This window comes from Methanobrevibacter sp. AbM4, from assembly GCF_000404165.1.
GTDB classification, from domain to species: domain Archaea; phylum Methanobacteriota; class Methanobacteria; order Methanobacteriales; family Methanobacteriaceae; genus Methanarmilla; species Methanarmilla boviskoreani.
Genome location: NC_021355.1, coordinates 1,349,215 through 1,464,557 on the forward strand (window position 1 = coordinate 1,349,215; position 115,343 = coordinate 1,464,557).

At 28.8% G+C, this 115,343-nt stretch carries 90 protein-coding genes and 1 tRNA gene (2 of these 91 only partly in view); 36 read left to right on the plus strand and 55 right to left on the minus strand.

All coding sequences use genetic code 11. The features are described 5' to 3' along the window. A protein-coding gene (locus ABM4_RS05605) for a B12-binding domain-containing radical SAM protein (RefSeq protein WP_016358712.1) crosses the window boundary here: on the minus strand, positions 1-101 show its 5' portion. It extends 1,378 nt beyond the left edge of the window; only the first 101 of its 1,479 coding nucleotides appear in the window; the start codon lies at positions 99-101; its stop codon lies beyond the left edge, outside the window. Positions 102-376: 275 nt separating this feature from the next. Between ABM4_RS05605 and ABM4_RS05610 the strand changes: the two genes are divergently transcribed. The 9 genes from ABM4_RS05610 to ABM4_RS05650 all read left to right on the plus strand — a co-directional run bounded on the left by ABM4_RS05610 (position 377) and on the right by ABM4_RS05650 (position 12,448). Further along, entirely contained in the window at positions 377-1,600 is a 1,224-nt protein-coding gene (locus ABM4_RS05610; RefSeq protein ID WP_016358713.1) for an aldo/keto reductase, read from the plus strand. Positions 1,601-1,893: 293 nt separating this feature from the next. Continuing rightward, complete coding sequence (locus tag ABM4_RS05615) at positions 1,894-2,448, plus strand: LemA family protein (protein WP_016358714.1); 555 nt, start codon at positions 1,894-1,896, stop codon at positions 2,446-2,448. A gap of 77 nt (positions 2,449-2,525) precedes the next feature. After that, a complete protein-coding gene (locus ABM4_RS05620; RefSeq protein WP_016358715.1) occupies positions 2,526-4,316 on the plus strand; it encodes a DUF2207 domain-containing protein in 1,791 nt (596 codons plus the stop codon). A gap of 1,036 nt (positions 4,317-5,352) precedes the next feature. Further along, positions 5,353-6,750, plus strand: a complete 1,398-nt coding sequence (locus ABM4_RS05625; protein ID WP_016358496.1) for a transposase — start codon at positions 5,353-5,355, stop codon at positions 6,748-6,750. 311 nt (positions 6,751-7,061) lie between these two features. Beyond that, positions 7,062-7,847: a uroporphyrinogen-III synthase gene (locus ABM4_RS05630; RefSeq protein ID WP_016358716.1), complete on the plus strand. Its 786-nt coding sequence runs from the start codon at positions 7,062-7,064 to the stop codon at positions 7,845-7,847. A 25-nt stretch (positions 7,848-7,872) separates the two neighbouring features. After that, positions 7,873-9,090 carry a glycosyltransferase family 2 protein gene (locus tag ABM4_RS05635; protein WP_016358717.1) on the plus strand — a complete coding sequence of 406 codons (1,218 nt, stop codon included), beginning with the start codon at positions 7,873-7,875 and terminating at the stop codon, positions 9,088-9,090. A gap of 394 nt (positions 9,091-9,484) precedes the next feature. Then, complete coding sequence (locus ABM4_RS05640; protein WP_016358718.1) at positions 9,485-9,772, plus strand: signal recognition particle subunit SRP19/SEC65 family protein; 288 nt, start codon at positions 9,485-9,487, stop codon at positions 9,770-9,772. Positions 9,773-9,810: 38 nt separating this feature from the next. After that, the gene (gene recJ, locus ABM4_RS05645) at positions 9,811-11,217 is read left to right on the plus strand and encodes a single-stranded-DNA-specific exonuclease RecJ (RefSeq protein ID WP_048201042.1); all 1,407 of its coding nucleotides are present in this window, start codon (positions 9,811-9,813) and stop codon (positions 11,215-11,217) included. A 418-nt stretch (positions 11,218-11,635) separates the two neighbouring features. Continuing rightward, on the plus strand, positions 11,636-12,448 hold the full coding sequence (locus ABM4_RS05650; protein WP_016358720.1) for a winged helix-turn-helix transcriptional regulator: 813 nt from the start codon (positions 11,636-11,638) through the stop codon (positions 12,446-12,448). A 131-nt stretch (positions 12,449-12,579) separates the two neighbouring features. On the opposite strand, the gene ABM4_RS05655 is transcribed toward ABM4_RS05650, so the two are convergent. Further along, positions 12,580-13,878: a DEAD/DEAH box helicase gene (locus ABM4_RS05655; protein ID WP_016358721.1), complete on the minus strand. Its 1,299-nt coding sequence runs from the start codon at positions 13,876-13,878 to the stop codon at positions 12,580-12,582. Between the two features lie 38 nt (positions 13,879-13,916). After that, a complete protein-coding gene (cas4, locus tag ABM4_RS05660) occupies positions 13,917-14,618 on the minus strand; it encodes a CRISPR-associated protein Cas4 (protein ID WP_016358722.1) in 702 nt (233 codons plus the stop codon). Positions 14,619-14,842: 224 nt separating this feature from the next. On the opposite strand from cas4, the gene ABM4_RS08785 reads away from it, so the two are divergent. Both ABM4_RS08785 and ABM4_RS05670 read left to right on the plus strand, forming a co-directional pair. Continuing rightward, a complete protein-coding gene (locus ABM4_RS08785; protein ID WP_016358723.1) occupies positions 14,843-15,655 on the plus strand; it encodes a thermonuclease family protein in 813 nt (270 codons plus the stop codon). A 123-nt stretch (positions 15,656-15,778) separates the two neighbouring features. Then, positions 15,779-16,048, plus strand: a complete 270-nt coding sequence (locus ABM4_RS05670) for a hypothetical protein (RefSeq protein WP_016358724.1) — start codon at positions 15,779-15,781, stop codon at positions 16,046-16,048. A gap of 497 nt (positions 16,049-16,545) precedes the next feature. On the opposite strand, the gene ABM4_RS05675 is transcribed toward ABM4_RS05670, so the two are convergent. The 6 genes from ABM4_RS05675 to ABM4_RS05700 form a co-directional block, all read right to left on the minus strand. Then, the gene (locus ABM4_RS05675; RefSeq protein ID WP_232216515.1) at positions 16,546-16,956 is read right to left on the minus strand and encodes an RDD family protein; all 411 of its coding nucleotides are present in this window, start codon (positions 16,954-16,956) and stop codon (positions 16,546-16,548) included. 46 nt (positions 16,957-17,002) lie between these two features. Then, positions 17,003-18,013: a hydrogenase expression/formation protein HypE gene (gene hypE, locus ABM4_RS05680; RefSeq protein ID WP_016358726.1), complete on the minus strand. Its 1,011-nt coding sequence runs from the start codon at positions 18,011-18,013 to the stop codon at positions 17,003-17,005. 588 nt (positions 18,014-18,601) lie between these two features. Continuing rightward, complete coding sequence (locus ABM4_RS05685; RefSeq protein ID WP_016358727.1) at positions 18,602-22,348, minus strand: right-handed parallel beta-helix repeat-containing protein; 3,747 nt, start codon at positions 22,346-22,348, stop codon at positions 18,602-18,604. Between the two features lie 495 nt (positions 22,349-22,843). Further along, complete coding sequence (locus tag ABM4_RS05690) at positions 22,844-27,673, minus strand: cobaltochelatase subunit CobN (RefSeq protein WP_016358728.1); 4,830 nt, start codon at positions 27,671-27,673, stop codon at positions 22,844-22,846. A gap of 720 nt (positions 27,674-28,393) precedes the next feature. After that, positions 28,394-28,771: a 30S ribosomal protein S8e gene (locus ABM4_RS05695; protein ID WP_016358729.1), complete on the minus strand. Its 378-nt coding sequence runs from the start codon at positions 28,769-28,771 to the stop codon at positions 28,394-28,396. Positions 28,772-29,064: 293 nt separating this feature from the next. Beyond that, complete coding sequence (locus tag ABM4_RS05700) at positions 29,065-29,775, minus strand: DNA polymerase domain-containing protein (RefSeq protein ID WP_016358730.1); 711 nt, start codon at positions 29,773-29,775, stop codon at positions 29,065-29,067. A 229-nt stretch (positions 29,776-30,004) separates the two neighbouring features. Here ABM4_RS05700 and ABM4_RS05705 point away from each other — a divergent pair, with 229 nt between their 5' ends. Then, complete coding sequence (locus tag ABM4_RS05705; protein ID WP_016358731.1) at positions 30,005-30,700, plus strand: TIGR02253 family HAD-type hydrolase; 696 nt, start codon at positions 30,005-30,007, stop codon at positions 30,698-30,700. A 403-nt stretch (positions 30,701-31,103) separates the two neighbouring features. On the opposite strand, the gene xth is transcribed toward ABM4_RS05705, so the two are convergent. Continuing rightward, positions 31,104-31,877 carry an exodeoxyribonuclease III gene (gene xth / locus ABM4_RS05710; protein ID WP_016358732.1) on the minus strand — a complete coding sequence of 258 codons (774 nt, stop codon included), beginning with the start codon at positions 31,875-31,877 and terminating at the stop codon, positions 31,104-31,106. A gap of 259 nt (positions 31,878-32,136) precedes the next feature. Between xth and ABM4_RS05715 the strand changes: the two genes are divergently transcribed. The 5 genes from ABM4_RS05715 (at position 32,137) to ABM4_RS05735 (ending at position 37,112) form a co-directional block, all read left to right on the plus strand. Then, on the plus strand, positions 32,137-33,699 hold the full coding sequence (locus ABM4_RS05715; protein ID WP_016358733.1) for a phenylalanine--tRNA ligase subunit alpha: 1,563 nt from the start codon (positions 32,137-32,139) through the stop codon (positions 33,697-33,699). Between the two features lie 321 nt (positions 33,700-34,020). Continuing rightward, positions 34,021-34,866 carry an amino acid ABC transporter substrate-binding protein gene (locus tag ABM4_RS05720; protein ID WP_016358734.1) on the plus strand — a complete coding sequence of 282 codons (846 nt, stop codon included), beginning with the start codon at positions 34,021-34,023 and terminating at the stop codon, positions 34,864-34,866. A gap of 5 nt (positions 34,867-34,871) precedes the next feature. Beyond that, on the plus strand, positions 34,872-35,519 hold the full coding sequence (locus ABM4_RS05725; RefSeq protein WP_040681717.1) for an amino acid ABC transporter permease: 648 nt from the start codon (positions 34,872-34,874) through the stop codon (positions 35,517-35,519). A gap of 10 nt (positions 35,520-35,529) precedes the next feature. Continuing rightward, positions 35,530-36,213, plus strand: coding sequence for an amino acid ABC transporter ATP-binding protein (locus ABM4_RS05730; protein WP_016358736.1), 684 nt, complete (start codon positions 35,530-35,532; stop codon positions 36,211-36,213). Positions 36,214-36,284: 71 nt separating this feature from the next. Beyond that, positions 36,285-37,112: an amino acid ABC transporter substrate-binding protein gene (locus ABM4_RS05735; protein WP_016358737.1), complete on the plus strand. Its 828-nt coding sequence runs from the start codon at positions 36,285-36,287 to the stop codon at positions 37,110-37,112. A gap of 320 nt (positions 37,113-37,432) precedes the next feature. On the opposite strand, the gene ABM4_RS05740 is transcribed toward ABM4_RS05735, so the two are convergent. Continuing rightward, complete coding sequence (locus tag ABM4_RS05740; protein ID WP_016358738.1) at positions 37,433-38,353, minus strand: manganese-dependent inorganic pyrophosphatase; 921 nt, start codon at positions 38,351-38,353, stop codon at positions 37,433-37,435. Between the two features lie 220 nt (positions 38,354-38,573). Continuing rightward, a complete protein-coding gene (locus ABM4_RS05745) occupies positions 38,574-39,101 on the minus strand; it encodes a nitroreductase (protein WP_016358739.1) in 528 nt (175 codons plus the stop codon). Between the two features lie 234 nt (positions 39,102-39,335). Between ABM4_RS05745 and ABM4_RS05750 the strand changes: the two genes are divergently transcribed. Both ABM4_RS05750 and ABM4_RS08790 read left to right on the plus strand, forming a co-directional pair. Continuing rightward, positions 39,336-39,815 (plus strand): pyridoxamine 5'-phosphate oxidase family protein, encoded by a 480-nt coding sequence (locus ABM4_RS05750; RefSeq protein ID WP_016358740.1) that lies wholly within the window; start codon positions 39,336-39,338, stop codon positions 39,813-39,815. Positions 39,816-40,014: 199 nt separating this feature from the next. After that, a complete protein-coding gene (locus tag ABM4_RS08790; RefSeq protein ID WP_052312817.1) occupies positions 40,015-40,611 on the plus strand; it encodes a TetR/AcrR family transcriptional regulator in 597 nt (198 codons plus the stop codon). Between the two features lie 143 nt (positions 40,612-40,754). Here the strand turns inward: ABM4_RS08790 and ABM4_RS05760 are convergent, their stop codons facing one another. Continuing rightward, on the minus strand, positions 40,755-41,690 hold the full coding sequence (locus ABM4_RS05760) for a 3-hydroxyacyl-CoA dehydrogenase (RefSeq protein ID WP_016358742.1): 936 nt from the start codon (positions 41,688-41,690) through the stop codon (positions 40,755-40,757). Positions 41,691-42,156: 466 nt separating this feature from the next. Next, a complete protein-coding gene (locus ABM4_RS05765; RefSeq protein ID WP_016358743.1) occupies positions 42,157-43,503 on the minus strand; it encodes an NCS2 family permease in 1,347 nt (448 codons plus the stop codon). Between the two features lie 461 nt (positions 43,504-43,964). On the opposite strand from ABM4_RS05765, the gene ABM4_RS05770 reads away from it, so the two are divergent. The 3 genes from ABM4_RS05770 to ABM4_RS05780 all read left to right on the plus strand — a co-directional run bounded on the left by ABM4_RS05770 (position 43,965) and on the right by ABM4_RS05780 (position 46,163). Beyond that, positions 43,965-44,909: a calcium/sodium antiporter gene (locus ABM4_RS05770; RefSeq protein WP_016358744.1), complete on the plus strand. Its 945-nt coding sequence runs from the start codon at positions 43,965-43,967 to the stop codon at positions 44,907-44,909. 232 nt (positions 44,910-45,141) lie between these two features. Continuing rightward, complete coding sequence (locus ABM4_RS05775) at positions 45,142-45,828, plus strand: AzlC family ABC transporter permease (RefSeq protein WP_255349080.1); 687 nt, start codon at positions 45,142-45,144, stop codon at positions 45,826-45,828. Next, on the plus strand, positions 45,828-46,163 hold the full coding sequence (locus ABM4_RS05780; protein ID WP_016358746.1) for an AzlD domain-containing protein: 336 nt from the start codon (positions 45,828-45,830) through the stop codon (positions 46,161-46,163). Before ABM4_RS05775 ends, ABM4_RS05780 begins: the two co-directional genes overlap by 1 nt. A gap of 243 nt (positions 46,164-46,406) precedes the next feature. Here ABM4_RS05780 and fdhD read toward each other — a convergent pair whose 3' ends face one another. Both fdhD and ABM4_RS05790 read right to left on the minus strand, forming a co-directional pair. Continuing rightward, complete coding sequence (gene fdhD / locus ABM4_RS05785; RefSeq protein ID WP_016358747.1) at positions 46,407-47,237, minus strand: formate dehydrogenase accessory sulfurtransferase FdhD; 831 nt, start codon at positions 47,235-47,237, stop codon at positions 46,407-46,409. Between the two features lie 482 nt (positions 47,238-47,719). Next, positions 47,720-48,370 carry a queuosine precursor transporter gene (locus tag ABM4_RS05790; RefSeq protein ID WP_016358748.1) on the minus strand — a complete coding sequence of 217 codons (651 nt, stop codon included), beginning with the start codon at positions 48,368-48,370 and terminating at the stop codon, positions 47,720-47,722. Positions 48,371-48,678: 308 nt separating this feature from the next. Here ABM4_RS05790 and ABM4_RS05795 point away from each other — a divergent pair, with 308 nt between their 5' ends. Together ABM4_RS05795 and ABM4_RS05800 are read left to right on the plus strand one after the other, a co-directional pair. Continuing rightward, positions 48,679-49,248 carry a DNA-3-methyladenine glycosylase I gene (locus ABM4_RS05795; RefSeq protein ID WP_016358749.1) on the plus strand — a complete coding sequence of 190 codons (570 nt, stop codon included), beginning with the start codon at positions 48,679-48,681 and terminating at the stop codon, positions 49,246-49,248. Between the two features lie 257 nt (positions 49,249-49,505). Next, a complete protein-coding gene (locus ABM4_RS05800) occupies positions 49,506-50,132 on the plus strand; it encodes a hypothetical protein (protein ID WP_016358750.1) in 627 nt (208 codons plus the stop codon). A gap of 114 nt (positions 50,133-50,246) precedes the next feature. Here the strand turns inward: ABM4_RS05800 and ABM4_RS05805 are convergent, their stop codons facing one another. From ABM4_RS05805 to ABM4_RS05840, 8 genes are all read right to left on the minus strand, one after another. Then, on the minus strand, positions 50,247-51,437 hold the full coding sequence (locus tag ABM4_RS05805; RefSeq protein WP_016358751.1) for an NAD(P)/FAD-dependent oxidoreductase: 1,191 nt from the start codon (positions 51,435-51,437) through the stop codon (positions 50,247-50,249). Positions 51,438-51,629: 192 nt separating this feature from the next. Further along, the gene (locus ABM4_RS05810) at positions 51,630-52,055 is read right to left on the minus strand and encodes a universal stress protein (protein ID WP_016358752.1); all 426 of its coding nucleotides are present in this window, start codon (positions 52,053-52,055) and stop codon (positions 51,630-51,632) included. A 359-nt stretch (positions 52,056-52,414) separates the two neighbouring features. Then, positions 52,415-52,657: a DUF5654 family protein gene (locus ABM4_RS05815; protein WP_016358753.1), complete on the minus strand. Its 243-nt coding sequence runs from the start codon at positions 52,655-52,657 to the stop codon at positions 52,415-52,417. Between the two features lie 404 nt (positions 52,658-53,061). After that, positions 53,062-53,379 (minus strand): helix-turn-helix transcriptional regulator, encoded by a 318-nt coding sequence (locus tag ABM4_RS05820; RefSeq protein WP_016358754.1) that lies wholly within the window; start codon positions 53,377-53,379, stop codon positions 53,062-53,064. Between the two features lie 275 nt (positions 53,380-53,654). Then, complete coding sequence (locus ABM4_RS05825; RefSeq protein ID WP_016358755.1) at positions 53,655-54,140, minus strand: DUF308 domain-containing protein; 486 nt, start codon at positions 54,138-54,140, stop codon at positions 53,655-53,657. A 251-nt stretch (positions 54,141-54,391) separates the two neighbouring features. Further along, positions 54,392-55,297, minus strand: a complete 906-nt coding sequence (locus ABM4_RS05830) for a triphosphoribosyl-dephospho-CoA synthase (protein WP_156815348.1) — start codon at positions 55,295-55,297, stop codon at positions 54,392-54,394. A gap of 194 nt (positions 55,298-55,491) precedes the next feature. Beyond that, on the minus strand, positions 55,492-56,505 hold the full coding sequence (gene hemB / locus ABM4_RS05835; RefSeq protein ID WP_016358757.1) for a porphobilinogen synthase: 1,014 nt from the start codon (positions 56,503-56,505) through the stop codon (positions 55,492-55,494). An 879-nt stretch (positions 56,506-57,384) separates the two neighbouring features. Beyond that, positions 57,385-58,116 carry an endonuclease III domain-containing protein gene (locus ABM4_RS05840; RefSeq protein ID WP_016358758.1) on the minus strand — a complete coding sequence of 244 codons (732 nt, stop codon included), beginning with the start codon at positions 58,114-58,116 and terminating at the stop codon, positions 57,385-57,387. A gap of 924 nt (positions 58,117-59,040) precedes the next feature. Between ABM4_RS05840 and aroC the strand changes: the two genes are divergently transcribed. Further along, positions 59,041-60,150 carry a chorismate synthase gene (gene aroC, locus ABM4_RS05845; protein WP_016358759.1) on the plus strand — a complete coding sequence of 370 codons (1,110 nt, stop codon included), beginning with the start codon at positions 59,041-59,043 and terminating at the stop codon, positions 60,148-60,150. Between the two features lie 524 nt (positions 60,151-60,674). Here the strand turns inward: aroC and ABM4_RS05850 are convergent. The 3 genes from ABM4_RS05850 to ABM4_RS05860 all read right to left on the minus strand — a co-directional run bounded on the left by ABM4_RS05850 (position 60,675) and on the right by ABM4_RS05860 (position 64,894). Then, on the minus strand, positions 60,675-61,211 hold the full coding sequence (locus ABM4_RS05850) for a flavodoxin family protein (protein WP_016358760.1): 537 nt from the start codon (positions 61,209-61,211) through the stop codon (positions 60,675-60,677). A gap of 741 nt (positions 61,212-61,952) precedes the next feature. Continuing rightward, complete coding sequence (locus tag ABM4_RS05855; protein WP_016358761.1) at positions 61,953-64,178, minus strand: DHH family phosphoesterase; 2,226 nt, start codon at positions 64,176-64,178, stop codon at positions 61,953-61,955. 332 nt (positions 64,179-64,510) lie between these two features. Beyond that, positions 64,511-64,894 carry a desulfoferrodoxin gene (locus ABM4_RS05860; protein WP_016358762.1) on the minus strand — a complete coding sequence of 128 codons (384 nt, stop codon included), beginning with the start codon at positions 64,892-64,894 and terminating at the stop codon, positions 64,511-64,513. 369 nt (positions 64,895-65,263) lie between these two features. Here ABM4_RS05860 and ABM4_RS05865 point away from each other — a divergent pair, with 369 nt between their 5' ends. Then, entirely contained in the window at positions 65,264-66,226 is a 963-nt protein-coding gene (locus ABM4_RS05865; RefSeq protein ID WP_016358763.1) for a DUF2121 domain-containing protein, read from the plus strand. Positions 66,227-66,271: 45 nt separating this feature from the next. Continuing rightward, complete coding sequence (locus ABM4_RS05870) at positions 66,272-67,123, plus strand: MBL fold metallo-hydrolase (protein ID WP_016358764.1); 852 nt, start codon at positions 66,272-66,274, stop codon at positions 67,121-67,123. 470 nt (positions 67,124-67,593) lie between these two features. Here ABM4_RS05870 and nifU read toward each other — a convergent pair whose 3' ends face one another. From nifU to ABM4_RS08795, 5 genes are all read right to left on the minus strand, one after another. Continuing rightward, entirely contained in the window at positions 67,594-67,977 is a 384-nt protein-coding gene (gene nifU / locus ABM4_RS05875) for a Fe-S cluster assembly scaffold protein NifU (protein ID WP_016358765.1), read from the minus strand. Between the two features lie 69 nt (positions 67,978-68,046). Further along, positions 68,047-69,252, minus strand: coding sequence for a cysteine desulfurase NifS (gene nifS, locus ABM4_RS05880; RefSeq protein ID WP_016358766.1), 1,206 nt, complete (start codon positions 69,250-69,252; stop codon positions 68,047-68,049). Between the two features lie 869 nt (positions 69,253-70,121). Next, positions 70,122-71,477, minus strand: a complete 1,356-nt coding sequence (locus ABM4_RS05890) for an O-acetylhomoserine aminocarboxypropyltransferase/cysteine synthase family protein (RefSeq protein ID WP_016358767.1) — start codon at positions 71,475-71,477, stop codon at positions 70,122-70,124. A 748-nt stretch (positions 71,478-72,225) separates the two neighbouring features. After that, entirely contained in the window at positions 72,226-74,322 is a 2,097-nt protein-coding gene (gene acs / locus ABM4_RS05895) for an acetate--CoA ligase alpha subunit (protein ID WP_016358768.1), read from the minus strand. A gap of 695 nt (positions 74,323-75,017) precedes the next feature. Continuing rightward, positions 75,018-75,587, minus strand: a complete 570-nt coding sequence (locus tag ABM4_RS08795) for a TetR/AcrR family transcriptional regulator (RefSeq protein ID WP_016358769.1) — start codon at positions 75,585-75,587, stop codon at positions 75,018-75,020. A gap of 456 nt (positions 75,588-76,043) precedes the next feature. Between ABM4_RS08795 and ABM4_RS05905 the strand changes: the two genes are divergently transcribed. Further along, entirely contained in the window at positions 76,044-76,277 is a 234-nt protein-coding gene (locus ABM4_RS05905) for a hypothetical protein (RefSeq protein ID WP_016358770.1), read from the plus strand. A gap of 536 nt (positions 76,278-76,813) precedes the next feature. Next, positions 76,814-78,328 carry a radical SAM/SPASM domain-containing protein gene (locus ABM4_RS05910; RefSeq protein WP_016358771.1) on the plus strand — a complete coding sequence of 505 codons (1,515 nt, stop codon included), beginning with the start codon at positions 76,814-76,816 and terminating at the stop codon, positions 78,326-78,328. Between the two features lie 575 nt (positions 78,329-78,903). Here the strand turns inward: ABM4_RS05910 and cysS are convergent. From cysS to ABM4_RS05950, 8 genes are all read right to left on the minus strand, one after another. After that, positions 78,904-80,367, minus strand: a complete 1,464-nt coding sequence (gene cysS / locus ABM4_RS05915; protein WP_016358772.1) for a cysteine--tRNA ligase — start codon at positions 80,365-80,367, stop codon at positions 78,904-78,906. A gap of 262 nt (positions 80,368-80,629) precedes the next feature. Then, positions 80,630-80,701: transfer RNA gene (locus ABM4_RS05920), tRNA-Cys, on the minus strand. A gap of 119 nt (positions 80,702-80,820) precedes the next feature. Further along, on the minus strand, positions 80,821-81,198 hold the full coding sequence (locus tag ABM4_RS05925; protein WP_016358773.1) for a transcriptional regulator: 378 nt from the start codon (positions 81,196-81,198) through the stop codon (positions 80,821-80,823). A 399-nt stretch (positions 81,199-81,597) separates the two neighbouring features. Next, complete coding sequence (gene cysE / locus ABM4_RS05930) at positions 81,598-82,281, minus strand: serine O-acetyltransferase (protein WP_016358774.1); 684 nt, start codon at positions 82,279-82,281, stop codon at positions 81,598-81,600. Between the two features lie 179 nt (positions 82,282-82,460). After that, positions 82,461-83,450: a cysteine synthase A gene (gene cysK, locus ABM4_RS05935; RefSeq protein ID WP_016358775.1), complete on the minus strand. Its 990-nt coding sequence runs from the start codon at positions 83,448-83,450 to the stop codon at positions 82,461-82,463. Positions 83,451-83,935: 485 nt separating this feature from the next. Further along, positions 83,936-84,583, minus strand: coding sequence for an endonuclease III (gene nth, locus ABM4_RS05940; protein WP_016358776.1), 648 nt, complete (start codon positions 84,581-84,583; stop codon positions 83,936-83,938). Positions 84,584-84,585: 2 nt separating this feature from the next. Then, complete coding sequence (gene aroA / locus ABM4_RS05945) at positions 84,586-85,950, minus strand: 3-phosphoshikimate 1-carboxyvinyltransferase (protein WP_016358777.1); 1,365 nt, start codon at positions 85,948-85,950, stop codon at positions 84,586-84,588. A gap of 201 nt (positions 85,951-86,151) precedes the next feature. Further along, the gene (locus ABM4_RS05950) at positions 86,152-88,881 is read right to left on the minus strand and encodes a valine--tRNA ligase (protein ID WP_016358778.1); all 2,730 of its coding nucleotides are present in this window, start codon (positions 88,879-88,881) and stop codon (positions 86,152-86,154) included. Between the two features lie 327 nt (positions 88,882-89,208). Here ABM4_RS05950 and ABM4_RS05955 point away from each other — a divergent pair, with 327 nt between their 5' ends. The 3 genes from ABM4_RS05955 to ABM4_RS05965 all read left to right on the plus strand — a co-directional run bounded on the left by ABM4_RS05955 (position 89,209) and on the right by ABM4_RS05965 (position 94,113). Beyond that, positions 89,209-89,565: a hypothetical protein gene (locus ABM4_RS05955; protein ID WP_016358779.1), complete on the plus strand. Its 357-nt coding sequence runs from the start codon at positions 89,209-89,211 to the stop codon at positions 89,563-89,565. A 70-nt stretch (positions 89,566-89,635) separates the two neighbouring features. Next, entirely contained in the window at positions 89,636-91,294 is a 1,659-nt protein-coding gene (gene pheT, locus ABM4_RS05960) for a phenylalanine--tRNA ligase subunit beta (protein ID WP_016358780.1), read from the plus strand. A gap of 908 nt (positions 91,295-92,202) precedes the next feature. Further along, entirely contained in the window at positions 92,203-94,113 is a 1,911-nt protein-coding gene (locus ABM4_RS05965; RefSeq protein ID WP_016358781.1) for a right-handed parallel beta-helix repeat-containing protein, read from the plus strand. Positions 94,114-94,716: 603 nt separating this feature from the next. Here ABM4_RS05965 and ABM4_RS05970 read toward each other — a convergent pair. The 4 genes from ABM4_RS05970 to mch all read right to left on the minus strand — a co-directional run bounded on the left by ABM4_RS05970 (position 94,717) and on the right by mch (position 99,982). After that, positions 94,717-96,519, minus strand: coding sequence for a right-handed parallel beta-helix repeat-containing protein (locus ABM4_RS05970; RefSeq protein WP_016358782.1), 1,803 nt, complete (start codon positions 96,517-96,519; stop codon positions 94,717-94,719). Positions 96,520-97,301: 782 nt separating this feature from the next. Next, positions 97,302-98,027: an epoxyqueuosine reductase gene (locus ABM4_RS05975; protein WP_016358783.1), complete on the minus strand. Its 726-nt coding sequence runs from the start codon at positions 98,025-98,027 to the stop codon at positions 97,302-97,304. Between the two features lie 125 nt (positions 98,028-98,152). Further along, positions 98,153-98,563: a secondary thiamine-phosphate synthase enzyme YjbQ gene (locus ABM4_RS05980; protein ID WP_016358784.1), complete on the minus strand. Its 411-nt coding sequence runs from the start codon at positions 98,561-98,563 to the stop codon at positions 98,153-98,155. A gap of 450 nt (positions 98,564-99,013) precedes the next feature. Then, positions 99,014-99,982: a methenyltetrahydromethanopterin cyclohydrolase gene (mch, locus tag ABM4_RS05985; RefSeq protein WP_016358785.1), complete on the minus strand. Its 969-nt coding sequence runs from the start codon at positions 99,980-99,982 to the stop codon at positions 99,014-99,016. A gap of 432 nt (positions 99,983-100,414) precedes the next feature. On the opposite strand from mch, the gene ABM4_RS05990 reads away from it, so the two are divergent. Next, positions 100,415-101,746, plus strand: a complete 1,332-nt coding sequence (locus tag ABM4_RS05990) for an FAD-dependent oxidoreductase (RefSeq protein WP_016358786.1) — start codon at positions 100,415-100,417, stop codon at positions 101,744-101,746. A gap of 406 nt (positions 101,747-102,152) precedes the next feature. On the opposite strand, the gene ABM4_RS05995 is transcribed toward ABM4_RS05990, so the two are convergent. The 4 genes from ABM4_RS05995 to ABM4_RS06010 are packed head-to-tail and all read right to left on the minus strand — an operon-like array spanning position 102,153 to position 104,567. Then, positions 102,153-102,350, minus strand: a complete 198-nt coding sequence (locus ABM4_RS05995; protein WP_016358787.1) for a hypothetical protein — start codon at positions 102,348-102,350, stop codon at positions 102,153-102,155. A 25-nt stretch (positions 102,351-102,375) separates the two neighbouring features. Continuing rightward, positions 102,376-103,047, minus strand: coding sequence for a ribose-5-phosphate isomerase RpiA (gene rpiA / locus ABM4_RS06000; protein ID WP_016358788.1), 672 nt, complete (start codon positions 103,045-103,047; stop codon positions 102,376-102,378). 28 nt (positions 103,048-103,075) lie between these two features. Next, positions 103,076-103,513 (minus strand): UPF0179 family protein, encoded by a 438-nt coding sequence (locus ABM4_RS06005; protein WP_016358789.1) that lies wholly within the window; start codon positions 103,511-103,513, stop codon positions 103,076-103,078. A gap of 10 nt (positions 103,514-103,523) precedes the next feature. Next, positions 103,524-104,567: an NAD(P)-dependent glycerol-1-phosphate dehydrogenase gene (locus tag ABM4_RS06010; RefSeq protein WP_016358790.1), complete on the minus strand. Its 1,044-nt coding sequence runs from the start codon at positions 104,565-104,567 to the stop codon at positions 103,524-103,526. A gap of 338 nt (positions 104,568-104,905) precedes the next feature. Here ABM4_RS06010 and proS point away from each other — a divergent pair, with 338 nt between their 5' ends. The 3 genes from proS (at position 104,906) to thiD (ending at position 107,953) form a co-directional block, all read left to right on the plus strand. After that, entirely contained in the window at positions 104,906-106,318 is a 1,413-nt protein-coding gene (gene proS, locus ABM4_RS06015; RefSeq protein ID WP_048200893.1) for a proline--tRNA ligase, read from the plus strand. Positions 106,319-106,335: 17 nt separating this feature from the next. Next, complete coding sequence (gene cofC / locus ABM4_RS06020) at positions 106,336-107,016, plus strand: 2-phospho-L-lactate guanylyltransferase (RefSeq protein ID WP_016358792.1); 681 nt, start codon at positions 106,336-106,338, stop codon at positions 107,014-107,016. Positions 107,017-107,209: 193 nt separating this feature from the next. Beyond that, positions 107,210-107,953 (plus strand): bifunctional hydroxymethylpyrimidine kinase/phosphomethylpyrimidine kinase, encoded by a 744-nt coding sequence (gene thiD, locus ABM4_RS06025; protein WP_016358793.1) that lies wholly within the window; start codon positions 107,210-107,212, stop codon positions 107,951-107,953. Positions 107,954-108,428: 475 nt separating this feature from the next. Here the strand turns inward: thiD and ABM4_RS06030 are convergent, their stop codons facing one another. From ABM4_RS06030 to ABM4_RS06060, 7 genes are all read right to left on the minus strand, one after another. After that, positions 108,429-109,160, minus strand: a complete 732-nt coding sequence (locus ABM4_RS06030; protein ID WP_016358794.1) for an ABC transporter ATP-binding protein — start codon at positions 109,158-109,160, stop codon at positions 108,429-108,431. A gap of 21 nt (positions 109,161-109,181) precedes the next feature. Then, positions 109,182-109,925: an ABC transporter permease gene (locus tag ABM4_RS06035; protein WP_016358795.1), complete on the minus strand. Its 744-nt coding sequence runs from the start codon at positions 109,923-109,925 to the stop codon at positions 109,182-109,184. A 371-nt stretch (positions 109,926-110,296) separates the two neighbouring features. Continuing rightward, positions 110,297-111,241, minus strand: a complete 945-nt coding sequence (locus ABM4_RS06040) for an ABC transporter substrate-binding protein (protein WP_016358796.1) — start codon at positions 111,239-111,241, stop codon at positions 110,297-110,299. 563 nt (positions 111,242-111,804) lie between these two features. Then, complete coding sequence (locus tag ABM4_RS06045) at positions 111,805-112,194, minus strand: transposase (protein WP_016358797.1); 390 nt, start codon at positions 112,192-112,194, stop codon at positions 111,805-111,807. Between the two features lie 416 nt (positions 112,195-112,610). Continuing rightward, a complete protein-coding gene (locus ABM4_RS06050) occupies positions 112,611-113,633 on the minus strand; it encodes an adenylosuccinate synthetase (protein ID WP_016358798.1) in 1,023 nt (340 codons plus the stop codon). A gap of 341 nt (positions 113,634-113,974) precedes the next feature. Further along, positions 113,975-114,595, minus strand: coding sequence for a hypothetical protein (locus tag ABM4_RS06055; protein ID WP_016358799.1), 621 nt, complete (start codon positions 114,593-114,595; stop codon positions 113,975-113,977). 185 nt (positions 114,596-114,780) lie between these two features. Continuing rightward, positions 114,781-115,343, minus strand: the 3' portion of a protein-coding gene (locus tag ABM4_RS06060; protein WP_016358800.1) for a DUF6891 domain-containing protein. The gene runs 58 nt beyond the window's last position; 563 of the gene's 621 nt are visible here — the last part of the coding sequence; the start codon falls outside the window, past its right edge; it ends in the stop codon at positions 114,781-114,783.

Below are 115,343 nucleotides of genomic sequence, written 5' to 3' on the forward strand. Positions count from 1 at the left end.
CAATAGGGATAATATAAAGTACCTGATTTTGTCTTCTCTGGCCAACGACTTGCCCTACTAATATTGAATTCATATGGTAAATTCAAAAATAATACTTTCATGATTTTCTACACCTATTAAAAATAAATATGATCTCTACCCTACTTCCTAAAAATATAACAATAAATGGTATTTATCTTATAATATTTAAGTTTTATAAAGAGGATACTTAATGTTTAAAAAGTCAATAGAAAAATCATAAAAATCAATATATTCTAAGAACATCTATTGGAAATCCTATAGGATTATATAAAAAAATATCAGATAATTAGAAAGTATTTATACAAAAAATAAAAAAGATAATAATGATTAATAATTAAAATCAAAAAATGATAATATGGAAAATAGAGTGATTGAGAAGAATGGAGATAGTATTTCACCTCTTGGGTTTGGAGCTATGAGACTTTCATTAAACGGAAGGGAATATGGGGAATCTAGACGATTATTAAGAATTGGAATCAACAATGGTATAAATTTTATTGATACCGCATATGTTTACTCCAATGGAAACAATGAAAAGCTCATTGCAGATGCCCTAAAAGACGGTTACAGGGAAAAAGTGAAAATATCCACAAAGATACCTGCATTCAATATTAAAAGAAGGGAGGAAATGGAACCTTACCTCAACAAACAATTAAAAACTTTAGGTATGGATTACATTGACTATTACTTCCTTCATAATGTTAACCTAAAAATTATGGAAAGACTCTCAGATATCGAGGTATTTGAATTCTTGGATAAAGCAAAAAAGGAAGGTAAAATAAGAAACGCAGGCTTTTCATACCATGGAGAGATCAAGGACTTTAAGAAAGTAGTTGATATGTATGATTGGGACATGTGTCTAATACAATTCAACTATTATGATGATGGCATTCAGATGGATATGGATTGCATTGAATATGCACACTCTAAAAAGATGGGAATATTTGTAATGGAACCTTTAAAAGGAGGGATCCTTGCAGGAGATATGCCGGAGAAAGTTGAAGAGGAATTCAGAAAAGTCAACCCTAAAAAAACCAATGCGGAATGGGCTTTATCCTGGGTATTAAACCATCCGGAGATTACATGCGTTCTATCCGGAATGACAGATATAGAACAGTTAAGGGAAAACATAAGGATTGCAAAGGAAGTGAAACCTAATTCGTTAAGTGATGAGGAGCTTAAAACAATTAAGCATGCAAGAAACATGATGAAGAAATCCCTTAAAATCAACTGTGCAACCTGTGGTTACTGCATGCCTTGTCCAGAAGGAGTAAACATCCCCAAATGTTTCGATCTATATAATGAAAAATTCCTATTCAATAAAAAAGATCTTAAAGCAAGAACACAATATCTCACACAGTTAGGCGGTGCGCTTGACGGCAATTCACAGAATGCTGGAAAATGTAGTCAATGTAATAAATGTGTAAGGTTATGTACACAACATCTTAACATTCCGGAGGAACTTAAAAAGGTCAAATCCGAGTTTGAATATCCTGGATTTAACATTATAAACGGTATCGGCAAATATGTTGTACTGCCAGTAGCCAATAGAATCTTTGATATGAGAAATAAACTTTAACCTAAGTTATTTTATTATTTTTTATAATATTATATTTTAAATACTGAAAACCTGTTTTAAACAATTAAGCCTTATTTATACAAACAATATTATACATTTTAAATATTGAATACTGAAAAACCTGTTTTTAACAATTAAGTTTTATTTATGCAGACAATATTATATATTTAATATATTGATTATTGGAGGATCTGCTTTTAACAATTAAGCATTGTGATTTTTAAAAAAGTTAAACAAAAATTAAATAAATTATGAAATACTTAAAAATAAATAATAGTATGGAGGACAATACTATGGATATTCTTATGATTATTATTCTTGTTATAGTTGTAATCCTGATTATTGGAATAATTCTAATCTACAATGGTCTTGTTAATGCAAGAAACAAAGTGAAAAATGGTTGGGCGCAAATCGAGGTCCAACTTAACAGACGTGCTGACTTAATTCCAAACCTTGTAGAAACTGTAAAAGGTTATGCAAGTCATGAAAAGGAAGTATTTGAAAAGGTGACCACTGCAAGATCTGGTCTTTTACATGCTCAAGGAGTGGAAGAGGTTGCAGAAGCAAACAATATGTTAACCGATACATTAAGAACTTTATTTGCCGTATCAGAAAACTATCCTGATTTAAAGGCCAATGAGAATTTCATTAATTTACAGAACCAACTTAAAGATACGGAGGACAAGATCGCATATGCAAGACAGTTCTATAATGATACTGTATTAATGTATAACAATAAATGTGAAACATTCCCAAGTAACATATTTGCGAATATATTCAACTTTAAAGAAGCGGATTTCTTTAAAGGAGCACCCGGCTCAGAACAGGTACCAAAAGTTGAATTCTAAACAAAACTCTTATTTTTATTTTTTTACTATTTTTAAAAGAGAATAATTATTGATTTTAATCCAAAAGGTGAGATATTATGGATAAGAAGATAGTTGGAATACTGATTATTTTAACTATTGCTTTAGCTTTGATTCCTACCATCACAGCAGATGATGATAGATCCTACGACATTACACGGGGAATCGTTAATCTGACTGTAGACTCTAACGGTAACCTGCAGGTTTTAGAAACATATACCTATGATTTTAAAGGAACATTTCATGGAGTTAATCGTGAAATACCCGTTAAAGATGGAGAAGGTCTAACAAATTATAGCGTCACGACAGATGGAGCCTATAACAGTGTTTCTGTATCTAATGAAGATAACTATAAAGAGTTTACCGTCAACCTATATAAGGATCCCGCAAAAACACAGGCAATCTCAGACTGTGAGGTGAATGTGACCTATAACTACACAATGAAAAACACCGTTAAAATATATAATGATGTTGGCGAAGTCCAATATAAGGTCTGGGGAGGTGAATGGGACCAGGGCATTAGTAATTTTACAGCATGCCTAAACGTTCCCTCAAGAAATGGAGTTGAATACTGGATCAATCCGAAAAACTTTGATGGAACAAGCAAATGGACCCAAAACACCTTACAATTACATACAGACTATAGGGAAAGTGATGAATACATTGAACTTAGAGCAGCAATTCCAAGAAGTGAATTTAATCCAAACCCTACAGACGGAAACATAATCAATAAGAATGGTCTTGATGAGATTAAAAAGATACAGTCCGAGTATAATACAAAATACGATATCGCAAATATGGGATGCGTTTCTACCATAATCCTAGAATTCATATACATTGTATCTGTTGTAGGAATATACCTAAAATATGGTAGGGAACCTAAAATAGAGTATAATGGAATCTATGAAAGGGAACCTCCTACAGATGACAGTCCAACATTTATCAATGCAATGATACCAGACAGATTTAAAAATGTGGGAGATTTAAATGACAATGGATTTAAAGCCTGCATAATGGAACTAATAAATGACGGTTATCTAAAAATTGTAAATAGGGACAATATAACAGAAAATAAAAGTAACAATATTAGATTAGAAGTTACGGACAAAGACCAATCCAATTTAGAATTCTACCAGAAACATGCGATAAACATCCTTAAAGGTTTTATGTATAATGGTGTAATCGACTTTAAAATGATGGAAAATGATTTGAAAAACGAGGAAAATGCAGAAAGATTCAATAACGTATACAGAGCCTGGAAAACCAGTTTTATCTCTAGAAATATACCTGAAAGCATAAAAAGGGAATACTTTGATGATACCGGATCAGTCTATATAAAGATTTTATCCCTAATCATCTTAGTAACCGGTATCATATTAGGATACTTCTTGTTTGGAACAAATGTGGAACTAGAGTCTATAGGATTTGTAGGTTCAATCGCATTGATAGTATCAAGTATTATTGGACTACTATTACCATCAACATTTGGTGGAAGATGGAGTAAGGAGGGAAAGGAATTTGAAATGAAATGGTTAAACTTTAAGAAATATCTTAATGACTACTCATTAATAAAAGAATATCCTCCAGAGTCCATTGAAATATGGAACAAATATTTAATATATGCAACTGCACTTGGAGTTGCTAAAACTGTTGAAAAAGCAATGAACAGCATTGCATACAATAACATCACAGACAGCTATTATTACAACAATGATGTATTCATGTTTAGTTACTTTGGTGGAATGAATGCATTAGAATCTGCAATAACAACCGGAATAAACACCATTAATACCTACGATATTGGGGATATTGGAGGGGGATCTGGTGGTGGAGGTGGAGGAGCTTTCTAGCTTCCAAACCTCTTTAATCTCCATATCTTTATTTTAACATGTTTTCAAATAAAACATGCCTATTTTTAAAACAATAAATGAAGACTACTTCTATAATGATTCTAAAGACCTAATCCATCCTAAGTAAATGAAAGCCATAAACCTTAAAAAACTATTTTTAACAATGAATTCTTTCATACAACCACAATCTAACCATTAAAAAATCGATAAAAAAAACTATAAACCTTAAAAATAATTTAAAATCTGTTTTTAACAATGAATTATTTTATATAAGCAGATGCTAATCATTAAAAAATAAAAAAACCATAACAATTTAAAATCTATTTAAAAACTGTTTTTAAACTAATATTACCATATTCTCAATGAAACCATTTAAATTAAAAAAAAATATAGAGTTAATTAATTTCATGATTTAAAAACATTATTTCTAAAAATAATAAAAATTAAAAAAATAAAATTATTCTTTTATAAAAGAATAAATTAAAAAAAAAAATTAAAAATTTAATATAAAATTGAAAAGAGCCAATTCAAAGATTGAAAAAAAACAATATTAAGAATGTATTAAAAAATCTAAAAACCAGTTGAAAAATTTTATAATCCTTATTATCTATTTTTAATGTTTTAAAGGTTTAAATTTAATTTTAATTTAAAAAAAGTATTATAATATATTTTTTAGTACAATAAATTGGGACTGTAAAAAATTCAACTGATGATAAACCACTTATTTTTTCTAATTCTAACTAAAAAACAATTTACAGTTGAAATACAACTTCAAAAGTTATAAAATAACATAAAACTAAAAAATAATAAGTTACATTAAAATAAAAGAACAATGAACCAAAATAACAACAGAAAATCATAACACCAAAATAAACAAAACAAAACTCTAATTTAATAAAAACAAACAAAACAAGTCCTAAAAATAAAATACTTAATTAATATAAAGTAATATACAAAATAATAAAATAATAAGCGCTATTTCAACTGAAAAATAGCATAAAAAGAGTTAAATAATAATGTGGGCATATATATTAATATGAAGCAAAATACACCCACAATTAATAATTTAAATGAAGAAATATTTATTTTTTTCGATTCAAAAACACAAAAAAATCACATAAAAATCACAAATGATCTAGACCCTGAAATAGCAATTATCTTCTTAAAACTAACTGAACCCACTAACAAAGCAATAATAGTCAAGAAAAAAGAATATTGCAGTAAATGCGGAGCACCACTAAACAAAAACGGACTAACCAAAATAAAATACGAGAAAAAACACGAAATATATCTACAAAAATACGTTTGCAGCTCGAAAAAATGCAAACACTACGAAACAACAGATATAACAAAATTTAAAGACAAATACTGCAATTATTCAAAGAAAACAAAAGAAAAAGCAATAATATTCAAAACACAAACCTATATACCATATAACAAAGTTGCAAACATCATAAACAAAACAGAAAACCTAAATATAAGCCATCAAACAATCTACAACACATTTAAACAAAAAATCGATGACTGGATACTAAAACACGAAAAACACATTAAAAAACAAATCAAAGAACATGAAATCGAATATAGTGGAATAATCCACTACGACGAACAATATTTGAACATATCAAGACAAACATACCTCAGATTAAGCATAATAGACGCAATAAGCAAAATAACAATTAACACAAAAATAATACACAAAAACAAATTCAACCAAAAAACGTTCGAAAACTTCATCAAAGAATCCACAAAAGAATTTAAACTAAAAGTACTAATAACAGACGGACACCCAATCTATAAAAAATTCTGCAAAGAAAACAACATAATACACCAACAATGTGTATTCCATTTAATACATGAAATACGAAAACCCGCATACAAACAAATAAACAAACTAAAAAGACAAAACAAAACAAACAAAAATAAAATAGAAAAAATAACAACTAAAATCGAAAAATTACAAAGTAAAATCCAAATCAAAAGAGGCAGAATCAAAAAAACAGACAAAAAAAGAATAAAAATAAATGAACAAATAAAAAGCCTAAAAATACAATTAAACATTCTAAAATTTAAAATAAGAGAAAACAAACACAAAATCAAAAAACTAGAAAAATACATGGACAAAATATCATTAATATTCAAATCCAAAAAAATAAAAACAGCAACAAAAAGAATAAACAAATTAAAAGAAGAAATAGACCAAATACCCGAAATAATAGCCAAAAAAATACCAAAAATCACCAAAAACATAGAAAACTACTTAAATCATATGAAAAACAAAAACATACCAAAAACAAACAACACAATAGAACTATTATTCAGAACAACACTACCAAGAAGCAGAAAAAACATATTCCGAACAGTAAACGGAGTAAAAAACGAATTCCAAACCAAAGAAATCATAAGAAACTACAAAACAATAAAACAAATTTAAAAAAATTCAAGCCATCAGTTGAATTTTTTACAACCTCAATAAATTATTTTAAATAATTTATTTTTAAATTCTTATATCATATTTTATACATTAAAGCTTTTTAAAAATAAAAAAAAAACCTTAAAATTCATTGACATATTAAAAAAGTCCATGATTAAGTAATTAATAAAAAATAAATTTAATGAAATACAGAAATTAGTTTAGTATAAAAGACTAGAGTTATACCTTAATATAAAAATAATATTCAAGATCAATACAAAAGAATTATGATTATATTTTAATAATTAAGATTAAATCAGATGAGGAATTTTATGAGCAATAAGAAAATAGTAGCTTTAACACGTCCTATAAGCAGATCAAAAGAGGCTAAAAAATTAGTAGAGTCATATGGTGGAGAGGCTCTAATAGTACCTACATTAGAATTGGAACTTCTAAACTCACCGTCACTTAAAAAATTTATGGAAGAGATCGATGATTTGGATTGGTTAATATTCACATCAGTCTCATCACTGGATTCAATATACAAATATTACCCCGACTTTAATGGAAAATTAAATGACAATTGTAAAACAGCAGTTATCGGCCATAAAACGGCTGAGGTTGCGGAAAAATATGGTCTCAGAGTAGACCTTATACCTAAGGATTATACCGCCGAGGGATTACTTGAAAGCTTTAATGATATAGACATTAAAGGACTAAAAATTGGCATTCCAAGAACATATTCAGCAAGGAAAGTACTTCCCGAAGAGCTTAAAAATCGTGGAGCCAATGTGATTCTTGCTGAAAGTTATAGATCCACCATACCCCATGATAAAAGTAAAATAAAAGGGTTAATCAATAAAATATTAAATAAGGAGATTAATGCGATTACATTTACAAGTCCTTTAACTGTTAGAAATTTATTTAAAGTTGCAGAAGACAATATCAAGGACCAACTATCCAAATCATTATCTGAGAACATAATCACAGTATCCATTGGACCTATTACCGCACAGGCCTTAGACGAATTCAATGTTAAATATATCTATCCTGAAAGGTATACTGTAAAGGATATGATTGACTTATTATTCGACAAGTTTAACAACAAAGAAAATTGATTTAGGAAAATAAATGAGATAGATTATGTCATACAAGATTAGTATAATTGTACCTGTTTACAATGGGGATAAAACACTGGAAAATGCACTGGACTCCATTATAAATCAGACAATAGGTGTTAAAAATCTGCAGGTTATAATCGTCGATGATAAATCTACCGACAACAGTAGAATTATAATTGACGAATACTGTCAAAGATATGAAAGTTTTGAGGCCATATACCTTAAACGCAATATTGGTGGAGCCTATGGACCAAAGAACATAGGACTCAAACATGTCAAAGCACCTTATATTATGTTTTTAGATTCAGATGATAGTTTTGAGAGGGATGCATGTAGAATACTTTATAATAAAATCACCCACAGTAACGCCCAGATCGTATATGGAAGATATAAACGTATCTATACCGATGTCAATTTAATGACAAAAGAAAACCGTGCAGACAACTATATAAGCCCTAATCTGGAACTTGTCCAAAAATCCCACTCAGCATTCAAGGACAGTCTTAGTGAATATAATGATGATATTCTGGATAATATCACACTTACAGGGATTATGGGAAGTCTTTGGAGGAATATCTTTGGAAGGATATTCTATGGAAGAACCATTAAGAATCCGGAAACAGAAGACGGAGTATTTGATGAGATTTACATTAAAAGATTAGAGGACAATATTGACATACTTAAATCACTTCCATCATTCTGGACCAAAATATATGATGCAGATTTAATTTTATCAAACAATATTAGGTTTCCGGAGGTGATTTCTGCAGAGGATTTGAATTTCATAATGGAGGCCTATTTTAAAGCCGATGGTATAATATTTTTAAACAATACATTTATCTATAATTATTATATGAGAGATTCTGATGATGACAAATCCATTACAAAAGATATAAGTTATAGATTGGTCTATGATTCCCTATTAGGTTACGCCAAATGTTCAAACTTATGTAATAAACATGGATTCGAGAATACGGAAATAATTCTAAACCCATTTTTACTTAATTGGATCATTTTATATAAAAGAGCATATTTAGACAACAGCCAAAAGATTAAACTTCTAAGAGAGTTTGAAATATTTAGAAGCCATTATAATTGTAAATGGAAAGGAAACCTTTTATGTTCCATTATTATAAAAATGATTAACAGATCCATTCAAAAAAAGAGAAGATATAATAAGCGTGGAAATAAAAGAAAATCAGAAAGATATAAACGATATGAAATTGATTATGAAAATTAATAAATTATAAAACTTTAATATTTATAAAAAAGAAATATCTTATTAATTATGAAATTAAAATAGATTATCTTAAATAAGAAATATATCTTGGATTAGAATAGCTAATTAAATGTCTAAAGATAGAAAGATAATCTGATTATAAAAATCAAAAATTAAATTTAATGAAATGTCTAAAATGTAATTTGATAATAAAAAAATTATATTAGATTTAAAAAGACATCTAAAGAGATAGTTAAATAATTAAATAAATTATAATTAAACTTAATTAAGTTAATTAATTAAAAACTTTAAAAATTAAAGTTAAAATCTAATTAATACTAAAAAACCAATTTTAAATTACTATAAATTTATTGTTAATTAATTTAATCATATTTAAATAATTAGGAGCTATACTATGAAAAATGAATTCACTGTAATATGGCCAGTATATATAGATTCTAATAGAACAATTTCCGAAGGTCGTAAAATAGCTAAAGATGAGTCTGTAGATGATCCTTCACTTAAAGAAATCAGAAAAGCTTGTTATAAACTACACCTACAGCCAGCAATTGAAAAATATAAAAGTTATCCCGGTTCATGGTATGAACATTCCGGAAGGGTAACTGTAAAAACAAATATGAAAAAAAATGAACTTTTAAGGGCTGTAGCAAGTAAAATAAATAATGAAATACGAAAATATTAGATTAAGGTTAAAAAATGAGTATAGAATTGGAAGAAACAATTGAAGAGTTACCTACCCAAATGAAACAATTATACAAGGAAGCTAAAGAGATTATTCTTAATAATGAAGATATTAAAATTTACAGCCATAATGATTGTGATGGAATATCTTCAGGAGCAATTCTTTCAATAATTATGGATAGACTAGGTAAAGATTATGAGATAGAGTTTGTTTCTCTTGATAAACTAGAAGATTTACCATTAACCCATAAACTTACCATTTTCTCAGATCTAGGTTCCGGACAGCCTGTTGAAAAATATGCAACGGAAGACTCTGAAATCATAATATTGGACCATCACCCTCCACTCAGGGATTTAGACTACAGAGATACAAAAGACTTTAAATTCCTTGAGATAAATCCGATGCATTTTGGAATTAATGGTTCTTATTATATCTGTGGTGGGGGATTATGTTATTATCTTGCCAAAGAATTCGGATATGATGATTTAAGTTGGATTGGAGTTCTATCCGCTGTAGGAGATATGCAAAATACCCATACCGGTAAAATGGAAGGCCTTAATAAGCTCATATTAAATGATGCGATAAAGGGAGGATATGTAAAAAAGATAGGTGACTTATCTATTTATGGTCGGGAAACAAGACCATTATTTGTAGCGTTGTCCTATTTCTCAGATGTAACATTGCCAATTACAAACAGTAAGACAGAATGTATTGCATTGTTAAATGAATTAAATATACCTAAAACAACAGATGATCATTACACAACCTTAAGTGATCTTACAAAACCGGAAAAAAGCAGATTGTTCTCCGCACTTGTTAAAATGTTATCCCGGGAAGTTCCTGGAAAATATGTTGAATATATTCCGAAACTTGTAGCTGCAGATAGTTATGAATTCCTACAGGAAGAGGACCATACATTTCTACGTGATGCGTCAGAATTTTCAACTGCAATGAATGCATGTGCAAGAAATAAGGAAGAAATGGTTGCACTTAAAATATTGAAAGGCAATAGGTCAGATGCATTAGATGAACTTGAATATATCTCAAGAAACCATAGAAGATACTTGGCCTTAAAGATTCAGGAAGTTCAAGAGTCACATGCTATTGTTGAGATGAATAACATTCAATACTTTGACGGTAGTGGAATTAGAAGTGAGGTAGTTGGAACTATAACCGGAATGGTATTGTCTTACGGAAATTGGAGAAAACCGATTATAGGATTTACACAGGTAAGTGAAGACAACGATGATTTAAAAATCTCACTTAGATGTTCAAGGCTACTGGCATATGATGGAGTTCATTTTGGAAACATTATCCGTGAGGTTGCACAGGATTTAGGCGGTAACGGTGGAGGACATGCTGTGGCATGTGGTGCATACATTCCAAAAGAATGCAAAGAGGAATTTTTAAAAACCTTTGATGAAAAACTAGAAGGTAAATTATAACTACAATTTACCTTAAAATCCCTTCAAATATTCATTTAAACTTATTTTACTAAAAAAAATAATTTATAAGTCCCTATTAAAACTTGTTTTACCAAAAAAATAAATTAACCTAAAACTCATTTTAAATATAAAAAAAAATTATTAAAACTTATTTTATCCAAAAATAATGTCAATTTTATTAAAATTTACACAAAAATAAGTTTTTATATGATTAAATAAGATTTATTCACAATAAAATTAACCATAATATCTAAACTTCATACAAGAATTGTTAAACTGTCCACAATTATAAAAAAACCAGACATGTCAAATATTATTGATTGATTGGCAAAAGAAGTTTAGAAAAAATTTAAATAAGGATTACTTTAAAAGTTATATCAAGTAATGTTTAATAATTATTAAATAATGAGGGATAATTATGGAAGTATTCAAAAAAAGAGGTTCCATGACAAAATTTCAAATATTGAGTGAAATTTCAAAGCAAGAACCTCATCTTAAGCAAAAAGACTTAGCTGACCGTTTAGGAATAACAGTACAAGCAGTTTCTGAAAATATCAAATCATTAATCGATGAAGGTTATATTACTTCTAAAGAAGGACGTTCACCATATAAGATTACCCAGGAAGGTATTAAAAAAGTTAAAAGAGATGCGATTACATTACGTAAATACTCAGATAGTGTTTTAGAAATTATGGATCACTATCAATCAGTATGGCCTGCAATTGCAAAAGAAGATATTGAAAAAGGAGATAAAGTAGGAATATTTATGGAAAAGGGTCTACTTTATGCAAGCCATAAGGAGCAATCAGCTAATGCAATAGCGATTTCCCCTGCTAAAACTGGTGAAGATGTAGCTTTAGGTGAACTTACCGGATTGATTGATTTAAAGATTGGTAAGGTTCTAATTATCACCATACCTACTATCAAAGAAGGAGGATCTGCGGTAACCGATTTGGATTTAATAGAAAGTATCTATAAAAACGGATTTAAAGAATGGGGAGAAAACAATCAAATAGATAAGGTAGCTGTGATTGGTACCGTCGCACATGCCATAACAAATAAACTAAATTTACCTATCGATATTGAATTTGCAGTAGCTGCATCAACTGCCTCAGCCGCTAGAAAGGGACTTAATGTCATGGCTTTATCTGTAGGAAACATGACTAAAAGCTTCATTAAAGAAGTTGAAAAAGAGGATGTTAATTACAATGTAATTAATGGAAAACTCTAATCAATATTTTTTATAAAGAATAAAACCTATTATTAATAGATAGAAAGCCCCAATCAATGTTTAATATAAATAAAAACCGATCAATAAAACAAAATGTCATTAGAATAGAAAATACTTAAATTTATAATTTTTTAATTATCTTTCTCTTTTTTTAAAATCCTTAACAAGGCAGCTGCAATTTCAACGGAATTATAATCATCCAAGATCAAATTCTCAATCAACTTTATATCACTATCCAAGTTATCATTATCAATAACCTTTTTAACATCAGACAATATTACATTGGACCGTCTGTTCTCCACATCCTCAAATGTAGGGGCTTTTCTCTGTTTTATCTTAGTATGGGTGTATTCCTGAATACTTCTCAAATATTTGACATCCCTTCCAGATACAAAGGTAAAAGCATAACCTACCTTTCCAGCCCTTCCTGTTCTACCAATCCTATGAACATAGAATTCATCACTATTAGGCACATCATAATTAAAGACAACATCCACATTCTCTACATCAATACCTCTTGCAGCCACATCGGTTGCAATGAGAATATCTATTTTACCTTTACGAAACTTATTCATCACTCTGTTTCTTTTGTCCTGTTTCATTTTTCCATGAATAGCTCCAACAGAATATCCCCTACTTTTAAGTTTTTTCTGTAAGAAATCCACCTGTTTTATTGTATTGCAGAAAACTAATGCCAAATTAATATCATACATATCCAGAAGATTACATAGAACAGATATTTTCTTGTTTCTTGGAGTCTCAAAATAATATTGCTCAATTTTGGGAACGGTCAGTTTGGTTTCCTTAACCTTTAAAAATTTAGGATTGTTCTGATATTTCTGCTCAATTCTTTTTATTTCATTTGGCATTGTTGCTGAGAAAAGTAAAGTTTGTCTTTGTTTAGGTGTCTGAGCGATTATGTCTTCGATATCCTCAATGAACCCCATATCCAACATTTCATCAGCTTCATCCAAGACAAGGGTTTCAATAGCTGATATATCCAATGTTCCTTTTCTCAAATGATCAAGTACACGTCCACATGTACCAATTACAATATGGACTCCTTTTTTCAATACCCTGGTCTGTCTTCCAATAGGCTGACCACCATAAACAGGTAAAATCCTGATTTTATCCATAAATTCTGATAACTTGGCAAATTCCCCTGCAACCTGGATAGCCAATTCACGTGTGGGGGTTAAAACAAGAACCTGTGGTGACTTATCAGGAATCCAAATCTTGTTTAAAGCAGGAATTGCATAGGCCACCGTTTTTCCACTACCTGTTTGTGCTTGACCAATAACGTCCTTACCCTTTAATGCAGGGGGAATAGCTAATTTTTGGATGGGAGTCGGTTCTTCAAAACCCATTTCCTCCACGGCTTTTTTAATCTCATCTGATATTTTAAAATCGTTAAAACTAATATTTCCCATTTATATACAACTCTCAATTAAAAAAAATAGATTAAAAATCATGATTGATTATATTCACATACATCATTAAATCTACAACTCTTACATTTATTCGGGTTTTTTGTTGGAACAAAAGGTTTAGTACCATCAAACAAACCCTGCATTCTATCGATTAGATATATAATCTCCTTTTCAACATCCTCGTCAAATTCCTCAGTGTAGAAAACATTGTCAGTACCCCTTTGTCTTAAAGCACCTATGATCTTACGGGTATTGTTTTCATCCTCCCTTTCAACAAGGGATTTAAATGCCAAGCAATATGCCCTGACCTGGTTTATCTGTGATGGATAAGCCCTAGTTCCAGGTTTATCATCTATAATAATAAACTCATTTGGGGTCATTTGAACCTCATCTATAAAACCGCGTATACCATATTCCGGCTCTATAATAAACATTTCACGGGTTTTAGTTTCAATCGTTTTTGATGTTTCCATTGTTTCTTTAAAACTTGCAGGTTTTGCTGTTTTTTTAAATTCCTGTTCTAATTGATTATGAACTTTAGTGCCAGTTCTCATGGCCATAGTTGGAGGTGCTACAACCCCCTTAAAATATTGTAGGTACAATTCATATTCACAGTAACCTTGAATGTTTAACCAGCTAATTGGGAAATTATTAACACCGTTAATTACCTGAACTCCTTTAATATTTGGATGGTTTTCATAATCATAGTTAGAATAATTATCAATATCTTTATTTTCCATAGTTATTCCCCAAAAATCAAATTGATAAAATCAAATTAAATTAAACTAATTATTATTTTATTTATATATTAGGTTATAAAAATATTAAGCCCACTTCTATTATAAAAATCATAATACCCCATTATAAAAAAATTAATTTTCAAATTAGGATTTCAAGAAAAAATATCCAGTTTCTATAAAAAAATTCAATAAAAATAAATATTTCCTATATAAAACAATAAAGTATGGAAAAAATTGTTTATTATATAATAATTGCTCTAGTTATAATGACCGGTGTAATGTGTGGAGTGGCATACAGTCAAATGAACAGTAATCATAATATAGAGGATAATGGTAGTAAAATGAACAGTAATAATGGTCCCATTATTGTTGAGGATAATCCCAATAACAACAGTAGTCTAGATTCAAACCAGACACCAATAAACAATAATAGTGCAAATTTAACCGGAAACCAGAACCAGACAAATAACAGCCTAGACGATATTAAAAAAAGTCTAAGTAAAAACAGCGAAAATCAGGAAAATAAGAATATTGCAAGCACTAAGAAACAATCAGCAGACAACAATCAAAACCAGGAAAAAAATACCGACATCCACAGTAATCAAAAAGCAAACAACAATACCCAAAATCAGGAAAATATAAACACATCCATTAATAACGAAAGCAATTTAACCGAGAATGACTCATCAAATTATGAAGTTACAGGATATTGTACCAAGGTAATTGATGGAAGCACTATTGAAATTGAGACAGATGACGGCATTAGGGAAAGGGTTAGGTTTGTTGGACTAAAAACACCTGAAGAAGGAGAGGAAGGATATGATGAATCTAAAAACCTTATTACAGAGAGATGTTTGAATAAAACTGTTTATCTTGATGTAGACAATGCAAAAAATAAAGATACTGATAATTATACCCTTGCAATAGTATATGATGAAAACGGTGAAAATCTAAATCAAATACTTCTTAAAAATGGATTTGCAGAGGTAATGTATATACCTCCATCCGAATTCGAGAAGGGTTTAGGCATAGTTTAAACCACAGAATATAATAAAACATTCCAATCTAAAATCGACATCTTCAAATATTCAACTAAATTTGATAATAAACAATCACAATATTAAGAAAAAATAAATAATTGAATAGAAATAATAGTGAATATGAAAAAAACTACCGACATTATACTAATTATATTAGTAATTGGGGCGATTATAATATGTATCAGTAGTTACAATACTACTTTAAAAGAGGAGTCTGAAATAGATCACAACACATATTATGTAAGTAATAATGTTAGTGAGGTTAACAACTCCAGTCAAAGTACAGTTGATGCAAAAACCATTATAAGCAAGATAAATTATGAAGGATATGGATTAACTGGAAATTTACCTATTAACCTTATCAATAACATTTCCTATACATTAAACTAATTTTTTGATAATTGCCTAATGTTAACTACTTTTTTATAAATAAAATTCAAGATTTTTACACAAATCCAACTCTTTTTATCGTTTTAAAAATTAAAAAAAACCAGATATTCTTATTCTAAATTAATTTCCATATTAAAAATTAAAATATCCGTGTTTTTTCATAGTTACATCATGACCATGCCATGATAAAATATATAATTAAAAATTTGATTTGTTTAAATTAAAAGTTTATTAAAAAATTTAATTATAAATTAAAAACCATTAAAAATTTTAAAGCTAAAATTCAATTTAAAGAATTTAAAATAATTAAGTTTTTTAAAAATTATAAAAGATAAAATAAAATTGAAAATTAATTAGAATTTATAGTTAATTAGAAAAAATAGAATTGAAAAATATTAAAATTTGATAAAAGATAAAATAGGAAAATAATCAGATTTTATTGTTAATTAGAAAAAATAGAATTGAAAAATATTAAAATAAAAGAATTAAAAGAAAAATCAAGAGTTGAATTTTGATTTATCCTCTTCTACAACCTTTGTATGAGATAGTTGACCTAAAAGACGTTCATCTTTAGTTCCATATAGAAGACCAATTAGATAGTCAAATACAATTGGGAACCACCATAATTTTGAAACAGATCTAATAATGGCCTGCCTGTAGGTAATTGGACCGCCCTTCTCATCCTCAACCTCAATAAACATCAACATTTTTCCAACGGTTGTGCCCCTTAACTTTTCAAAGAAAGTAAAATAGATAATTATTAAAATTGGAGCTACAACTATAAAATAATGGAAAATCTGATATCTCATTACAGGATTAACAAACAGATACAAAAGATATGAAATAGGCCACATAAATGCAGAGACTACTAAAAAGTCCAAGATATATGCAACTGTTCTTTTAACCATCATTGACACCATAATAGACCTCCAAAATTAATTAAATTTTAATGCTTTAACATACCCTAGGTACTGGATCTGCAATAGGTGTTTCAAGAATTCTTTGTCCACCAACACCTGTTTCTATAATAACCTTTTCACCTTCTACAACCTCACCAACGATTGCAGCATCTTTACCATATTTATCGGTTTTAATAGCTTCAAGAACCTCATCTGCTTTATCTGCTTTTACACCCATTACAACTTTTCCCTCATTTGCAACTTCAAATGGGTCGATTCCCAACATTTCAGATACAGCATGAACTTCCCTTTTAATTGGAATAGCATCATTTTGTAGTATTACACCTACACCGGATTTATCCGCCATTTCATTAATGGCATTTGCAAAACCACCACGGGTAGGATCTTTCATTGCAGTGACTCCACCAACTTTAAGGGCCTTTTCAACAATACCCCACATAGGTGCACAGTCAGATTTTAAATCAGTTTCAAATCCGAATCCTTCCCTAAAGGACATGAGACTCATACCATGATCACCAATACTACCAGTTACAATGATCTTATCGCCAGGTTCTAAGGTAGAATCCTTAATAATTTCCCCTTTCTTTGCAATACCCACACCAGTGGTTACAATTACAATTCCATCTAATTTACTAGATTCCATAACCTTAGTATCTCCAGCAACTACTGCAACATCTGCTTCCTTACAAGTTGAATCCATAGATTTCATTATTCTATCCATGTCATCAATATCAAATCCCTCTGCAACAATCATAGCGTTTGTAATACATAAAGGTTTTGCACCCATCATTGATACATCATTAATAGTACCGGCAGCAGCAATTCTACCAATGTCCCCACCTGGGAAGAATAATGGATTTACGGTATGGCCATCAGTAGTAACAACTATCTCATAGTCACCTACAGGTATGGTAGCACCATCGTCTAATGCATCTAAACCTACACCACCATTAACTGATGTTTTAGATATATTTTCTAAGATAGTATCCTTAATAAGTTTTTCCATAACTGCTCCACCAGCACCATGGTTCATTCCAATCTTCATTATAATCTCCTTCTTTTTTTATAGATAGGTTATAAACTATTTAAATTTAAATATAAACCTTAATAACAATTATTTTAAAGATTTAAACTTTAAAAAATAATCATAAAAGTGTAATTTCTTTAAGAAATATTAATTTTTAATTTAAATATTTTTTCATAATATACATATATATTTTAAATTTACAATTTAAATAATTATTGAAATAGAATTATATATAAATAGTTTTTAAAGTTTCTTAAAAAAATGAAATTTATTATACATTTTAAGGATATTCTCCTTATAAAATGACAATTAATAAAAAACATACTATTTTAATGAATTGTATATTCCAATACATAAATTAGTAAAAATAGCTTTAAAAAGATATAAACAATAACTAACTATAAAAAAAGGGTTTAAAAAAACTAAGAAGAAACAAATAAAAGATTAACACAAAAAAGAGTTTAAAAAACCAGAAAAATAAGAAAACAATAAAAACCTAAAAGATAGAACTTAAAAAAAACAGAAAAATAAGAAAATTAATTAAAACACTGAAAACTTAAAAAATAAAAAGAAAGAAGTATTTAGAAAATACTTCAAAAAATCCATTTATCTTTTTACAAGTAAATTAGTTCTTACAGTACTTGCTTTCTTAAATATACCGCTACCTTTATATGAGGTATAAATAGTATATTTTTTAGGATTAAGGTTTATTCTAATTTTAGCAACACCATTGCTATCAGTTACTTTAGTATAGGTTTTACCGCATATTTTAATATAAACCTTTTGACCGACTAATAAAGAGCCATATTGATCTTTAAGAGTTACTACAAAATCAGTTCCTTTTTTAACAGTACTGGATTTAACATATATCTTAGTATTTACACTACTCGTTCTTACAACTAGATTAAATTTCTTGGTTACAGAATTGTAATTAGAATTACCTGCATAGATTATAGATGTTACATATTTGCCTTGTCTAAGGTTAATATTGATTGACGCCATACCCTTACTATTGGTTGTTCTAGTATAGGATTTACCTGCAATGGTAATTTTAACTTTTTGATTTTTAAGTAGGTTTCCATTTTTATCTGTAAGTTTAAAGCTGTAGGCACTTCCTTTTTTAACTGTATTAGATACAGTAGGAGTTATAACAGTAGCAGTTTTAGATTTTGATTTTACAACTAAAGATACATCCTTACTTATCATACTTGAAACTGAGTCTCCGGTAAATGAAACAGTTATAGGATAAGTCTTTGGATTAAGATTTATTGTTATTGAAGCAGTACCATTTTCATTTGTAGTACGTGAATAAGTTTTACCAGAAATAACAAATAAAATCTCTTTACCCTCTAAAGCAAAACCGTCGGAATCTTTAAGAGATACAATCAATTTATCTCCTTGTTTAATTGTGGTTCCAGATACTATGTCCATATTATAGGTCAAGTATCCATTATCAAAGACATTGTCATTTTTATAGTTAACTGCATTGTTTCCATGTCTGGATAAAGCTGTAAGATTATTGGATACTACATAGTTGTTAACACTAGACATATTTACGGCATATGTTCCATTAGTTGCAATTGTATTGTTTTCAATGAAGTTATTTTCGGAATTTTCAATGAAGTAGATACCAGCAATTCCTAAAGGAATAGAATCACCATGATCCCCAGTACTATTAACAGGACTGTTTGGAATACCATAAGCATTGATTACATTACCTGAAATAACATTATTATTACCTGAGTAAGCAGCTATCCCATAGGTATAATCCCCATTACCTTCAATGGTATTAGTTGCTATAGTATTGCCATTTGAAAAGTATAACTCTACTAAATAATTACGTTTACCATTACCATCAATGGTATTTGATTCCAAAGTAGAATTATTTGATGATTCAAGGGTTACTCCATAAGTATACATACCTGAATTAAGATTTATCCTGTTCTGACCAACATAGGTATTGTTTGATTTATACCCAATAATAATTCCAGTTGTAAAGTATGGACCATTTATATTAATAGTATTTAATGTAAAGTTATTTCCACTAGCACCGGTTGTACCGGAACCAGTTTTAGCAGCTAAAACACCAGTACCATACATATATGGATCTTTACCTTCCAAATAAATTTCATTATTAGAAACCGTATTATTAAAACAATCAAAGTATAGGTCAATACCAACTATTGAATTAGTACCATTAGATTCCTGATTAAGTTTTGAAGTGACATTTACAAGGTTATTTGCAATGGTGTTATTTGATGAGTGTAATAATAAAATACCGTATGTCCTATAGATCTCATTAAATAAGTGTGCTCCGTCAATACATAATCCTGACTCATATCCATGAACTTCACCAGTACCATAAACCATGATATAGTTTGTATTATCCTCAGGACCTTTAATTGCAGTATTATATACTTCATATCCAACTATACCATAGGTTAAAAGAGTACCGCTAGCTTCAATAAGATTACCCTCAAGTCTATCATTTTTAGTATCCTGAAGATATATACCATATGCGGTTTTGTTATCGGTAATGTTAAGGGTACAATTATATATGAATACATAATCTGCCTCTAGAACATGTACAGGCCATTGATTGATCTTGTTTAAATCATTATTTAAAATGTTTAAACCGATTAATGTAACATAATCACTTTTAACTCTAAAACTAGAATTACCGAAGGTAGCATTTTCACCTAACACTTTTACAGATGATGAAATCTCAAAGTATTTACCATTAAAGTTACCCTCAAAAATAAGAACATCACCATCTTCAATTGAAGTGTTCATTATTCCATTTTTATCAAAGTAACTGTCTACGTTATCAGGAGTGATGTGTATAACAGTACCATTATACTTATAGGTATTGTCATCATCCCCAGTTGAAGGTTCCATTCCAGGATAAACCACAGTCTTACCGTTGACAATATTGTCGTCGGTTACATTGGATAATCCTCCAGCTTCCTGTGCATTAATTGCAACATCTCCACTTGTATTAATGGTATTGTTTGATATAACAACATTTACAGGATATTTAACCCTTGACTGTTTTTTAACAAGTATGCCGATACTATCGGTGTTAACAGTATTGTTATTTATTAGGATATTTGAAATTGGTCCAACAACAAATATACCATTACTTCTTGCAGTGATCAGATTACCTACAACACTGGCATTGCTTCCTTCGACACTAACACCGACACTATTGTCCAAGGTACAATCAATTGTATTGTTAATTACATTTACATTATCACCAGATATATGAATACCATTGGCAACAGAGGAATTGATTATCTTATTCCCAATAGCTATGGAATTAGGAGTTAATTCAATTGCACAATCACCGCCAGTTATAGAACCAGTACTATAATCAACACCATTTAGATTTATTAAAGTATTGTTTATAATCTGATTTCCAGCACCGGTTTGGGTAACTATACCCCTGTAAGCTCCTATTACAGTATTATTTTCTGCAATATTATAAGAACCCATTAGATTTATACCATAGGACCAGCTAGTAACAGAGGCATATGTATAATTTACAACATTGTTTGTAATATTGTTGTAATCAGATACACCACCATTATATTTGGATAAATAAATACCATTACTATCTTCCACTTCCACATAGTTTTTATCAATTATATTATAGAAAGAATTTGATAAAACAATAGCTGGACGAGTCCATTTATGATCAGAAGAAGCTGACTTGGTAGTTACCCTATTTGATATAACTTTAGAGTTATTGGTATTGTTTAAAAAAATACCATATGCCCCATTTCCGTCACCATAAAAATTGATATTGTTTATAACCACATCACTAACATTAGATACAAAGACTCCAATTCCATGTGAAAGGTAATTTTCAAATTGTAGATTACTTATTGTACTTCCGTCACCACCTTTAGTGATTTTAACAGTACAATTATTTAATTTTGCATTGGAGCTTGAAGTAACAGTAACAGGAATATCGAATATGAAATTTTTATTATTGAAAGTTCCTGTTAAATCAACAGTATCTCCAGAGGATATTCCGGATTTAACAAAACCACTATCATTAAAGTAAGTATCATAATTACTTGAACTTACTTGTATAGTATTTGAAGTTTTAATCGGAGTATTATTTGATGGGGATACTGTAGAATTCCTATAATTTTCAGTAGAACTTAAAACTTGGGAATCCGCTCCAACATTATTAGATGAATTAATATCAACAGTATTTGAATTGTCCAATAATTGAGAACCGTTATCCGAAGTGTAAGCATTATTCAAATCACTTGCACTTACAGCACCAATTGATAAGATTCCGATAATTAAAACCAGAAATATCATAAGCTTGTAACTTCTCAAATTTTCACCTCGTGAATTTTTTAATAAAATATAAACATTATTTGAATATTTTTAAAATAATCTTTATACGAAAATAATATGTATTTAATTATAATTAAGTTTTGTTAAAAAATTCTTGAATATAAAAAATTCCACATTTAAAAAAAAAATAGAAACATAAAAAAACATGACCTAAATATTTTAGGTATAAGTTTAATGATGAAAACTGTTTAAAAATAGGATTTGTCAAATGTCCGAATAACTAAAAGTGATTTATAAGATAGCTTAAATCAATTTATAAAATGTGAAAGAATTAATTTAAAAAAAAGCCCAATATTAAATATCTAAAAAAAATTAGTAATGCCCATAAAAATTAATTGAAAACATGAAATAAGCATTAAACATCTTAAAAAAAAGCCAATCATTTAAATAAAAAAAGGATGTCTTAAAAAAAGTTAAAATAAGTTTTAATAAAAAAAAATAAAAATTTATGATGATAATAATTGATTTACTCAATTAAAAATCATCATCTTTGTTTCGTTTAAAGAAACCGAATCCGAATATAACTAATATTGCTATAATTATAACCATTACATATATTGGTAAAGATGCCTCAGAACCACCGGAAGGTTGAGTAGCTTTATTTACTTCATATGCTTTCGCATTACTTCCAGAGGAACTGGATCCCGCTTGTCCTGATGAGGAGGAAGAACCTGCAGAAGACGCAGCTGATGCTGGTCCCGTACTTGTTGAGGAACTTGCCTGATCACCTACACTTGAGGATCCTGAACTTGAAGATCCTGATGAAGAACTTGAACCACTGTTTGGAGTATTAGATGAGGTACCATTTGCTGCTTGCTGATTAGCATTCTGATCATAAACATTCTGATTAGTACCACTCATTTGTTTAAATAATTGGTTGAATTTCTTCATGTTAGCCTGACTTCCAGTATACATACTAATAACATCCTTGTTAAATGAAAACGGATCAGTATGGTGACAACAAGCAAATGCGTCAGTTGATACAACATTATTTACATAGTTGTTTACTAATTTTTGCAAGTTTGCCTTATCCTGAGCACTTGTAGGTGTCCAGTAACCTGTAAAGTATGCATACATTGCCCATGCACTGGCAGCCATCATACCAAATTTTTGACTGTTAGTTTTTGCAAGTGACTCTGAATCCGCCATAGCCTGTGCAATTACAGACCAGGTATTACTGCTTATATCAGATTTACCTCTACCTGTTGAAGTTGCAACTGTCATTGCATAAACATCCTGAACCTTAGCAGCCAATGTATTTGCACCTGCTGCTCCAGAATTCATTAACGCTTGAACATATTTTGGGTTTGCAATGGTAGTCCTAACTTCCAAATCAATTTGCTCGGCAATAGTACGTGATGTAGGATTATTTGTATTCCTAATATCCACAACAGCGGAATCAGGATTACCACCTAATTTTTTAGATGTACCATATAATCCACCTAACCAGTCATAGTAATCATCTGAATCAGTTAATCTCCAGGTACTATCAAGGTTTTGAGTTACTAAATCAGTGCTTTTTAATAAATTAACATATGCATTAGTAGCTTTTTTAACAACAATATTTCCATCGGAGTCTATACCCCAAGAGTAAGATACCCTGTTTAAATAAATATTGGTTAAAGTGCTTGTAAGATTAATGCTCTTATCATACCAATTGGAAGTAGCTGGAATATAATCACTTAATCCAGTACCTTCAAGGACACTTCCCGGAAGACCGAATAATCTGTCAAGACTACCTGTTTCATTATAATGTTTCTTAACATAGTTCTGCTTAAATGTCTCATTTGGACAATCTAATGCAGCGACTTTAACACTGTTAATAAGTAAGCTAATCCAATTCACATAACTGGTTACCATACTAGTATAAACATCAATACGGGGCCTGTTTAATACAGTACCATTTGGTAGTTTAATTTTTAAGTCAGATAGATTCATTAGTTCAACACCAGTAACAGCTCCTGATCTAGACCAGACAGGTTGAACTCCCAGGAAATACATGAATTGTGCAATTTGAATACCGTCAGTACGTAATATTTCAGTACCCCACATAATAATTCCAACAAGTTCCGGGAATTTCTTATGTTTAAGATAATAATTGACAATTAATTTATCATCAATTGTTTTTGCAGCAGCCCAGGCAGCTTTAGTCGGCATCTTAGTTCTATCACCAGTATACATTGCGGTACCAGTAGGTAAAACATCGGCATATGCAGGATCTCCACATAAACCAGGCATTACATATCCGCCAGATAAAGCATTAATAATTGCCTGCAACTCTTCGTTATTTCTTAAAGCAACCAATGTTGAATTTGCAAGAAGTAAATCCTCATACAATACTGATGAACTATTGATTCCATAAAAGGACATTAAAGCATTAAAGTTTATACTTCCATTTACCATTATTGCTATGGTATTATATAACCAGGTTTTAGTAGCATTTACTTCAGTTTTATATTTTGAATTTCCTTTAACATCAGAATAATAATCTAGATTCTTTAATTCAGGATATAAATAATGTAGAACCTCAGTGTAAATATCTGTTCTTGAGGATACGATTGTTATTATTTCTTGAATTAATTCATCACCAGTTAAAACTTTACCTAAACTATGTAATCCCATTGTGATTAAATCGTTTTGAAGATCATCTAATTTAGAATCAATTGATAATAACCAAGACTGGAAAGTTTTATCAGAGTTATCCTTTGGTAAATCAAATTTAATCTGTGATGAATTTGCAAGTTTAAGAATCATCTTTTTATATTCTTGAGCAGTTGAATTACTTCCAACCCTTACAGCCTGTTGATATAAGGTAATATAATCATTTAACAATGTATAATTACCATATAAATCTGAGATAACAGTTGCAGGAGTCATGTGTGAAATCATCAATGCCCCCAATCTATTTTTAGCAATCATTGCCTCTCCAGGGTTTGAAACAATATATGGATAGATAGTAGGTATTTCAGTAAGTTCAAAACTCCAATCATCTGCTTGTAGACCAATGTCTCTACCAGGTAGGAACTCTAAAGTTCCATGGGTACCCATGTTTATAATGGCATTTGCTTTGAAATTACCTGACAACCATTTGTAGAATGATATATATTGTTGGTGAGGAGGTAAAGTTGCACTATGATAATTTGCAATATCCTCTTCTTCCCAACCTCTACTTGGCTGGAAAGTAACAAAAATGTTACCGAACATAATTCCAGGAATAACTATGTATTTACCCTTATGTTTAGTACCATTATACACCATTATCTTACCGATATCAGATCCCCATTTTTTAACTAATTGATTTTTTAAAGTTGAATTCAAACTATTTAAATATTTTTTATACTGGGAATAATTAATCAATTGACCATTGGCCATTAAGGTATCCCAATATTTATCCACATAATCATTTAAATAACCTTGAGCCCATGTACCTTTGTTACATGCCTCTTCAATCAATTTAGTCAATTCATCAACATCGGGAATTTGATTCTTGCTCATTCCAATATTATAACCATTATCTGCAAGTAGTTTAAGTAAAACATGTGTACTGTTAAATATATCTAAATAGGATGCCGCAATATCACTTTTACCAGGAGGATAATTGTATAGAACAATCGCTACCTTTTTATCAGAATTATTTAATTCTTTAAGTTTAGCCCATCCATTTGTCATTTGAACAAGTTTTTTTACACCTGCCTCAATAGGAACTTCAACACCTGCAGAGTTTGTATATGAAACCTCAACAGTTCCAAATACCCCTTCAAAAGAAGGGACTGTTACTGAATAAGTCCATTCAATTTGAGGACCATGTCCGCTTTTATAACTAGAGAGACTAACCTGTGATAAAGCTTTAATAATTTCCACATTCAATTCTTTTAAACTACCTACCGCACCGCCAGTTGTATTGGCATAATCTAAGGACCATGAATACAATGAATTAACAGCTGAAATACTTCTTGATGTAGTTTTTGCAAATAACGTTAATAATGAGGCCATTGAAGGTGAAGTTTCACTTTGATATAAATTGAAAGCCGCACGTCCCTGAGACTCATATTCCTTAATCAAAGCATCCACAAGATTCCCGCCAGAATAATAACTTACAACAACAATATATGGACTTTTAATATTAGATTTATTGGAAGAATACCATTTTTCAAATTTATCAAATAAACTAGATGAGTTTACATTTGATTTTTGCCATGAAATATATTCCACAGTCATCCAATTTAAACTTCCCTGGCCATCTTTATTATAACCCTGATCAGCTAAAATCCATTTATTAATTAATGACTGGCTAGGTGAGGCGTCAAATCTTCCATAACCTGGATGATAAATACCCCATGTTGAAGTAAGCATAGGAGTAGTACTTGTATTTAAGGTAGGATTAACCTTAGTTTCTCCAAGCAAGAATCTTATATAATTAAATACACCATGCATATTATTTTCCAATACAACACTATCGGATATATCATTAGCCTGCATATAAGATCCAATATAAGTATTCTCCAAAGTATTTATTGTATTATTAGAAGATTTTGTACCTACAAAATTAAGTCCTAAATTCGTTGATGCTGAGAATACACCGAAGGTATATGAAATCATTCTATTTTTATTAGCCGGAGAATTCTTTATATAACTTAAATATTTTGAAACTGTATCATCGGAATACATATCCAATAAAATGAAGTTAGCATAAGATAGCATCCATAATTTATCAGTTTCAAATGGGTTGTAGTTATTAATATAATAAACCCTTCTACTGATATTCATTAAATAATTTATCTTATTAACATTTCCAGCATAATAAACAATAAATGCCATATCAGGAACGAATCTATAGCTCATTTTTTGATGTCTTGATTTAACAGTATAGTTAAAGTATTTAACCTCAGTAAGATAGGTTGAATAAGCGATAGTCATTTTATACTGGCCATAACCATTTAACTGATCCACTATAACATTACCATTATTATTAGATTTACCTGTAAATACCAATTTATTATTAGAATCATAGATATTTACTACTGCACCAGAAACAACAACTCCTTCTTCAGTATAATTTTTTGTTTTAGAATTATATGAATCTTTGATTGTAATATTTAAAGCTGGATTAGTATTCGAACCTTTAACAACTGATCTATTATTTACAGAAGTTTTGATATCCTTTGAAATATTCGAGTTATTTACAACACTTGAATCCAATAAAGTCATGTTTTGATTATTGTTACTTGAGTCTAATACTGTCGTATCATTTAAAGAATCACTAGCACTTATACTAGAAGTAAATATTACTAAAATTGTAATCATTATAATAGAAAGTAATATTAGCTTCTTAGCTTTTTTATAATCTCCCCTCCTAATTATTGTAACATCAAAATTATTTTAGATTTTCTAAAATAATGTTGACTAAAATATTATATAATTTAAGATATATTTAAAATTTATCAAAAATCTTTTACAAAAATAATTTTTTTAAATAAAAAATTTTTAAAATGACTAGAAAAACTAAAAAAATAGCAATTTAAATAAAATTTTTTAGAAACTTTAAAACAAAATAACTTAAATTTTTAAAAGAAAAAAAGAGAGAAATCTTTTTAATTAAAATTTAAAAAAAAGCTTGGATATATCTCGTAAATTAGTTGAATCTTTAAATCTATAACTTTTTAGAAATCACCCTGATAATAATTACTAAAAAGAATAAGAAAATTATAAAATTCTTCAAAAAAGAGATTTAACATTCTTTCTATCTTTTAAATGTCTTCCAAATGTAATGATTGGATTTCAACAGATAATAAATTAAGAAAATGTTCATTAAAATAAAATAAAGACTTAAAAATATCAAAAACCGGGATTTTAGATTAAATTATAGTTTATATCCCATATTGAAATTCCACTATCATCTAATCGGTATTGAATTGGTAGATAAATATGAAGTATTTAGATAGAAAGAGAAATTATACAGAAAAAAACTACAATAAATCTAAATAATTATAGAAATAAAAAAAAGAAAAAAATAATAGAAAGTGTTTATAATAAAACACCGGAAATAACACCAGTTTGACCTGGTCTTGAGGTAACTTTAGCTTTACCTTTAGCAGTTTCTACAACTGCACCTTTAGTAATAATGTTCCTTCTTACATAGTTAGGGTTAGCATTATTTTCTACAACATCTAAAATATCAAGAACTTCAGCCTTATTAGTTTTTGGATCTACAACATTGATTTTGTTTCCACCATCTAATCTAAGCTTTTCGTTTCCACCACGAGTTCTGATTTTTCTTAACCTTTTACCAGCTAATTTAGTTTCTGCAGAAGCTCTTCCTAATTCTGATTTCCTTTTTCCACGGTTGGATCTTAATCTTCCACCAGATGGACTTCTGATTGATTTTCCTTGACTAATTGCCATTATTTCACCTAAATAAAATTGATAGTTAATTTTTCAAATAATAAAATAATTTTAAAATCGCAAGACTTAAACAACCCTCAAATAAATAAGTTAGCAAGAAAAGACTTATTTATATTCTTATTAGATTAAAGAATAATAGAGCAAAAAGAGTCATCTAAGAATAATGATAATAATATATTAAATTTTTCTAATATATAAATGTATTTAAAAAGAGCATTTTTAGGATAAAAATAAAGATTATAAAAAAATAAAATCTTTAAAAAATAATGTTGGCATTGGTTAAGTGTGATTCATTAAAAGAATGAATCCAATGTTTGCTGCTTATCCGGACTGTCCAAATGTTCCAATTCACTTTCACTATATCCGAAGGAACTCATAATACGTGATACCGCAGGAACTAACTGATGTTTGACATAATAATTTATATCAAATTCCGTATTTTCATCGACATAATCATAAGGAACAGCCCTAGAACTTATGGAACCTTTTCCCTTAACTATAACATATCTTAATATGTCCCCTCTTTTAACTTTAAGTCCATGTTCCTCCATAATATGTGCTGCAACAACATGAGGGGCTATCTGTTTATATTTGTCCAAACTTTTTGTAATTTGAGTATGTATAACCAAATCATCACGATTGACTTCCCTTGAATGGAGTTTCTTTAGTGCTTTTTTAATGACCTCTGCAGCCTTGTCAACATTACCCTCATTCAATATTGCCATCAATACATCTTCCTGTGCATTTTTAGCAATTGGTGCCCAGTCTCTTCTTACAAGTTCCAAGCCTTTTGCAATAATATTACCTTCCTCTATTACCGCATATCTTTTTTTAGTTACAAAGAAGCCCCTTCTGTAGAATCCCTCATATTCAAGTTCCATTACCTCAGGTAAACTTGCATTATATTCTTTTAAAAACTCCTGAGCCGCTTCTTTAATAGTCTTCTCAAGTTTTATTTGTTCCGGACTCTCTTCAGGCCTTTCCTCAGATCTTTCCTTTAACAATTATAGCACCTAAAAAAATTCATATATATTTAATTATTTTAAATTTAAAAAATTTATAATTTTTCATCATATAATTTATCTAAAAATTAATTATTAGACAAAACCCATTTAACAAAAATACCTAAAACAAATATAAATATTAATAAAGGATTTTCAAATATAATATTAATAATATATTGTTATTAAATTATATCATTATATTCATTAAAAAAAATTATAGGCGAAAGACATGGAAGAAAATTGTTCAGATAAAGCAGTATTTTTTGATATTGATGACACATTACTTGATACTTCTTCATTTGCAGAAACTGCAAGACATGCTGCAATAAACAACATTGTCGAGAATGGACTTCCTATTGATGAAGAAGAGGCATATGATATTTTTAAAGAAATCATAGCAGAGAAAGGCTCAAACTATGGTAAACATTTTAACGTACTTACAAAAAGGGTAATCGGTGCAGAGGATCCATATCTTATAGCACTTGGTATGACAACCTACCATAACGTTAAGTTCTCATTACTCCAACCATTTCCAAGAACTATTGCCATATTAATTTACCTTAAACAAAAGGGTTATAAAATAGGTGCCATCAGCAATGGAATAACTATCAAACAATGGGAAAAACTTATCAGATTAAACTTACATCCATTCTTTGATATTGTAATAACCTCAGAAGAGGTTGGTTATGAAAAGCCACACCCACAGATATTTATAGAGGCGCTTAAAAGAATTCATTGTAGTCCAGATAAAAGTGTTATGGTTGGAAATAAGTATGAAACAGATATTGAGGGAGCATTAAATGCCGGAATGAGTGGAATACTTGTGAACTCAGAATTAACATATGAACAGGAACAAAGGATTGAAAATGAAAAACTTGACGTGATTGTCTTAAACAATATCTCCGATGTAGACACAGTATTATAAAATCAATTCTTTTTACTTATTTTTAATTCCAATAAATGGACATAGTTACATTAAAAAAATTCATCCCTTTTTATTTATTTTTAATTTCAATAAATGTACATAGTTACATTAAAAAAAACATCAATAATCCTGTTTTTAAGAACATAGAAAAAACAGAAGCCATTTATCTCATTGTTAAGTTTAAATAAAGATGAACATAATTTATATTAAAAAAAGAACATTGACAACTTGTTTTTAAACATGAATCAAAAAATATAAACATATTAAAAAAAAATGGAATTTAACCGGTTCATTTAACCTCAATAAATACAATTTAGTGAAAAGAACAGCAATCCTATTTTTAAATATGAAGAAAAAAACATGATTAGATTAAAAAGATAAAACCTTTTAACAATAATTATAGTTAAACCTTAATTTTAAGTCCAATTGGACAGTGATCTGAGCCCATAACATCAGACAGTATATAAGAATCTTTTACATGGGATTTAAACTCATCGTTTACAAAGAAATAATCAAGTCTCCATCCCACATTTCTGTCTCTTGCCCTAGTTCTATAACTCCACCAGGTATAATTATCAGGGTCCTGATTGAACATTCTAAAAGTATCAGCATAACCATTATCCAAGAATTTACTAACCCATTCCCTTTCAATAGGTAAAAATCCGGAGGTCTCCTCATTCTCTTTAGGTCTTGCAAGATCAATAGGCTTATGGGCCGTATTCAAATCTCCGCAAATAACCAGATTATAACCTTCATCCACTAGACCATTGGTATAATCTAGAAAAGCATCATAAAAATCCATCTTATATTGTAATCGTTCCTCACCGGAACCGCCATTAGGATAATAGATATTCAATAGTGTAAAATCATCATAATCAAGTCTTAAAAGTCTTCCCTCAACATCGAATCTCTCAATACCCATTCCATTAATAACCTGATTAGGCCCTTCTTTTGAATAAGTTGCAACTCCACTATAACCCTTTCTCAAAGCTGAATTAAAATAGGATTTATAACCTGGAACATTAATCAATTTTCTTGGAAGTTGGTCGATTTGAGCTTTGATCTCCTGAATAGATACAATATCCGCGTCTTCCTTTTGAAGCCAATCTATAAAACCTTTTCTATGAATTGCCCTAATACCGTTTACATTCCATGAAATTAAATTTAATTCATCCATAATAAACACCAATACCATAATTTATTAACTTAAAATCTATAAATTTTAAAAAAAATAACTTTAAAATAAACTAGAATAATTCTAAAAAATTAAATAATTTTATAAATTATCTTAAATATATATTATAATATTATATTTAGTAATATAAAAAAATAATTTAAAATTACAATTACTAAAAGTTAATTTTATTAAATAATTAGGAACTTAGGAAAAATAGTTTCCCGATTATGATTACTTTGAAAAAGATTTAGGTGTGAAAATGACTGATATTTCAAAAATCATCGAAGAATTACCTTTTTATGAAAAACTTTTATTAAAAGATTTAGAAGAGAATGAGAACATTCCTCCTGAAGAAGTTGCAAAGAAAGATAATATAAACATAAAGTCTGTAATGAGTGCTGCAGGTTCCCTTGCTGCAAAAGATATTATTACTGTAAATAAAAACACAGAAGAGAAGGTCAAGTTATCAAAAGCAGGTAAGGAATTTGCAGAAAAAGGATTACCTGAACGTAGAGTATTGAATGTCTTAGCTTATGAGAAAGAAATACCTATGAAAGACCTAGCTAAAAAATGTGGCTTAGACAAAAAGGAAAGTGTTATTGCTCTCGGTTGGTTAAATAGAAAAGGATGGGCCAAAATAGATAAGGGTACTTTGAAAATCACTGATAAAGGTGAGGAAGCTGTTGATAATTATGGTGAAGATGAAAAGATTCTTAAAAAGCTATTCTCAAGTCAGGGAATCCTTAAAAGTGAATTAACGGAAGATGAACTTAAAGGTTTAAACACCATTAATAAAAGAAAAAACCTTATTAAAAATAAAAAAATCACCTCCCATAGTTTCAAATTAAATCAAATAGGTAAAAATATTATTAAACATGGATTTGAAATTGGAAACAGAAAAGAAGAGGCCACCCAACTTACCCATGAGGATTTAAAGAATGGAACCTGGAAAAACCTACATTACAGACCATATGACATTAATGCTGAAACACCTAAAACATTTCCAGGAAAGGCACATCCCTTAAGAAAGATTATTGAGGAAATCAGGGAGATTTTCCTAGACATGGGATTTACAGAATCAAACGGAACCACACTTGACTCCGCATTCTGGAACTTTGATTCCCTTTTCCAACCACAGGATCATGCAGCACGTGAGATGCAGGATACATTCTATGTGAAAAATCCGTCAGAATGTAAGCTTCCTGATGAGGAGATTGTTAAAAATGTGGCAAAAACCCACGAGGATGGTGGAAACACCAAAAGTACAGGTTGGGGTTATGATTGGGATGTTGATGTTGCAAAACAATCTGTTCTTAGAACACATACAACAGGTATCTCAACCAAATACCTAGCAAGTCATGAACCACCTTTGAAAATGTTCTCAGTCGGTAGGGTATTTAGAAGGGAAACCATTAATTATAAACACTTACCTGAATTCCACCAAGTGGAAGGACTTGTAGCTGCTGAGGGAATTAGCTTCCAACACTTACTTGGAATATTAAAAGAATTCTATAAGAAATTAGGATTTGAAGTAAGATTTAGACCTGCATACTTCCCTTATACCTATATGTCCTGTGAATGTGAAATCTACCTGGAAGAAAGACATGACTGGATTGAACTAGGGGGAGCTGGAATGTTCCGTCCAGAAGTACTTGAACCATTAGGCATTAAGGTTCCCGCATTGGCATTTGGTATAGGTATCGAAAGACTTGCTATGATTAGATATGACATTTCAGATATTAGAATGTTGTATAAAAGTGACATTAAATGGTTAAGGGATATTCCATTGGATAATGGAGTAGAATTAAAATTTGATTATTAATCATTTAATCCCTAGATTATTAAAAAACAAAATTTAATATATAAAAAAAATGTTTAATTAAACATTTACTCTTTTTTTACTATTTTTTATTATGAAATTATACAAAATATTGAATAGTTTAACTAATTTTATTAAATATTCATTTTCCAAATAGTTTGCAACTTTTATTTAAAATTCAATTTGAATATTTTCTACTGAAAACACTATTTTTTAAAATAGAATTAAATAAAATTAAATATTTTAAGAAACAAAAGTTACAATATCCATACATGATTTTTATTAAATGATAATTTTATGTATAGATAACATTGAGGAGAGAAAATGAATAAAAAAATTTTAGTTTCCTTAAGCATTATGATTATTATAGTAATAGGCTTATTAATTGTTCATTTTTCATATGCCAATTTAGGAGGTGAAACTTCTGCCAATGACAACGATGACAATACCCTTGTTGTAGGATTTGATGCGGAATTTCCACCCTATGGATTTAAAGATGATCAAGGAAACTATATAGGATTTGATTTAGACTTAGCTCAAGAGGTTTGTAATAGAAATAATTGGACTTTGAAAAAACAAGCCATTGATTGGGATTCTAAAGACACCGAACTCAATTCTGGAAGTATTGATTGTATTTGGAATGGTTTTACCATGGAAGGTAGAGAAGATCAATACACATGGTCTAAAGCATATATTGACAATAGACAGGTAATTGTTGTTAAAAATGATTCTGATATAAATAGTCTTTCTGATTTAAGTGGTAAAACAGTTGAAACACAGAAAGATTCATCTGCTTTAGCAGCACTTCAAGGTGATCAGAAATCATTAGCACAAAGCTTTAAAAAGTTAACACAAGTTGCCGATTATAATACTGCATTTATGGACTTAGAATCTGGAGCCTGTGATGCGGTTGCTGTAGATTATGGTGTAGCCAAATACCAAATAACAACAGGTAATGATTCAACTACATTTAAAATACTTGAAGAAAATATTTCTACAGAACATTATGGTATTGGATTTAAAAAAGGCAATACGGAGCTAAGAGATAAAGTACAGAAAACTCTAGACGAAATGTATGAAGATGGAACAGTCCAGAGAATTGCTAAAAAATACAGTAATTATGGTGTTCCAGAATCACTTAGAAATTATACCAAAGATGAGGAGATTTGAAAGAAATGATGATAGACAGTATGATAATTCAAATCTGCGATGGTATGTTAACATCTATTGAAATCTTTGTATTAACATTGTTATTCTCACTTCCTTTAGGATTATTAGTATGTTGGGGAAGGATGAGTAGTTTCAGACCAATAAGTTGGTTAATGAAAGCATATATATCAATTATGAGAGGAACACCTTTAATGCTTCAATTGATTATTATATTCTTTGCACCATACTATGTTTTTGGAGCGCAACTATCTGACACCTATAGATGGATTGCAGTAATAATAGGATTTTCAATAAATTATGCAGCATACTTTGCAGAGATTTATAGAGGAGGAATAGAGTCTATTCCAAAAGGGCAATATGAAGCGGCACAGGTATTAGGATATTCAAGATTACAAACATTCTTTATAATTATATTCCCACAAGTAATCAAAAACGTACTTCCTGCAATTACAAATGATGTAATTACCCTTGTAAAAGATACTTCATTATCCTTCGTAATAGCAATTCCAGAGATGTTTACCGTTGCAAAACAAATATCTGCAGCACAGGCATCTATAACCGCATTAATAGTAGCGGGAATTTTCTATTATATATTCAACTATTTAGTTGCAATATTCATGGAAGGAGTAGAAGAAGAACTAGACTATTACTAGGAGGAATACCATGAGTTTACTCGAGATGAAAAATATTAAAAAGATATATGATGGAAAAGAAGTACTTAAAGATGTTTCCGTAAATGTTGAAAAGGGAGAGGTACTTGTAATTATCGGACCATCAGGATCTGGAAAATCCACATTGCTTAGATGTGCAACCAATCTTGAAACACCAGACGGTGGTGAAATTAAATTTGATGGACAGATGGGATTAGTATTTCAGGAATTTAACCTATTCCCCCATCATAATGTTCTCAAAAACATTACCAATGCCCCTATAAAAGTTCAAAAAAGAAATAAAAATGAGGTGAAAGAAGAAGCACTTCAATTACTTAAAAAATATGGTCTTGAAGGAAAGGAGAATTCCTATCCAAATGAACTTTCCGGTGGACAAAAACAAAGAGTGTCTATCGTAAGGGCATTAGCAATGCATCCAGATATACTCTTCTTTGATGAACCAACCTCTGCATTAGATCCAGAACTTACTGGAGAAGTTCTCAAATCAATTAGGGAACTTGCTAATGAGCACATGACAATGGTAATAGTTACTCATGAAATGAGTTTTGCACGAAAGGTTGCAGATAGAATAATATTTTTGGAAGATGGAGATATAATCATTGAAGGAACACCTGATGAGGTATTCAATTCAGACAATCCAAGAATAATCAACTTCCTCGGTAAATTTGAGGACTGAACAATCTCCAAAATTATTCTATTAAAAAATTATTTTTTTAAGATTAGAAAAATGATTTAGGGAGGAGAAGAATGAATAAAAAAATACTAATCTCCCTGAGTATAATGCTAATAATAATAGCTGGACTATTATTTATTCATTTTGAATATGGTTCAGAAGGTGTAGGATCATCAAACCAGAAGACATTGGTTTTAGGATTTGATGCACAAACTCCACCTTACAGTTACAAAGACGATAATGGAGCTTATGTTGGATTCGACATAGACCTAGCTCAGGAAGTTTGTAAAAGAAATAATTGGACATTGAAATTACAAGTAATAGATTGGGATACAAAAGATACAGAACTTAACTCAGGAGCTGTTGATTGTATCTGGAATGGATTTACTATAAATGGTCGTGAAAACCAATATACCTGGTCCAAACCATATGTAAATGCAAAACAAGTTATTGTTGTAAGAAAAGATTCCGATATCCAAGATTATGATGACTTAAATGGTAAAACAGTTGATGTACTTAAAGACTCATCAGCACTGAAAGCTTTACAAGGTGATCAAAAATCCCTAACACAAACATTTAAAAAATTGGTCCAGGTCGAGGATATTAATACAGGATTTATGGATTTGGAATCAGGTGGTTGTGATGCATATGCTGTTGATTATCAATCAGCGGAATATCAAATAGCCCAAAGTAACAACTCCAATTTCAGAATATTAGATGGAAATATTTCATCTGAACAATATGGAGTTGGATTTGAAAAAGGAAATACCGAGTTAAGAGATCAAGTACAAAAAACATTAGATGAGATGTACAATGACGGTACTGTAGAAAGACTTTCTAAAAAATACACAAAATACGGTGTGCCAGATTGTCTTATCAACTACACAAACATGTCATATTAGAGATATAAATTATTATCTCTAAATACTCATTTCCTTTAAAACAAAATACTGTTTTTAAAATTTAGAATATGAATTTGAATCACTATTTCTTAAAATCTTTAAATAGAAACTACTGCTTTTAACCAATTCTAAAATGACACATAAATATAATAAACTATAAAGAATACCATTTTTTACCATTTATAAAAAAAAGATGTTTAAAATTTATCAAAAAACAAAAAATCATAGAAATTACTATTTTTAATCAGATCTATAGAAAATAAGTGAGTTTAAGCTTTAAAAAAAATAAAACAAGAGTAAAAATTAAAAATAAACTGAAATTATGCATTTTCAGTTAAGATAGGTATAACTTGTTTTTTACGGGACACTACACCTTTAAGTAAAGCGGTGTTATCCTTTAATTCCACACCATAAGCTTTTTCTACAAGATCTGCATCTTTACCAAGTACTATTACCTGTGAATTACTGTTAATAATATCAGTAATTAAAAGAATGAAAATATCCAAGTTTTCATCTTCAATAATCTTATTAATTCCTGCCTCTAATTCATCCTTCATTTCTAAAACATCAGGAATACTTGCAGTATTAACCTGGTTTATAATAGATTTAACATTTTTTAAATCTACCTGTTTAGCATCTAAACTTAAGATTTCATCAATTGAAAAGTCGGATAAGTCAGTACCTGCTTTTAACATGTCTAAACCATATGATTCATAGTCAACATCTGCAATTTTTGCAAGTTCCTTAACTGCTTTAATATCATCATCTGTAGTTGTAGGAGATTTTAGAAGTAAAGTATCAGAAATAATTGCAGATAACATTAAAGAAGCGATTTCTTTTGAAATTTCAACATTATTTTCATTATACAACTTGTATAAAATAGTTTCACTACAACCTACAGGTTCCGCTCTATAGAATAAAGGATAAGAAGTTTCTAAAGAGATTTTATGATGATCCACTACCTTTAAAATATTAAGATTTTCTAAATTTTCAACAGACTCAGAGGGACTGTTATGATCTACCAAAATTACATCTGAACCGTCTTCAATAGAGTCGATTAATTTAGGTGCATCTATATTAAAATAATCTAAAACATATTGAGTTTCCTTGTTTAAGTTTCCTAATCTACAAGATACTGCATCTTCATTACCTAGTTCATGTTCTAAATTAGCCATTACTAAACTTGAAGTAATTGAATCAGTATCCGGATTTTTATGTCCAAAAATATAAGTTTCTGCCATAATATCATAACATTAAATTTTTTAAAAATAAAATTCGTATAATAAATAAAAATTATATTATTATGTCTTATATTTATTTAGATACTAATTATTAAGTTTTAGTATAAATGATTACAAGACGAATAATGATTTTTAATTTTTTATTAGAATTAAAAAATAATAGTTATAAAAACAGATGAATATAAAAACAAAAATAAAAATAAAGTAAAAAGAAATGGAATTAATCAATATAATATACCCTATTATCTTTTCTTGGTGCTGCCTCGGGAATATCCTCATCAATATAACCTATAACACAGTGACCAATACCTTCATAATCACCGTCTATACCTAAATCTTTTAATACTTTCTTATATTCATCCATTTCAAATTCTTCTTTTGCCCTATGAATCCAGATGCTACCATAACCTAAACCGGAAGCTGCAAGAAGTAGATTTTCCATTACCACACTACCGTCATAAACATGAGTATGAGTAGATTTATCAGCAAGGACAATTAATACAACAGGACCATTATAGAATGGATCTAAATCCTCAGGAAATCCTCCGATTTTACGATTAACTGTAGCCAATTTATCCCTAAATTCCTTATTTGTAACGGCAATTATTATTGGAGACTGTAGGCCCCTACCACTAGGTGCATATAAACCTGCTTTAATAATCTTATCAATATCTTCTTTTGGAACCATATCAGATTTAAATTTACGAATACTACGACGATTCATTATTTCATCAATTAAATCACTCATAAAATCACCTGTTAAATATATCATTAACAATAATCAATCTTTTAAAGACTTTTGAAAAATATAGTTAATTATCTATTTAATTATAATTAGTTTAGAATAAATAAATTTAATGTAAAAAAAACTCACTTAAATATGGAAAAATTAATAGAAATATGAAAACAAGTATCTAAAACAAAATAGAAAATATTAATATAAATATAACTAATTAATGAAAATCATGATATTAGTGATAATATGAGAAGAAAAAATAGAGAAGTTAAAGACCTGAAGACAATTATTGAAATTATTGGCAGAGCAACAACTGTAAGATTAGGTATTAATGATAAAGAATACCCTTATATTGTTCCCCTTTCTTTTGGATATGAACTTGACGGTGAAGACATTATTATTTACTTCCATGGTGCAAAAAAAGGTTATAAAAATGATTTAATGAGGAAAAACAATAAAGTTTTTGTTGAATTAGATAACTTCATAGAATATCAACTAGGTAATAATGATCCCACTACAATCTACCAGTCAGTTATGGCACAGGGAAAAGTTGAAATTATTGAAGATTTTGATACCAAGGTCAAAGCACTTCAACTATTGTTAGACCATTGCAATCTAGGTAAACTTAACAAAAGCGAACAATACATAAATGCAACTAATGTTGGTAAAATAAAACTTGAAAATATAACTTGTAAAACAAATGATAAAAATATTCTAAAAAACTAATTTATAAAAATTTTACAAAAACACAATAAAAAATCATTAATATATGAAAATGTATAAGTTTTAAAAAAATCAATTCAAAAAATTTTAATATTATTAAAAATATATACTAATAAAATACAAAAAAATTTTTAATTAAACGATATAACAGTATTTTATAAAAAAAATTATACAGTTATGTATTAAATCAATGATGATTAAAATGATATTAAATGATAAAGTAAACGAAAAACTGTTTAAAAGTTTGACAGAACTTCTTATTGAAAAGCCCTATGAAAAGATTAAAGTTATAGATATTTGTAAAAATGCCAATATACCTAGAAGTACCTTTTATTACCACTTTAATGATAAAAATGAGTTATTGCAATATGGAATTAAAAAAATATCCGGTGAAATTACCACCGAAGTAATGGAAATTGAAGCGGATAACTTTCCAGATTATGCCGATCAATTAAAAAATATAAGTTTAAACTATTTGAAGGAATATGAGGATGTATACTCTGCCCTTGCAAAAAATGATAAGGAAATTGTAAGTCTTAAAATTATCTGTAATATGATAAAAGAGGACATAAAAGAAAAAATCCACAATGAATATACTGATAATGGCTCTGACATATCTATTGACTTTACAATAGAGTTTATAATTGGAGGATATGAAAACTTAGCTAGATACTGGTTTAAAAATAATGACAGATATTCTTTAGATGATGTTAAAAACACCCTTCTAGTTTCAAAGCCATTTCTTGTAAGGATAATTAAAGAAAATTTGAAAGAAAAAAATGAAAAGAATAGTAATTAAAATAAAAATACCATCAAACACATTATAAAACAATCCAAATAAAAAAAAAAAAAAAAAAAAAAAAACCATCAAATACTTTAATAAATTAACTTAAATTTTAAAAATTTAAAAAAAGGTAAATAGAATTACCTTAAAAAAGAAATTTAATATTTGTAGAATCCTTCACCTGCATTAACACCAGTTTTACCGGCATCAATCTTTTCTTTTAGATTAGCAGCTATTTTGCCTGGAACAGTTTCAGGATCTTTAGCCTCAGGATTCATAATTACAATATTATATGCAGTAACTAATCCCACCACATCTAAAATTTGGAATGGTCCTGATGGTGCACCGGTTGCAAGTTTCCAAGTTAAATCAATTGTTTCAGGATCAGACACTCCTTTTGCCCATAATGCCTCGGCAGCAGATAAGAATGGTACAAGTAATGAGTTAAGAATATAACCTGGTTGTTCCTTTAATACCTTAAGTGGTACCATACCAATTTCTTTAGCAAATTCCACTACCTGATCAAAGTATTTCTGCTCGGTTTTTGGTTGAGCCATAATCTCTGCAGTATTATTCTTCCATATTTTATTAGCAAAGTGCAATGCTAAGTATTTATTAGGCCTACCAGTATAATCCGCAAATTGACTTGGAAGTAAAGTTGAAGAGTTAGTAACAATAACAGTTTTTTCAGGAACATATTTAGCAAAATTTTGATACAAATCAATTTTTTGCTCCGGATCTTCCGCTATAGCTTCAATGATTAAATCTGCATCTTTAACAGCCTCTTCATGACTAGTTGTCAAGGTTAATCCCTCATATGCAGAAATAGCATTTTCCTTTAATTGATCAATTTCCTCATCTGTTAATTCCTCTTTATCTGTAAAACCTCTGCAATAAGCATCGGGATTAGTTTTCATAGCTTCCAATGTTTCAAGATAAATATTCTTCAATCTTTCAAGTTTAGGTTTTGCTCTTTCAATAGAACCTTCACTTCTTAACCAAATTGTAACATTAAAACCCTTAAAAGCAGTTTGATATGCAATTTGGCTTCCTAAAACTCCGCTACCTGCTACAGTAACATTTTTAAACGCCATCTTTTTAACCTCCTTTTAAAATGTTGTAAAGTGTTTGAAATCTTAATATAAATCAATTTTCAACACTGAACATATTAAAATTAATTAATAATATAAACTTATTCCATATTTATAATTTTTTATATGATTTTTATAAAAAAAGGATTAAATAATACAAACTAATTAGAAATAATTAAAAAATATACATAAATAACTAAATTATTATAAAAAATATACAATCATATATTTTAAATTAAAATAAAATAGAACTGTTTAAATAAAAAAACAATACAAAAAGCCAGAAAAAAAAGCATATATTTTTTATAAAAAAAGACGTTTTAAACCTGGTCTAATTTTTTAAAGATTCTTAAATTTAAAAAAAATGAACTCCAATTAAGTTATATTTCAAATAAAATACTTAACTCTAGAAGTGGAAAATAAGAAAGAAATAGAGATTTAAAATCCCTATTTAAAAAGTGTTTAAAGATCAAAGTCCAAAGAATAGATAGAAAACAAATATAATTGCCAATATCCAGACAGACCAATGTAGCTCTTTAGCTTTACCTGAAGCAATACTGGTAACAGCATAAGTTACAAATCCGAATGCAATACCTAAGGTAATTGATGAGGTTAAAACCATCATTAAAATAGTTGCAAATGTAGAGGAAATTGTAACTAAGTTACTCCAGTCAATATCTTTAAGTTGAGCCATCATCAATATTCCAACTACAACCAAACAGGAGGTGGTAACTGGTGAGGTAAATAATGATAGGATTGCAGGTGCAAAGAACATTGCAATTAAAAAGAAAATTCCAGTGAATATTGCAGTTAAACCGGTTCTACCACCTAAACCTATACCAGTTGCACTTTCCACATAAGCGGTAACAGGACTTGATCCTAAAACAGTACCTATTAATCCCCCAACAGAATCTCCAATAAATGCTTTATCAATTCCCTCAAGTTCACCATTTTCATCTTTTGAGAAACCTGCCTGATTACCTAAACCAACTAATGTTCCGGTAGCATCAAAGAAGTTAACTAATAAGAATGAGAATATCACCATTATTATATTAATTACCTGTGAGGAGAACAATTCGCCAAAACCTGAAAGGAATCCCCCTACCAAGGAATAGTCAAAATCAACAGAAACCACTTGATGAGGAACTGCAGGCATTAAGGCAGGAGTATTTGCTCCAAAACCTAAGAATGTAAAGATCACACCAATAATTGATGTTATAATTAAACCTATGAATACAGCTGCTGGAACTTTTCTAACATATAAAATTAAAGTAATAGCTATACCGATTAACGCTAAAAGAGGAACAGCACCAGTTAAATTACCTAAAGCGATAATGTTTGCTTGATTTGCAACCACAATTCCTGAATTCTTTAAACCTACAACAGCTATAAAAAATCCGATTCCCGCACCAATAGCTAATTTCAAGTCATTTGGTATAGCATGTAAAATAGATTCCCTTAAACCTGAGATAGTAATTAAAAAGAAAAGTATAGAAGCTATGAATATAGCAGCTAAACCTGCCTGCCATGAATAACCCATACTAATTATAACAGTATAAGTTAACAAAGCATTCAAACCCATACCAGGAGCAAGACCAATCGGATAATTAGATATTAATCCCATCACTATACAAGCAATACCTGCTGCAAGGGCAGAGGAAAAGAAAATAGCTGTAGCCGGCATACCACCTTCAGACAACATAGTGGGATTTACACCTAAAATATAAGACATAGCTAGAAATGTTGTAAGCCCGGCTAAAAATTCAGTTTTAATGTCCGTATTTCTTAATTTCATTTTAAAATAATCATTTTCCATATAAACACCTAAAATAAAGCTTAAAAACCCAATAATCATGGAAAATAAAATATATAAAAATAGTATTATTTTATATAATAATATTAAAACTCCTTATTCAATTAAAATCTTTAAGCCCTATAAGAGTATATATAACATTAAAAGATTATAAATTTTCTTAAAAATGTTTAATATTAGACTAAAAAATAATAAAAAATGAATGTTTAAATATAAAACTCCAATATCCTTTTAAAAAGATAAAAATATACAAAGTAATATAAAACAATTGAAATATTGATTTAAATAGAAAAAAACCAAAGGTTTTTTAAAAAATTTAAATAATAATTAAATAATTATAATTAAAATTATATTTCCATAAATAAAGTCAATATAAATAAATATATCTTATACAAAAAACAATATCTTATTAGTCTAAATGATTAAAACAGATTTTCAGATTTAAAAATTACAAAGGAAAAAATATGGACTTAATTATAGAACTCATTTTACTTATTATTGGATTTGTACTTTTAATTAAAGGTGCAGATGTTTTTGTAGATGGAGCAAGTAATGTCGCATACCATTATAAAGTTTCCACAATAGTTGTAGGATTAACAATAGTGGCAATCGGTACAAGTGCCCCTGAGGCTGCAGTATCCATTACAGCCTCACTTGCAGGAAGCAATGCTATTTCACTTGGGAATGTTGTGGGAAGTAATATCTTTAATATCCTGGGTGTAATCGGTATTAGTGTGCTAATTGCTAATTTAAAAGTAGATAAAGTATTAATTAAAAGAGATTTTCCATTCCTGATTATTTCAAGTATTGGACTTCTTCTAGTTGCATATCTGTTCGGAGAAATTAGCAGAATAATTGGTGCCATATTCCTGATTTTAATTGCAATATACATTTACCGTATGGTAAAGCAAGCAAATGAAAATAAGGAAAATAATGGAGACAATATAGTTGAAGCAAAAATATCCATACCACAATGTATCCTATACATTGTTTTAGGTCTTGCAGCAGTTATAATAGGATCCGACCTTGTTGTAGATAGTTCAAGTTATATTGCCTCATTATTCGGATTAAGCCAAGCGCTTATAGGACTTACAATTGTAGCAATCGGTACATCATTACCGGAACTTGTAACCTCAATTACCGCACTTAAAAAAGGAGACCATGGTATAGTAATAGGAAACGTGCTTGGATCCAGTATATTTAACATTTTATTCATCTTAGGTATTAGCAGCGTAATTGTTCCAATGCCTATTGAACCAAAGATGTTAACAGATATTTTAATCATGACAATAATCACAATATTAGGTGCGATATTTGCAAGAAGTGAAGAGGAAATAGATAGAAAGGAAGGTATAGTCCTAATAATACTATTTTTAATTTACATGACCTTTATCATAATTAGAAATTAAAATCCAATACCTTCTTTACTCTTTTTTAAAAGCTCAGAAATACTACAAACATATAAGGCAAAATAAATATATTATAACTATAACCTTACTAAATCAAAGGGCTTTTTTTAGTAAATCGTTACTTTTTTTTAAAGAATTAATTTAAAGATAAACAATTTTATCAAATAATGGAGGGTTTTAAATAAAAACTAGAAAAGAGAAGTTTATATATGGTGCAAAAAAAGGTTTTCCAATTGTCTATGGTTATATTCCCATGGGGATTGGATATGCTGCTTTAGCGATGAAAGCAGGATTTAACCCATTTCAAACTGTATCCATGTCATTTCTAGTATTTGCAGGAGCAGGTCAGATAATGGCTGTTTCCATGTTTGCACAAGGTGCGACATTATTAAATATTGTTTTAACTAGTTTTGTAGTTAATTTCAGATATTTTATAATGAACACGGTAGTTTATAATAAGTTAACAGAAAACACCCCGAAATTAAACATTCTGTCTGCACACTTCGTTGTAGACGAATCCTTCGCCATATTTTCACTGATGGAAAAAAGTTCGATATGGGTCTATTTAGGTGTTAGCGTTATACCATTTTGTGCATGGGTTTTAGGAGCGGCAATAGGTGTTTTAGTATTAAATGCCCTTCCAATAATTGTTGCAAATAGTTTTAACATATCATTATATGCGCTATTCGTTGCAATTCTTATACCAAACATTAAAAGAAGTAAAAATATAGCCATCACAGTAATCATAACAGGAATCCTAAATTACTTACTATCATTTGTCATATCCCATTGGTCATTAATAGTTGCTACACTTTTAGGAGCTTTTATTGGAATGTATATTGTAGATGACGATGAGGTAAATATTAAACCAAAAACTGATGAAGACATTCAAAATGAAATAGAACTGGAGGCACAATAATGATTAATATATATGTTTTAATTTTATTATGTGCACTTGTAACATTTATCCCTAGATTAATACCTGCAATAGCAGTGGATAAATTAAATTTTGGTCCTAAATTTGAAAAATTCTTAAATCTAATTCCATATACTGCATTAGCAGCATTAATATGTCCAGGTGTAATAACCGTTGATCCTAACATATGGTATGTAGGTCTTGTAGGGGCGTTAGTTGCAGGAGGATTGGCTTGGAAGAGGGTTTCAATTGGTGCAATTGTGATTATTACAGTAATAGCACTAATCATCTTATATTCAATAATCCCCTATTTCGGGTTAATAAGTGCGGTATTATAAGAAAAACTAATAAAAAATCTAGTTTTTCTACCTATTTATTTAATGAAAAGATATAAGAATCTTCTTTACTTATTTTAGAAAACATAAAAAAATTTCAACCTATCCTATAGATTTAATAAAAATATAAAAAAATGTTTTTCAACGTTTAAATAAAAAAAATAAGAAAAAACAGGAAATAGCTTGAATATTTATCAATCCTAACTTTTAAAATAAAAAAATAATAAAAAACAAGAGATATTTTAATTATTGATTTAAATTAACTCGTTCTGGAGCGGTATATAGATTAAACCTATTACCACGTACAAATCCGACCATGGTAATATTGGCTTTATCTGCAATCTCATAGCCAGAACCTGCAGGTGCAGCATTAGATATTAAAATAGGTATTCCTACCCTAACCACTTTTATAAGCATGTCAGCAGGCATTCTTCCACTATATCCCACATAACATTGACTTAGATCATAGCCTTTTTTTGCTGCAGCCCCAATAACCTTATCAACTGCCACATGTCTACTTACATCTTCACGGGTAATATATTCCCCTTTATAAACTAACTGTGCAACATGTACACTTCCAGTTGCCTGCCAGACCTCTGCCTTGTCAGTCAATCTTTCCATATCCTTAATGATCTGACTTGCATCTATTGTTAAATCTGAATTATTAACCTGAATATTCTTAAGTTCAGATCTCCAGCCACCTGCACTATCAGACATTACCCCCTGATATTCCAAAAGCCTACATGCACACACATGTTGACCATCACCCTTACGTTCCTGTAGTATACTGTCGGTTTCAAAATCCTCCTCAGGAATATGATTAAATTTTGTTTTAATAATAACCCTATTATCTTCAATATCAATACTTTCAATATCATCGGCAGTTTTAATTAGACCTTCCCCCAAACAATAGCCAACTGCAAAATCGTCTAAATGTGTTGGATATGTTGAAAATTTCCTTGGCATTAAATTGTCAATGAAAAAATATATGTTTTCATCACCGACAGTATGCTCCTTTACCTTCTGAAAATTACCGTCATTCCACTTAATTGCTGGAATTTCTTTAATAAAATCCATATTATCTACCTATAAATATTTATTAACAATGGTTATATTTAAAGATTTATATAAAAAATACTAGATTGAAAAAAATAATTAATCAATTTTAATAATCCCAATAATGTTCAATCCATTTAAGGCGATATTCATCTTAATAAATCCTTTTTAAGACCATATCCATCTAATAAAGATATTAAATGAATTTATACTTGTTATTAATAAGTATTAAACTCTTAAATATATAAAATTGTTTATATACAAAACTGCTTGAAACTAAAGGGATCAAAGAGGTTTATGAACCTTTTTATATACAAAACTAATTAAAACTAATGACGACTCTTTGAATTTAAAAGTGAGCTTTTAAAAAAAGATAAATCAAAAAAATAGCTAAAAACTAAAAAAAAAAACGAATTTTTAAATAATCAATAATAGAAAAAATATAAAAAAATAAAAAAAATTTAAAGTTAGAAATATATTGTTAAAAGATTTCTAAATTTAAACTAAGCTTGTTCTGGAGCTCCTTTTTGAGCCCATTCAACTGTTCTTTTGGTAAATGGTTCAGCAATAATATTCCATATAATACTTAAAATCCAATGAGTAAATATCATAATAATGACATCCATAATTGGTACAGTAAATATGAAAGCTAATCCAATAAATACTATATTATCAACTAATTCACCAGTAATAATAGCCCCTAAATTCTTAACAGTAGAATAGGAATTAGCATTATCACCATTATTTACAATTGCAGTTAATCTTGCATTTACTAAATTACCCAGAAGATAACTAATATATGAAGCCACAAGAATTCTTGGAGTCTGAGTAAATACGAATTGTAAAGCAGGTCCTCCTGTGTAGTAAGAAGGTGAAGGTAGGAATAATAATAAAGTAGTCATGAAAACAAATAATATATCAGTACATAAACCAAGTATTAAAGTTCTATGAGCCGCCTTTTCACCATAAACATCAGTAATTACATTGGTTAAAACATAAACCAAAGGATAGATTAAAACACCAGCCGGCACTTGCATACCTAAAAATCCAACATCTATAATTTTAACTGTAATTAAATTTGATATAATAAAAGATACACAGAAGAATGCAGTAATGATTAACCTTTTTTCAGTATAATCAAAATTTGTATCCATAATATCTTATCCTATATTAAATAGTCCAATAAAATTAAAATTTTATTAGAAAAAACATCAAAATAAATTTAATAATTTTTAAAGTAAAATTAAATTACAATAATATTTTAATAAAAGACCCTTATAAATATTTGTTCAATTATATTGTAAAAATATCAAGTACATTTAAAAATAATGCTTTTACTTAAAAATATTCGTTCATCCATATTGTAAAAACGTCAATTAATAGGTAAAAGACAATAGTTTGACTTAAAAATTAAGTATTATTAAAATAAGAAAATAAAATAATAATGAAAAGAGGTGAGTGAATGGACAATAGAGAATTTAAAGATGGTAAAAATAGATGTTTCTGGTGCAACAACAAAAATGAACTATATCTCCAATACCATGATGAGGAATGGGGAGTGTTAAACCTTGATGAGGACTATTTATTTGAGATGTTAATACTTGAGGCATTTCAATCCGGACTTTCATGGGAAACTATACTTAATAAAAGAGAAAATTTTAGAAAAGCATTTGATGATTTTGATATAGATGCCATTATTAATTATGATAGTGAAAAAGTTGAAAGTCTATTAAATAACAAAGGCATTATAAGAAATAGAAGAAAAATCGAGGCAACCATAAATAATGCGAGAATATTTAAAAATATTCAAAAAGAATTTGGAAGCTTCCATAACTATTTGAGGGAATTTATCCCAAATGAAGTTATTTATGATAATGAAAGTACAGAATCAGAATTATCCAAAACATTATCAAAGGATATGAAAAAAAGGGGCATGAAATTTATAGGGCCAACAACAATCCAATCCTACCTACAAGCTATTGGAGTAATTAACGCTCATGATAAAGACTGCTTTAAATATGAGGGATCTTAATTTACCAATAATAAAAACGAATTCCTTAAGATTATGGAGATTAGAGAAAATAGAATTAATAAAGTTTGATTCTAAAAAAAACCATATAAAAGGTTTAAAATCCAGAAACCAATAAAGCCAAATTCAAAATTATAAAAATTAGAAGAACCAACCAAGAAAGTTAAAATCCAAGGATTTAAAATGATAAATGATTAACTAATTAAGGGGGAATTAATATAAAAAAGAAAATTATTACAATACTGTTAATTTTAACAATATTGTCAATTAGTTTAAATACTATTCAAGCTGTAGATAGCTCCAATTGGAAAACCCAAAGAGTTGGAGATGTGGATTTTAAAATAGCTCCGGAGTTTGACAATGCACAGGCATATAATAATGACATATATTATAGAACAAATGTAAGTGATTTTTCACTACGTAAGATGAATGACAGTCTTTTAGAAATAAATTATGCGTCAGATATCTGTTCCGGTAATCTTATTAAAATGGAAAACAAAACATTAGCGAATCACAGTACAGTGATACTATACGTCAAATCCAATTCCAAAGACAATATGACTGCCATTTACTTTACATCCAGACATTCTATCTACTGTCTTACATTCAATGGAACCAATATAAGTCCAAATGTAAAAGAAATGATAAAAAATAGTCCGGAATCTACATTAAGCGACAAATCTTTTCATGACCAATTAAATGAGGTTCTAACTAATTATATTGTCTATGAGGGAAAGGATTATAATGAGTATGAACAATACTATCTGGATAATTTTTCATATGAAGATTTTAAACAATTAGAAGATGATTACTATAGGGAAGAAAATGATTATTACAATGATAATTATTATAATGACGATAAGTATTATTTTAATGACTATTTTTAATCCTTTTTCTATTTGTTTAAACCATCTTAATTAAAAAATAAAAACAACCATATCAAATAATAAAAAACAGAACAAGATAACTTAAATATAATAAAAAAATAATAAATTAAAAATTTAGATAAAGACCTTTATTAGTTTAGTGAATTTAAGACTGGTTCTTGGTGAGATCTTAAATAAGACCTTCAAATAATCTTTAGTTGAGGCATTAGCTAAATCAATTTGTGAAGCCGCATCGATTAAATTACTAAACTCATCACCGTTTAATGATTGTACCACATCACGTACAACAGTTAATTTAGGAACTAAATTTAAGGTTAGCTGATTGAATCGTTCGTAATACTCTTTTAACTTATCCGCTGAATAATCACCTTGTTTTATAGCGGAAGCCGCAACATTTCCTGCAACCATACCACCATACATTCCAAGCAAGATTCCCCCACCTTCAATCGGATCTATTTGACCTGCAGCGTCACCTACAAGCATGATATTGTCACCATAAATATTGTCCTTAAGTCCTTCAAGGGAATCGGGACCAACATTTAATTCCACAGGCTGGGCATTTTTAGTATATGGACAGCTTTTAACGAAGTTATCCAAACATTCAAGAGCATCCAGATCTTTGATATTGCTTGAAATACCGAGACCTACATTTGCAACCCCATTACCTTTGGTGAAAATCCATGCATATCCTCCTTCGGCATTCTCGTCAGCCAGGAATATGTGAATCAAATCATCACGAGGTAGCTCAACATTACACATCTCATACTGTGCACAGGACAACATATATTTATTAGAATTGTGTTTATTCAATCCTGCTTTTATACCGATAGTGGATTCAGGTCCATCTGCACCAATTACTATTTTTGCTCTAATCTGGAATTTTTCCCCAAAAGAGTCACAGTCCAATATAAAACCGTCGCCTTCACGTTTTAAATCACTGACAAATGTTTTTATCATGATTTCAGCACCTGCACGTGCGGCATCCATGGCCATATACTTATCAAATACCTTTCTCTCTAGCACATATCCACATACTGGTAACAATTCCTCGTCAAATTGGATACTATTCCCATCAGGTGAATGTAATACTCCACCATATATTGTCTGTGCTATCCAACGGGGATTTGGTTCTATACCTAAAAGTCTAAGACCAGGATCATATACACCTTCTGCGCAACGTTTAGGAGTTCCAATTTCAGATTTTTTATCAATTAAAATAACTTTTGCTCCTCTAAGTGCAGCATGTTTTGCCGCAATAGATCCTGCAGGTCCTGCTCCTATAACTACTATATCTGCATCTATCATATAATCACGCCATAATATAAAAATTAGTTTAAACATCATATAAAACTTATGTAGATTTATACAACCACATAAAGACATTATGGATTTAAATTAATTATTTTAAAAGATATCTAAACAAAAATGGAATTTTGTATATCTTTGAAAAAATTAAAAATATAAAAAATAGGTAAAATAAAAAGAAATTATAAAATTTTATTCATGTACAAGCAATACATCTCTTTTTGCAATAGAAAGAACCTTCTCTGCAACACTACCAATAATAAATTTATGTAGACCTGTTTTTCCTGATGAGGAAATAATAATTAAATCAACACCTTCCTCACTAGCAACTTGTTCAATCTTTTCTGCTGGACGACCACAAACAACTCTAATTTTAGAGTTAACACCCATTTTTTCAAGTTGAACTTTCATATGTTCAGCATAAGCCTCTGATTCAGAAATTAAAGATTTATTGATTTCTGCAACATTTTCTTTAGATTGGAATTGAGCAGGTCTAATCTTCATAGCAACAGAAACAATTACAACTTCGCCTTCAGGGTCTAATACATTTTTTACTTTACATATTTCTTGTTCTGCAAACTCAGAACCGTCAGTTGGTAATAAAATTTTTTTATACATTATAATCACTTAATTTGAAATCCAATTCAAATTTAATCAATATTAACCAAATGTTTTCTATAATATTGGAATAGAACAAAACTATAAAATTTTTTATGAAAAAGGGACATTCAATACCCCATTTTATATTTCATGTATTTTTCAACTATAAAAATCGTATTCTGCCTAATTTCCAATATTAATCTAATAAACATATAATACTATATTCTTTTATAAATATATATTTAACTAAATTAAGTAGGTACCATACCGAACAATGAAGATTTAAAAAAAAAAATATTAAAGATTCCAATAAAAGTAGAAAAAAATATTATCTAAAAAATTAAAAAAATATAGAATTTGAATTTATAAAAATAGATTTATTCCTCTAATTCAATTCCCATTTTATCTGCGAATCTACCTAAAATTAAGGTAACGACTACAGCAATCACAGTTACAATAATAGCATAAACAAATAGTCCTGTAAGGGCGCTACCTTTATCAAGGAATGTGTTAATCAATTCTTGGATAGCACTGTTCCAAGCTAAACCTGCAACTAATGCAAAAGCAGTTGTTAATAATGTAATAACAGCTTTAATAACCTCTTTACCTACAACAGACACACTCTAACCTCCTTTATTTTTAAAAAAATAATGAAAAGTATTTCTTAAATAAAATATTTTTAAAAAATAACTTTTAATTAATTATAAAATTTATAGTAATATTAGATTATTTTTTAATAGTATAAAAAATTTCATGAAAATTAATAATAAAATAGAAAATATCTTAAAAAAAAACTAAACAATAAACATTCCATAAAACATGGAAATAAAAGATCAACAATAAACATCATTCTATGAAAAATAAAGTTTTCTAATATAATATTTGATTATTAAATTAAAAATAGAATTTAAATTACTAGAATAATTTTTAAAACTAAAAATCTTTATTTACATAGTTTAAATCTAGAAGAAGAATTTATTATAAAAAATACATTTAAATATTTTATTTCCAAATTAATTAAAGTCTATACAATTAAATCTAAAGTTTCAATAATGTCATTATTTACAAGGGTAAAATAAATCCAAATACCATCTTTACGACCTTTAATTAAATTAGCATTTTTTAAAATAGACACGTGATGAGATATAGTAGGTTGTGGTTTATTTAAAGCATCCTGAATCTGACAAGGACATAACTCAGTATCTTTAAGTAGATATAATATTTTAAGTCTTGTTGGATCAGAAATAGCTTTAAATACATTCGCCTTTTTGTCTAATTCTTCATCTGAAGGTAAATCATTAAATTCAATATCTCCCTCTACATTACATGTTTCATTATCCATAATTAAACACCTTCAAAATCCATTTTTAATAAAGTACAAGATTAAGTTTAGATTTCATAAAAATTATACAATTATATCTAATTTATACAGATAAATTAGATTATTAAATAAAATAATAAATTACTGTTTATATATTAATTTTTTTTAATATAAATAATTTAATCAATTATTCCGAAAAATTACTCATTTAAATATTGGTTAAAGCAAAGTCTTTTAAATATAGAAAAACAGGAACAATAAAAAAAATAATTAAAAAAAGAAAAAATGGATAAATATTAATTACTTTGTGAAATACCAATAATTCCAGTAATTAATAACCATAAACCAATTAAGAATCCTAAAACTCTAGCATCACCTATAAAGTATCCGCAAATGAAGTATATAATCCCTAATACAATTGAGCTTACACCCATATATCTACTTCCAGGCAATACTGATTCAAGTGCAGCCATTATACCAATAATTATTAAAATTATACCTGCAATATAAACAAAGAATGAAGCAAGGAAAACAAAAACAGCAGGATCAAATATTAGAATTAAACCGAATATTGCTATTAAAATACCCAATATCATTCCTAATGTGCTGTAAGGACCAGCAAGTCTTGAAGTTTGATAACTAAACAACAAGGTAACAATTCCAACAAATAGAAATGCCAAACCAATAATAGCGGAAACTGCCGCAACACCAAATGCAGGGAATATTATAATTATTATACCAAGTATTACTGCAATTATACTAAATAACATATTCCTTTCCATCCACAAACCTCCTTATTTTAAATTAATATAAATATAATAATATTTTATTTATTTAAATATAATAAGATATCTATTATATTGTACAATATCTTAATTCTGTAAATAAAAAATATAAAAAATAGTTAATAATCCTAATCTTCCAAATATAAATGAAGAATAGTTAAAAATCTTAATTTTATAAATTTAAAATGAAAAAAAGATTAAATTCATTAAAAAAAAGGAAAAAATAAAATATGAATGAAATTCAAGAATTAATAATTATTTTTTTCAAATTCTTTTACTAAATAATAAACCATAATACTTGCGGCGGTTAAATCTGCAGAGGTACCGGGGTTTAAATGATTTTCAAATAAATCGTCATCAAGCTCAACTAAAATATCATGGAAATCATCATCATCTTTATGTTTTAAAACTTCAGAAACCTTGTCTGAAACTTTTTGACCCATTTCCTTTCCATATTTACGACATATTAAAGTATCAGGGAATTTTGATAAAATTGTTAGAAATGTTAAAACTGATGCATAATTCATTGAATGGGTTCTTCTTAAATCAGCGTATGTTGGATATCCGACAGTAAATACAATAGGCATACCTGTAGTCATTTCACAAGCCAAATCATCCCAACCAGCAGATATCTTTAAAACTTTAAACATAGTTTGGCGATTGGCAATTAATTCCTGTTTAGCACTATCATCATTTACATCATACTCTCCTTGACTTCCCATTCCACCTGCAGAGGCCAGATTTATTGCATCATATAAATCAAGAGCATCTTGAACTGTAGTTGCATTCATCACCTTTTCAACATTTAATCTAAGACTGGTTAAATCTTCACTTAATGCAGCAGCAGCTGCCAAAACAGAAGTCATCATTACAATTCCAAGATTTGTATTGTTTTCAACCCAATTATTAGTTTCACTTACAGCATCTAGGATTGTTTTACCTAATGCTATTTCAGATAGATTTTCATTATTTTCTATAGTTCTTTCTGCAAGTTCAGTGAATATATCCCCTATTACAATACCACTTATAATAAAGTCTTCAAAGACCATATCATCAAAATCGCGGGTCCTGTGAACATTTCCAGGTTTTGGATAACCACTAACTTCAAGTGCAGATGCTATCTGAACTATTTTTCCAATTTGTTCTGGTTTAATCATAAAAATTCCTTAAATATTTATTTTTTTTTAAAAATAATGATTATTTATTATATCTATTAAGTTTCATATTATATAATTTTTAAATAGGCCAAATTAAAAATTTTAAAAAAATAGAAAAGAATCAAACTTAATATAATTTTGAAAATTTATTAAAATATATAAAAAATAATAAGAATTAAAAAATATTATTTTTATAAATGATCTAATAGGTATGGTGCAAAGTAGGTGATAATCAAATCTGCTCCGGCTCTTTTAATTGATACTAAAGATTCCATGATTGAATCCTCAGTTAAATAACCTTTATCTATAGCAGCCATAATCATAGAATATTCCCCACTTACATTATAGCTTACAAGTGGAAGATTGAAATCCTCTTTAACTGTTTTTATAACATCAAGATAAGGCAATGCCGGTTTAACCATCAACATATCTGCACCTTCAACTACATCAAGTTCACATTCACGAATAGCTTCACGACCATTAGCAGGGTCCATTTGATAAGATTTCCTATTACCTTTACCTGGAGCGGAATCGGCAGCATCCCTAAATGGTGCATAGAATGAAGATGCGAATTTGGCAGAATAGGACATGATCATGACATCCTCGTAACCTTCCTCATCCAAAGCATTTCTTATAGCCTCCACTCTACCGTCCATCATATCAGATGGAGCAACAATATCAGCTCCAGCCTTAGCTTGTGATACAGCTGTTTTTGCAAGATATTTAAGTGAAGGATCATTCAATATTTTAACTCCATCATCAGTAGTATCATTTATATCCCCTTTATCATATTCCTGGATTAAACCACAATGACCATGGGAAGTGTATTGGCATAGACATACATCACCAATAATAACTAGATTTGTTTCTTTCTTCAATGCCTTAATAGCTGTTTGAACAATACCATCTTCCATAAAAGCAGGTGAACCAACAGGATCCTTGGTTTCCTCTAAAGGAATACCAAATACAATAATTGATCTAAGTCCTTTTGATTCTAATTCCTTGGCATATTCCACTCCATCCTCTATTGAATATCTGAATTGTCCTGGCATTGTGGATATTTCTTCCTTTTCACCTTTCTTTAAACCTTCCTTAAAATAAATAGGATAGATTAAATCTTCTTTATTTAGTTTAGTTTCTCTTACAATATCACGAATATTACTATTCTTCCTAAGTCTTCTCATTCTTACAGTTGGATAATCCATTTCATCACCGGAATTTTAAAAAGTTTATTTTATTTAAGTGATAAGTTTCAAGTGTAAAATTATTTAAAATTAGTCTTACATTTCAAGTGTAAATAATTATGGAAATTAAATATTTTAAAGAAATATCATCATTTAATTTGACCAAACAAAATAAATTAATCAGCAATTCACATATAAAAGCTAAATTAACCTTGAAAATTTATTATAATTCCTATTAAAATCTTTTGTTATAAATGAGCACTTATAACTTATAATTAATAGATAAGCATGTAAAACTTTAAAAGATTATTGAAAATTTAATAAGATTTAATATAAAAATCTATACAAAATTAAAAATAAATAAATCAAAAATATAAATCTTATAAAAAAAATTTCAACAAATAAAAAATTTTTCATCCAATAAATTTTACACTTGAAATTCAACTAAATTCACTTCAATCTTATATAAAATTAATATAATTTTTAAATATAATATAATTTTACTTTTAAGAATCTTCAGTTTAAAAATTAGTAAAGATTTAAAAACTTTCAACAAATAGATGAATATAGCCGGTTCATATCCAAAATATTAAGTTGAATTTAGTTTAAATAGAGACAATATAAAATTTATTGCAAAATAAAAGGAACTGGAATTATTGATTAAGATAATGATTAAACTATTAATTAAAATAAAAAAAACAGTAAACACATGAAGTAGATAGTTAAAATAGTAAAACAAGTTAATAGAAATGTTTAAAATAGGAAATGAGTGTATAGAATGTCTAGAGTTTACGGTTTAACTATTGGAATATGAAAAACAGTTTAAAATAGCAAAATCACGTTATAATATTTGATAGTTTAATCTAAATATATAAACTATAAAGAAATTATAATTTAAGATTAAATGAGTTTATATTCCTCTAAAAGTTTGTCATCAACACCATATGGCTTTTTAGAATAATAATGTTTTGCATGTTCCACAATCAAACCATGAAACTCCTGATATTCGTTAACCCCACCATTAAAATTATGTTGGAAAAATTTCTTAATTTTAATATAGGAATCCTTCTTATCAATATAATTTAGATTTACAAATATTCTTCTAGTATATGTATCTACAACAAATTCATGCATACCATAGGCATATAATAGAATAGAGTCTGCGGTTTCATTACCTACTCCCTTTACACTTAAAACTTCGGATCTTCCAGGCTTCCTTCCATCCAAGCTAATATAAAAATCAGTGATATTTTTTAGATAAACAAATTTCTGATTATAATAACCTGCAGGTTTAATGGCATTTTTAACAAGGTCTTCTTCCGTTTCCAATAATTCTTTGAATTTTAAAGATAAATTACCCTCAGTAAAATCAATGATTTTATTTAAATTATTTAAAGATTTCTCAACAGATAGCCATGAGGTATTCTGAGTAAGTATAGTTCCAATGATAATTTCAAACTGCTCATTATTATCTCTTGGAAAGTCATAGTCATTTGGGTGATAACCTTTTATTGAACCTTTTTTATTGGGAGTTTCACCTTTATAATTTATTATAGGCCACCATCCTTGATAAGAATATGCGTCAAGCAATTTCTCATAAATTTCATTTAATTTATATCTACTTTTTCCCATAAGAACATCCTAGATAATTTATTAATAATTTTTATCTGTCATTTATGAGTATAATTTTAACATTTATAAAAGTATTCTTTTATATTGTAAAATTTTTATAAAAGTTTAATAGGAGATTAGAAGTTAAAAATAATTTGAATTTGAAAAGTTATTATAATATGTAATTTAATAGAATAAAAAAGAATAAGCAGAATAAATTATTTTAAAAATCAAGAATATTAATGAATTAATAAGTTAAAAAAGTTATTTTTAGAAAAATAAAATAAATCAGGTTAGTTTAAGAATTAAAAAATATTAATTAATCAATAAATTAAAAGAAGCATTAAACTTAAAAAAAATAAAAAAGCGTAAATCAAATGGAGTTTAAAAAATATTGGAAAAAAACATAGGTTCGATGAATAAGGAGTAAAAAAGAAATGAATAACGTGTTTAGTAAAAATCCAATATATTTTAAACTCAATATTATATAACACAATAATCATATATAAAGTTAATGATTTAAAAAAATTAATTATTTTATACAAAATTCATTTAAAATATGAAAAAAACAGCCAAATTATAAAAAAAATACAATATTTTAATATTTGTTTAAAATTATCCGATGATTTCAAAATAAATTATCCATATAAAAATCCGTTAAAATTCATGAGAAGATACCTATATTAAATAAAACCATTAAAAACACCAAAGCAATATAAATGAAAAGTTAGTGGTTTTAGATCAATATGGCAAAATTAAAATCAGAAGAAATATTTATTTTTAAAAAATAACGATAATTAAATATTAAATCGGTAAAATAAAGCTAAAAAGATTATTTAAAAAATATAAAAATTTTAATAAGAATTTTATAAATATTAATTATATAATATATTATAAAAAACAATTATTTTCTCAAAATTATTAAAATATTCAAAAAGGTATAACATGTCAAATACAACTGGAAAAATATTTACAACTACTAGTTTCGGAACCAGTCATGGAAAAGCTATTGGAGCAATAGTTGATGGTTGTCCAGCTAATCTTGAATTAAGTGAAGAGGATATTCAAAAGGAATTAAACAAAAGAAAACCTGGAACAAGTAAAATAACAAGCCCACGTAAAGAATCAGATAAAATTGAATTATTGTCTGGAGTTTTCAATGGTAAAACTGATGGGACACCTATATGTGGAGTAGTTTACAATAACAATCAAAGATCAAAAGACTATGAAAACATTAAAAACACACCACGACCAGGACACGGGGATTATGGCTGGAGAATGAAATACGGAAATTATAACTATAATGGTGGAGGCCGTGGAAGTGGAAGAGTAACCATTGGACATGTAATTGGTGGAGCAATAGCTAAAAAACTACTTAAAGACACATATGGAATTAAAGTAATATCCCATGTAGTTCAAATTGGAGATATCTTAGCACACAGTACAGATATTGATGAGATTGAAAAGGAAGTTGAGTTAAACCCTGTAAGATGTGGAGACCAAGATGCTGCAAAAGCTATGGAAGAATTAATCCTATCAAAAAAAGCCGAAGGAGATTCCGTTGGAGGCATAGTTGAAACAATAGCTACCAATGTCCCTGCAGGAATAGGTGAACCAGTATTCGGTAAACTTGATGGGGATATTGCACAGTCCCTAATGAACATAGGTGCAGTTAAAGGAGTTGAGGTCGGTTTTGGTTTTGATGTTGCAAGGGCATCAGCCTCAGAAATCAATGATGAATTCTATTATGAAGACGGAAAGGTATATACAAAAACCAATAGTTCAGGGGGAATTCTCGGAGGAATATCTAATGGAATGCCAATAATCACAAGAATTGCAGTTAAACCTACACCTTCCATATCCATAGACCAGGAAACTATTGATTATGAAAAGAAAGAGAATTGCATAATCAATATAAAGGGACGTCATGATCCATGCATATGTCCACGTATTACAACTGTTAGCGAATCCTCAATAGCCATGGTTTTAGCAGACCATATGATAAGATCTGGTTTTATACATCCAAACAATATTGAAAAAACCATGAATAAGTAGTCTCAATAAAAAAAATATAAAAAAATATAAACGACATACCATTCAAAAAAAAAGATAAAAAATACATAAACCATGCAAAAAACAAACAAACTACCATAAAATATACAAAAAACAGTTGAAAAATACATAAACCATGCAAAAAACAAACAAACTACCATAAACAGCCAAAACAAGAATATTAATTAAATATATGTAAACTAAAAGAATGATAAGGATATATAGGACATATTAAAGTATTTTTATCTTCTAACTTACATACATTTAAAAGGCGTTTTTAATAAAGTCAATTTACTATTTTTAAGATTAAAATAATTTTAAACATATTAACCTTTTATTTAATAATTAAAATCTAATTATTGTCACATACCTATTTAATGATTAAAATTATTAGTTAAAAATTAACGAAGAAGAATATATTTTTAACTTAAATAAAATATTAATTGTTTTAAAATTAATTTAATCTGTTTTTCTAGAACTAATTTTTTAATTGAGATGAAAAATTCTTAAAAGAATTTTCAATTGAACTATTTTAATGAAGCACCTAATTCTTTTACTTCATTTAATTTATTACTACCTTCAATATCACCTATATTATTAACACCACCTGCTAAAATTATTCCTAAGTTTTTCCAATTTAAGTGTTCAAGTAGAGTTTTATAATATTGGACAGCTATATCAAAAGCATCTCCCTCAGCAGCCATTAATAAAATGGCTCCTTTTTCATGTGACCTCCAATTTGGAACAGTTTCTTCAACTGCAAATAAACGGTCAAATGCCGTTCTTAGCTGTCCTGATAAATTCCAGTAATATAATGGAGAGGCTAATACTACAATATCTGCATCTTTATAAACTGGATAAATTTTATCCATATCATCTTTTTGAACACAAGGACTATTGGGATCTTTAATATTTCCACCGAAACAGCCTTTACATCCAGAAATATTCATAGAATCTAAATTAAAGACCGTTACCTCATTTCCAGATTCTTCCGCTCCTTCCTTAAAATGTTTCACTAAGGTAGAAGTATTTCCTTTAGGCCTTGGTGAACCATTAAGAACCATAATCTTCAAACCCGTATTATCATCTCCTTATATAATAAATTAAAAAAATATTTCAATCCAATCTCATTTTAAAAGTCCTAATGATTTTATTAATTCAATTCTTATAATTTTATGCTATATTTAAACTTCTTTTAAAAGTCAATTAAATGATAAAAATAATTAACATAAACTCAATAAAGATTAAAATTTAGTTTCTTATTTATTATCAATGATCGAAACCGGTTATGAAATATAAAAGTTAGGAAATATAAGAAAATTTTTTTACGACATATAGGGTTTAAATTTTAATAATTGAATGCAAGAATATTTTCTAACTTCATATTTCTAAACACAATTATAAATTAATATATTCACATATATAAATATAACGATTTAATATTATATTTTCATTACAAAAAGTATTTACAAAAAGTATTGTCAATGTTTAAACGTAATATATTAAGATAAATAGTGTAAAAAATAGCATTAAAACAAATATTAACTTTTAATTATTCAAATAATTATAAAAAGAATCTTAAAAAATAAAGAAAGCAAAATATATGAACATATTAAATAAAGAAAAAACATGACTGTAAAACAATGAAAAAATCAAGATATAAAAGTTAAACAAACAATGCAAACAACAGAAAAAACATGTGAAACAATAAAAAAAGCAGATAAAAAAAATATCAAATCAATAGATATAATGAAAAAAATCATAGCAAAATAGAAAATTGATTAAATTAAATGAAGAAATTAAGTTTAATTTAAATTCATTTTCTTAACTTCTTCTAAAAATCCAGTTAAAACTTCCTTTGAAAAACCTTCAATGAATTTTATTGAACCTGCACATTCATGTCCTCCACCGTCAATACCAGCATGAGGTAACTGATCTATAAGTTCATCGATAATTTGATTAATATCAAATCCATAGTTTCCATTAACTGCATCGGTTGCCCTTATAACACCGAAGTCAGGTCCATGACCTAAGGTCACAACAGGTTTATCCTCACCAATTTCCTTAATTAAACTGTCATGAACAAATCCACAGGTTTTACCTGGTGCTGGAAATGTGAATTTATGTGCAAATTTCTCAACATCAATCAGATTAAAGTAAATGCCGTTATCGAATTTAATCTTTTTAACGTTAGGAAGGGTAGCTTTAAGTTGGGTATCAACACGTTTTTCATATTCCTTATATAAAGCATCTATCATTGCATCATGTTTATCTTTATTGTCAACATCCAAAATGGTATCAATAATACCCCTTCCATTCATGAACCTTAAGAAATAAGCTTCAAAGTCAGTACACTCTGCAATCTTTTTAAGATCCTCTTTACTGTAACCTTCATCCTCCGCAATTTTGATGTATTGATCAACCTCATCACATTCGGCACGGTCACCGGTTACGGCAATAGCAGGTAAATGTTTGATTTCATCTTTAACATCAGGATTGATTAAACAAGCAACCTCTGTTGCAAGTGCACCTGCAGTTATCTGAGAGTCTCCACCAACAAGATAAGGGTTTACATGCATATCAACATAATCATCAACAGCAACGCGACCGTCCACCACATCACCAGGAGAATGATGGTCTATTACAACTACTTCAATATCATAAATTTTAGTCTGCATAAGTGCTACAATATCCTCCTCTGTAGAACCATTATCCAACATTACAAGAAGAGGTAATTTCTGACCATGTCTATCCAGATCTTCAAGTGCGAATGATAAATCCTTTACAACATCCTCAAGTTCATAAAATGGAGCCTTTGAAGGAGATCTTTTAAAGTAATGATATTTTGCATCACTATCGGGATTTACCTTTTCAATAAGAGGTACAACAGCCTTTTCCATTGCAACACCAGAACAGATACCATCCGCATCTGCATGATGTCTCAAAAGAATAGTCCTACCATCAAGAATTGCCCTTCTAATCCTTTTAGCCGCATCTAACATTTTAGGTTTAAGTTTATCCAAAACTTCGGATTGAACCAGGAACCCGTTAAATTCAACTTGAGCTTTTTCGTCTAAAGCCTGATCGATTAAATTATATAATTCGTCTTTAGATTCGCCTTGAAGCTTTTCGATAGTCTCAGCCTCTATTTGAACATCACCGTCATGTTTATTAACTTCTCCAACAACATCGACCATATCCTCAACATCAATCTCAGGATATGCCCTGACACCTGCCTCCTGGAAAGCAGCAACATAAGTAGTACCTGTTTCATCCGTAATTGTAAATATGGTTGGTCCAGATGTCTGTTGGATTTGAGCTGCCAAACCTTGGATTTTAACAACCTTACCCATTAAATCATCACCAAGTGAGGATATTTTAGTTCTTTCAATATCCTTCTTAAGTTTCTTAAGGGTATAATTCGTAAATGATACCGGACCCATATCCACTTCATGTTTACGGGTTTTAATTTCTGTAACCTTAACATTAATAATTTGCCCTACCTTATATCCGGATTTACCAGTTCTCATTAAACCCCAAACCTGGTTATTCAAACTAACGAAAACACCGAATTTAGCAACCTTCGTAATTTTACCCTGATAGAAATTACCTACTTTTAAGTCACTCATCTCACATAAAGGATCTAATGTATAGACAATGATATCCTTCTTATTATTTTTATCCTTATTTTTAGATTTATTAACTTTTATTTCTTTCATACAAACATCACAATATTCTTTATTTGATTTCAAAACTTTACCACAGGATTTACATATGTTAATATACCCTGTTCCATTACACTTATCACATTTCTCTTTAATCTCGATTTGTCCTTTACCATGGCAAACCTCACAAGGTATATCCTCGGCACCATCTAAGTCGAATTTTGATTTAGCCCGACTATTTATTCCTTTAAAGTGATCACCAAGGTCAATTGTATCTTCATACCCTGATCCTCCACAGGCATCACATTCTTTATAATCTATAATAATAGTCCCTTTTCCTTTACACTCTGGACATTTAGTTTTCATATTTTTCACTTAGACATTAAATTTTTAAAATAACTTCATTTTTTAAATATCCACTATTTAACATTTAGATATATATCCGATATTTATATTATAGTTTATGTTAAATAAAAATTTTAGAAATAAAATAGAGGATTTATAAAATAATTAATTTAAGACTAAAAATCTCAAAAATCTATTAAAAAAAAATACAACAAGAGATATACTTAATTTTAACTTAAAACAATAATTCTTAAAATGTTAAAACTAAAATAAGACTTTAAAAATCCTTAAAATTAAAAAAAATAGGAAATTAAATTAAAATATAAAAATGTTAAATTTAATTAATAACTAACTTAGTTTGATGGCCAGAGACCATGTTTATTACAGTAAGCGCAAGCTGTATAATCTGCTGCATCACCTGTTACTTTGAAAGTAGCTTCAGGTGCATCACCAGGTTTTAAGTTTGCTCTGAATATTTGTTCACCATCAGTTAATAAAATGAATTTAATGTAGTGGTCTTCCTCCATTGGATGTGGAACTTCACCAAGTTTTACATTAATACCTTCATCAACCTTGGTAATAACAGGTATATGTTTAGCTCCACCTTCTTCTTTTTGTTCAGGAACTAATAATTCCATTTCTTGACCACAGCAACTTAAAGTTCCACCATTAGGATCAGCTACAATTACAATATTTCCACAAAGATTACATCTATATACTTGATTTAATTCTGTCATATTCGTTCACTTCCGATTATTCAAAGATGTGATTTAATCACAATAATATCTATGTTTCATCTATAATATATAATTTATTAAAATGAAAAAATAAATTAAAATTGGTTAAATAGTTCAAAACCAAGTAATAATAATATTAATAAGAAAAAGATAGTAATTCTTAAGAATTTAATAAAAATATAAGCAATTAAAAGCCTATAAAAGAAATATTCGTATATTATCAAACAAATATATTTCTAAAGTTTATAAATTATAATTAGAATAATTACAACAATTTATAATAATAATAAAAAACATATATAGATAATTAATTGTTTTTATTAAATTAAAATCGAATATTATTTTTTTAAAAAAAATTAGGGTGTTTTCATGAGTATTATTATAGCATATATTGGTAGAAAAGGTTGCGTAATGGCAAGTGATAAAAGAAGAATAGCTTATTTTGGTGATAAAGACAATAGAGAAAAATTAGAAGAGGAATTATATTCAGGAAACATTAGAAATGATGAGGAATTATATAAGGAAGCAGCTAAATTAGGGATTGACTTAAAGATCAGTGATGATGCCAAAAAAATAAAAAGCATTGGTAATGCTGTAATGGGTGAAGTTTCTTCAAAAACAACCAGGGAGGTCAGGAGAAGAAGAATATATGGTACTACTAATGGTTATCAAATAATTGAATTGATAGGCTCCGAATTAAAAAACAAGGAAACAGGTAGCAGTGGAATTATCATATTTGGTAACAAAATAGCTAAACAAATGGCCAACTCCTTAATTAAACAAAGATGGAAATCAAGTATTAGTTTAAAATATACTGGTGATATTTTTGAGGAAATTATTAAGGAAATAGCTGAGAAAACACCTTCCGTAGGTAAGAATGTTGATGTGATAATTGGAAAAGATTCAAAACTCACTAAAACCACTGCCCAAAAATATTTAGATGAAACTGAAACCAGGGATATAAAAGTTTTAGAAAAATATAGACAAAAACTTGCAGAGGATTTAGAAGAACAAAGGGAAAGCATTGAAGTTGCAAATAAAATCATCAACAAAGGAACAATTGGATATATCAGTAAGATAGAAGGTAAAATGTTAAATGTAAAATTAACAGATAAGGTCAATGCATATGATACAAATTTAAAAAAGGTAGCAGGATCAAATGAGGAAGTCATTATGTTTTTAGATAAGGATACAGAAGGTAATGAAATCAAAGAGGCAGATGTATCTTCCTATGCAAAGGTTAATGATAAAGTGGTTATTAAAAACGAAAATTTATGTATCGATAAAAATAACATCCCTTTAAACTGTGGAATTATCTTATGTAACGAATGAATTCATCTTTCAAATTAAAGTTTATAACAAATAGTAGGAATAAATATGAGAATTACATTTTTAGGTACTGGAGGCGGAAGATTTGCTACAATCAGCCAAAAAAGAATGACCGGAGGATTTAGAATAGATAATATTAGTGGTTTTAATCTTCACGTCGATCCAGGCCCAGGGGGTCTTTTAAGAAGTTTAGAATTTGGAATTAATCCAAGTAATTTAGATGGAGTATTTATTTCCCATTGCCATACCGACCATTATAATGATGCCGAAATATTAATTGAAGCAATGACCAAAGGAATGACTAAAAAAAGGGGCAACATTATTGGAAGTAAAAGTGTAATGGAAGGGGTTGATCAGTGGGGACCAAGTATCTCAAATTACCACAAAAGCAATTCTAAAACATACATTCTAGAGGAAAATAAGGAAATAGATCTTGAAAAGTTTAGTTTAACTGGAACCAAAACAATACATGGTGACCCGTTTGGAGTTGGTTTTCAATTAAAAACAGAAAACATCACAATCTCCTACACCTCTGATACAAGATATTTTGAAGAGCTTAAAGATTACCATAAAGGCGCCGATGTTCTAATCGGAAGTATACTTAGACCGGGCACTAAAGGTCTTAAGGGCCATATGTGTAGTAAAAACTTTAAGGATTTGATATTGGAGATTAAACCGAAACTTGCTATAATGACCCACTTCGGATTTAAAATGTTAAAGAGTAATCCCATTAAAGAGGCTCAGGAAATTAAAAAAGAAACTGGAGTTAAAACAATAGCTGCCACTGACGGGATGGTAATTGATGTTGATTATAAAAATCCAAGTAAATCCTATATATCCAAAATGAAAAGAAGAACCATTCCTGGAAGATTTAGTAATGATATTTTTAAACTTTATTAAACTATTATCTAAATCTCCCATAGATTTTTGATTAAAACCATTAAAGCATATGTTAAATATTGTAGTTACTGGTTAAAAATTTAAATAACCAGTTTAAAAATTAGCAGATTATATACAAACGTCTTATTTTAGAACACATAAAAGTTAAAAAACAGCCAAGTAATTTTAAAGATAATAAGAATCTTATTTTATAATATTTAAAAATCAATATATACAAACGATTTAAAAAAAAGTATAGATTAAGTGGTCAAAGTAGAGTAGGTATTAAAGTGATAAATTGAATTTTTAATCTAACTTTGACCATGAGATGTAAAACTAAACAGAGAAATAAGTTAAGAGTAAAGTTTATAAATTGATAATCTGTTTAGAATTACATTAAACTAAATAAAAAAAATAATATTTTCCCATGTAGTTGACATAGAAAAAATATTAGAATAATTTATTGTAAAAAAGAATTAATAATACATAAATTATGTATTATCTTGTTTTTTTCTGTAATCTTCGATTGCAGCACGTAATGCGTCACTTGCTAAATTTGAACAATGCATCTTAATTGGAGGTAAACCTTCTAACTCATCAGCAACATCTTTTCTTGTAATATTATAGGCCTCATCAACAGTCTTACCAATTGCAAGTTCAGTGATCATACTACTTGTTGCAATAGCTGCACCACAACCAAATGTTTTAAATTTAACATCCCTAATTACATCATTGTCATCAACATCAATATAGAATGTCATTAAATCTCCACAAGTAGGGTTTCCAACTGTAGCTTCCCCACTTGCATCTTCAATAACTCCTGTATTTCTTGGATGTGCAAAATGATCTAAAACTTTATCTGTATATTCTTCCATAAACTCACCTTCATTTTCTATAAATACTTAAATTAAATTAATAGATTCTTTCTTTTCAATTTCACAAATTTAATATACATCTTCTTTGTTAATTTCAATATATTTCTGATTGGTATAGTCCCATAAAGGAGACATTTTTCTAAGACCGTCAACTACTTCCTTAATGGAATCTACAACATAATCAACATCATCAATACTGTTTTCAACACCTAAAGACAATCTTAAAGATCCATGAGCTAATGCCGGTTCTAAACCAATAGCTGTTAAAACATGTGATGGTTCTAATTTTTGAGATGAACATGCAGAACCTGTTGCTACTTGAATTCCTTTAGCATCAAGTCTTAATAATAATGATTCACCTTCAATTCCAGAGAATCTCAAATGAACATTGTTAGCTAACCTATGTTCCAAGTCACCATTTACATAGGATTCAGGTACCTCTTCAAGAACCCTTTTGATAATAGCATCTCTGATTTCAGTTAACTTAGCGGTATTTTTCTCCATGTCCCTCTGTGCAATTTCACATGCCTTACCGAATCCTACAATTCCTGCAACATTTTCTGTTCCAGCTCTAAGTTTTCTTTCCTGACCACCACCATGGATTAAAGGATCAATTTTAACACCTTTCCTAATGTATAATGCACCTACACCTTTAGGTCCATATAATTTATGTGAACTTATTGAAAGTAAATCAATATTCTGTTTTTTAACATCTATCGGTACTTTACCCGCACTTTGAACTGCATCGGTATGGAATAAAACATTATGTTTATGTGCAATTTCTCCTAACTTTTCGATAGGCTCTATTGTACCGATTTCATTGTTTGCATGCATAATTGTTACAAGGAATGTTTCATCTTTAATAGCGTTTTCAAGATCTTCAGGATCAACTAAACCGGTAGGTCCTACTGGTAGGTAGGTGACTTCAAATCCCCATTTTTCCAAGTATCGACAAGTCTCTAATACTGCAGGGTGTTCAATTTGACTTGTGATAATATGATTCTTTTCTGGATGTTTGGATCTTTCCCTTAAAGCAATTCCTTTAATTGCAAAGTTATCGGATTCTGAACCTCCACTAGTAAATATAATTTCTCTTGTATCAGCATTAATTAAATCTGCAACTTGTTGACGAGCCTTTGCAACAGCTCTTTGAGAAACCCTACCTATTTCATATAATGTAGAAGCATTTCCAAAATTCTCTACAAAGAATGGTTTCATTTCTTCAAAAACTTCAGGATCAACAGGTGAAGTTGCTGAATTATCCATATATACCATATAAAACTCCTCCTCTTATTAATAAAATTATTTAATGATTTTTATTTTTATATAAATAACAAAAGTTTTTTATAAGTTAAAAATTAATTTAAAAATATAACTCCTGTTATATTATAACTATAGTTATATAGGTTATGGTACTATATAAAGCTTACTATTTTTAAAAAAAGTTTTCTTGAAAATTAATATACAGCTGCAAATTTATTAAAAAAAGATAAATGATTTCAATTGATAAAAAAAAGATAAGTAATTGAAGATTACTTATCTTAATGAAAATTTATTATTGGACGGGCCTAATCCAACAACAAATTCTAAATATAGAGACAATATTTTAATATTTAAAATTAATAACGATATTTATATCATTATCCGTGTTTCATTTATAGATTTATTAATTAAGGCTTTAATTTATAAAACAGAGGTTTTATAACTAATTTTACATATGATAAACGATTGAGGAAAAAACATATGTAAATAGATAAATAGATTTTATGAAAAAATCTAAATATCTAATTGATTTACCTAAAGTTTAGGTTTTATTATATATTTAATGACTTTAATGACTTTTTTAAGACTTCTTGAATCTTATTAAAATTTTTTATTTGACTTTATTTAATTTTCCAATTTATTTTACCTCCTATCTAAGATTTTAAATTCAACATCAAATCACCATTATAAGAAGAAATAATTAAAATATTAAATGTATTTTTCAAATAATTCTGGCAGATGAATGTTTATTTTTAATTTAAGGTGACACACATCTAATATCAATTATTAATTCAGAAGGGCGTTTTTAGTCAACAGTACTCTAAGATAAACAAGAATGTTCTTGATGACATCACATAGACTCCTGTTAATAATAAATCGATTTACTCATCAACATCAATTTTATCCAATGCTTGATCTATATCGGCAATAATATCCTCAATATTTTCAAGACCAATAGATAGTCTGATGAAGTCAGGAGTTACACCTACTGCAAGTTGCTCTTCCTCAGTTAATTGTGAGTGAGTAGTGCTTGAAGGATGTATTACTAAACTTTTTGCATCTCCAATGTTTGCAAGATGTGATAAAAGTTTTACATTATTAATGAATTCAATAGCTTTATCACGACCACCTTTAATACCAAATCCTAATATTGCACCATAATATCCAGGATCATCACCAAAACCATTTGGATTACCTAAATATTTTACAGCAGTTTCATGTGATGGGTGAGATTTTAATCCAGGATAACTTACCCAACTTACCTTAGGATGTTTTTCCAAGTGTTCTGCTACAGCTTGTGCATTCTCGGCATGTTTTTTTACCCTAACATCTAAACTTTCAAGACCTTGTAGGAAAATAAAACTATGTACAGGAGCAAGGGTTGCACCTAAATCTCTTAATAACCTAGCTCTAATTCTAATCGGATAAGCAATATTTCCAATTCCATCAGGTACATCATGGAATGCCTCCCAGAAGTTTAATCCATGATAGGATTCGTCTGGTTCTGAGATGGTTGGGAATTTACCGTTACCCCAATTGAATTTACCACTATCCACTACAAATCCACCAATAGCGGTACCATGTCCACCTACAAATTTAGTTGCGGATCCTACTACCACATCTGCACCATGTTCGAGAGGTCTTAAGATTCCTACAGCAGAAGTGTTATCAATGATTAATGGAATACCATGTGAATGAGCAATATCCGCTAATCTTTCAAAATCAGGAACATCTAATTTTGGATTACCAATTGATTCTGCATAAATAGCTTTTGTCTTATCATCGATTGCTTTTTCAAATGCGCCGTAATCGTCGGATTTTACAAATTTAACATCACGAGCAAGTTCTTTAAAGGTGTGTTCAAATAAATCATAAGTTCCACCATAAAGGTTATCTGCAGATACAATGTTATCTCCAGGTTGTGTAATGTTTAATATTGAATATGAAATAGCTGCCAAACCACTTGCTGCGGAGATACCGTAGTTTCCCCCTTCAACAGCTGCAATTCTTTGTTCAAATGCATCACTTGTAGGATTTGTTAGTCTACCATATATTTGACCAAACTCAGATAATGCAAATCTGTTTGCCGCTTGGTCTGTATCCTTAAATACATAGGAAGTTGTTTGATATATTGGAACCGCCCTAGCGCCAGTGGCTGGATCTGCTTCTTCTTGACCCGCATGTAATCCTAAAGTTGCTGTACCTTTTCCATAATTTTTTGTGTTATCATAACTCATAATAAATACCTCAATGTAATTTTTTTTAATTTTCTTCTTTTCTAAATGATTAAATATAAAATTGAACAGTTAATTTTTTTTACCACATTAAAATATAACTATAGTTATAAAATCTAATGTTTTGCTTTTTAAGATATAAATTTTTAAAAAAATTATTTATTCAATATATAACAATTGTTAATTACCATATAAAAACATTTTCCTTTCTCATGATAATTAAAAATCATATATTGAAAATAATTTTTCAATTTTATAAAATATATACAATTATTATAAAAAGCAATTATTTATTCAATATATAACAATAGTTATTTTTCATATATAAAGGTTTCCTTTAAAATGAAAATAGCCTAAGAAACATATCGAAAAAATCACCTTTTAATTTTTATAAAGCAATTATTTATTCAATATATAACAATAGTTATTTTTCATATATAAATCTTTTGTAAATAATTTAAAAATTAAAATCTTGAAAAAAGATATTAAATTTAAAACCGGTTATCCAATAGGAAAATAAATACTATCATTCATGAAGTAATATAATCTAAAATAAGGATTTCCCTTATTAAATAATAAAAGGAATATTAAAAATCAATAAAACCAAGATATAAATTAAAAATAAGACAACAACATAGAAAAAAAGCATAATCAAAAATTAAAAAAAACTATTTAAAAACAATGAAAAAAATTAAAAATCAGTTTAATAAAAAATAGCTAAAAATTAAAAAAAGAAAGATTAAATTAAAAATTATAATTTGATCTTAATGTCAAGAGCACTTGATCCTTCTTCATAAACAAATACTGGGTTTATATCTAATTCGGAGATATCATCAAAGTCAAGTGTTAATTTTGCAACACGTTTGATAGTGTTTTTAACCTCGTCTATATCTCCAGGAGCCTCTCCACGGTATCCTTTTAATAATTTAGATACTTTGGTTTCATTGATTTGTTCATCAATCTCCTCAGAACTTAAACCTTTTGCAAGTTTAAATGAAACATCCTCGATAAGGTTAACTAATACTCCACCCATACCAAAGGAAATCATTGGTCCGAATTGTTCGTCGCGTACCATACCAACAATGACTTCAATACCGGAATCCATCATTTTCTGTACTTCCACACCGTCAGGTACTATGTCTGGGTGAGCTTTTTTAGCATTTGCAATAATCTCATCATATGCCTCTTTAGCCTCATCCCTATTAGATATTCCTACCTTTACACCACCAATATCTGATTTATGTAATATCTTATCTGAGGCAATCTTAAGTACCACAGGAAATTCCATTTCCTCAGCAAGATCTGCAGCTTCCTCTGCAGAGGTTGAAAGTTTGATTGGTGCTGCTGAGATTCCATAGGCCTCAGCCACAGCATAAGCCTCACTACCAAGCAGGGTATCTCTTCCATCAGCTTTGACCTTTTCAAAGATTTTTTCAACAGCTTCCTTATCAACATCGTCAATATCATCAACAGGTGTATCGAATTTCTTATGTTGCAATTCCTCAAATGATGCGAGATAATCTGTTACTTTAACTGCTGACTCAGGGAAAACATAAACCGGAATTTCATTTTCCCTTAACTTTTTATTTGGTTCAGTGAATGAAGGACCACCCATATTTACAACAAGTACAGGCTTATTAGAATCTTTAGTACCCTCAATAATCGCATCTGCAATTCCATCGGTATCCGCCTTAGCAGTAGGGCAGACAATAATTGAAATAACGTCTACCTCATCAGAGTCTAAGAGAATTTCTAAGGTATCTTTATATCTATCGGTAGGTGCATCCCCCAACACATCAACTGGATCTGTACATGCCGCCTCTAGAGGTAAAATCTCTTCAAGTTTTTTAACAGTTTCATCGGAAAAATCGGCAATGTTAATGTTGTGTCTTTCCATTGAATCTACAGAGAGAACTCCCCCTCCACCTGCATTTGTAATAACTGCCATATTACGTCCTTTCGGAAGTTCACAGTTAGAAAATGCAGAAGCAACTTCAAATAATTCATCCATAGTTGTTACACGGAAAATACCTGCTTGTTCAAATGCGGTTGTAAATGCGGTATCACTTCCTGCAAGTGCGCCAGTATGTGATGATGCAGCAGCAGCACCTGCAACACTACAACCAGATTTAAGTACCACAATAGGTTTTTTCTTGGATACTGTTCTTAATGTATTAATGAAATCATCGGATTCACTAACTGACTCGAGATAAACAGTAATTACAGCAGTTTCTGGATCGTTTGCTAAATTTTCAATAAGTTCAATCTCAGTAGTTCCTGCTTTATTTCCAAGGGAAATACATTTACTGAAACCAATTCCGGAAGTGAAACTCCAATCAATAATTGCTACCATCATAGCTCCACTTTGAGAAATAAATGCCATATTACCTTTAGGAGGCATAGATTGTGAAAATGAAGCATTTAATGGAGTGTGAGAATCGGAAATACCTAAACTATTCGGTCCAATAAGATTCATATCATATTTTTCAGCAATGGATTTAAGTTCCTCTTCTAATTTTACACCTTCACCACCAATCTCTTTAAATCCTGCAGAAATCACCACTACATTCTTAATAGATTTTTTACCGCATTCTTCAAGAACTGGATTAACTCCTTTAGATGGAATTGAAATAACAGCTAAATCAGGTGCTTCAGGTAAATCTAAAACACTTTTATAAGATTTTAATCCTTGAATCTCATCGTCCTTAGGATTTATAGGGTAAATCTTTCCTTTATAATTACCCTCTAATAAATTATTAACAATGATATATCCTACTTTACCTTCAGAATTTGATGCCCCTATAATTGCAACAGAATCTGGTTTAAACATCTTGTCAAGACTATCCATATTTTGTCTCCCATAGTTAATCTAATTCAGTTAAAAATTAAATTACTTAAAATTAGAATTAAAGAGTCATTATACTCTGATTTAATATAACAAACATACTATAATCTAATTAAACTAAATAGTAATCTTTTTTGCCATTAGATTAATTTTATCATTAATTCACTTTAAGATTTAAATAATTTTTGGAAAAATCCGATAGGGATTAGTTTCCAAATTAATAAACATGTATTATTTAATTATTGTAATATAAATAATTTATCATTATAAATAATTAAAAATTAATGATATTTATAAAGTTTATAAAAAAAATTTTATTAAAAAAGCTAAATCGGCTTCCTATATAATAATAAGTTTAAGATGTTTTAAATAATTTCTCATTAATAACCATTATTTTATATAAAAAAATAAGAAATTAAAAGAAAACTGAAAAAACAACTAAAAAATATCATTTAAACAAAAAATAAGTGAATATGAATAAAGATTAAAAATATTACAGTTTTTATTAAAATCTGGAAAAGAATCAATTAAAAATAACTGATAATCATATAATTTATAATAATATGAAAATGGGTACTTTAAAAAATCTTAAAATAATAATATAATATAATATAATTCTAAAAATATTTCCTCTTATTAGTAAGAAACGATCCAAAATAAAATAAAATAAAAAAATAAAAAATATTGATTTTGATAGTCTATTCAAATAAGGAAGTTGTTAACTCATCCAAATATCTATATAAGTCATCAGGACCATATTTATCAATATTTTTCATCCAAAATGAGGATAATCTTGAAATTCCACCAACGTAAAATTCTGAAACTACCTCAACAGGATATTTAAATTTATAACCCTTTTCTTCCTCCTCATATAATCTTTCTTTAAGATCATCGGATATTATATCCCCTAAGATTTTAAGGGTTCTCATATCTTCATTTTTAAGAATGATTGAGGAATACAACTCTTTATTATCATAAATATAATGAGTAATTATCTTTTCTAAATTAGAATAATATTCCCTAATATTTGAGGGGTTATTATTAATCACTTCATTTGCAATATTACTAGTTAAAGACTTAACCATATATTCCAATAATTCATATTTATCATTAAAATGATAATAAAAGGTACTTCTTGGAATATTTGCCTCCTTACAGATGTCTATAACTTTAATATTTTCAATAGAATTATCAATTAGAAGATTTCCAAGTGCCTTAACTAAAGCTTCATCTATACCCGTTTTATTAGTTTTTCCTCTAGAAACCATTTTCTTTTCCTCCTAATTGTAAAAAAAATTTAGAATATTGTATGTATTTAATAATAAATAAAAGTTTTTATATGTACAAAATATCAATGTTGTACAGTTAAAACCCTAGAATGAACAAATAATCAAAAAATGGTTCATGATTAACTTTAAGAATATAAAAACATGAAAAAAATTTTTAAATAACCAAAAGCGATAAACCAGAATAAAACATTACTTAAAACTAAAATTGTTTGAAAAGGTATTAAATTAATGAAAAAATAAGAAGAATTAAAGAAATAAATAAGATAAAAAAGGGATAAAAGAGTTTTAATTCTAAATCCATTAAACAAAATAAAATTAAATGTTTAAATATAGTGTTATAAATGTTTAAACATAAAACAAAAGATAGATAACAAAGAAAAGCTTTATATATACATATAAACCATTTTTAATTAGAAATTAAAAGGGATGATAAAAATGGTTAGTAATAAAAGTGCTGCAGTTATCTCCTTTTTCCTACCAGGAATAGGTCAAGCTGCTCAAGGCAAGACAGGTTATGGAATAGCAACATGGATTATCACATTAATTATTGCATATGCAATTTACTATTTCACACAACCTAATGTATGGTATGCCATAATTATTTATTTCATCATAGGTATTATTGCAGCATACTATGCCTATAAAGATGATGGCAGAAGTAGTGAATAATCACTACTTACCCATCTTTTGGAGATTCTTAAAAATTTTTTCTAAAACTTAAAAAAAAAACAATTCAAAAACTAACTGATATCTAGACAATTGAAATTTTAAGACCCTTAAAACAAAGAAAAGAGTATTACTAATTTTTTTAATCATACCTAGGATCAAATTAAAATCCATAAAAAAAACCTATTGAATAAATTACACATCAAGTTTATCTTAATAAAAAACTTTAAAAAAGACTTTAACTTGAACATATTACTTTTTTTGTAAAATAAAAGAGAAATAAATTGATAAAATAAAATTAATGAAATAAATAATAGTCTAGACAAATTTTAAAAAGTGAACAAACAACCGTTTTTTTATTAGAGAGTTATAAAAAATAATAAAGTATATCAATTATAAAAATAGTAATAATAATTGAAAAAATATTTATATAATGAACATTTTGTGAAATAAGTTCACAAAATTAGATAATCTTTAAAAAATTAGGATTATAATATAAATTTGTTAATACTTTATAAAAAAATAGGCGAGATGATTTTATGAGCAAAAATAAATCCCCAGAGGAAGAAGCTGCAAATACAAAACAAATGATAGAAACCTTTGAAAACATTGTAAACAGCTCAATCTCTCATAAAGTTCTTAATAGTGCACTTTCCTATTGTGATAAATGTGGAGAAACAAGACTTGAATCTGCACTAAGATACATTGTAGGACTTCAAGATGATATCTGTTTAAAATGTAAAGTATTAGTTCCTAGTATTAAACTTATAATTAACAAAGGTTTATCCACTTTTGATACACCAGAAGAAAGTTTCATGAAAGCAATGCAGGATGAGACATGGATAAGAGGATTAGTTACTACATTCCAGGGTATGGCCAAATTTGGTGTACAAACACCATTTGTACCTGGAGCACCTTACCAGATTGTATGGAACATTACAAGAAAATGTAACTTTAAATGCCTACATTGTTATGAAAACGCAGGACGCAAAGGTGATGATGAGCTTAGTCCCGATGAAATTTTTAAAGGAATTAAAAAATTAGCTGATGCAGGTGTAATTTCAATTGCATTTTCAGGTGGAGAACCTAGTACAGATCCACATATAGTGGATTATGTTAGATATGCTTCCAGTCTAGGAATGTATGTGTCAATGGCAACAAATGGTTACATATACTCCAAAAAGGAGAAGGTTCAAGAAATTGTGGATGCAGGTCTACAATTCGTACAGATTAGTTTAGATGGTCTTAACCCTAAAACACATGATGAATTTAGACAGGTACCTGGTTCCTGGGAACATGCAGTACAGGCCATAAAAAACTTCAATGAAACCGATGCATTTGTCGAGGTCTCAACTACAGTTACACAGAAAAACAAAAATGAAATCCCCGATATGATTGATTTCATGAGAGAACTAAAAGTCGGATGGTTTATGTTATATAACTTTATTCCAACGGGTAAAGGTTCTGAGGCAAGGGAATTAGATCTAACTGCAGAGGACAGATTGGAACTTTTAAATTTAATCTATAGAGAAAATGGTAAAGGAGAATTACAAATATTATCTACAGCCCCACAATTTGCAGATATTGCTGTCCATACAAATCCTGCAGATCTTGATAGGGATGATGATAAAACATTAATTCCTACCCACTTCTATAATGTAGAATACAGTAACCCTGCAATGATGGAACTTTCAAGATTTATTGGAGGCTGTGGTGCAGGAAGGTTCTATCTTGGTATAGAACCTAACGGTGATATTTACCCATGTGTCTTCTTCCCACATGATGAGATACTTAGGGTAGGAAACATTAAAGAAGATGATATGGACGACATTTGGACAAACAGTAAAGTCCTAAAGGAATTAAGAAATAAAGATATTCTTAAAGATAGCTGTAGCGAATGTGAATCCAAATACATCTGTGGTGGATGTAGAGCAAGAGCATATACCATTACTGGAGATTACCTTGCAGGCGATCCCGGTTGTAGAAAATATGACGAATATATCCAAAACCATAGACCGAATTATATTAATAAAGAAGTAGAAGCAGGAAAATAATTCCCAATCTACTTCCAACTTTTTTTAAACCAAAGCAACTAATTTTTAAATTACCAAACTACTGTTTTTCAAATACCAAATTTATTTTAGATATTTAAATCCGATGAGGATTATAATTAGAATATTTTACAGATAATCTTCTCAAACAAGAATATTAAATTTTAAAATCAATGAAAAATTAAAAATTATACTCTTTAAATATTATTTATATATATCTTATAAATCAAAAACAAGATAAAAATAAAGAAATTAATTTAAAGAAAGATAGAATTAATTAAAACAATAGGATTATTTAAACTATCTAAATGTTTATATCTAAATAAATTTATAAAAAAGATAATCAGCAGAGAATAATTAAAAATTAAAAATTTATTAAAAAATAGATTATAATAAAGTTATTAAATTGGAAAAATGATTAATTTTTAATCAATAATAAATGGCTAAAAAACAGTAGAAACATATAAAATCAACAAGATAGTAATAGCTGAAAAACAGTAGAAACCTAAAATCAATAAAAAAGAGATTAAAAAAAAAGAATTTAATATTGAAAATCAATAATTAAGGAAATGAAATTTTTAATCACTAATTTCATAACCTAAATCAGTTAATTTTGCACGGATATCATCGGATAAATCATATTGTTTATTAGCTCTAAGCTTTTTACGGGTGTCTGCGATTAAATCAAGTAAAGCTTCCTCGTTATCCCCATTGTTACCATTATCATCAAGGAAAAAAATTCCTAAAATATCATTAACAGTAACTAAAAATCCTTTAATAGCCAATATATCATTAATATCCAGGTCTTTTAGCTGACTTTTAGATTCACTAATTAATTCAAACAAAGATGCGATAGCTTTAGGAGTATTAAAATCATCATCCATTGCATTGAAGAAAGAAACAATGGTGGATTTTAAAACATCATAACTAGTTGATTCAAGGGAATCGATTTTATCTTCTATGACATCCTCATCCTCAAATTCACTATTTAGAATCTCATCAATATCATTAACATATGATTTAATCTTGTCCAAACTCTTACCTGCCTGGTGAAGACTGTCTTTTGAGAAATCTATAGGACTTCTATAATGGGTGGATAATACAAAGAATCTAAAGGTCTCTGGAGATACTTCTTTAAGTAAATCTCTAATTGTAATAAAGTTTCCAAGAGATTTTGACATTTTCTCCCCGTCAACATTTAAAAATCCTGTATGTAACCAATAATTAACCATCGGTTTTTTACCTGATACCGCTTCCATCTGTGCAATTTCTGCATCATGATGAGGGAATATTAAATCAAGACCTCCACCATGAATATCGTATTGTTCACCAAAGTATTCCTCAGTAATTGCGGTATCCTCAATATGCCATCCAGGTCTACCTTTACCCCATGGGGAACTCCATACAGGTTCACCATAATATTCAATACCATCCCTTTTCTTCCATAAAGCAAAATCCCTAGGATCCTTTTTAGTTTTATCTTCCTGAAGTCTATGACCTTCAAGTTCATCTATTTTCCTATTGGACAATTTGGCAAAATCCTTGAATTTATTTACCTGAAAATAAACTCCTGTATCTGTTTCATATGCATAACCCTTTTCTATTAATCTCTCAATTTGATTAATGATTTTATCCATATGATCTGTTGCTCTCATTTGAAGGTTTAGACCTTTAACATTTAGGGATTCCATATCCTCATTATATCTACGTTCATACTTTCTTGCAAGGTCAAAACATACTGAACTTAAATCATCATTTACCTTTCCGATTTCCTTTCCCCTATTGATAATTTTATCGTCAATATCAGTAACATTTTGCATATAAATAACTGAATAACCTTTATATTCCAAATATCTTTTTATCATGTCAAAAGATATATAAGTTCTACCATGACCTATATGAGCATCATTATAAACGGTAGGTCCACATACAAAGAATTTTACTATATTCTTATTAATTGGTTTAAAATATTCTTTTCTACGTGTTAAAGTAGAATATAATTTAAGTGAACAAGTATTATTTTCTTTCTTATTATTATTCATAATATTCTCCATTTCTTTGTATAAAATTAAAATTGATTATTAAAAATAGTATTCAAACATTTAAATTTAAGAATTCATGAATCCTATAATTTTTTAAGTCTATTAAATATATAATACTAATATTTTTTTAATTATAACATATAAAATTTTGTAATCTCTTAAAAAAAAATAGTAGGACATATCTAAAAATCAATGAAAATTTATAATAAAAACTATCACAAGAAACTTAAATAATAAAAAAAAGTCAGATTAAATAATTTAAAGGCAAGATAGGGATTTGAACCCCAGTATCATGGTCTGCAGCCACGCACCTAAGCCTCTCGGTCACCTTGCCAATTTATTCAACATTATAATTTTAGTAAAAACTAGTATATAAAGTTATGTATTTTTCATAGCATATAAATTTTTTTAAATAAAAAATAAAAAAGAGGTTTTAATAAAAGTTAAAGTATCTTAACATCTCATATTAGAACCTAAGCAGGCATGACATTCAAGGGGCATATTACCTTTATCATGATGTAATTGACACATTACATCTTCCGCTTTAATAAAACGACATATCTCACATGTACGTGGTATAATATCTAATTTTTTAGCATCCCCCTTATAAAGATCAATTGCAAAATTTCTTATTAATGCCTTAACATCATCTGAAAGTTCTAACTCACTACCTCTTTTATCAGTAATATATTGACTAACTGCTGGTTGAGTAATGTCCATTAACTCTGAGATATCTTTTTGTTTCATACCTAAAGATAAGAGTTGTTTAGCTAATTCAGAACGAATTGCTGGAATTACATACCAAACTACCATTTCACAAGGTGGTTTCATTTTAATCCCCTCATATTTTTTATTTAAATATATAAATTCTACAACTTTTATCAATAAACTTTACTATTGTTAACTTATTTAAATATTATTATAATTTTCTAGTATATAAAAGTATCCAATAATAAAATAATGATGTTAAAGGGAAATTAGCCGTAAAAAAGCTAATTTAACTGGTTAATATTAAAAAAAAATTCAAAAATAGCTGTATTTTAAAAAATAAAGAAAATATAACATTGTAATATTAATCCAATCTTATAAATAAAATATAATTTTTTATTAAAAAAAATTAAGAAAATAAAAAAAATCTAAAAGTCCACACCTAAATTAAATTGATAATGAATCTTTTATCCAGGTTCAATAATATTATAAATAAAATGAATCTAGGAATAATATTAAAAATTATTCTTTAAAATTTTCATACTTGGTTCCGGAATACTGTGCGGTATATAATTCTCTTAAAGCCGTAATCTCTTTTTCAATATCAGATTGACGTTTATTAATAGATTTTATTTTATCTTTAACAGGATCTGGAAGTTTATTATGTTCTAAATCTAAAGGACATGAATTGGTTTTAGACTTAACCACTCTGCCAGGAATGCCTACACAGGTTGAATGTGGTGGAACATCTTTAAGCACAACAGAGCCAGCACCAATTTTAGAGGAATAACCAATTGTAATATCCCCCATTACTTTAGCACCTGCACCTACTACAACCGCATCCTCAACAGTAGGATGTCTTTTCTTTTTCTCTAATGAAGTACCCCCTAAAACGGCACCCTGATAAATTAACACATCGTCACCAACAATAGTAGTTTCACCTATTACAACACCCATACCATGGTCTATAAAAACCCTTCTACCTAAAAGAGCACCAGGATGGATTTCAACACCAGTTAACCATCTTCCAATTGTTGAATTAAATCTTGCTAAAAATTTAGCTCCGTGAATCCATAACCAGTGACTAAATAAATGGAACCATATTGCATAAACTCCAGGATAACAAAATAAGACTTCGATAGAACTCCTACATGCAGGATCTCTCATTTTAGCTGTTACAATATCCTCTCTTATTCTGTTAAACATTAGATATCACCTAAAAATTATTTAAAAAAATTTTAATTATTATATATTTTTAATTATATAATATATAAAATTAATTCAGAATTTAAAATAATTTAAATGATTTAAAAAAAGAAAATAAATGATTTTAGATTAATATTAATCTAATTCTCAAAATTACTATTCGAATTTAAACTCTGAAATTAATCCTGTGGAAATATTTCAGGACCATATTTCTCATAAATATCACTGAAAACCCACTCGGTAGATAAATATCTATCTCCTGAATCTGGTAAAATAGCTACAATGGTTTTACCTTTATTTTCAGGTTTACGGGCAAGTTCTAAAGCCGCATAAGTTGCTGCTCCAGAGGAAATTCCTGCAAAAATACCCTCTTCTCTTGCAAGTGCAAGTAAAGTTTTTGCTGCATCATCATCACTTACAGGTACGATTTCATCTATTACATCACCATGGTAAGTTTCTGGAACAAATCCTGCACCAATACCCTGGATTTTATGTGGACCCTTTTCACCTTTACCTAAAGTCTGTGATGTTTCAGGTTCAACTGCAACAGCTTTTAAATCGGGATTTACCTCTTTGATACCTTCTGCAATACCGGTAATAGTTCCTCCAGTACCTACTCCTGCTACAACAATATCCACATTTCCATCAGTATCCCTTAAAATTTCTTGAGCTGTGGTTTTCTTATGGAATTCTGGATTTGCTTGATTTTTAAACTGTGCAGGGTTTACAGAATTTGGAATTTCTTTAAGTAATTCATCAGCTTTAGCAATAGCTCCACCCATACCTTCTGAACCAGGAGTTAATACAATTTCAGCACCATATACTGCAAGTAATTTTCTCCTTTCAACAGACATGGTCTCAGGCATTGTTAAAATTAATCTGTATCCTCTTTGTGCAGCTACAAATGCAAGTCCAATACCAGTGTTACCACTTGTTGGCTCAATAATTACAGAATCTTTATTTAAAATTCCTCTCTCTTCAGCATCTTCAATCAATGCCACACCGATTCTATCTTTTACACTACCTGAAGGGTTGACACCCTCAACCTTTACAAGCACATCTGCATCTAAGTCTCCGGCTAAATTATTTAACCTTACTAATGGAGTATTTCCTATAATTTCTGTAACGTTTTCTGCTATTCCTCTTGTTAATTTTGGTAAGTTGACCATTTTTTATCACCATAATTTCAATTAATATAATTTTATTTTTTAAAGTTTAACAAATTTTTGTTTTATTATTTAAGATGTATATTATAATATAATTGTTGTCATTAATTCCTTAACGTATTATAATTTTTAATAAATATTATTTCAAATATATTTAAAAAAATTACATTTAATATAAAATATAACTATTGTTATAATTTATTAAATGTAAGATTTTTCTTAATTTAAATTTAATAAAAACATCTCAACAATCTAGCCAACAATTAAAATTGAAGGCTTTTTAAAAAAAATCATATAACAAGTTTATAAATATCGCAAAAATTTTTAAGATTATAAACCTCATTATATAACTATAGTTATATTTAATTTTGTTACTTATAAATGTTTTGATTTAAATTTAGAAATATTTGAAATAATAAAAAATAATAGATATAAGGAAGTTATTTGAAAAAGAGCAAAATCAAAGTAAAATGATAAATTAAAATATATTAATTATCCTTTTCATCATTCAATGGATCATAATCACATAAATCATAAATCGGACAAATTTCACATTGGGGTGAAGTTGGCTTACATATGGTTTGACCAAACTGTACCATCAGATCATTAAGTTCTATCCATAAATCTTTTGGAACAAAACTCATTAATTCCTTTTCAGTGTCTTCCGGTTTTTTAGTATCTACAAAACCCCACCTATTTGAAATTCTATGAACATGGGTATCTACCGGAATAGCAGATTCATTAAAAGCAAATACCAAAACACAATTAGCAGTTTTCCTTCCAACACCTGGAAGTGACATAAGCTCCTTTAAATCATCTGGAACCTCACCACCATATTGATCTATTAGAATTCTGGAAACCTCCTTAATACGGCCTGCCTTAACTCTGTAAAAACCAGCAGGTTTTATAAGTTCCTGAATTTTTTCAATTGACCCATCGGCTACAGCATAAATATCAGGATAAACACTGAAAAGATTCTCAGTAGCTTGGTCTGTATTTTCATCCCTCGTTCTCTGGGATAAAATAGTTCTAATAAGAACCTTATATGGATCCCTGTTACATACGACCCTAATGGTATAATTTTCATTTAAAATTTTCATGATTTTTTTAATCCTATCAACACGATTATCTGTCATGATTATGCCTCATACTCTAATTTTAAATTTATACCAATTTCTTTCATAAGTTCAATGAAATTCGGGAAAGACACATTGAAGACATCACCGTCTTCAATTGAAACATTATAGCCCTTAAGATTTAGTAAGATCAATCCCATGGCTAGCCTATGATCTTTATGGGAAGATAAAATAATCTCCTTATTCTTATCCATAGTCTGGCCGTTGATTATAATATAATCCTCAAACTCCTCAAGTTCACAGCCACATTTTCTAAGTTCCTCACATGTAGTGGAAATTCTGTCTGTTTCCTTAAATCTGGTGTGACCGATTCCAATGATTTTAGTTCTACCTTTTGCAAGTGATGCTAAAACCGCAACGGTAATGAGTAAATCAGGAGCATCTGATAAATCAATAGTATCAATTGCATTGAGGTTTCCATCGGATTTAATAGTTACAGAGGAGTCATCACAGGTAATATCTGCACCCATTTTGCTTAAGATATCTAAAATAATCTTATCTCCTTGTTTAGAATCTTTAAAAAGATTTAATATAGTAATTTCACCACCAAATATACAGCAGGCTGCAAGAAGATATGAACAGGAAGAATAATCCCCTTCAACTGTATACTCACAACCCTCATACATCTGAGGTTCAACTTTAAAATTGGATACTGTACATGATTTATAATCTTTACTACAGGAATCATGTTTAATATTCTCACAGGATTCTACATTAACGGAGAATTTATTCATTAAATCAATAGTCATATCCACATAAGGTTTTGAAACAAATTCCGGTAAAACTTCTAAGTCAACACCTTTTTCACTTAACGGTGCTGATATAAGAATTGAGGATATGAACTGGGAGGACACATCACCAGAGATAGAAGTATTTCCTCCAGTAAAACCTGGATAGACAGTTATAGGCGCTTTACCATTATCAGATTCTGTTTTAACACCTAAATCACTTAAGGCATTTAAAAGATTAGCCATCGGTCTTGTTTTAAGTGATTCATCCCCTGTAAATATTACTTTATTATTACCTAAAGCTGCAACAGATGTTAAAAGTCTAAGGGATGTTCCGGAATTAGCCAAATCAATAATAGGTTCCCTTTCAACACCTGCAATTAAAGGTTCAAAATTAGGGGAAACTTTACCGCCAACCCCCTCAACCTCAATATAATCTGAAAAATTAGTAATCTTTGCACCTAAAGTGGAACATGCAGATAAAGTTGCAAGTGTATCCTCAGAAATTAAAGGATTGAAAAGTAAACTTTCACCTTCTGCAAGTGAAGCTAAAATAATAGCTCTATGAGTGTAACTCTTTGATGGAGGAGCTTGAATAACCCCCTCAATATCTAAACATCTTTTAAATTTTAATATCATATCAATCAAGTCATAAATTATTTAATAATAAGAAGTAAAATTAAATTTTCAAAATAAAATAGTATAATATATTATATTATTATATACTCATTTTATAAATTTTTATAATTTTAAAATAAATATCTCAGAAATATTAATAAAAAAAAGATAATATAAAAAATAATCCTAAAAAAAATAAAAATAGAGAGGTTATTAAATTAACTATCTGATAACTTCCAATATAACATCTAAGTCTTCGGATTGGAATATATCTACCTTTTCACCAGTAGAACCTACAACCTCTGTTTTTAAATTTAAGAAATCCTCACTAACTTCCAAATCATCAATGGTAAGTTTTGAATTTTCTTCTAATTCTTTTGCAATCTCTTCAGCTGTATGGGATTTAATATATCCTATAATTTTACCTGCATCTTTTCTAAATGTAGGTCCGATTTTACTCATATCAGGTTCTACTTCAACAACAATTTCATGTACATCTGGTTTTCCGGTTTGTACATCTAAATTATTAATTTTTAAGGTACCTTTAATGTCCCCTGCAAACTCATCAAATACTTCTTTTAATTCACCATTTGTATAAACGTTAACAGCAGATAAAGGAGCATTTAATGCTATTTTATTAGAGGATTTAAACCTTCTAACCTCGTCAATTAAAAGTACAGCAAGATCACCATTGTCCCTTAACTCATCCCTATCAAATTCCTCTTCCACTTCAGGCCAAGAAGTACAATGGATACTTCCTTTATTAAAGTGTTGGAATACTTCCTCTGTAAAGAATGGGGTAATTGGAGCAAGTAGTTTTAAAGTGTTTTCCACCACATATCTAAGGGTGTATTTTGCTGCAATTCTTGATTCGTCTGAGATGTCATCATTGTATAACCTGTATTTTACAGATTCAATGTATTCATCACAGAAATCATGCCATACAAATTGTTCGATGGTGGTTATGGTTTTTGCATATTCAAAGTCCTCAAATGCCTTATCAACAATTTGATTAACCTTATTAAACTTAGCTAAAATCCACATATCAGATGGATTTAAATTTTGTTTTATTTCACCATCATTGGATAGATCATCATCGGAGAATATATGCATACTAATGAATCTAAATGCATTCCAGAATTTTCTAAGGAACTTATAACCATGTTTGATATCCTTCCATGCAAATGCTACATCGGAACCTGGAAGACTGTTTGCCGCCCATGTCCTTAACGGATCTGCACCATATTCATCGATGACATCCTCTGGACCAATAACATTTCCACGGGACTTACTCATTTTATATCCGTCTTCACCGAATACCATACCATTAATTACAATATCACTCCATGGCTTTTTACCTGTTAATGCCAAACATCTTAAAATGGTATAAAATGTCCATGTACGAATAATATCATGTCCTTGAGGACGTATGGTTGCCGGAAAATCATTAACATATGACGGATCAGGCCATCCCGCAATAGAAAGTGGTGAAATTGAACTGTCCATCCAGGTGTCCAATACATCAGTTTCACCAATGAACTCTTCACATCCACATTCACAAGGATGGTTTGGTTTGTCCACAGTTGGATCAATTGGCAATTGATCCTCATCAGGTAAGATGATTTTACCACAGTTTTTACAATACCAGACAGGTATAGGTGTTGCAAATAATCTTTGTCTTGAGATACACCAATCCCATTCCATTGAATCCGCCCAATTTAAGAGTCTTGATTCCATATGTTTTGGAACCCAATTAATCTCATTAGATGCTTCTTTAACCTGGTCAATTAGTTTTCTAACAGCAATAAACCATTGTTTTTTAACAAGAATTTCAATAGGGGTTTTACATCTCCAACAGGTTCCAACATTTTGTTCAAGGTCTTCTTGTTTTACAAGATATCCCTCATCTTTTAAATCCCTAATTGTAGCTTCTTTAGCATCGGCCAAGGTCATGCCTTCATATCTACCTGCTGCGGAAGTCATAGTACCTTGTTCTGTAATAGCTTCAATTATTTCAAGATCGTATTTATTAACCCAAGCTACATCGGTTTTATCCCCAAAGGTACAAACCATTACTGCACCTGTACCAAATTCAGGATCCACTTCCTCATCTGCAATAATTTTAACTTTTTGAGAGGTTAAAGGTACCTCCACATATTTACCTAAAAGATGATTGTATCTTTCATCATCAGGATGAATTACAACAGCTACACAAGCAGACATTAATTCAGGTCTTGAGGTTGCGATTAAAATTCCATCTTCCTTAGGGTCGGAATTTCTACCATCAGGCCTTATATAAGAATTATCCTCTGGAAATTCACTTACGCCAGACAAATCTGCAGGTGGAAAATTAACATAATTCAAATGAGATTGATTATCGGTATATTCAACCTCTGCAAATGCAATAGCTGTTTCACATCTAGGACACCAATATACAGGATGAATACCCCTATAGATCAATCCTTGTTCATACATTTTTAGGAAGGAATATTGAGTTCTCTTTCTGTATTCCGGAGTCATTGTAATAAATTCCCTAGACCAGTCTTGTGAGAAACCAACTGATAACATCTGTTTCTTCATAAGGGCAATGTTTTCAGTAGTTAAATCAATACACATATCCCTAAATTCGGCTCTTGAAACATCATTTTTCTTAATGTTATGGATTTCTTCAACTTTTACCTCGGTAGGGAGTCCATGACAATCCCAGCCTTGAGGGAATAGTACATCATAACCTTTCTGTCTTCTGTATCTTGCATCCATATCCATATAAACCCAGTTTAAAACATGCCCTAAATGGATTTTACCTGTTGGATATGGTGGGGGAGTATCAATAATATATCTTGGTCTTGTTCCATCACCAATATATTTATAGATCTCATCGTCTTGCCATTTCTCTTGCCATAATTTCTCTTTCTTATGGTCATAATCTTTTGGTATATCTTCGGCTGCCATATTTTCACAACGAATTCTTGTATAAAAATTAAGTAAATATCAATTATAAATTTAAAAAAACTAATAATTTTCTAAAATATTCATACCATAATAAATTCTAAAAACTAAGTATATAATAATATATATTTTATTTTAAAAATAAAGTTTTTTAAGAATTTTTAAAAGCAAGAAAACTAAAAATTTTTCAATCTGATTATTTTAAAAAAATTATATTTTATAATATTATATTATTATTAATAATAGATAAATATTTAATTAATATAATTAATAAAATACATTATTATAATTTAATAAATTGATTTTTAAAAAACTAATGGAGAAAGAGTTATGGAACTATTATGGTTTTATATTGCAATCGTATTAGCCATAAGTGATATTGTCCATGGACAACTTACTTGGAACATATTTAATGATTTCTATATCCTATTTGGAGGGATACTTCATATAAGTACTAAAAGTAATGTCAAGGCATGGCTGATTCATGAATTCTTAGAAGCGGTATTCCACTTCATTATACTGTCACTTGTATTCTTAAATATTGAAATTGGATTTTTAGCCGCATTAATACATTTAACAATAGATTTAACCCATTCCATATTTATTAGAAATATGTCAACAATTGAACACAGGGCAATGCACTTTGTAATAGAATCATTATTTTTCATAATAATCTTCGGATTCTAAATTTATTAATTAAATTTATTTAAAATTTAATATTACTAATTATTTTTTAAAAAAAGTTTGGAGATATATAATGCCAGTTATTACATTTGAATATCAAGATTTAAAAGACTTAGGAATTGATATCGAAAAAGATAAACTTATTAACACATTACCAATGATGGGAAGCGACATTGAAGACTATAACGATAAAGAAATTAAGGTTGAATTCTTCCCAAACCGTCCGGATAATTTATCTATTGAAGGTGTTGCAAGATCACTTAAAGGTTTTTTATCAATGGAAACTGGACTTCCAAAATACGAAGTTGAACCATCAGGGGAAAAGGTCTTTATATCTAAGGAAGTGGAAAATATTAGACCTTACATTGCATTTGCAAAGATAGAAAATGTAGATTTTACAGGAAATAAAATCAAATATATCATGGATTTCCAGGAAAACCTTCACTGGGTAATTGGCCGTGACAGAAAAAAAGTTGCAATTGGTATTCATAATGCGGATGTAGTATCTGGAGACTTCCATTACATTGCAACAGAAAAGGATGAACATCCATTCATACCCCTTGAAATGGATAAAGAATATACACCTGCAGAAATCCTAGAAGAAAATGAAAAAGGTAAAAAATATGCACATCTTCTTGAAGGATTTGACAAATACCCAATGATTACAGACAATGAAGGTAAAATTTTATCCATGCCACCAATTATAAATGGAAATCTTACAAGATTAGAAGAGGATACACATACAATCATTGTAGATATAACAGGAACAGATAAAAAAGCAGTAGAACAATCATTAAACATAATTTGTTGTTCATTTGCAGAGGTTGGCGGAAAAATAAAGAGTATGGAAATGGTTTATGAGGATAAAACAATCACAACCCCCGATCTAACTCCAAGGGAAAAAACAGTGCATGTGGATTATACAAATCAACTTATTGGTGGAACTAACCTTAATGCAGAAGATGTGAAAAGGTTACTTGAGAAAGCTAGATTTGATGCTGAGATATTAAATGAAAATGAGTTAAATGTTAAGATTCCCCCATTTAGGATAGATATCTTACATGAAGTGGACATTATTGAAAATGTTGCAATACAATATTGTATTAAAAAGATCCCTAGTAAACTACCGGATATAAGCACTATTGCATATGAGCATGATTGGTTTAAAGCGGAAAAAACCATCCGTGAACTTATGGTAGGACTCGGATTTACCGAGATTATGAGTTTAATGTTAACCTCAGAGGAATCCCACTACAAAAAAATGTTACAGGAAGAAAAGGAACATGTTCAAGTTGCAAAACCAATTAGTGTTGAAGGAACAATGATAAGAACCAGTCTTCTCAATACATTACTTGAGTTTTTAGAAGATAACAAAGCCGAGGATTTACCTCAGAAAATATTTGAAATTGGAGATGTCCTATATTTAGATGATTCAACCCAGTTTAACACAAGATCCGGTAAAAAGTTAGCGGCAGCTGTATGTCATTCAAATGCTAATTTTACTGAAATTAAATCTATTATGACATCCGTCCTTTCAAATTTAGGTTATACAATGGAAATTTCCTCATCAGAAAATCCTAGTTTCATTAAGGGAAGAGTTTCAGATGTTAAAGGAAGTTCAAAAAATGGTAACATTAAAGGAGTCTTTGGTGAAATATCTCCGGAAGTAATTACAAACTTCGATTTAGAATATCCTGTAATTGCATTTGAGATTGAATTTTTAAAAGATTAATCAATCTCTTCTTTTTTTCACATTTTAATAATATTTAAAAAAAATTACTTATTTTATACTGTCTTACAAATAGAAACGTGGCCAGAATCTCATTTTTACATCAAATATAAAATCAAATAATGAACCCCTATTTTAAAAAAATATCTGAATCCATTAAGATTTTTATTGAAATAATTCAATTATCAAGATCATGATTTAAGGATTAAAATGTTATTTAAAACTTATCATAAATCTCATCTTAAATTCATAGACAATATGCACAGAACTACACAACCCAGAAACCCCAAAACTAACCTTAAACAAAAAAATAAAAAACAAAAATTTTAAAAACCGTAGACAATATGCACAGAACTACACAACCCAGAAACCCCAAAACTAACCTTAAACAAAAAATAAAAAACAAAAATTTTAAAAACCGTAGACAATATGCACAGAACTACACAACCCAGAAACCCCAAAACTAACCTTAAACAAAAAATAAAAAACAGTAATCCTTAAAATCAAGATTATGAAAAATAAATAAATATTTATAAAAAAATAGTGCAAATCCATAATATTTCCTATAATAAATATATAATTTCAATAGTTTGTTTAAGAAAAATTTTCAAAAAATCATGTTTTGACTTGTAAAAACAATAAAGTTATATACAAACATAAAGTTATATTACAATGTTAAGTGCAATTCGAGTAATAAAATTTTATAAGAAAATTTCTTAAAATACTTTCTTATAAAGTTAAAGGATTATAAGACGAAATTTATTAATAAAAATTAAAATTTATTAATTATTTCATTTATTAAAAGATAAATGATTAGATAACACTAAAAAAAATAATATCTAATAGACTTTTAATTTACTCAATTCCATTTAATGATTAATTTTTAATATTTTTACAAAGAGGTTTAAAATATGAATAATAAGAAACTAATCTTTTCAGTTTTAATATTATTTGTAATTTTAACACTTGGATGTGTAAGTGCAGCACCTGATAATGGTACTAGTGACAGTTCAGTTCAAACCGTATCAGTTGATGATGCTAATGAGGTAACATCAGACAATGTAGATACTGATGTTAATTCTGCAACTAATAATACTAAAGATGTTGTATCAGATCCAAGTACTGTTCAAATTACAAAGGACATGGATAATAGTGCTATCCAAACTGCAATTGATGGCGCAAATGATGGCGACACTATAAACTTTGAAAATTCAACATACACCAATATTAATTTAGTTGTTAATAAATCACTTAACCTAATTGGTAATGGTGCAACCTTAACAGGTACTCCTGCTTCAGGTAATAGATGGAATGGTATAATGATGATCTTAAACTGTAGCAACACAAATGTCACAGGATTTAATTTCATCTGTGAAGGCGTTACAGGACCTGTAATGATGAATACTCCATCTACATTAACAGTTATAAATACAACCAATACCCTTATTGAAAACAATACTGTAACTGGTGGAAGATTCGGTATTGCCATAAGCAGTAACTTCAATGCACCTAATTACGATGCGATTGTAAGAAACAATATTGCATATAATGCATTAGATGCAGGAATCCAATCCTTTGGTTCAGCACGTACATTAATTACAAACAACACTGTTATAAACTCAAGTAACCATGGTATTGATGTAAGACATGGAACTGGACCTAATTGTACTGTTGTTAACAATACCGTAATTGGTGGAAAAGAAGGTATTTATATAATGCATTCTACAGGTCATACTGTTGAAAACAACACTATTATAAACACTACAATCAGCGGTATAACTGGATATGGTGCTTCTAATACTGTATTTGATTACAACAACATTAGTGGTAGTAGAATTGGATACTTACTTGCAAGTGGATACAGTAACATCACTATCGGTAACCACAATACATATAATTTAGACTTCGTTCCTATGACCCCTACTTTCACTTACCAAATCGTAACAAGTGACAGTACACTTCCAAGTTATGGAACCTATACTGATTCCTCATATACTGCAACTGAAACCAATATACAAGCAAAAAACGTAACTAGAAGATATGAAAGTACTGAAAATAGTACATTTACTGCTAAACTCTGGCATGATGCTATTAACTACCCAATCCCAGACCAAACATTATATGTAACCATTGATGGTGTAACCTATGTAAATGTAACTGACGATAGTGGTGCTGTAAATATAGATATAAGCAACCTTACTATCGGTACACACTCCGTATATGTTTCCTACAATGGAACTGACTACGGTGCATCTAACTGGACAGGTTACATCAATGTAATTGGTGAAGAAGGATACACAGTCACTGTATCTGATGTTAATATGACCTATAAAGATGGTAGTAAAGTTGTTTTAAAACTTACTAAAGACGGTGTAGCTTGTGCTAATGAAACTGTAACAATAACTGTTTGTGGTAAAACCTATACAAGAATTACCGATGAAAACGGAACTGCTACATTAAATATTAATTTATACCCTAGAACTTACACAGTTACTGGAGCTTATAAAGGAATAACTGCTCAAAGTACTGTAACTGTAAACAAAGGTACTGTAAAATACACATCCATAACTACTAATGTTAAACGTGGAAATAATTTCAGCTTTACTGTATTAGACAGTAAAAACAAAGTTGTTTCTGGCCAAAAAGTTAAAATTACTGTTTGTGGTAAAACTTACTACAAAACTACTGATTCAAAGGGTAAAGTTTACCTTAAAATTAATTTAAACCCAAGAACATACAAAATTACCTACAGTTTAGTAAACAACAATCTTTACTCCAACGGTAAAGTTACAAAAAGTACTAACTTAGTAGTTAGAAAATAAATTATAAAGATAGGATATTCACTTTTCTTAAGTGAATATTCTTTTACTTTTTAAAAATCAAACACACTTATTTTAAATTATTTTTATTAAAATTAACTTAATTCAGAAAAAACAAGACCCTTTTTTATAAAAACTAAAGATTGAAGTTAATTCAAATATAAAAAAAGAGAAAAACCATTTTTTTATAAAATCAAAAAATCTGATTGATTTTAACAATTTTAAAAAAAGAAGGATTATTTTTTATAAAACTAAAAAATCTGATTGATTTTAACAATTTAAAGACTATTTATAAGACTAAAATTAAAATTAATTTAAGCCATTTAATATAGAAAGACTTCCTTAATAAAATATTGACTCATTTTGAAAAAAATTATGAAAGTTAAATCTTTTATTTAATTTAATATAAACTACTTTTAAAAAAAAAGAATGTCTCTTAGATATTCAACTAATTAAAATAAATAAGACCATAAAAATAAGATTAATTTATTTTTAAACATTCAATAGAAGGCAATAGTTTAGAGGAAATCAAAAAAAGCATTTTAATCTAAAAATTAAATAAAAAAAGAAAAAAATAAATTTAATCAATTAAATTATAGATTTAATTTAATCGAAATCATCATCATTATTTCTACGTTTGTATCCTACAACAAACAATAATACAAGAGCAACTATTGCAGCAACAGCAAGCCATTGCCTATTTTGAGCAGCAGATCCTGCAGATGTTTTCTGAGTTGCAATTTCATATGCCTTACCATTATCAGCAGATCCGGAACTTGATGAGGAACTACCTGCACCATTATCTCCAGATTGTCCACTACCACCATTAGATACACCAGAACTTTCACCAGACATGATTCCAGTACCATTTAAATTGGAATTAGTTCCAGAACCAGAACCCTGTCCATTTCCTGAACCGGTACCTGTTTGATTACTAGTACCTGTACCCTGATTATTTGAATTTGATGGATTATTAGAATTATTAGGATTATTAGGATTAGTGTTTGATTGGTCGTCTTTTTTGGTATTTGTTGAATCAGTGTTTTCACTTGATTTTTTAACAATTACAGTAGTAGTACTTGAGCCTGATTTAACAGTAATCTCTGAACCATCATCAACATCGGCATCAATCACAGCCTTACCGTCTACATATGATGCCTTACCGTAACTTTGACCATTGATTGAAACATCATCCATATCAAAGTCACCGGCAGTAACAACATTACCGTTATCATCATATAATAAACCATAAACCTGATTACCTTTTTTAGAAAATCCTAATGACAGATGTTTAATCTTCTCCCAATTTAACTCACCACCCATCAACATTGGACAAAGGTGAGCTTTAGCTTGCTCTCCATCATTGGTAATATAATAATTTGCGCCTAATGTAAATACCGGTTGGGTCATTGTGTTTTTGGCATCAAATTGAGAATTAAATCCTATTGTATTATATCCGATATATATTCTAATTCCTGCAGATTTATAATCATCACCAAATAGGATACCATTACCAGTATTTCCAGATCCATCATCATAAACTGAGGAATATTTTGCTCCGGTAATAGTATTTTCACGTATAACATCATTATGAGAGTGTGAATTGATGAGAATGTTATTTGCATTATCTTGAATATGATTATGAATGAAGTTACAGTTAGATGTACTTCCCTCCATATCTAAACCCGCTCTACCATTAGAAAGCATATCATTATAAGTTAGGTTTAACTTATCAGCATTATGGATGTATACTCCATCTCTTGTATTTTTACTAATATTATTATTTTTAACAATAGTATCTTTAGTATCGTATAAATCAAGACCATTTCTTCCGGAATTCATAATCTTATTACCTGTTAAATTAGATCCAGTAGAATTCTCAATCAATACTCCACCTTCCCTTCCACCGTTGATAGTGTTATTTCGAATATTAATATTATTAGCGCCATTTACTATTATCTGATAATCAGCATTACCATTTAATGTGAAACCTCTAAGCAAACATCCGGAGCTACTATTGGTAAAATAAAATCCGAAACTATTTCCCAAACCTAAAGATTTAGCTTTAGTTGATAGTTGACTATTAGTATTTAATACACTATTGGAATCACTTATAATATTCAATTTCTTATCAACAACTACTGAGAAATTATTATAATTTTTACTGGTGAAATTAATTGTATCACCACTTTTAGCCCCATCAAAGACCTTTTGTATTTCCTCAGTATTTAAACTAGAATTAACATTATAAGTATTTGAGGAAGAACTTAATCCTACCTCGGTTGAATTTGTATTATCTGTTGCAGATACAGATGTAATTAAAGCAAAACACAAAATAATTACCAATATGAAAAGAATTACTTTCCCATGCTGATAATTTTTTGTGGATTTTTCTTTAGTTAAATCCATATAAATCAACATCAATATTTTAATTAAAATTCTTCATAATTAATTTAAAATTAAATTTACATATTAAAATAAAAATAAACTAACGATATTTAAATATTAATTATTAAACATGAATTTAAATTATATAATTAAAAAATAATATGTTTAAACATTAATTAAATAAATATAACTTAATTTAAAGCCAAATTAAATAAATAAACCATTTTTAAATTAATTAGCTAAAATCAAATTTTAATTACTATTTTATTATATGTAACAAACAATATATAAATCTTATTTTAAAAAATTAACAAAGTTATAATTTAATTTGAACAAAGATTTGATAATTTAATTATAAAATAAAATGATTTTTATAAAAAAAATTAAACATAGTATAATATTTAAAACAAAAGGAAAATAAAACCATATACATAAAATGTTAAACGAGAATATGATATTCAAACAAATATAAGTTATGAAATGAAAAACCAATGAAAAATGCCAGATAAACGAATTTAATAGTAAAACATTTAATTAAAACAATAAATAAACATAAATCATATTTAAAAACCGTGTTTAATAATAAACTATAAAATTAAAGATAGAACAAACACCAATAAAAAAACAATGAAAATAATGGAGATTAAATAAATATTAGAAATTTAAAATAGATTCAAATATAAATCAAATACCTAAATAACATAAGATATAACTATAAAACAAAGAAATCAATATTAAAAGATACAAAAAAGATAAAATAAAAATAAAAAACTAGTTAAAATAGAAATAAATAAAAATAATGACTATAATACCTTCCTTAGATATTTCTGAGTATGTGGACATGCAGCAATGCATCTGCCACATATGGTATCCTCCCTTCCAAGAACTTCCATACATTGTTTTTTAGCTGCTTCCATACATTTCCCATAATCAAAGAAATCTTCTCTTTTAAGTCGTGGACTCCAGGTAATTCCAGAAACTGCACCACCAGGACATATATTTCTACATTCAGTACACATACCACATAATGAAGCTGTAACCGGATGTGCATACTCCAAAGGAGCATCAGTTAAAACAGTAGATAAACGTAAAGCTGAACCAAACTCGTTTGTTATAAATGCATCACATTTACCAATCCACCCCAGACCTGCTTTTGTCCCTACAGTTTTATGGGGTATAGTATTATCACAACCATTATTAAAAATAAAATCGTTACATGTTCTATCAAAGGTTTGAGCATAAGCATTATAATTTTTAGATTTAAGAAAAGCCTCCACATCCTTACCTATTGAATCCAACTCATCATTTATCTTAGAATAATGATTATAATACTCAAGTGAAGGTCCATCCAAAAGAGTTTTAACAATATTGGCATCAAGATTAATTAAAAAACAAATACCTGACTTAACCTTAAAACCCAAATCCTCACCATTAATATTACTTACACCCATGTCATTTAAATCTGCAAAACCCACCTGTTTTGCACCTTTAGATAGAATAAATTTCTTTAGATCATTAGAAAGAGACATAAAAAACTAACCCTTTATTACATTATAAAATCATTAAAAAACAATTATTTTTTTAAATTAATTAGAAATATTTTGTATTTTCTAAAATTTAAATCTTTACAATAAACAAATAATTAAAATAAAGGCTAATCCCCCATTATAGTTAAATCAACTTGACGTCTAGAACGAGGACCATCAAGTTCAATGAAGAAAACAGATTGCCATCTTCCTAAATCCAAACTACCTTCATATATTGGAATTATTTCTGATGGACCTAAGAATAGGGATCTTAAATGTGAACCTGCATTGTGATCTATCATATCATGACTATACCTATTTCCATCAGGAATTAAATCATATAGGATATTAAAAATATCTGTTTGAAGGCCCTTCTCATTCTCATTAATTATTATTGCAGAGGTAGTATGTTTTGTAAAAACATTAATGATTCCTGAATAAATCTGTGATTTTTTAATCTTTTCATTAATATATGGCGTAATATCAACTATTTGAAATCGATTAATCGAATTTATGTATAATCTATCTTTTACAATCATAATAACACCTCATAATCCATGATATTAATAATATAAATTAATCTCTATTAAAAATCATATAAAATTTTTATGAATATTATAAAATTATTAGATTATTGGAAAAAACTAGTAAATAACTACTTAGATTAAAAAACAGAACAAAAAACAATCAATCAAAATAAAAAAAACAAAACACACCAAAATTAAAAAAACAGAACAAAAAACAATCAATCAAAATAAAAAAAACAAAACACACCAAAATTAAAAAAACAGAACAAAAAACAATCAATCAAAATAAAAAAAACAAAACACACCAAAATTAAAAAAACAGAACAAAAAACAATCAATCAAAATAAAAAAAACAAAACACACCAAAATTAAAAAAACAGAACAAAAAACAATCAATCAAAATAAAAAAAACAAAACACACCAAAATTAAAAAAAATAGAATAGTAAAAATTACTAATCTATTTAGTTATCTACACCAAATGATTTTTTAAGTAAATCTGCATTTACAAATCCTTCTTTGTAAACTTTACCAGTAGTGAAATCATTGATTACTACTTCAGCAGGTGCAAACATTCCTTTATCGATTTTGTAGAAGTCAAATCCAGCAGCTTTAAAAGTATCATAGAATGGTTCACCATATCCGTCAGCCGCAGATGAAGGTACTTGTTTAGCAAGAGCTTCAATATCATCTCCTTCTTCAGATTCAAGATAATAATAAGTTCTTCCACCAAATAATACTGCATCATTAGTTCTTCCCATAGCTTTTAGGCCGTCTGGAGTTACAGGTGCAATAGGTGCAATACCTGCAGCATGTTTAATTTTAGTTACATCGAATCCGAGGAATTCTAACATTTTGTATACACCGTTTTCAACTACCCTTCCTGCAATTTGGATAGATCCAACAAATGAGGAGGTAGGTGCAACAAGTAAATATACATTTTCTACATCAACATTACACTCATCAGCAACATATTGTGCTACATCCTCACCAGGTAAAACATCAGATTCTAAAGTTAAAATAGCTAAATCAGCATCATCTTTGTAACCAATTGCATCAAATGTTTCTTTAGGATTTAAAGATAATGCTCTTGCAGGTCCTGAACCTAATGCAAAGAAATCTCCTACTGAAACAGACCAACCTGCTTCTTGTGCACCTAATGTTGAAATAGCTGGATAATCAGTTTTAACCTTGACTGAAGGAAGTGCGAATTTTTCAGACAAATCTCCAGGAATAGAAATACCTACATCAGCAAGTCCACCAAGACATACCTCAGTATATAATTGTCCTGCTTTTAAACTTCCCTCAACATTTACTCCACAATCGATAACAGTAGCTCCATTGCTTAATTTAGAAACAGCAATTTTTAAAGCATCTGCATCATCAATCATTTTATCGACTACTTTTTTAGCTTCTACATTTACACTTACCATATTTAAACCTCAGAATAAATATTTTAAATTATTATTAAACTTATATAAAATTAACATATTGGAAATAATTTAACATAAGCTAAGTATTAATAGTATATTTATTAAATTATTTAAAATTTTATAAGTGATTCTGATTTATAAAAAATATAGCCGGGTGAATTAAAAATTTTAAAGAAAAGTTTTTACAATAAATAAAAAAATGGTAAAATATTCAACATATCTATAAAAAATATAAAAAATCTTTAAAATATTACAGAATATTGAAGTTATTGGATACAAAACAAGCAATTATATAATAATCTTATAATAATTAGTAAAATATTAAATTTTACAGTGAAAATTTTAAAAAAAGCTAATAGTTATATAATAATTTCAATAAATTAAATTTATATAATATTTTGTTTTATATTTATGAATTTATAGGATGAAACAATGAAAGTAGTAATAATTGGTGGGGGAGCTGGAGGAATGCCAACTGCCTCAAATATTAGGAAAATAGATAAAGACATTGAAATAACAGTTATCACTCGTGACAATTATATTGCATACTCACCATGTGCAATACCTTATGTATTAAGCAATACTATTGAAACATTCGATGACATTGTTATGAAAACCCCTGAAGATTACAAAGAGAAAGATATTGAAGTTTTAACTAACTCCGAAGTAACTGATGTTGATAATGATAAAAAAGAATTAACCTATACTTCCGAAGGTGAAGTTAAAACCATGAAATATGATAAACTTGTACTTGCTACAGGTGGAAACTCATTTATACCACCTATACCTGGTGCTGATTTAGACGGAGTATTCAAAATCAGAAACATCAACGATGGTAAAAAAGTTAAAGAATGGATTAAAAACTGTAAAAATGTAGTGGTTACTGGTGCAGGTTTAATTGGTATTGAAATAGCTTATGCATTTAAAGAATTAGGATTGAATGTAACATTAAACGAAATGTTACCTCAGATAGTACCAAGGTCCCTTGATCCTGACATGGCTGAAATTGTTACAGAATATCTTAAAAGTGAAGGACTTAATATTGTTCTTGGAAAACCAATTACCGAGATTAAAGGTGATGGAAAAGTTGAATCTGTAGTCGTTGATGGTACAGATGAAAACCCTGCAGATATGGTTATTCTTGCAACTGGAGTAAGACCTGAACTTAATCTTGCAGAAATGATTGGTTGTGACATTGGAAGATGGGCTATTTTAGTTAATGATAAAATGGAGACTTCAGTTAAAGATGTTTATGCTGTAGGTGACTGTGTTGAATCTTATGATGCCATATTAGAATCCAATACCATTTCACAATTAGGTACTACTGCTGTTCGTCAAGCAAAAACATGTGCACAAACAATTACTGGTAAAAAATCCAAGTTTAATCCTGTTTTAAACTCAATGGTTACCAAAGTAGGTAAATTGGAATTTGGTGCTGTAGGACTTACAACTAACTTTGCTCAACAAAACAACATAAAAACTGTTTCAGAAAAGATTGAGGCATTTACTAGAGCAAGATATTATCCAAATGCAAAACCTATGGACATCAAGGTTATCTGTGATGCAGACGGAAAAATCATAGGTTGTCAAATCATTGCAGAAGAACGTGTAGCAGAAAGAATAGATACTATGACCCTTGCTATTACCGAAGGATTAGACTGCTTTGATTTAAGTAATATGGAATTTGCTTACGCTCCTCCAGTATCAATGGTTACTGATCCATTAGTACTTGCTGTAGATGAGGTAAGTAAAAAATTCAATTAAATCTCTTTTTTTATTTTTTATAATTTTAAATTAAGCATTAATTCTGTTTTTAAAAATTTTTTATAAATTTATTTTAAGGTAAATTTTCTTTTTAATATAATGACTATCTTTTAATTTAAACTAGATTGAATCTTTAAAGTAAATTTTCCTTTAATATACGGCTATTTTTTAATTTAAATTAAATTAACCATTAAACTTAATATTAAAAGATTAAATGTAAAAATTAAATCCGGATATCCAATAATGATAATTAAATTAATACCAATTTCAAATATAAAACAAGCAAAATAAAAAAAAAGTAATGAAATAGTGATTTTAAATTGAAAAGAAGAATTATTATAAATTAATTTAAAAATAGCTCACCTAGGAAGTTAAAATAAAATAAAAAATAGAAATAGTTAAAAAATCAAATACGTTTATATGCAATATATATTATAAATATTCCAATTGCAAGTAAAACGATTTGAGGGAATAATGCAAATACAATTAATGGGATTAAACCTAATTTAGCTAAAATCCATAAAACTGCATAAATAACAATTAATATACCAATTAAAAGGGTAAATTGATATACCCTTTTCTCAACATCATATGGCAAAGGCATTAAATCACCTGAAAAACAAATAAAATCATAAAGTTATTTCTCTGATTCCATCTTTAGTACCTAATATAACTTTATCCACCATTTCAGTAAAAATTCCATTTTCAACTACACCTGGAAGAGTGTTTAAATCTATTTCTAAATCTATAGGAGATGAAATCTCATTAAATTTAGCGTCAATGATAAAATTACCATTATCCGTTATTACAGGACCATCCTTATTTACCGCCATTCTTACAAGAGGTTCTGCACCCATATCCTTTAAGGCATTTGAAACAGTGGTTTTAGCCTTAGGAATAACTTCGACAGGTACCGGTGTAGCACCTAATTGACTAACATATTTAGACTCATCTGCAATAATAATAAGTTTGTCCGCGGAATAGTCTACAATCTTCTCCATTGTATGGGCTGCTCCACCACCCTTGATTAGGTTTAAATCCGAATCGATTTCATCTGCACCATCAACTGCTAAATCAATACTATGTTCATCAAGACTAGTTAATGGAATATTCCACTGTTGTGCAAGTAACGCAGATTGATATGAAGTAGGAATTCCCATAACCTCAATACCCTCTTCCTTAACTCTCATACCTACCTTTTCAATAAAATAATGAGTGGTAGATCCAGTACCAAGACCTAAAATTTGACCATCTTTAACTTCCAAAGCTGCTTTATAACCAACATCTTGTTTAAGATTCATAATCACACCAAAATAGCTTAATAAATAATTATTCAATAAAATTTATATAAAGTTTATTTAAAGTTAAACCCTTCTTACAAACTCCTTCAAATCTACCTAAATCTTTTATGATAATACACTTATCGTTATTATATAATCCCTCAGGGAAACAAAGGTCATGATATTCACAATAGACATCACAATCAGGAGAATCATAGACTATAGTTGAACCTTCAAATACCTTTTTAGAATTAAATAAAATAGGAATATCTGCTTTCTGAACTTCAACTGGAACAACCTTTCCTTCAGCATGAAGAGGACAATTTTGATCATTGTTTCTAACAGATATAATCTCATACATTCTATTTTTCTCCAAGGAATCTATACATGAAGATTTATATCTACAGTTTTTACATTCCTCTGCAGGACCATAAAAAATAAATTTAGTTCCTTCACGGGCAAAATCCTTTCCTACCAATGTTATCATAATATTACCTCTAAATAACTCCTGTCTTTATAGCTAAATTACGAGCTGCATCTCTAGATATTCCCCTATCTCCTAAAATTGTATATCTTTCAGGCCTAATAGTATGTGCCATTGTTAAAGCATCAATAATATCCTCAGGATCTAAATCCAAATCATATGCAGTTGTAGGTGCTTTCATACTTTTTAAAGCATCCCTAATAAATTTCCAATCTCCACCTTGAAGATTCATCATCATAATAGTACCTAAACCACATTGTTCGCCATGTAAAGCTGGCTTTTTAGCAATTTTATCTAAAGCATGGGAAAACAAATGTTCAGAACCACTTGCAGGCCTACTTGAACCAGCGATACTTATTGCCATACCACTGCTAAATAACATTTTAGCAACCAATCTGGCACTAAGTTCCAAACCTTCCTTAATACTATCTGCAGAATCTATTATTAATTTTGCAGTCATCAAAGATAGTGCCGCTGCTGATTCGGAAAAACTTACATTTTGAAGTCTTTGTGCAAGACGCCAATCCTTCACAGCAGTATAATTTGATACAATATCTGCACATCCAGAAACCAAAAATCTAAAAGGTGCATTTTTTAATATTTCAGAATCCGCAATTAAAGCCATTGGAGCATGTGCTTTAACTGAAACAGAACCTTTTGAGTTTTTAATAGATGCCATAGGTGAAGCAATTCCATCATGAGAAGCTGTTGTTGGTACTGATATGAAATAAGAATTCTTATTAGTTGAGGCTAGTTTAGCAACATCTATAACTTTACCACCACCAACCCCTAATGCAAAAGAGTTCTCAGCTAATTTGTCTTCAACCTTTGAAACATACTTTTGAGTAGCATCACTAACCTGAATAATCTCAGGGTTAAATCCTGCTTCCTCTAAACTATCATATACCAATTTCCCTCCAATTTTTAAGGTACGGTTACCTGTCACAACTAAAGGTTCACCAGGAAGTCTTAAATTACGAGCAATTTCACCTGTTTCATAAATGACATTTGGACCAATATGAACTTCCCTCGGCATTTGAATAGTTTTAGAATCCATGATTAATTCACCTAACAATAAAAACTAAATTTTAATGAAATATAAAAATATTTATATTATGAATATATTTGTAAGTATCTAATAAAATAATTTTTGTTTAGAAATTTAAATAAAAATTAAATTTCAAAATCAAATAAACAAACCTATTCAAATATTTTCAATAAATCCAAGAAAATCTAATATAATAATATTTATTAATTAATAAAAAGATAAATTATAAATCATAGAATAATTGATTTTTTAATTTAAACAATTAAATTAAAGATTTAATATTAGTTTAATTTAATAAAAAATACTTATTTTAAATTATATTATGAAAAAATAAATACTTAGGTGATATAGTGGAGAATTTTAGTGAATGGTTTCATAATATCATTGAAACAGCAGATATTATAGACCCTAGATATCCTATTAAAGGTATGGGAGTATGGTTGCCTTACGGATTTCAGATTAGAAAAAATTTTTTTAAGATAGTTACTGACTTAATGGATAAGGAACATGATGAAACCTCATTTCCTCTTTTGATTCCTGAAGAAGAACTTGCAAAGGAAGGTTTACATGTTAAAGGATTTGAGGATGAAGTATATTGGGTAACTAAAGGTGGTCAAAAAGATTTAAATGAAAAGTTAGCTTTAAGACCTACCAGTGAAACAGCAATTTATCCTATGTTTTCACTTTGGATAAGATCCCACATAGACTTACCTATTAAAATTTATCAAAAAGGAAGTACATTTAGATATGAAACTAAACACACCAGACCAATGATAAGGGTACGTGAAATTACCTCATTTGTTGAATCACACACAGCCCATTCAAGCCCTGAGGAGGCAGAGGAACAAGTCCAAACAGGTATTGAAATTTATAAACAAATTTTTGATAGTCTTGCAGTACCCTACTTAATCAGCAAAAGACCAGAATGGGATAAATTCCCAGGTGCTGATTATACTATGGCATTCGATACAGTATTTCCCGATGGAAAAACCCTACAAATCGGTACAGTACATAACCTAGGTCAAACATTTGCTAAAACATTTGACATTACCTTCGAAAATAAAGAGGGTCAGCATGAATATGTATACCAAACATGTTATGGAATATCCGATAGAGTAATTGCATCAGCAATTGCAATTCATGGAGATGAGAAGGGTTTGGTTCTTCCGCCTGCTATAGCACCTGTTCAAGTTGTAATAGTCCCAATACTATTTAAAAAAGGTGCTGAGGAAGTATTGGATAAATGTAATGAAATTAAGGATGCATTATCAAAAGATAATATTAGGGTTAAAATTGATGATAGGGATATCCGTCCCGGTAAAAAATTCTTCAGTATTGAAAACAAGGGCATACCATTAAGAATAGAACTTGGACCAAGAGATTTAAAAGCAAATAAGATTGTTGTTGTAAGAAGAGACAATGGTGAAAAATCAGAACTTACAATTGACGACAATTTAGTATCCTCCATCAAAGATCTATTAAATGACATCCATGACAATCTATACAAGAAGGCATGGGATAAATTTAATAAATCACTTAAACTTGTTGAAGATGAAAAAGACATTAAAGAAAGTATTAAAGAAGGAAACATTACAGAATTCTACTGGTGTGGAGACACCGAATGTGGAAAGGAAATAGGAAAAATTAGTGATGAGGATTTCCTTGGATCAAGTGATGACCTTGATGAGGATACAGATAAAGTATGCGTACACTGTGGTAAGAAAGCAAAACATATTGCCTCAGTAGCTAAAACATATTAAATAAAATAGATGATAATATGGATAAAATAGATGCGATAATACCAGTTAGTAAATTCTCAAATGCAAAAACTAGATTATCTCCTTTTTTAAGTTTAGAAGAAAGAGAAAACCTATTAAAGGCTATGCTTACTGACGTGACAAATGCGTTAAGAGAATATGTAGATAATATTTATATCATAAGCTCAGATGATGAGGTTTTGGAGTTTGCTAAAGAATTGGATGTAAAGACTATAATAGAAAAGGAAAACCCTGATGGTAACAATTTAAATAATGCATTAACCCAGGCAATGACCGAACTCAAGGATAAAACCAAGAAAGTTATTATTTTACCTTCAGACGTACCGCTTATCGGAAAGACCAATATTGGTATGTTACTTCAACAAACACAGTTTATGGACTTTGTAATTGTACCTTCAAAAGGAGGGGGAACCAATACATTAATTATTAGTCCTTTATCAATTGAAATGAAATTTGGCGATTTCAGTTTCATCAAACATGTAAAACAAGCAGATTTACATAACTTTACTCCTATGGTACATGATTCATTCTTTATGGCAATGGATGTAAATACAACTGAAGATCTAGGTGAAATATTAATACATGGAGATGGAACTAAAACCAAAGAGTACCTAAGGGAATTAGGCATTAGTGTACATTCCATCCATGGAGCAGAAAGACTTAATGTTGAAAGAAATTAATATTTAAAACATGATTAAATATTTATTTCATTTGAAAATACTTAACGTTAAGGGAAATTAATACCTAAAACATGATAAATTTCACTTAAATTTCAATTTTCTTTTTTTAAATAATTTTAAACAAATATTAGGATTGTGCTACAATCAATAAATTTTCAATTTTTTTATAACAATCAAAAATTAACATGATAACATGATAGGACTTACAATCGCAGGATTAGATCCCTCTGGAGGAGCCGGAATACTTACAGATATCAAAACATTTAGTGCCTTAGGAATCCATGGAACCGGAGTCATAACTGCATTAACTGCTCAAAACCCATCAAAAGTCTATGGAATTCAAGAAATTGATACCGATTTTATATCACTACAAATTGACAGTATATTGAAGGAATACCCAATAAAATATGGTAAAACTGGAATGTTATACTCCAAAAAAGTAGTCAAACTTGTAAGTGAGAAAATAGATGAATATGATCTAAACATTGTAATTGATCCGGTAATGGTTTCTACATCCGGGGGACAGCTATCTGAGGAAAACTTTACAAAATACTTAAAAAAATACTTAATTCCCAAGGGGATACTTGTTTGTCCTAATGTAAGTGAAGCTGAAAAACTATCCAAGGTTAAAATCCGCTCAATCGAGGACGGAATCCGGGCTGCCGAAAAGATTGGTCCCAATGTAATAATTACAGGGGGACACTTAAACGGTACCAATATCTTTTATGACGGTGATATTTCTATTTTCAAACAAAAGTTAATTGAAACAGACAATACCCATGGCAGCGGCTGTACATTTTCCGCTGCAGTTTGCGGATATCTAATAAAAGGTTTTAATTTAAAAGAATCTATTGAAAAATCTAATGAATATGTATATCATTCCATTAAATATGGAAGATATGGTACATTGAATCCATTATATAAATTAGAAGAATAAAAATATTATAATAGTTTTATAAACTACAATAATTATTAATCGTTCTTTTAATTTAATTAATTAGAAAATTCTACTGAAATCAATTAAACTATTTTAATAAAAACAAAATCCATTAAATCAATCTTTTAATGAAAAAATCCCCTGCTTCTACTTTAACAATTTAATTAGGTTAAATTTAATAATATAAGAAATTCTATTTAATAATAATCAAACAAAAGACAGATTATTAAAATAACATAATTAAAAGATAATCTAAGCCAAATGGAAAAAATATCCGATAAAAAAAATAAAAACTAACTAAGCAACTAATAAATGGAAACAGTGAAAAGAATCAACAAAACTCGATAAATAACAAAATATCTATAAAAAAACTGATTAACTAAGAAACAAACTGGAAAGTAAAAAAATCAGCAAAAATAGCTAACAAAAAAAATCAATAAAAAAGAATTAAAAATAGAAAATAAAGGTTTAGAAATTATAAGTATTCGGAAATCTTATCCTGAATAGCCAATAATTTAGGATCATTTCTTTTTCTTGGATGTGGCATATCAATATCGATTACATCCTTAACTTCTCCACCATGTCTTCCCATAACCACAATTTGATCTGCTAAGAATGTGGCCTCGGAAACATCGTGAGTTACAAAGAGAATTGTATTATATTTTCCAAGTGAATCAAGTAACTTCTCCTGAAGATCATGTTTAGTTAACATATCCAATGCAGAAAAGGGTTCATCCATTAAAACTGTATTTGGGTGGTTGATCATGGTTCTAATTAAAGCAACCCTTTGTTGCATACCACCGGAAAGTTGATATGGATAAAGATTTTTACTATCCTCCAATCCAACACCCTGAAGATAAGCCTCAACTCTCCTTCTACTTTCCTCATCATTATCTCCTCTGACCTTAAGAGAAAACATCACATTATCAAATACTGTCATCCAAGGAAATAGAGAATATTGTTGGAAAATAAAACCCCTATCTGTGGAAGGTCCTTTAATAGGCTTACCATCCTGTAAGATTTCACCAGAGGTAGGTTTATCTAAACCACCTATCAATCTAAGTAAAGTTGTTTTACCACAGCCTGAATGACCTAATAGACAGATGAACTTATTATCCTCAAAAGTAATATTCAAATTATCTAAAACTTTATTCTCTTCCTCATTATTCTTAAAAGTTTTAGTTAGATTTTTTACTTCTATTGTCAAATTAAAATCTCCATTAAATATTTACCAGAATATTTTATCCTGTATCTTAGTAAATCCATAATCAAATAAAATTCCGATTAAACCGATTACTAACATACCAACTACAGTTGTACCTGGATCCATTAAATTACTTGCTGTTTGAATCATATAACCTAAACCAGTACTTGAACCAATCATTTCTGCTGCAACAGTACACATTAAAGCAATACTTACCCCTACTTTAAGTCCTGAAACAATATAAGGAACAGCGGAAGGTAAGATAATCCTTCTTAAAATTGTACCATTACTTGCACCCAATGTTTGAGCTGATTCAATTAGAATACTAGGGGTTCTTTTAACACCATCTATTGTATATACCAATAGTGGGAAGACACATCCCATAAATATAATAAACACAGCGGAATTCAAACCTATTCCAAACCAGAGAATTGAAAATGGAATCCAAGCAATCGGTGGAATTGGTCTTAGAATACTGATTAATAAAGAACAGAAACTGTCCAGAGTTTTAGAGTATCCTAAACATATTCCCACAGGAATAGCTACAATTGATGCAAGAATAATACCTAAAAATACTTTAATTAAAGTACTTATTGTATTGTCAAGTAGACGTCCATTCATTATAATCGTATATGCAGAATGACATACATCAATAGGACTAGGTAATTTAAAACTTGGCACTAAACCGAAACCGTCGGTAATCAAATACCAAACAATAAGCACTATGATCGGTAAAATACAAGGTAATAATTTTTTCTTTAAACTCAATTAAATCACTTACTAATCATAAAACTATAAAAATTTCTAATTTAAAAAACTTAAAAATTAAGTTACCACTATAAAAATTAAATTAAATTAAATAATAATATTATTTAAATGTTTTCTAACATTCTTAAATAAAATATAGATTTAAATAGTATATAAAAATAACTTTTTTTTAAAAGAAAATATATCACAACTAGAATATTTTATATTATAAACCTAAAAATGTTGATATTTTTCGAAAATACCAAAATTAATTTATTATATTTCATAATCCAATAAAAATACAATCTTATTTTAAAAATGAAATAAAAAAATAGAAAAGAATTAAAATATTAAAAATATTTTAATAAAAAGACACGTTTTTTAAAACAATCTTATCCCTTATAGAATATTTGATCCTCTGTAAGGTTTTTATTTAAAACACCTAATTGGATTTCAGTATCTTTAAAGTCCATTACAGATTGTTTGTATGTATCATTTAATCCAGATACAAAGTCAATACCTTTTAATACATTACCTTCTAAACTTGCATTTGGTACGATATCACTAGGTAATAGTTTTGCAGCTTCATCCGGATGTTCTTTAATGTATTTGGTAGCATTTTCATGAATAGCTAAAATTGATTTTAACTCCTTAGGATGGTCTTTAATAAAGCTATCACTTGCTACAACTACACAGCATGGATGGTCCGGCATTATCTCAGAACTATTTTCTAAGAGTTTACCATATCCTGAACTAACTGCAATGGAAGCATATGGTTCATATGTTACAATTGCATCTAAACTTCCAGTTTTAAGTGCATCATTCATCTGAGCAACCTTCATAGAACTTGGATTAACTTGAGAAATATTGACATTTTCTTTGTTTAATGCATATTCAAGAAGCATATACTGAATAGAAGCTTCACCTGGAGTTGCAACTTTTTTACCTTTTAAATCAGCAATACTATTAATTGAAGATTTGTTTGAAACTAAAATACCACTTCCTTCCATTTGTGCTCCTGAAACTATTTTTACAGGAATGCCTTTAGAAATAGATGATAAAGCAGGTGTTACTCCAACATATCCTACATCAATATCTCCACTTGCCATAGCAGTCATTAAATCTCCACCATTATTAAATGATGATGTTTCCACATTAATTCCTTGAGCTTCATATTGTTTTTGAGCTTGTGCAACAAATAAAGCAGAATCATGATCTGATGGTAAATATCCTATCTTAACGGTAGTCTCATCAGAGTGACCGAAAGCATAGTAACCACCAATAATTGCAATTATTATTATAACAATTGCTATTATTACTCCTGTCTTTTTATCCATTGAATCACCTGAATTTTTTAAATAATTAAATTAATTGTTGAAAATTCTTATTAAATTTCAATTTTAATTAAAAAAGCAAGATAAATAAAAAATACAAAAAGATTATTAAATCTTTATAGAAAAAAATCATAACATAATTTAATTAAAATACAATAAATAATTGTTTAACTTACATATATAAAGCTTATCCAAAACAGGTTTAATGTTAAATTATTAGTTCAAAATCCAATATATTTTACTTAAAAAATTTATGAAACCAATAAGAATGATAGAAAAATGGAAAAATAAAAATCAAATAAAAAGTTTCAAAAAATCAATGAAAAGTTTTAATTTTAATATAAAACGAGTAATTTAAAATAAAATCAATTAATTGGAAAAAATAAAGTTTTTAAAAAGAACAATATGAAAAATAAACATTTAAAACAATAATGAAATTTAAAAAAAAATAAGGAATATGAAAAAGTAATATTATTTATTAAAAAAGTATTATTTCAATAAACTAACATTTACCATTTGATTAGGATAATGGAAAGAACAATAAAAGTTATTAAACTTATAAAAAATCAAGCTCCGTCTTCATCGGAATAAAATTCTGGATTATTAATTAATTTCTCTTTAAATAAATGAGTCAAACGAGAAATACATTGTCTAGAATAACCAGTTTCCTCAGATAATTGTGTAATTGTTTTATCATCCATATTAAATAAAACGTACAACATCATCCCCATTGGCATTCTGCTTTTATGAAATATAGTACCTGTAAAATCATTAAAGTTAGAACCACATTCTTTACAGGAATATCTTCGAACTCTCCCCTGTTGACCCCTGTTAACAATATTATATGATTTACATTGTGGACAATAAACACCATTGACCCATCTTAGACTTCTAAAAAAGGCCATAGCAACCTTATCGTTTGGAGTTTTAATACTGTCATTCAAAGATTCTGTCATATAATAATCTTAGTTTAAGATTAAATATAAAATTTTTGACTTAAGTTTTATTAAAAAAATTAAGTAAATTAAAACAATGAAAGATTAAAAGAGTTTTAAATTAGAAACAATAATATCAATTATCTAAAACATGTTTTAAATAAAAATAGACTAGAATATAAGTAAAATAAGCTTTTTGAAATGAGAAAAAAAATTTAAAAAATAATAGTTATAAAACCATTTGAAAAATAGTAATAAATTAATAATAGATAGTCTTATTTTAAAAAATATTGAAAATTCTAAGGATTAACTTCAAGAAACAATAACAGTTAATGGAATAATCCTATAAAAGAGTCTGTTTTTATAGAAATAATCAATTAATAAAATAAGGATATGCTATCCAGACTTAAAAAAAAAAATTAAAAAGAGGTGATGAATTATAATAACTCATCTCTTAAATCAATTGTATCTTTTAAATCTGGACCAGTAGAAATAATAGTTACTGGGACACCAGTTTCAGTTTGAATCTCATCAATGAATTTTTTGGTTTCACCAGATAAATCAGAGAAATCCTGTGTTTTAGCACAGTCAGGATATAATTTATCCACACAGGTCAATGCGATTTGAGTAGTACCATTAATTCTACAAGATTCCTTTGCAAGATCCATGTCAAAAAGACCTACCCTTCTACGTCTACCAGTCACTACACCATATTCCTCAATATTTTTAGCCTCTGCCTCTTCTTGAGTGATTTCTGTAGGGAAAGGACCTGCCCCTACACGAGTGATATATGATTTGAATACAGTGATTACCTCATCAACTTTAGTTGGACCTACACCAACATCAGCAGCAAAAGTACTTGCACAGGTGTCTTTACTAGTTACATATGGATAGGTACCATAGTATAAAGATAATGAAAATCCCTGGGAGCCTTCAACAAATACATCATTACCCTCATCAAGTGTTTCATTAATAGCTAAAGACACATCGGTAATATAATCTTCAAGTTCAGGAACATCTTTTGCTAAATCTGCAATCCTTAATACCCTATCAGAATTAGCCGGACCACAGCCAGAACCAGTACTTCCTATCTTTTTGGATAAATAATCAGAGTGTTTATCTCTTTCACGATGCTCAGGTTTAATAATAGCACAGCGACCATCTACCAATGTCCTGCCTTTTACATCATATTTATTTAAATATTCTAATTCATGGAAGAAAACTTCAGGATCTACAAGAACTCCTGCACCAATCATAAGTTTAGCGCCAGTATGAACAAAACCAGAAGGAATAAGTCTTAACCCATATTTCTCCCCATTGAATTCTACGGAATGTCCTGCATTAGGACCTACTCCAGCACGTGCTATAATATCAGGTTTGTCATTATTACAAAGGTAGGTTATACATTTTCCTTTACCTTCATCTCCCCATGCTCCACCGGTTAAAATACTACAAGTCATTTAAAATCTCCTACATTATAAATGTCATTATTAAATTAAATCTTTAAAAAGACCTTTTTTAAAAAAAATATATTACATTAAAAAATTGTTTTTAAACCATTGTAATATTACTTTGTTAAAGTTTATAAAGTTTTAGAAAAATTCATATAAATGACTTAAATAAATTCTAAAAAGAAATAAAAATATAGAAAACTATAAAAAATAGCTTAAATTTAAAGTTAAAGTCATGAAAAAATATTTTAGAAAAATATAAGAATAAAAATTAGACCATAGGAAAATAGATAGAACAAATATCTTAGAATCTAAAAAAAAGGTAAATCACAAAGAAAAAATAATGTTTTTTATAAATCTAATAGAGACTCCTCACATAATGGATCATAGGGAAGTTCAAGTTCAGTACCTTTCTTTCGCCAATACTCAAGATAATATCTTACCCATTTGTTGGAAAGCTCTAGAATATCATAGTCACTTAATGATTCAAAATCATTAAAGACATTTAAGGAATTTCCACCAACACAAATAGCGATATCGTCGGATGTAAATGACAAAATAAAGTCGGGAACATTCTCCCCACTTTCATCTTTAAAATTATCCAAGAATATTAACTCGTTTTCAAACTCCATATACAAATCATTAATAAAGCCAAGATTCTGGAATTTGAATTTAGAACAATCCAGTTTTTTACTAAATTCAATTAAAAAATTATTATCCAAACCATGGGTATTTTTAAGAAATCCGATATCTTCCTTATCATTATAAAGAATTGAAAATAGGGAATTATCTGCAAAACGTATAGAAATCCGACTGTCATGAATAGAATCTGAACATTTACCCTCAGATGGATTATATAATTGGACATGCTCAAAGTCCAAATATATGGAATCACCTACAACCTCCAAGGCTGTCCATATACCTGATTTAGAAATTACATCCTCCAAAATATTATATGACTGTCTATTCATAAAAATCACAATATGCCTTTTATAACTTACCTGATTAAATTATCCAATATACCCAAGGATTAAGTTTAAACAATTTTTAATTCAAAGGGATAGATTTAATAAAGTGTTCCTAATCAATAAAAGTTTAATTATTTAATATACTATAATATTAAACTTAAATCATTATATTAGTAAAGGTCTAATAATTATTCTCTACTATTGTATTTAATAAAATCTTCATATGCCCCTTCCATAAAATAGGTGGTATCATCAAAGATTTTCTCCCATTTAAAATCCTTTATCTTAATTGGTTTATCTGGATTATTACTCCATTCCACATTAAAATCATACTCTTTTAAAATACTGATTATATTATTTGCAAGTTCCCTAGATGCTTTTTTATCAGTTTTATCAAATAAACCAAAGGCTATAGTTAAAACATTATTTTCAAACACCTCTTCAATACCTGATAAAGTATAAAAACAAAAACCTTTAGGACTATAATTATTGTTTATTAAATGAGTATATATTTCAAAAGAGTCCTCCACACCTTCCTGAATATCATAACCACAATTATGTATAGAAACAATACCATCCTTAGTTAATTTATTAAACCCCTCTTTGAGATTGGTAAAATCAGCACTATTAGATTTTTTCTGATGATCATTGAATTTATCCGTAATTTCATTATAGATTTTATCCTCATTTAAATCGAAATCTATAAATTCATCGATTATTGTCTCTAAAATCTCATCTTTATCATAGAACC

What these genes read in the sequence shown, in the direction of transcription:
- ABM4_RS05690 (WP_016358728.1), bottom strand. Translation starts at nt 27,673, where the DNA reads ATGATTACAATTTTAGTAATATTTACTTCTAGTATAAGTGCTAGTGAT.
- ABM4_RS05650 (WP_016358720.1), top strand. Translation starts at nt 11,636, where the DNA reads ATGGAAGTATTCAAAAAAAGAGGTTCCATGACAAAATTTCAAATATTG.
- ABM4_RS05735 (WP_016358737.1), top strand. Translation starts at nt 36,285, where the DNA reads ATGAATAAAAAAATACTAATCTCCCTGAGTATAATGCTAATAATAATA.
- ABM4_RS05740 (WP_016358738.1), bottom strand. Translation starts at nt 38,353, where the DNA reads ATGGCAGAAACTTATATTTTTGGACATAAAAATCCGGATACTGATTCA.
- ABM4_RS05820 (WP_016358754.1), bottom strand. Translation starts at nt 53,379, where the DNA reads ATGGATAATGAAACATGTAATGTAGAGGGAGATATTGAATTTAATGAT.
- ABM4_RS05745 (WP_016358739.1), bottom strand. Translation starts at nt 39,101, where the DNA reads ATGAGTGATTTAATTGATGAAATAATGAATCGTCGTAGTATTCGTAAA.
- ABM4_RS05975 (WP_016358783.1), bottom strand. Translation starts at nt 98,027, where the DNA reads ATGTCTCTTTCTAATGATCTAAAGAAATTTATTCTATCTAAAGGTGCA.
- ABM4_RS05715 (WP_016358733.1), top strand. Translation starts at nt 32,137, where the DNA reads ATGACTGATATTTCAAAAATCATCGAAGAATTACCTTTTTATGAAAAA.
- ABM4_RS06040 (WP_016358796.1), bottom strand. Translation starts at nt 111,241, where the DNA reads ATGGATAAAAAGACAGGAGTAATAATAGCAATTGTTATAATAATAATT.
- ABM4_RS06005 (WP_016358789.1), bottom strand. Translation starts at nt 103,513, where the DNA reads ATGATAACATTGGTAGGAAAGGATTTTGCCCGTGAAGGAACTAAATTT.
- ABM4_RS05730 (WP_016358736.1), top strand. Translation starts at nt 35,530, where the DNA reads ATGAGTTTACTCGAGATGAAAAATATTAAAAAGATATATGATGGAAAA.
- ABM4_RS05855 (WP_016358761.1), bottom strand. Translation starts at nt 64,178, where the DNA reads ATGAAAACTAAATGTCCAGAGTGTAAAGGAAAAGGGACTATTATTATA.
- ABM4_RS05850 (WP_016358760.1), bottom strand. Translation starts at nt 61,211, where the DNA reads ATGGTTCTTAATGGTTCACCAAGGCCTAAAGGAAATACTTCTACCTTA.
- ABM4_RS05720 (WP_016358734.1), top strand. Translation starts at nt 34,021, where the DNA reads ATGAATAAAAAAATTTTAGTTTCCTTAAGCATTATGATTATTATAGTA.
- ABM4_RS05750 (WP_016358740.1), top strand. Translation starts at nt 39,336, where the DNA reads ATGAGAAGAAAAAATAGAGAAGTTAAAGACCTGAAGACAATTATTGAA.
- nifS (WP_016358766.1), bottom strand. Translation starts at nt 69,252, where the DNA reads ATGGTATATATGGATAATTCAGCAACTTCACCTGTTGATCCTGAAGTT.
- ABM4_RS05640 (WP_016358718.1), top strand. Translation starts at nt 9,485, where the DNA reads ATGAAAAATGAATTCACTGTAATATGGCCAGTATATATAGATTCTAAT.
- ABM4_RS05990 (WP_016358786.1), top strand. Translation starts at nt 100,415, where the DNA reads ATGAAAGTAGTAATAATTGGTGGGGGAGCTGGAGGAATGCCAACTGCC.
- ABM4_RS05635 (WP_016358717.1), top strand. Translation starts at nt 7,873, where the DNA reads ATGTCATACAAGATTAGTATAATTGTACCTGTTTACAATGGGGATAAA.
- hypE (WP_016358726.1), bottom strand. Translation starts at nt 18,013, where the DNA reads ATGAAGATTGGAATGAACCATGGTGCTGGTGGAGCAGTTATGGAAAAA.
- ABM4_RS05965 (WP_016358781.1), top strand. Translation starts at nt 92,203, where the DNA reads ATGAATAATAAGAAACTAATCTTTTCAGTTTTAATATTATTTGTAATT.
- ABM4_RS05675 (WP_232216515.1), bottom strand. Translation starts at nt 16,956, where the DNA reads ATGGTTAAAAGAACAGTTGCATATATCTTGGACTTTTTAGTAGTCTCT.
- ABM4_RS05810 (WP_016358752.1), bottom strand. Translation starts at nt 52,055, where the DNA reads ATGTATAAAAAAATTTTATTACCAACTGACGGTTCTGAGTTTGCAGAA.
- ABM4_RS05780 (WP_016358746.1), top strand. Translation starts at nt 45,828, where the DNA reads ATGATTAATATATATGTTTTAATTTTATTATGTGCACTTGTAACATTT.
- ABM4_RS05760 (WP_016358742.1), bottom strand. Translation starts at nt 41,690, where the DNA reads ATGGCGTTTAAAAATGTTACTGTAGCAGGTAGCGGAGTTTTAGGAAGC.
- ABM4_RS05970 (WP_016358782.1), bottom strand. Translation starts at nt 96,519, where the DNA reads ATGGATTTAACTAAAGAAAAATCCACAAAAAATTATCAGCATGGGAAA.
- ABM4_RS08790 (WP_052312817.1), top strand. Translation starts at nt 40,015, where the DNA reads ATGATATTAAATGATAAAGTAAACGAAAAACTGTTTAAAAGTTTGACA.
- thiD (WP_016358793.1), top strand. Translation starts at nt 107,210, where the DNA reads ATGATAGGACTTACAATCGCAGGATTAGATCCCTCTGGAGGAGCCGGA.
- ABM4_RS05615 (WP_016358714.1), top strand. Translation starts at nt 1,894, where the DNA reads ATGGATATTCTTATGATTATTATTCTTGTTATAGTTGTAATCCTGATT.
- ABM4_RS06045 (WP_016358797.1), bottom strand. Translation starts at nt 112,194, where the DNA reads ATGACAGAATCTTTGAATGACAGTATTAAAACTCCAAACGATAAGGTT.
- ABM4_RS05860 (WP_016358762.1), bottom strand. Translation starts at nt 64,894, where the DNA reads ATGACAGAATTAAATCAAGTATATAGATGTAATCTTTGTGGAAATATT.
- ABM4_RS05925 (WP_016358773.1), bottom strand. Translation starts at nt 81,198, where the DNA reads ATGAAACCACCTTGTGAAATGGTAGTTTGGTATGTAATTCCAGCAATT.
- pheT (WP_016358780.1), top strand. Translation starts at nt 89,636, where the DNA reads ATGCCAGTTATTACATTTGAATATCAAGATTTAAAAGACTTAGGAATT.
- nth (WP_016358776.1), bottom strand. Translation starts at nt 84,583, where the DNA reads ATGACAGATAATCGTGTTGATAGGATTAAAAAAATCATGAAAATTTTA.
- aroC (WP_016358759.1), top strand. Translation starts at nt 59,041, where the DNA reads ATGTCAAATACAACTGGAAAAATATTTACAACTACTAGTTTCGGAACC.
- ABM4_RS05865 (WP_016358763.1), top strand. Translation starts at nt 65,264, where the DNA reads ATGAGTATTATTATAGCATATATTGGTAGAAAAGGTTGCGTAATGGCA.
- mch (WP_016358785.1), bottom strand. Translation starts at nt 99,982, where the DNA reads ATGGTAAGTGTAAATGTAGAAGCTAAAAAAGTAGTCGATAAAATGATT.
- ABM4_RS05805 (WP_016358751.1), bottom strand. Translation starts at nt 51,437, where the DNA reads ATGATAGATGCAGATATAGTAGTTATAGGAGCAGGACCTGCAGGATCT.
- rpiA (WP_016358788.1), bottom strand. Translation starts at nt 103,047, where the DNA reads ATGAATCTTAAACAAGATGTTGGTTATAAAGCAGCTTTGGAAGTTAAA.
- ABM4_RS05765 (WP_016358743.1), bottom strand. Translation starts at nt 43,503, where the DNA reads ATGGAAAATGATTATTTTAAAATGAAATTAAGAAATACGGACATTAAA.
- ABM4_RS05705 (WP_016358731.1), top strand. Translation starts at nt 30,005, where the DNA reads ATGGAAGAAAATTGTTCAGATAAAGCAGTATTTTTTGATATTGATGAC.
- ABM4_RS05905 (WP_016358770.1), top strand. Translation starts at nt 76,044, where the DNA reads ATGGTTAGTAATAAAAGTGCTGCAGTTATCTCCTTTTTCCTACCAGGA.
- ABM4_RS05955 (WP_016358779.1), top strand. Translation starts at nt 89,209, where the DNA reads ATGGAACTATTATGGTTTTATATTGCAATCGTATTAGCCATAAGTGAT.
- ABM4_RS06055 (WP_016358799.1), bottom strand. Translation starts at nt 114,595, where the DNA reads ATGAATAGACAGTCATATAATATTTTGGAGGATGTAATTTCTAAATCA.
- ABM4_RS05725 (WP_040681717.1), top strand. Translation starts at nt 34,872, where the DNA reads ATGATGATAGACAGTATGATAATTCAAATCTGCGATGGTATGTTAACA.
- ABM4_RS05620 (WP_016358715.1), top strand. Translation starts at nt 2,526, where the DNA reads ATGGATAAGAAGATAGTTGGAATACTGATTATTTTAACTATTGCTTTA.
- ABM4_RS08795 (WP_016358769.1), bottom strand. Translation starts at nt 75,587, where the DNA reads ATGGTTTCTAGAGGAAAAACTAATAAAACGGGTATAGATGAAGCTTTA.
- ABM4_RS05630 (WP_016358716.1), top strand. Translation starts at nt 7,062, where the DNA reads ATGAGCAATAAGAAAATAGTAGCTTTAACACGTCCTATAAGCAGATCA.
- acs (WP_016358768.1), bottom strand. Translation starts at nt 74,322, where the DNA reads ATGGATAGTCTTGACAAGATGTTTAAACCAGATTCTGTTGCAATTATA.
- ABM4_RS05655 (WP_016358721.1), bottom strand. Translation starts at nt 13,878, where the DNA reads ATGGGAAATATTAGTTTTAACGATTTTAAAATATCAGATGAGATTAAA.
- cofC (WP_016358792.1), top strand. Translation starts at nt 106,336, where the DNA reads ATGGATAAAATAGATGCGATAATACCAGTTAGTAAATTCTCAAATGCA.
- ABM4_RS05625 (WP_016358496.1), top strand. Translation starts at nt 5,353, where the DNA reads ATGAAGCAAAATACACCCACAATTAATAATTTAAATGAAGAAATATTT.
- ABM4_RS05610 (WP_016358713.1), top strand. Translation starts at nt 377, where the DNA reads ATGGAAAATAGAGTGATTGAGAAGAATGGAGATAGTATTTCACCTCTT.
- cas4 (WP_016358722.1), bottom strand. Translation starts at nt 14,618, where the DNA reads ATGGAAAATAAAGATATTGATAATTATTCTAACTATGATTATGAAAAC.
- cysK (WP_016358775.1), bottom strand. Translation starts at nt 83,450, where the DNA reads ATGGTCAACTTACCAAAATTAACAAGAGGAATAGCAGAAAACGTTACA.
- ABM4_RS05910 (WP_016358771.1), top strand. Translation starts at nt 76,814, where the DNA reads ATGAGCAAAAATAAATCCCCAGAGGAAGAAGCTGCAAATACAAAACAA.
- ABM4_RS05790 (WP_016358748.1), bottom strand. Translation starts at nt 48,370, where the DNA reads ATGGATACAAATTTTGATTATACTGAAAAAAGGTTAATCATTACTGCA.
- xth (WP_016358732.1), bottom strand. Translation starts at nt 31,877, where the DNA reads ATGGATGAATTAAATTTAATTTCATGGAATGTAAACGGTATTAGGGCA.
- ABM4_RS05770 (WP_016358744.1), top strand. Translation starts at nt 43,965, where the DNA reads ATGGACTTAATTATAGAACTCATTTTACTTATTATTGGATTTGTACTT.
- ABM4_RS05995 (WP_016358787.1), bottom strand. Translation starts at nt 102,350, where the DNA reads ATGCCTTTGCCATATGATGTTGAGAAAAGGGTATATCAATTTACCCTT.
- ABM4_RS05890 (WP_016358767.1), bottom strand. Translation starts at nt 71,477, where the DNA reads ATGAGTTATGATAACACAAAAAATTATGGAAAAGGTACAGCAACTTTA.
- ABM4_RS05695 (WP_016358729.1), bottom strand. Translation starts at nt 28,771, where the DNA reads ATGGCAATTAGTCAAGGAAAATCAATCAGAAGTCCATCTGGTGGAAGA.
- hemB (WP_016358757.1), bottom strand. Translation starts at nt 56,505, where the DNA reads ATGGATTATCCAACTGTAAGAATGAGAAGACTTAGGAAGAATAGTAAT.
- ABM4_RS05950 (WP_016358778.1), bottom strand. Translation starts at nt 88,881, where the DNA reads ATGGCAGCCGAAGATATACCAAAAGATTATGACCATAAGAAAGAGAAA.
- ABM4_RS05670 (WP_016358724.1), top strand. Translation starts at nt 15,779, where the DNA reads ATGAAAAAAACTACCGACATTATACTAATTATATTAGTAATTGGGGCG.
- aroA (WP_016358777.1), bottom strand. Translation starts at nt 85,950, where the DNA reads ATGATATTAAAATTTAAAAGATGTTTAGATATTGAGGGGGTTATTCAA.
- ABM4_RS05825 (WP_016358755.1), bottom strand. Translation starts at nt 54,140, where the DNA reads ATGGAAAGGAATATGTTATTTAGTATAATTGCAGTAATACTTGGTATA.
- cysS (WP_016358772.1), bottom strand. Translation starts at nt 80,367, where the DNA reads ATGAATAATAATAAGAAAGAAAATAATACTTGTTCACTTAAATTATAT.
- ABM4_RS06010 (WP_016358790.1), bottom strand. Translation starts at nt 104,567, where the DNA reads ATGGATTCTAAAACTATTCAAATGCCGAGGGAAGTTCATATTGGTCCA.
- cysE (WP_016358774.1), bottom strand. Translation starts at nt 82,281, where the DNA reads ATGTTTAACAGAATAAGAGAGGATATTGTAACAGCTAAAATGAGAGAT.
- ABM4_RS05795 (WP_016358749.1), top strand. Translation starts at nt 48,679, where the DNA reads ATGGACAATAGAGAATTTAAAGATGGTAAAAATAGATGTTTCTGGTGC.
- ABM4_RS05840 (WP_016358758.1), bottom strand. Translation starts at nt 58,116, where the DNA reads ATGGGAAAAAGTAGATATAAATTAAATGAAATTTATGAGAAATTGCTT.
- nifU (WP_016358765.1), bottom strand. Translation starts at nt 67,977, where the DNA reads ATGGAAGAATATACAGATAAAGTTTTAGATCATTTTGCACATCCAAGA.
- ABM4_RS05870 (WP_016358764.1), top strand. Translation starts at nt 66,272, where the DNA reads ATGAGAATTACATTTTTAGGTACTGGAGGCGGAAGATTTGCTACAATC.
- ABM4_RS06050 (WP_016358798.1), bottom strand. Translation starts at nt 113,633, where the DNA reads ATGACTTGTAGTATTTTAACCGGTGGAGCATGGGGAGATGAAGGTAAA.
- ABM4_RS08785 (WP_016358723.1), top strand. Translation starts at nt 14,843, where the DNA reads ATGGAAAAAATTGTTTATTATATAATAATTGCTCTAGTTATAATGACC.
- ABM4_RS05980 (WP_016358784.1), bottom strand. Translation starts at nt 98,563, where the DNA reads ATGATTGTAAAAGATAGATTATACATAAATTCGATTAATCGATTTCAA.
- fdhD (WP_016358747.1), bottom strand. Translation starts at nt 47,237, where the DNA reads ATGGATTTTATTAAAGAAATTCCAGCAATTAAGTGGAATGACGGTAAT.